The organism is Yersinia sp. 1652 StPb PI, assembly GCF_041538345.1.
GTDB lineage: Bacteria > Pseudomonadota > Gammaproteobacteria > Enterobacterales > Enterobacteriaceae > Yersinia > Yersinia enterocolitica_E.
In genome coordinates this window covers 1,897,052-2,012,394 of sequence record NZ_JAULSM010000001.1, presented here as the reverse complement: position 1 = coordinate 2,012,394, position 115,343 = coordinate 1,897,052, and the positions used below count along the sequence as shown (strand labels likewise).

Here is a 115,343-nt window from a genome sequence, read left to right as displayed (position 1 = left end):
TACGGATATTAAGAAATAGTTGATAACTCTCGTTGTTCAACGCATCGCGAATCTCTTTTAATTGACTGGAAAATGCAACCGCATCATCAAGTTTTCTGACACCGTTAACAACTCTGCTGTCCTCAAGATTTATACCAACAACTCCAAGCTGCGCGAGACGTTTAAGATTGGTCGTTATCTCATCAGTTGTGCCACCAAATCCCGCTTCTACATCAACACTTAATGGTAGGCTACTGACGGATTGGATACGTGTGACAATGTAGAGCAATTCATCAAAAGACATTGCTTCTCCATCTTCGTAACCTAACGTTGCGGCAATCGCTGCACTTGAAGTACCCATGGCCTGATAGCCCGACTGGTGCGCCATAATTGCACTAGCAGCATCCCAGACATTGGCGATGAGTAATGGTTTGTTTTGATGGTGAAGTTCCGTGAAGTTCATGATTATCTCCTTTAATAAAGTACAGGATGAATCTAGAACATCCGATGAAACACTCACAACCGAAAATTAGACGACCATTTTTTTAAACCGCTATAAGAACTGATCTGCTCGCTTTTGATTAACATAGCTGGTGCTAGAACGTCCTCTTCTGGCACAGGGCTACAGTTGCAGCCCTGACAATCTTAGACTTCAATCGACTCAGAGAGCTCCAACGCATCATCGACTTCAATCCCCAGATAGCGAACCGTACTCTCCAGTTTCTTATGGCCTAACAGGAGTTGAATCACACAAAGATTCTTGGTTTTCTTATATATCAGGTAAGGTTTTGTTCTTCTCATGGAATGTGTGCTGTACAGCGAATCATCGAGACTGAGCTTTCCAATCCATCCATGAAAAATGCGGTTGTATTGCCGGGTTGATATGTGTTGGCAAGTACCGACCCGGGATTGGAACAAGTAGTCTTTACTGTGCAAATTGCCCAGCTTAATCAATGCAGTAACAGCTTCTCTTGTCCCTTTGGTTATCTCAAATTGGACAGGGCTACCGGTTTTCTGTTGCAACACCGTTGCTCTGCTTGAAACAGAACCGCTACCCCATCGAGTAAACATGGCATGGTCGATTTCCAGGATCGTCGGCCGTTAGTCATTACTGCTGACGCCGTTCATGAATGGCTCAGCGCCAGTATCACGCCTCAGCGTGCAGAAGAAATTGCTCATGACGCAGCTGTTCCAGAGAAGGACTTTTTCTGACATCCGGTCAGCAAGAAAGTGGGTAATATACACAATCAGGACAAAGAGCTGATTCTGCCGGCTGGCGATAGTAATGACTGAATTTCTTACTGCTATTTTTCTGTGAAAAAAACATTTAGCGTCAAAGCCCAATAACGCCGCCTCATAAGGTTTTAAACCAGTTTACGAGGCGACCAACATTCTACACCTAGAGTAAAAATTATAATTTACCAGGGGCCATGCTCAGCACTCATTCATTCAAATTAATTACCACTTTCCCGACATGGTTGGCGGAATGAAGGTAACGATAAGCATCCTGAGTTTCAGCGAAAGAAAAAACACGGTCGATTTCAGGCTCGATCGCGGCTGTTTCAATCGCCCTGACCGCACCGCGTAAATCCGAAGTCGAGCCAGTATTATTGCCCACGATATTCAACATCTTCTGCATAATCGGCAGCACCGACACGTTTAACTCTGCACCGCCAACAAAGCCAATCACAAAAATCGTTCCGTTGTAGGAGGCGGCACTGACAGATTTTGCAAAGGTCGAGGCACCCACCGATTCAAGTACCAGGTCTGCGCCATGACCGTTCGTCAGCTTGAGGACCCTGCTATCCCACTCTGGCTCTTCGCGATAGTTAATACCTTCATCCGCCCCCAGATCTTTCACCCGGGCCAGCTTCTCGTTGGAAGAGGAAAGAATTATCACCCGGGCGCCTGCTGCTTTGGCGAATTGCAGCGCAAACAGACTCACGCCACCGGTGCCAAGCAGCAAAACGGTACTGCCGGGTTGAATTTTTCCCCGTACGATGGCGTTCCATGCAGTAGTGGCAGCAACTGGTAACGTCGCTGCCTGCTGCCAGCTAAGGGAATCAGGGATACGTACCAGCGACGCTGCGGGGACAACGGCGTATTGCGCCAGCCCCCCATTGGCAGTAACTCCGCGCAATGCGTGAAGATGTTTGGGGCGTATCACTCCGGCATGCCAACTGTACATCATCCCTGGCACCACCCGTTCGCCAGTTTGCCAACTGCTCACACCTGCACCCAGCTCAACAATTTCTCCAGCGCTGTCTGCACCTGGAATAATCGGCTGTGCAATGGCACCAAACTTACCTGTAGCCAGTGCCAAATCAAGGTAGTTAAGACTCACGGCATGTTGACGAATCACCACCTCACCATAGTCCGGCTTTGGGTACGGTAGTTCGCAGATGTTAAGGCTGTCGAACGTTGGAGCAGTTAATTGAATGGCTTGCATAGCGTTCTCCTGTTTACTTGATACAGCCAGTATGTGATAAAAATAGGCGCTATAATCACTCTAAAAACCAATTATCTGTTGCACTGGGAGCAATAATGCAGGATGACGATTTTCGCCAACGAGAAGCTTTCCTGGCGGTAGTGCGCGCTGGAAGCTTTAGCGCAGGTGCACGAGCGCTGGGGCGTGATGTATCCGTAATTTCCCGTCGTATCGCTGCGTTAGAGAAACGGCTTGGTATTCGCCTGATCGAACGTACCACGCGTCGCATCCGGCCAACTGAAGAGGGCCTGCGCTATCGACAAAAAATTGACCTGGCAAATGACCTGCTGCGTGAAGCGGAAGAGGAAGCACGTGCTTTGGCAGCTCGTCCGGCAGGTACCATTCGGTTAACGGTGCCCGCATCCTTTGGCCGATATTGGGTAGCACAAGCGTTACCTGGATTTTTACAGGCCTATCCCGATATCCGCATAGTACTGCACTGCACTGATCGTTACGTAGATTTGCTGGGTGATAATTACGATATGGCGATACGTATCGGTGTCCTTTCAGATAGCCGGCTCATTGCGCGTAAGCTGGCGGATACCAGTCGCATATTGTGCGTTGCGCCGGCATATCAGGAGCTACATCCGGCGTTAACGCATCCACAGGAACTTCGTAAGCACGATTGCCTCGGATTTACACCAATGCACAGTTGGCCTGAATGGCGACTGGAAAAAGACGGCCTACAGATAAATGTACCGGTGCAAACACGTTATGAGAGTGATGAGATGGAGGCACTGATACTGGCCGCTAAGTCCGGCATGGGTGTGTTGCTTGCGGCCAACTGGCTGGTACATCAAGAACTTGCAGAGGGTTCGTTAGTACCGGTGCTGGCGGATTGGCAGGCGACAGGCGAAGATGGTGTATGGTTGATTAAGCCTTCAAGCCAGTTACAGTCAGCCAAGATCAGCGCGTTAACTGAGTGGCTGGTTACGTGGTTTGCTGTTCCACGTTGGTAGAAGTGGAGGTACGCGCACAGGACCATATCAATAAAATCCATTCCAGGGATTTGAAGTCCAGTCATGTAAAAAACATGCCCTTCTTCTTTGGAAACGTGCCGGCACAGGAACGCCACTGATAATCAATTGGTTATGCCATTATCGTACGTTATCGTTCCATTGGCCCTCAAATCCCTGAATCGATTGGACAGGGCTACCGGTTTTCTGTTGCAACACCGTTGCTCTGCTTGAAACAGAACTGCCATATGCAACATCTGATACTTTGAGTTTGACCAGATCGCAGCCCCGTAGCTTACTGTCCAAAGCCATGTTGAACAGAACCAGATCACGCGTTTTACCTTCCAGCTCAAGTCTGATCCGTATCCTCCAGATATGAGATATCTGAAGTGGTCTTTTTTGACCGATGATACAGTCTTTGTTCCACGGTGACGTTTTCATACTCAAATCTCCTACGATGTGAGAGATTTGAGTATGGTTGTCCTGCAAGAGCGAATAGCGGACTATTTCCCGCCCGGAGTCCTGAAGGTCACGCACATTGCTGCACGCCGCGCCGGATTGAAACCTTTCGCGATTTCATCAGCGTTCAGGCTTACAAGATGTGGTGGTCGTGCGAGACCTTCCACAATTTTAAAACCTAATGTGCCGTAAAATCTGGCATTGAAAGCAACCATGTTGTCTGTTGTCAGCGTGGCACCAGTCAGACCGCGCTGCTGCCCGATACAGAGCAGTGTCTGCATAAGTCGTCTGCCGATACCATGGCGTTGCCAGTCCGGATGCACATCAATTTCAGCAATGTGCAGCCATATATCTTCAACTTTGCCTGCGACAAACCCTACAGGAACAGAATCAGACGTATAGGCCGTGAGCAGCAGACCGTTACGACTGAATTCGCTTAATTCCTCCAGACTACTTGCGCCCGCCTCGCCTGTTACCGCACCTGCATTACGCAATGTTTCAAAAGCAGCCAGTTCAATAGCGCGTAGCATGCCAAAGTGCTCAGGGTGTGCGGGACTGATAGTGAAATCCATGACTTGGTTCTCCATGAGTGATGTCATAATTTTTATGGTCTTTAATTCGCTATGAGCTGGAAACAGGCGTGAATGCCAAGGTAACGTACCGTGCTTTCCAGTTTCTTATGGCCCAGCAATCGCTGAATTACACGAAGATTCTTTGTTTTCTGGTAGAGCAAATACGGGCAGTATGGATGCTATCTTAAACAATAATAAATAAGGGATTTTAATGCTCCGAAAATCGACTCTGATAACTTTACCCCTGCTGATGACGTCTGTATTCATGCTGACAGGATGCCCCCCAGCACCGGATCTAACACAGTGGCAGCGTCCTGATACGGATATCGACGGTGTGCGCGTCGCGATGGGTAAATGCGGCGTGCAACTCCCCGGCTCCGATATTCCCAAAACGGATAATGAGTCCGTTCTGTATTACCAATGCATGGAGAATATGGGCTTTACCCGTAAAGACGGATTCAAAATTTGCAGCGTTCGTGTTTACCACGATACACCAGCCTGCCTCAAGCAAGAACAGGGGTATCCCTTGAGTCAGAGTCAGCTAGAAGCGCTGCCTTTTGTCGCAGACAGAGGGTTTCATCCGATTAAGCCGGATTCCGGCGTGAGCAAAACTTCCTTGATTACCTGGCGTAAAGTGGGAGCCTCGCTGCATTTTTCTCATGAAGTTGAAAACGACAAGCAAGCACTGGCGGTGATGTATCAATGCGGTTATCCGCAACCGTTGGGTTCGACGCCTTACGTGCCGACGCTGCGCAAAGCCGCTAATATTCAACGATGCATGCTGGATAAAGGTTTCGAGCCGAAAAACAAACTCAATCTAGTATGTCGCAATTACCCGCAGGTCACTGACTGCCCAAAACAACACTCTTCCCCCTGAACTACCCCTGAAGAAGCTGTATAGACACTGTCGTTATCTCCCCCATATATGATCTCTGAGGAAGTTTTTTTGGCCGATGATGGGATTTTCCACGACGACATATTCATAATCAAACCTCCTCCAATGATTATGTTGGTCTCTCAAGAGCGAGGATCGGACATAATTGATCTGCCCCAATCCAGATAGGGGTACCGTTATTTTCTCTTAGGTTCCCAGACGCATGTGATGCCGCAAACCTTTTCGATGAACGCACAAAGAGCTGCCGCACCTTCTTCAATCGTGTTGTAAGGCTCCGAACCGTAAATTTCGTTTTTCCCGTTGAACCAACTACGATGTTCTGGACGTATATCAACTGAAGTGAAGCGTTTCAGACTATCTGGGCTGGTACGAATCCGAAAACCACCATTTTTGTCGCGCTGAAGCATATGTACACCAGTGGTATTGTTACCTTTAGTGTTAGCAAGATTGACCATTTTCGATTCCTATTTGGATTAAGATGCTTCTGAGGATAAACACACCACTAATCGTTGTATTTGCTCAACGGGGACCCGAATTTAACGATATTTAGATAATTTTTATAACCCATCGAGTCGAGAGTTACCAGATAACAGGTTGGTGAACTTTAGCAAAACCAGCATCGCTATAACGAATTACATCACGTGGAGCGATACTTTCAGCCCACCTGTGACCAGAACAACAGGTAATACCCGTTTAAATAAGATCGGGGATACTCCGGGTGGCATCGTAATAGATACTTTTGCTTTCAGAACGGGCTGGTATTATGGGCTTTGACCCACTCTTCACTGATGGGATGAACAAAATGCAACTCACTGGCGTGCAGCATCAGCCGTGGAGTCTGTTCGGTACCTGGCAGCAGGCGACCGCCATACAGGTCACAGCCCAAAATGGGATGGCCCAACTGCTGACAGTGGATGCGGAGTTGATGAGTACGCCCGGTTTCCGGGGTTAGCTGTACCCGCGTTAATGGCAGTAACGTCCCATCTTCCAACTCATGATAAAAGCGCTCCACGACCCGATAGTAGGAGCGAGCCGGTTTGCCGTGGATTGGGCAAATCGACATCAGCGGGAACAGTGCCGGGTCTTTGGCAATCGCTGCGTCTATCATCCCTTCGTTGTTGTCCAGATGTCCGCAGAGCAGTGTGCTGTACACTTTGGTCACTGTACGCTGGCTGAACTGTTGACAGAGCGCGGCATTTATAGCCTTATTGCGGGCAATCACCATCAGCCCGGAAGTACCAAAATCCAGGCGATGAACCAGGGTACAGCCGGGGAATATCTGTACTAACCGATGATGCACCGAATCCAGATTTTGCGGATTTTTCCCCGAGAGACTAAGCAGCCCAGCAGGTTTATTGATAAGTACCAGGTGATCGTCCTGATAGAGAGTCTCTATCTTGTCATGACACGGCGGGGCAATAAAGGTATCGATTATCTTAGACATCAGGCTACCCGGATGAAGAGTGGGAGCGGATGATACCGAATTTTAAACCGACTGGCGAATCCTGAGAACAGGCCCCACCAGCCTCTGATAACCCCCTCCAAACTCAAGTAATACCGTGATCAGGTCCTGCAACCTGGAACAGACTCAAAAATTACAGGTATAATCCCACAAATTATTCAACTGGTTTAGGACCGAAGATGACAAAACTCACCTTACAAGAGCAGATGCTAAAAGCTGGATTAGTAACCAGCAAAAAAATGGCCAAAGTCCAAAGAACAGCTAAGAAATCACGAGCTCAGGCTCGTGAGGCAAGAGAGGCTGTGGATGAAAATAAAAAAGAACAACTTGAGCGTGATAAACAGCTAAGCGAACAACAAAAACAAGCGGCTTTATCTAAAGAGTATAAAGCTCAGGTGAAACAGCTCATTGAAATGAACAGAATCGATATTTCAAAAGGCAATATTGGTTTTAACTTCACAGATAATAATTTAATTAAAAAAATAGTTGTGGATAAGCTCACTCAAGCTCAGCTGATTAGTGGTCGTCTCGCCATTGCTCGTCTGGTTGTTGAAAACAGTGGCGAGAGTGAATACGCTATTATCCCCGCGAGCGTAGCCGATAAAATTGCGCAGCGAGATGCGAACAGTATTGTATTAAATAGTGCGCTTAGTCAGGAAGAGCAAGATGGAGAAGATCCGTATGCCGATTTCAAAGTGCCCGATGATTTGATGTGGTAATTAACAGTTTGCAGATGCTTATGTATGAAAAGCCCCTCAGGGCTTTTCATTAAGATTTTATGTTCAGCCAATTTATGGGTATTACCTGTTTGCTACTGTATCGCTGGTATGAATGGCACTGGTGGTCGGGATTCCGGGATGCCCACGGTCTCGCTCCCAGGTAAAAGGGGCAAAATCACAGTTTTCATCACGCCAATGAGGTTTGCGCAGTGCATAAATCACCAAAGGTACCATGCAGAAGAACAAGGCTAATGCGATCAAAATAGCGACATATTCCTTGGGGCTACCCACCGCAATTTGGCTAGGTGGAATGAAGCTAAAGATGAAAGCAATACACGAACCCAGTAGCCCTGTACCACCAATAATCCATATCCCTGCATTACCGCCAGGTATACAATAAGACCGTGGTCGGTTTGGTTGACTAAAGCGCAGGTAGATAGCCGCACTGAACATCAACATGTACATAATGAGATACAGGATGACGGTCAATTGGCTCAATATCTGGTAGGCCGATTGAACTGAGGGAAGTACCACGAACAAGATAGATAGCAAGGTGACAATAAGTGCTTGAACACATAGGATATGCGTCGCCATGCCATTTTTATTGATACTCTGCCACCAGCGCGGTAAGTATCCGGCCTTAGCCACTTCCAATAACCCGGATGAAGGCCCGGCAACCCATGTCACTACACCTGCTAATACCCCCACAGCCAGACAGCATGCCACTATCGGCCCTAACCATTCGATACCGGCCCACTTAAATAAGTCGTAATATGTCACTAACAAACTTTGTGTCAGATTGATATCAGACTCGGGGATCACAAAAGCTATGGCTAACGTGCCCAAGACAAAAATAAGTACAGTCCCTAAAGCAGCCAACATAATAGCGATGGGATAGTTTCTCTGCGGGTTTTCTACATCTTTGACATGGATGGCATTCATCTCCATCCCAGCATAAAACAGGAAGATACTGGCGGCTAAAACCACATTATCGAAATTAGAAAAGTCAGGAACAACGTTATCCCATGACAACTCTATTTGCGAGGTACCTCCACCAATCAAATATGAAAAACCTAATATTATCAGGATAATTACCGGAATGATGGTGCCTATCAATCCCCCCCATTTTGAGACCCTGGCAAAGGTTTCCGCCCCTTTAAAGGCAATAAAGGTCGCAAACCAATAAATACACAACACCATCCCGAGCACAAAGAATTTATTGGCCGAGAGTGCTTGATCCCATGGCTGGTCGGGGCCAATAAAAGCTAATGAAACCGCACCGAACGTCAGGACAGTAGGGAACCATACCGTCACCTCAGTCCACAGCATAAACATGGCTAAAAATGCCCAGCGCGGGCCAAAAGCCTCGCCTACCCAGCGAAATACTCCGCCTTTTTCCGGCCAACCGGTTGCCAATTCAGCCGCCACCAAACAGACCGGGATCAAGAAGAATACCGCAGCAAACAGATAGTAAAAAATAGAACTTAATCCATACTCCGCTTCGGTAGGCAACCCTCTTAGACTGACCACTGCCACAATATTCATGACCACCAGCGTCATAATGCCCAGTTTTTTTATTGACGGGCTGCGTTTGATTGATACGTTATTGTTCTGCATAAACTCACCTCATAATTAGATTATTAAAAGGTAATTAAAAACAATCTATTAGATGTGATTGAAGCGGAATTTGTTTTTTATCAATTGAGTAACTCATTAGTAATGATCCAAAGCGAGAATCTAAAAACAAACAGTACATATTATCTGACATAATAAACACCCTATTTATTTAGTTTAAATTTATCACCATAGTTTTCACAAAGAATAAAAGCAAGCCAACTAATAATTAAATACAAATCAACCGCCATGCCTTATATTATTTTCAGTTTAAATCTAGAATAAACACTCCAGACAAGCAACACAGAAAGTCAGTATATTTCTCGCATTGTTCGTTAACATTGCAAAAAGTAGCTTAACAAAAGCCAATTAAAAAAACATTTTGATTTATAGATATATTAATAGTTATTGAATAAAGTTAATTTAATAACAAACAGATAATTCATAGCAAATACATAAATAGGAATGTAATATTAATAGTTATAAATATTACATGCTTTTCAGCCCATCATTATCATGGCTAGTAAACCGTAAACAGCAAAGGCGACTCTCTGCCAGAGTGCTGCACTCCATTGGAAAGCGGTAATACGTAAGAAGCCACTAATCCACACAATTCTATGGGTTTCCCCCGGCTCACAAGAAATTGTGAGCCATTTTAGTCTGCCAATTACCACCAATCCTAAACGATAATCTTACACAGGCTTTTGAACCTTATAGTTCAAATGTTAATATAGTTGGCTGAGGGAGTTTGATATCACGGCGATAAAGGAAAAGTTTTGAACACTAAAAGTAGAATTCAGTGGTGGCCATGGTTGGCGGTATACGCAATGGTTGTCTTGCTATTGGCTGGGTGCTCAAACAAATCCAATCGTGACTACACCAAACTGCCAAAAGGCAGTTATAACGATAAATCGTATACTGTTAAGTCAGGTGACACACTTTATTTTATTGCATGGATCAGTGATAGCGAAGTGAGTGACCTTGCCCGCATCAACAGGCTCCGCCACCCCTATAGACTTGAGGTTGGGCAAAAACTTCAGCTCAGCGGTGCTGCTGCGTCCGGGCGGCTAACATCAACGAAGCGTAAATCCTCAAATACTGTACTCGCTGCATCGACACCACCACCGGGTGCGAATCGATGCTGGCGCTGGCCGACTAATGGCCAAATAATATCGCGCTACTCCACCGCCGACGGTGGTAATAAAGGCATTGATATTACGGCTAAACGTGGGCAACCAATCTACGCGTCGGCCAAAGGGCGAGTTGTGTATGTCGGGAATCAGTTACGTGGTTATGGCAACCTGATAATGATTAAACACGGTGAGGATTTCATCACCGCTTATGCCCATAACGACACCATGCTAGTGAATATTGCTCAAGATGTAAAAGCGGGGCAAAAAATAGCCACCATGGGCAGCACCGGAACAGACACGATAATGTTGCATTTCCAAATCCGTTACCGAGCAACCGCACTTGATCCACTACGCTATCTGCCACCACAAGGGGCAGCGCCTAAGTGTTAGCAGACCACGGTGTAAGTAGTCGTTAAGTGTTTTAGCGGTATCAAATAAGCAAAAGGCTCCTGTTCAGGAGCCTTGTTTTATTCTTCAGCACTTGAGGCTATCGTTACGCCAGTACTTCTTTCACGAAAGCTTTAATCTCTTCAACTTGGCAGTTATCAAAGAAGCACTGCTGGAAACGTGCACCGCTTACTGCGGTTTTCACTAATTCACGGTCAATAGAGCGCAGTGTATCGAGATAGTTTTCTTTCACTACCGCAGCTTTCACTTGGTTCAAAATACCCGCATTACGTACCTGCGGCTCTTTACGATCCAGCGGGTAACCTTCCCCCTTCACGCCAGTAAACGCTTTTTCAAAGATATAACGCACATTTAATTCAGCACCCCAGCCAAAACCTTTGGCGAATGGCAGTGACAATGCATTACCGTTATTGATCTGAGCAAACAGGAAAGCGTCAGCAGGATCGATGCAATATCCACATACAACACCTGGATGGATGTTTAATGACATCATTGCGCCTTGGCCTGTACCACAGCCAGTAACCACAAAATCCACTGCTTTAGAATTGAGCAGAATGCTGGCCATGATCCCCAGATGAATATAAGTCAGGTGATGGTCGTTTTCATCACTCATGCCCACGTTGTATACCTGGTACGCTTTTTCCGAGGCTACAGCATCCAGCTCTTTCAGAATTATGGCGTTTTTAGTTGCCTGACTGTTTTCCATCATCAGTGCAATTTTCATTATGTTCTCTCCTTTGCGCCAATGAGCTGTGGCCCATTGGGTGTGATAGTTAGACTTGACTGTGCAGAACATAGCACTCTAAAAACAAAATTTCAATTTTAATGAAAAGATGTTTTATAAATATCACATTTTGAGATTTAGTCGCTATGCATCCTACCGGATAACCATAAAAATTGCGGGTGTATGTAGCTGTGTGCGTCACTCATCTGCGACGAATACAAAATCAAATGGGTCAATGTTTGGCCTACCGACCCAAATGCTCGCTTGAATAACAGACAAAAAGACCATGCGGATGCATGGTCTTCTCTTACTGGAAATAATCGCCAACACTAACTTTAGTGATGCAACATCTCGTGAACTATTTCATCTTTGCCTAATGTGATTGGATAAAACGTTGGCCAGTTATCCATTTCTTTAAGCAATGCTTCATGCGACTCATTGCTCGTGTAAATATGAAAATGATGGGATTTTTGTGGTTCTATTATATGGTCACTGAATTGGACAAATTTTGGTGCTTGTGAGTTAGCATCTTTACATTCGAATAAATAGCGTACTCCCTTCTTCCCAGAGTCATAGTGCATTATTTTAAAGCCAGAGTAGCTATACTTACATGAATTAACGGCATCTGAGGTGTGAAAATCAATAGTGTTATTCTCTATACCAATCATAGTGATATCAGTATGGTAGCCCCGGCGGTAATACTCTCGGTATTCTGTAACCGTTTTATCTTTATTTTTTTTCGCTTTATTAACGAGTACCGAATCCAGATCCCCTTTTAATAGATAGGGATTAACCGATTGCCAGACCCCATCCCAATCACTCAGCCCCCTATCCTTAACATCTTTGTCTGCAAAGATACCTTCACTTGCCGTGCGTGCAGCATCCGATTGATGGTGCTCATGTGATTGGCTATGTTTACCGTGCGCAAATGATTTAAAACTGATCAATGAAACACAAACACTCAATGCAATTATGGATAGGTAGTTATATTTTTTAGACATCAATAGCTCCTTGTTGAATAGCACAAGTGTAATGTTATACTATTACATATATGCTAATCAATAGACGCTTGCACAGTAGGCCACCAGATATTAGCTGCCGTCGCTGAGGCCGAGCATCGACCTATCCTGGAGAAGGCAAATGGCGGTTGTGCCGCTGCAATGACTACCAAAATTAAGTCAGGGCGAAAACCACAAATGAAATCAGACATGACTATTATTTTTATTAACAAAAAAGCGGGTTATGGCAAAACCGGGATGTCGAGAACCCCTGATTTCCGTTTAGAGAAGAAAGTTAAGGCCGCTATTTAGGCTTACATTGCCTCTAGTTCTTTCTGAGTTCGTCGACAGTACGCAAAAGCTAGCGGTCGAATAACTTTATGGGGCAGACGCCAGACGTCGGGCAGCTTCTATGACAGAGGATCTCCGTCTGGCATGTTCTTCTGCGCTATCTGGTCCCGTTAACATGCGCGCGACCTGTGGAACGGCAGACCACCATCCGGCCAAGGCTAACACCAAAAAAGCCAGATGATCTGCCCCAATGGCTTGGGTAACTATTCCCTCGCGCTGCCCATCGCTCACGGCCTGAATCTTGTATCCATAGTATTCGCGTCGCTGTTCTTCGTCCGGCACCTCATCACTGAATATCAACCCTTCCCAGCGCATGAGCCGACTCAGTTCAGGATTGTCGAGGTGATAATCGTAAGCACGGCCAGCGTAATCGCCAATATCTTCAACCGCAAAGGATGTAATGGGCAACGCCGATGCCACCTTGGCCAACTCACTACGTAATACGGCTGAGAACAGCGCTCGCTTATCGCCAAAGTAATTATAAACACGCTCCTTGTTTACCCCGGCCAACTTGGCAACCCGCTCAAGGGTAGTGCCATCGGGTCCGAGTCGGGCGAATTCGGTCATCGCCGCGTCCAGAATTTTGCGTTTCGTCCCTTCAGTATCCCAAGCCATTTTTCTTCTCTCTCATTTATGGGTTGTTGCTATCACGTAATCATACTATAGTTATTTCCAACTAAAACGTTGGAGTTGTAATTTTACTTTATAATCGGAGTCTGAACTATGAAAAACACCATCCTCATCTGTGGATATGGCCCGGGTATTTCCCATGCAGTCGCTCGCCGTTTTGGTAAGGCGGGTCATCCCGTAGCCTTGATTGCGCGCAATGCTCAGCGTCTCGCTGATGCGGTAACGGAATTGACCGCCGAAGGCATCCAGGCTCGCGCTTTCCCAGCCGATCTGAGCGATATTAAAGCGATTCGACATGCCGTCACGAACGTGCATGAGATAATGGGGCCTATAGGTATCCTGCACTGGAACGTTTTTCTCGATATCGAAGGTGACCTGCTGTCCACTCAGCCCGCAGATCTGAGCAAGAGTTTCGATCTCCGCGTTGTTGGCTACATCACTGCCGTACAAGAGAGCATGAACGACCTTGCGGCATCAAAAGGTACCGTACTGGTTACCAGCGGCGTCATGGCGCTCGATGACCCACAAATCAATGCGTTCGCCATCGATTATGCTGCGATTGCCATCAGCGTTGCAGCTCAACGTAAAACGACCCATATTCTGGCGCATACCCTCGCGTCACATGACATTCATGTCGGTGAGGTGATCGTCAACGGCTTCGTTGACGGAACACCGGGCGGTGTGGGTAAAAGTGATACCGTCGCACCAATGGACATCGCTGACCAATTCTGGGAACTGCATACTGCACGTCAGGTACATTCCGTCATCGTTGGGGGTGCTGTACCGATATCGGAAGCAGGGTTCCATGGCTGAAAATACGCAAGTCTCAGGCTTGGCTGATGAGGCCTTCAGCAAGCCCCCTCACCTCGGGCCAGCTCATTACGCGAGTGGGCCGGGTGTCACGCTACTGGTCGCGGTCGCCCTGTTGGTGCTGACCCAGCTTTACCTGGCAATCCCTTTGCTGACGTACGTCGGTCACTCTTTCAGTCCGGCAACACCGGGGGCCGTCTCGTTCGCGCTGGCCACTTGTTTCAGCCTGGCCTATGCTGGCGGGTTCCTGCTCTGGGGGCCGTTATCGGATCAGTATGGTCGTCGGCCAGTGATGCTGATGGGGCTGAGCGCCCTGTCGATTGCCACACTTGCCTGCGCCTTCGTGCCTTCGCTGCCATGGTTGGCGGGACTTCGGATGTTACAGGGGCTGGCTGCGTCCAGTTTTGCCCCCGTAGCACTGGCCTATCTTGCGGAAGCGGTGCCGACACGTCACCGAGCAACCGCCATCGGGGCCATGTCTACGTCTTTCCTCGTGGCGGGCATCCTTGGGCAAGTGTTCGCGGCCTGGGTGGCGTTACGATGGGATTGGTTCTGGGTATTTCTGATCACAGGAGGCGGTCTTGTGGTCATGCTTCCATTAATTGCGTTGATGATAAAGGAACCGGCACGCACTATCGTTGAGGGTCATCTGGGCCATCGTTTCGTGGCATTGGGCAAGATTGCCGTGCGGCCTGCCATTCTGCTGCTGTCATTTGCACACATCACACTTCTCCTGTCTTTCGTTGCGATGTATACGGCGTTGGGGCCGCATCTGGCGGGCTTGAACCTTTCTCCTGCCACAGTCATTGCACTGCGCCTGGTTGGATTGCCAGGGATGTTCATGGCGTTGCTGGTCGGGCCGCTTGCTGCTCGGATCGGGATGCCGGGCGTTGCGGGAGCAGGTTATCTGATTGCGGCCGTGGGCTTGGCCCTAGAGGCTGTGTTAGCGCAATCGCTGACTGGTATTGCCATTGGGAGTCTGGTCTTCGTGGTCGGCGTCGCTCTCGCTATCCCGGCAATGATCACCCAGTTTGGTGATCTGGCGGTACCTAACCGCGCCGCGGGCATGGCCCTCAATGGTTTTGTCCTGTTTATCGGTGCCAGCATCGGTCCATTTATCCTGTCCTGGGTGCCCGGCTTCGTCCCGCTATTGGTGGGGCTTGCGGTGGCACTTTTACTGGCCACTGTCTGCGTTGCGGGCAGTGCATCGCTTGCTTCATCCACGAGGAAATCATGAATTCTATCCGTTTTTCGCTCTCTTCAGTCCTGACTTCCTACCGTTGGATCCTGGTGTTCCGCATCAGTCTAGGGCTTACCACTGCGCTGTCTGCTTTCGCGTTGCAAACAGCCTCCGGTGCGGTTGGAGATAACCCGATCAGCATCCCAGATACTCATCATCAAACCAGTCAGCGTCCGGTCACTCTGGATGGTCAGCCCGCCGCACTCAGCCGTTACGAGAGACGCGATGAGCGCAATGCCTTCCTGGAGGGAGAACACTTTAGTACGGTGATCGCCGCCGATGGCACACTCAAGGGTTTTGCCAACATCTCGCTCGACCTGGTGGGAAAACCGTTACCGCCTCGTGAGCGCGCTGAGCAGATTGCGGCAGAGTTCTTGCGTAAGGCTGCGCCCGACTTGCTGACCAGCCTGGGGAGAGCGTCTGTTACTCTCCATGATGAACCTATTCGCTTATCACACGCAGGCCGTAACGAGACCGTTCAACTCACCGGTTTAAAATTCAAGGCACGCAATCTGGCTGATGGGCGTTGGTTCTGGGTCATCATCGGTAGCGATGAGAAACCGATGCTGTTCGAGCGCGATCTGGAATGGGCAACCCTGCTCGCTCGCCGCAAAACGGAACAATGGCTGCATGACCGATGGATAAAGGCACAAGATGCCCAACAGATCAGTAAACCAAGCCGTTGGAGTTTGCCATGGACTCATTAACTCAGATTGTTCTTGGCAGCAGTGTCGCCGCACTTGTCGTCCCCCCGCATCATCGACGCCAGGCAATACTGGCGGGTGGAGTACTTGGTACTTTGCCCGATCTGGACGTGCTCTGGTTCAAAGTGTTCAGCAGTGATGTGGTTACAGAAGTGACCTGGCACCGTGGTCCATCGCATTCACTCTTGATGCTAACGTTGTTGGGATTGCTGCTTTGGCTCTTACTCAAGTCTCGCAGTTCGCTGGTTCGAGGTGCCCCGTTGCGGTGGCTGTTAGCGATCTGGCTGGCCCTGATAACACATCCGTTGCTGGATGCCTTTACCGTCTACGGTACGCAGGTGTTATGGCCCATGAAGACCCCACCCGTCATGTGGGCGACAATCTTCGTCATTGATCCGTTGTATACAGTGCCGTTGCTGATAGGGGTTATGGCTGCCTGGCAGCTTTCACCACATAAAACTGAGCAGCAAACGAGTGGCTCAGGCCGAGACAGGGCGGCACGCAATTGGTTGGTAGCAGGCTTGCTCGTGAGCTCGGCCTACCTGGCTTGGAGTGTTGCCGCCAAATCTCTGGTTGACCGGGTAGCCTCGCCAAGCCTGGCTGTTCTGAACTTGCAGAATGCCCCGCGTTTTTCTACACCGCTTCCGTTCAACACGCTGGTTTGGCGGGTGATTGTGATGGTACCGGATGGCTACTGGCTCGGTGACCGGTCCCTTGTCGCGGATCGGGGAGCGATGCAATTTACTTTTCACGAAAGCGACAACCAGGCGTTGGCGCAGTTGACATCCGTACCGCAGTTGAAACGTCTATTGTGGTTCACACATGGGTTTATCGCCGCTCACGCTCAGCGACGTGAGGATGGCGAGCTTCGGCTAACCCTTGCAGATCTGCGAATGGGGTTAGAGCCCGATTATTTTTTCCGCTATGACATTGCTGGCATAGATGAAGGTGGCCACTGGGCAGCAGCAGCAGAAATTACCCAATTGCCTGAGTCGGGTGATACCGCCAAGATGCTAAGCTGGGTGTGGAGGCGTATTTATGACAGTAAAGCAACGCCATGAGTGACAAATGGCATTGTAATACTCTAGAACAAGGTTAATTGATTTATTGGATTATTTTCGCTAAACGGTGACTATCTGTAAGCCAATGCATTAGTAAATACTGATATATCATCCTATAAAAAATTATCTGAAATAAAAAATAACTACGATGTTAGTGTGTTTTCTGCGTGATTTGGCCTCAAACCCCAGTAGCACTCAACAGCAGAATGATAGGCTGTTAGTGCTACTGGTTTAATCGCGCCGACTGAGGTTAGCGCTTCTTGCGGTTACGATGCATATCTATGGCGACGGCACTGACAATAATGATGCCTTTGATTATGTCCTGAATGTAGGAGTCCACACCAATAAAAGTAAAACCACTCTTAATCAATCCTAAAATTACGGCGCCAATTACTGTACCGGTGATGCGACCGACCCCACCCATCAAGCTGCTACCACCAATAACGGCAGCCGCAATCGCATCCAATTCATAAGATTGGCCCATGCTTGATTGCCCGCTACTCACCCGGGCGGCCAAAACCACGCCCGCCAAGCCAGCTAATCCCCCGGCAATGGTATAAACCGTTACCAGATATTTATTAACGTTAATGCCTGATACTTTTGCTGAAATCATATTCCCGCCGATGGCATAGACGTATTTACCATAACGGGTGTGTTTCAGTGCAATATGGAATATCACCGCAATAACCAAAAAAATGATAACGGGCATAGCACCTTGCCCAATCGCGGTAAAATCATCGGAGAGAAAACTTACCGGATTGCCTTTAGTGTAATATTGGGCAAGCCCTCTGGCAGAAACCATCATTCCTAATGTAGCGATAAAGGGAGGAATACCTGTACGGGTTATCAAGAAACCATTAATAAATCCACACAGTATCCCGACCCCTATTCCTGCAATAATAGGGATAGCCGCGGGTAAATCCAATAAGTGCGGATACATAGGTGAAATACTTTCTGATGTCTGTGCCAGACTCGCCGCGACAACAGCCGTTAATGCAATTAAAGAGCCGGATGAGAGATCAATGCCGGTAGTGATAATAACTTGTGTCACCCCGACGGCAATGATACCTATAATAGCCACTTGCAGAACGATCAATAATAGCCGATTAGGATTCAATAAAAATGATTGGTCGCGAATAAACCAGCCAAGGAACTCAAAAATCAATGCAATACCGATCATGACAATAAAAATACCGGTATCTTTAGGTAATTTCCCTTTAAATCCAGACATGAATGAATGTGTTTTTGTTGACTCAACCGTTAATGATTTAGCAAATTTAACATTACTCATTATCGTTACCTTCCAGTAATTATTCTGAGGCCAGTGCCATTATCTTTTCTTGACTAGCATCTTGTTTGTCTAATATTCCAGTGATGTGTCCGCTGTGCATGACCATAACTCTATCACTCATACCAAGAATTTCAGGTAGCTCAGAGGAAACTAAAATAATGGCTACACCACGGTTCGCCAGTTCACTAATTAAACGATAAATTTCTGATTTTGCCCCAACGTCAATACCGCGAGTGGGTTCATCCAGAATAAGTATTTTGGGTTGAGCTAATAACCAGCGTGCTATGAGCACCTTTTGTTGATTACCGCCACTTAAATTATTAATTATTTGATCCATCGTAGGTGTTTTGATGTTTAATTTTTTAATCTGCTCCATGCAGTCTTTAGCCATTTGTCCATGACTGACAAAACCTTTTGTATTAATGTACTCAGAAAGATTTACGATGCTCATATTCTCAACCACAGACAAGACTAAGAATAACCCTGACTTCTTTCGGTCTTCGGTAAGAAAAGCCAATCCTTGTTCAATAGCCTTTGACGGGGAGTCGATATTGACTGGCAGACCCTCGATAAAAATTTCACCACTGTCCGCAGGGTGCATACCAAATAAGCTTTCCATAACCTCACTACGACCTGCGCCAACCAAACCAGCAACACCCAATATCTCGCCTCGTTTTACGGAAAATGAGATATTGCGAAATAGCCCATCTCGCCGTAACTCATTAACTCGTAAAACTTCTTCACCAATATTATTATTAAATTTTGGGAACATATGAGTAAGTTCGCGACCAACCATCATGGTGATTAATGACTGTTTTGTCAGGTTTTCCGTTTTATCTGTGGCAACAAACATACCATCGCGGAAAACACTGACCTCATCAGTAATTTCAAATATTTCATCCATTTTATGGCTGATATAGATAATGCCTTTTCCTTGCTCTTTTAACTCAGTAATAATCGCAAACAGATGAAAAACCTCACCTTCGGTCAGCGCTGATGTCGGCTCATCCATTATTAAAACATCTGCATCATAAGAAACAGCCTTAGCAATCTCTACCATTTGTTGGCTGGCAATATTCAATTCACCAACCAGCATATCTGGTTTCAATTTTATATTTAAATGCTTTAATAAATCCTCGGTTTTACTGTTGAGCAAATCGTGGTTAACAAAACCATAATGAACGGGCTCTCGCCCCAACCAAATATTTTCTGCCACCGTCATATGCGGGACTAAATTTAGCTCTTGATGAATCATTGCGATACCAGCATGGAGTGCATCTAATGTATCACTGAAGTTAACCGTTTCGCCCTTTACTTTTATTAAACCTTCATCAGGATGATATATTCCTATCAAACATTTCATCAGGGTCGATTTTCCTGCACCATTCTCGCCCATTAATGCATGGACACTTCCTGCTTTTATTTTAATGCCCACTTTATTCAATGCCTTGACACCAGGGAATTGCTTACTGATGCCTTCAGCCTCGAGAATGTAAGGATACATATCATCATCTCCTTGGTCATCATAATACGCTCAGTGGGTAAGTGCCGTATTTATCAAAAAAGTGATAACAATAAATACGGCACGACCTATCCATTAAAATATATTTAATGAATATTTGATTTTTCATGTATGAAAATTTGACTTGAAAAGTTAACTTATTCCTGTGTTTTTATAATTAACTATTAGCCAGGGGAAAAGGTTGTTTTCACTTTTTATTTTTATTAGCAAAGTCCTGGTAATTATCTTTAGTGATGAGTTGATAAGGAATCATAACACTGCTTTCAACTTTCTGGCCGGAGGTTAATTTAATCGCAGTATCTACAGCGCCTTCTCCTTGACCTTTAGCATCTTGGAAAATACTGACATTCAAATCGCCTTTCTTAATAAACTCAAGCGCATCGGGTGTGCCATCAATGCCACCAATTACTACGCCATTTTTCTTCGCTTGTTTTAAAGCTAAAATAGCCCCAATGGCCATTTCATCATTATTTGATGCAATGGCATCTATTTGTTGCCCAGACAAAACCCAATCAGTGGTAACGTCTACCGCTTCTTTGCGGAAAAATTTTGCAGTTTGCTTATCAATGATATGAATATCTGGATACTGAGCTGCAACTTTCTCTACTCCCCGAGTTCTATCACGAGTAGCCTCACTCGAGAGTTCCCCCATCAGGATCATTACGTTGCCTTTCCCCCCCATCAGCTTCGCTAATTCCTCCATCTGTAGACGACCTGCAAGCTCAGAATCTGATCCCACATAGGCCATACCAGCTGGTAACGTTATTTCAGGGCGGCGATTCACAAAAACCAATGGTATCTTCGCCTGTTCAGCTAATTTGATCATTGGCTTTACACCTTGAGTATCTACCGGATTCAGAATAATGGCATCGACTCCTTGACTGACAAAATTCTCTACCTGCTGAATTTGTTGGGCAATATCCCCTTTTGCATCCTCGAATTGCCCAGTGACATTCCCTTCTTCTTTCATTTTGTTTTGCATGGCCTGACGTAATATTGTCAGGAAGTTATCATCGAAGTAAGCCATGGAAACGCCAATTTTAAGATCTTTAGCATAGGCACCCAATGGCAACAGACAAATAGCGAGTGAGGCAATAATAATTTTTTTCAGCTTCATGAACTATACCCTTCAAAAGTGGAATGCATTAACATCTCAGCGCCCGCTTATTGAAAATATTTTTTTACAACTGCATGACTCGGCAGAAAATAAAAATAGTTATTTTAGGCACTTCAATGCACTTCCGTGAATGCAACCGCCCCATTCCCGGCTTGAAATTCACAAATAATCAATATAAAACAATTGGTTATTTTTTTATTATCTATTCTTCCATCTATCACCTCTTTTTTTAAATGTTTATTTCATAATTAAGATTATTGAAATTTTTAACACCAAACAACCGAAATGTGTGTTTTGTATAGAGCAAATAACAAAACTATGACATGGATCTAACAAATGCTGGTAATTTGAACACTATCGAGTGACCAGGCGCATGCCTTGGCAATGAGGAAATCTTCTTAGTTGCAGTTTGTGTGGCAGAGGGAAATTGTAAAAGGTATAGCGGTGATGCCCACAGTATCTATGTGAGCATCAGTTATAGCAGTCTTGCATGTGAAAAAGTAATCCCAAAGAATTGCATCACTTTGGTTTGTAATGAAAATTACAAAAAATATTCCCTTTTACCGCCAAGGAAATAAATCGACCCATAGCAAATGGCTATCCGCAGTAAGAGGCTGTAATTGCCCTCCCTTAATTGCAGGCAACCACCAACAGCCTTGCGAAGCAGTAAGTTGGTGTGTTTCGGTATGGCAAACAAGCCAGTTTCCCTTCACAACGTAGATCAACCCACTATGGGAAACAGGGAGTTTTTGTGCCGAACTCACCGACGATACCGATGCCTGCCAGCAACCGCGCCGCGTCATAATATTAAAGTCTTGACTACTCCCCCCTAATAAACGCGCATGAATAGGGATATCACCGGGGAAAGCAAACGGCTGCAACGGCTTGGAAAGAGTATGTGCCTCCCAGCCTGGGCTGGATAGTTCAACCCCTTCACCTGATAGCAGCGTAATTGACCGATCGATATCCGAAAACATTGAAAACGGGCCATCCTGTTCGATAGTAGCAATACTGGCACGCCAGGCAAAATCATCTCCACCAACGGGCCAACATGCTATTTCACGGGTTTCGCCGCCGCCATTTCGCCAACGGCTAACGGGTAAGCTGGCAAAATCAAAAAGGGTAAAGCTCATCAGACCTCCTGTTGACAGGCTTTCAATACCGTCAGAAAATCCTGTGCAGATTGCTGTTGCATTGGATGATATCTATCCACTATTACCGCTTTGCCTGCCACATAAACATCGCGAATTTGCGATTTGCCCCCCGCAAATAACCACCGATTCAACAAAGATGCCGATTTTGTACCAGCAATATAAGGATCATCGCCATCCAATACTAACCAGTCAGCGCGGTAGCCTTCTGTTAACTGACTAATTTTGCTGGCACAAGCCTGTCGTCCTCCCGCTAAAGCTTGGCTATAAAGCAAATCAGCCACGGCAGGATATTGCTCACTCGTCAGACGATTGCGGCGTTGATCACGCAGGCGCTGACCATATTCTAACCAACGTAATTCTTCCACCACATCCAATGAAACATGGCTATCTGAACCAATACCCCAGCGCCCCTGATAATGCAGATAATCGACCCCAGGGAAAATACCATCACCAAGGTTAGCCTCGGTAGTCGGGCATAATCCTGCCACAGCCTGACTTTCTGCCAAACGAACAAGCTCGGATTTATCCAGGTGTGTCGCATGAATCAGACACCAACGGCTGTCGACAGGCAAATGGTTATACAGCCATGCCACGGGGCGCTGCCCACTCCAATCCAGACAGTCGTTAACCTCCTTTTGCTGCTCAGCAATATGAATATGTACCGGTAATTGATTATCCGAAGCTTGTAGGATCTCCTGCATTTGGCTGAGCTCTACGGCGCGCAAAGAATGAAAGCATAAACCTTGGTTTTGTAATGGCTGATTAGCCAATTGTTTACTAATGACCTGCTGCTGTTTGAGATAGCTATCGGTGCTCTGAATAAAACGGCGCTGCCCCTGCTGAGCAGGCTGAGCACCAAACCCCGCGTAGCTGTACAATACGGGTAACAATGTCATCCCGATACCCGCCTCTTGCGCTGCCTGACTCAGTTGAGCGGTCATTTCACCTAGGCAATTGTATGGATTACCTTCGGGATCGTGGTGTAAATAATGAAACTCTGCGACTTGCGTATAGCCACCTTTCAGCATCTCGATATACAGTTGACGGGCAATCACACCAACATCTTCCGGTGTTAATTGCTGTACCAGTCGATACATCAGATCTCGCCAAGTCCAGAAGCTATCCTGTGGGTTACCGGCGATTTCGGCTAATCCAGACATCATGCGCTGAAAGGCATGGGAGTGAAGATTCGGCATGCCTGGCACTATTGGGCCGGATAAAACCTGACAACCAGTACCACTGCTGCCGGTCACAATGCGCTGAATATACCCCTGTTCGTCAACAGTAATTTGTACGTTATCTGCCCATCCACTCGATAAGAAAGCACGCTCGGTAAAATAAACTGGCATAGCGATATCCCAATATTTTGTTCAGAGTCAAACGCGCTAAGCAGCAGCGGCGTCAATTAATTAAACCACTCACTTGTATATACATATACATACGCTAAATTCAACCGTAGACTTAGCATATAAATCTTTTATTTGACGAGGTTAACGCCGTGGCGGAACAACAAAAAGTCTTACAATTAAGTGCCGCAATGGACGATACTCCGGCGCCAATTTATCAACGGGTTAAGTTGGCCATTATCCACCAGATCAGAAGCGAGGTCTGGCAGCCCCATCAACGCGTTCCCTCAGAAAGCGAGCTCGTTGCTGAGCTGGGGGTCAGCCGTATGACTATCAATCGTGCGTTACGTGAATTAACCAATGAAGGTTTCCTTATTCGTATGCAAGGCGTGGGAACTTTTGTTGCTGAAGCAAAAGCGCACAGTGCCCTGCTTGAAGTTCATAACATTGCTGACGAGATAACCGCTCGTGGTCATCGCCACAGCAGTAAAATTCTGCAACTAGAAGCTCGCCCGGCAACCCCTGAAGAAGCGGTAGCGTTAGGGATCCTGCCCGGTCAACAGTTGTTCTACTCGCAAATTGTGCATTATGAGAATGACTTCCCTGTTCAAGTCGAAAATCGCTGTGTTAATCCAAGCACGGCCCCCGACTATATGAAGCAGGATTTCAATCACATAACTCCTTACAGCTATCTCACACAAGCCGCGCCTCTGACTGAAGGTGAACATATTGTTGAAGCCGTGATCCCGAGCCAGACTGAGCGACAACTGCTGCAATTGGATGAGCATGAGCCTTGTCTGTTGATTCGCCGAAGAACCTGGTATGGAAAAGTGGTCGTCACTGCGGCGCAATTACTGTATCCAGGCTCACGCTATCAACTCTATGGTCGTTTTACCCCACAAGGCACCGTGACGTCCTGATCAATTTTATTTCTCTGTGAGAACTGCGAAGTGTTACGCAATTGTTTAAATCTCTATCTTGCTGATAGTGACTTTATGCGCTAGGTTGTCCATGATTGTATATACAACTTAATTTCGCTGTGTACTCGCCATCATTAACGCTATAGCAACAAATAAATTTCGGAGCACTGACTTACGCTAGTGATTCAATCAGTAAGCAGAGCTGTGGCGGCGGGTACAAAGGGTATAGCTTGAAGGAGTGAGATGGTGTCAGTAATTCACTGTGACAGTTTGTGGTACGGTGCCGATATCGTGACCATGTGTGGAGGGGAATATCATCTGATACCGCAAGGAGCAATAGCGGTCACAGGCGGTAAAATAGTCTGGATTGGGCCACACAAAGAGTTGCCAGCACTCCATGCCTCACGTGAGATCGTCTTTCAAGGTGGCCTGATTACCCCTGGTTTAATTGATTGCCATACACATCTCATCTTTGGCGGTGATCGCAGTGCTGAATTTGAACAACGCCTTAACGGGGTCAGCTATGCAGAGATTGCCGCTAATGGTGGTGGGATTATCTCAACGGTTAGGGCAACACGGAATACCAGTGAAGAACAATTGCTCGAACAAGCTTTATTTCGGCTGAAACCTCTTCTTGCCGAGGGCGTGACCTGCATAGAGATAAAATCCGGTTATGGCCTTAGTCTTGAAAGTGAAATAAAAATGCTGCGGGTTGCCCGCCGTTTGGGTGAATTACTCCCCATTATAGTTAAAACAACCTGTTTGGCAGCACATGCTTTACCGCCTGAGTTTGCCGGCAGAGCTGACGACTACATTGATTTCGTTTGTAATACCGTCATTCCTCGGGTAGCTGAAGAGGGGTTGGCCGATGCCGTTGACGCATTTTGTGAACACCTGGCATTTTCACCGGCACAGGTCGAGCGCATATTCTTGGCCGCCCAGAAAGTCGGTTTGCCGGTCAAACTGCATGCCGAGCAACTGTCGGCACTTGGTGGCAGTACTCTTGCAGCAAAATTTAATGCATTGTCGGCCGATCATCTTGAATATGCCACTGAGTCAGATGTTCAAGCCATGGGCCATGCGGGTACTGTGGCGGTATTGCTACCAGGTGCTTATTACTTGCTACGTGAAACACAATGCCCCCCCATTGAACTGTTTCGCCAGTATGGTGTGCCAATGGCCTTGGCCAGCGATGCCAACCCAGGAACCTCCCCTGCACTCTCTTTGCGTTTGATGCTCAATATGGCGTGCACCTTATTCCGTATGACACCGGAAGAAGCGTTGGCGGGTGTCACATGCTATGCCGCTCAGGCACTTGGTCTGCAAGAGACTCAAGGCACATTGGAAATTGGCAAACTGGCAAATTGGGTCCATTGGCCACTATCCCGCCCGGCCGAATTAGCTTACTGGCTAGGTGGCCAATTGTCTGCGACTGTCGTTTTCCAAGGAGAGGTTCGCCCATGAATCTAACTGACCCGTTAAGTTTTCACTCCGGTAAACTGCCTTTATTAATCAGCATTCCTCATGCCGGCACCCGACTAACCCCCGTGGTGGAGGCTGGCCTAACAGCTGCCGCACGCCCTTTATCAGATACTGATTGGCATATTCCTCGTCTCTATGATTTTGCCAGAAATATGGGGGCCAGCTTACTAATAGGTAATTACTCTCGCTTAGTCGTTGACCTTAATCGCCCAGAGGATGATCAGCCACTGTATACCACAGCAACAACTGGTTTATTCCCCGAAACGTTGTTCGATGGGCGACCTTGTTTTATCTCAGGTAAAACACCGTCGCCGCAGGAGCGTCAATCTTACCTGTTACATATCTGGCGTCCTTATCATCAGCAACTTCAATCCGAATTGGACCGGCTTAAAGCACAGTTTGGCTATGCATTGCTGTTAGATGCACATTCAATTGCATCAGTTATTCCGAGATTATTTGAAGGGCAATTACCCGATTTGAATTTTGGTACCAATAGTGGTGTCAGTTGTGACCCATCATTAAGCAAGCAATTAATTGAATGTTGTCAACATCAATCCACCTTCAGCCATATATTGAATGGGCGCTTTAAAGGTGGTCACATAACTCGGGCATATGGTCTGCCCCAGAATCAGCAACACGCCGTGCAACTGGAATTATCCCAGTTAAACTATATGTCTGAAACTGAGCCTTATCACTACCGACCTGAGCGAGCCACGCATTTGCAGCAGTTACTCGAACAGTTAATTCATATCATGTTGTCATGGGGTGAACAGCACTATCAACGCTGAAACATAACATTCCACTCACTGAGTTTTCAGTCGGTAATAAATGTAAAAAAGGCGGGGTTAAATCCCGCCTTTTTAATTCACCTATTTCCGACACAGAAAAGGGTAATAATTACTGCTAAGTTAACTTAGAAACGGTAAGTCAAGTTAACTGCAACAGTATCATCAGTGCCCAGGCCCAGTGGATTGTTATCTTCATCCAGTAAGTTAATCTGGTAGTCAACATAGGCAAACATGTTTTTGTTAATATAGTAAGTCACACCGATTTCAGCATATTTCAGCAAATCTGCATCGCCAACAACTGCCAGCTCTTTACCTTTAGACTGGACATAAGCGATGGACGGGCGAATGCCATTTTCGAACTGGTATTGAGCGACCAATTCAACGTTCTGGGTTTTATTCGCAATCAGTGCTTTATATGGCGTCATATTCAGCGTTTCGCCGTACATTGCTGCGATGTAAACTTGGTTTGCATCATATTTCAGCGCAGTCGCCCAAGCCTGAGCTTTATCCCCTGTCGCACTGTCAGCCAATGTTTTTTGGCCTAAGGTCCGATTGGAAGAAGAGTATGCACCCGCAAAGCCAATACCGCTGCCTTCGATGTCTTGGTAATCAACAGACAAACCAAAACCGTCGCCATTAGCCTTCTGGATTGCGCGCTCATTCTTAGTGGTATCTCCATCGTCATTACGACCTTGATACTGAGCAGCAACATTCAGACCTTTAACCAGGCCGAAGAAGTCAGAGTTACGGTAAGTTGCCAAACCAGTAGAACGACCTGTCATGTAATTGTCGGTATAAGCGATTGAGTCGCCACCGAACTCTGGCAGCATATCGGTATAGGCCAGCGCATCATAAACTACACCGTAGTTACGGCCGTAATCGAAAGAGCCAAACTCAGCAAATTTCAGACCAGCAAAACCCAAGCGGGTTTTATTGCCTTTGTCGCCCTGAGATTCTGCATTTTTAGCGGCTACGTTATATTCCCACTGGCCGAAACCGGTCAATTGGCTATTAATCTGTGTCTCACCCTTAAAACCGAAACGCACATAGGTATCATCAGCGTTATTATGGTTTGAGAAAAGGTATTTAGCGGCTACGCGGCCATAAAGATCCAGCTTATTACCGTCTTTATTATAAATCTCTGCTGCATTTGAAAGAGTAGGAACGATACTCAAGGTGACCGCCAAGGCCAGTAAACTGCGCTTCATCATTAATTTTCCTTTAAATTTTAATAAAACAAACCCATCGGGCTGAATTAAATTTTCAGCCTCATAAAAGTGAGTTTTTAATTTTTTATAGTTACCTGTCTTGTAAAGCGAAGAGACATTAGCATTAAGCACAAAAAGTTAAAACGGTAAACTTGTAGAAACATAGGTATAAACAGGTAATCAATTGTAACAAAATATGTTTAATGAAACCTTTCGTAACTGATTGATTATCTTTATTTTTAGGTAATTGCATATAACCAAAATAGTGCATGAGCACCAAAATGGTGCGAAAACATTTCAGTTTGTTTCTTTTTTGTTCTATTCGGATATCATATTTGTGAAATGGATCGAATATCACAGTTCCAATGCACTTTTTTATATATCTAAAGTAATTAGATGACTATTTAAAGTGCAAATAGAGAGTAATGTCATGTCACCTTTGGTGCAATAACATAAAAATTAAACATTAGGGGCGTTAATAGGGTTATAGAAAGTATGACTTTGTTTGGTTATTAATTATCGGCATTTTCATTGGAAGTGTATTTTTTATAAAAATCGCAATAAGAAAAACTTTAATTTAATGCATAAAAAATGAGCTTCCATAGCTAAAAGCTCATTTCCTATAGGTTAGAAACAATATACCACTTAAAATTTGGCTTAAGTTGTAATTCTGGTGGTGATATTACCTCAAGTAACTATCTATGGAGGTACTGGTAACACAGCCTTATTTATACCGTTGGTATCTCACTCTTATCCATTCGCACCAACATAATCCCTGCACGTAATCCAAGGGCTACCTGAGGGTTTGGAAACAAGATCCACTCATCTTCATGTTTAACACGGTAATACTCACCGGATTGCTCCGCCAACAGTGTACCTTGGTTAAAACGAGTAAAATTAACCGTATCATTGTCAACCCACAGTTTAAAATCAGGATGTTGTTTTAGCAGTGATTTCACCACCCGATAAAACACCATTCCTCCTGAGGGTTGTACAGGCAATGGTTCCCCACTAACTAATGAACGCAATCCACCGGCTATATGAGTAAATTCAGCCAGCTGATTTGCACCAAATGGTAGCGCTTTTCCCAACTCAAGCGTACAACTTGCGGCCAGGCAGTGCTCACTACTAAAATGAGCAAAAGTCCCCCCTGCCGAGGTATGCATCACTAATGCATCCAGTTGAATATCTTGTAACCACCGTAGCATTACTGCGCTATACGGTGTTGTTTGATAAGGCAACAATCCAAATCGAGTATGATGAGATTCGCGAATTGCCGTGTGTAAATCGTAATGCTGTCGCGTCAGTTGGCTCTCTGCTCGGAAAAACGCCGACACAGCTTGCTCAATAATTTCAACCCGTCGGGTTTCATTACTTGGCGGATAACGCCGGTGTCGCCCGCCAAACATACGGTTGATATCTGCTGAGAGGAAACGTTTGCCGGCGCTTATCGCCGCTGGATTGCCAAATATGACTAACAAACGGACGGCCAGCGTTAATTCACCCGCTAACAAATCTGACACCAATTGATTCAAAATCTCAATCGGGGCCGTTTCATTTCCGTGGATACCGGCAGATAACACCACTGACTGGGTGTAATTGCCAGAAGGTGTCAACATCAATATCCCTTCATCGAGCCATTGCCACTCGATACTCTGCGTCGCGCCACGGATCGGTTCTGGCGGATGGCCCGAGAGTGTTATCGCCAGGAAATCTAGCATCATCGTTCCTTCTAATTCTGCTGGAACGGATATACCGAGCCAATATTAAGTATCCGTGTCAATTCATCCAATGCCTGCCGCCCTTCTTGTAATAACTGCGGATCAGCCAAGTCTTTAAATTGCAAATGATCACGATAATGTTGGTCGACCCAATTATTCAGCGTCACAAACAGCGCCGGTGTCATCATTACTCGACTATTAACAGCTTGTAACTCTGTATCGGTCAAGGCAACACGCAAGCGTAAGCAAGCAGGGCCGCCCCCATTACGCATGCTCTCGCGTAAATCGAATACTTTGACACTGTCAATCGGACCACCGCTATTGATCAATTCCGACAGATATCGCCACACGAACGGGTTTTCTTGTGCCTCCTGCGGAATAACCAACAACATTTTACCATCCGGTTTACTTAATAACTGGCTGTTAAACAGATAGCTTGATACTGCATCAGCAACCGACACCTGCGCGTCAGGGACCGCTATACTGATCAACTGTTGTTCAATGCTACCCATTTTACGGCGAATCTCATCCATAGCTTGAATGCCAGGGACGAATGCATGCTGATGATGGAATAACACATTCTGATTGCTGACAGCGATGACATCATTGTGAAAAACCCCTTGGTCGATCACTGCGGGGTTCTGTTGCACAAAAACAGTTCGGTCTGGTGCCAGTTGATGCAGTCGAGCCACCGCTTCGCTGGCCTCTCGCGTTTGGCGAGCAGGGTATCGGCTAGGGTTTACTCCGTTTTCTAGTGCGTTGCGGCCATAAACAAAGACCTGAACCGCTGGCAAGCCGTATTCTCCCCCCAGACGATTATGATTAGCCGCACCTTCATCACCAAACAATTCCACAGCAGGTAGTGCATCGTGATGAACAAAGTGACGATGGTTATTAAAAACCCCTTTGAGTAAAGCCGACGTGGTTTCAGCCTCAATTGCACGGTGAAATTTGTTATTTAAATTGGCCACAGTAAAATGAACTCGCCCATCCGCGCTATCCGCAGCAGGTGATACCGTCGCCGCATTCGCCGTCCACATTGATGATGCGGAACTTACCGCAGATAATAGACGTGGGGATTTACGTGCCACTTCACTCAATACTTGTTCATCTGAACCACTAAAGCCCAACTGACGCAAAACGCCTATGGCTGGTCGCTCCTGTGGTGGCAAAATACCTTGTTTATAACCTAAATCGGCTAATGCTTTCATTTTCAGCAACCCCTGCCGCGCAGCCAGGCGAGGGTTGGAAATACTGTTTTGATGCGCAGTAGAGGCTTCATTACCAAATGACAATCCAGCATAGTGATGTGTCAGCCCAACCAATCCATCAAAATTAACCTCATATCCTGCCATCGTATTCTCCATTCATGGCTCAATGGCTATCGGGCAAATCGAAAGAGATACCCGGTGACAATGTTGCTGGTAGCGTCAAACTTTCGCTTTCGAGTGATGCCATTGGCCAGGCACAATAGTCGGCCGCATAGAAGGCACTTGGTCGATGATTACCTGATGCCCCAACCCCGCCAAAGGGTGCAGCACTTGATGCGCCGGTCAAGGGTTTGTTCCAGTTAACAATACCGGCTCGGGCTTCCAATAACAGTTGTTCAAATTGTTGCCGGTCCTCAGAAACCAGACCTATCGCCAAACCGAACCTGGTTTGATTAGCAATGTGTAATGCTTGCGTAAAATCGCCATAGCGAATAACGCTGACCAGTGGGCCGAAATACTCTTCGTCAGGGACATTGATACCAGTAATATCAATGATCCCCGGCGTCAGCACTGCACTTTGGCTGTCTGGGCGGGTCATGGCTAATAATGGCTTACCACCTAAATCCAGCAAATGTTGTTGCGCTGCCAGCATTTTTTCTGCTGCTTGTGATGAAATCACCGCGCCCATAAAGGGTGCTGGCTGCATATCCCAACGCCCGATACGCAGGGCTTTGGCAATAGCGACAAAACGCTGTAAAAATGCATCGCCTTCAGCGCCAGATTTAACCAGTAGACGGCGCGAACAAGTACAGCGTTGACCGGCTGAGATAAAAGCCGACTGAATAGCAAGATTTACTGCCGCATCACAGTCTACTATCTGCTCAACAATCAATGCATTATTGCCACCCATTTCCAGTGCCAGAATTTTTTCCGGTTGGCCGGCCAGTTGGCGATGCAAGTGATAACCGGTATTGGCGCTGCCGGTAAACAACAAACCATCAATATCATGTTGCGCAGCAAGGGCTTCACCTGTTTCACGCCCACCTTGTACTAAGTTTAATACCCCGTCAGGTATACCTGCCTGCTGCCACAATTTGACGGTTTCTTCTGCCGTCTTTGGTGTTAGCTCACTGGGTTTAAATACCACCGTGTTACCTGCCAGCAATGCAGGAACGATATGCCCATTAGGGAGATGCCCTGGGAAGTTGTAAGGGCCAAATACTGCTAATACACCATGAGGACGGTGTCGTAACACGGACATACCATCAGCCATCGGTGTTTGGCTACTCCCGGTTCGGCTTTGATAGGCTTGCAACGAGATAGCCACTTTGCCAATCATTGCTTGCACCTCTGTCAGTGTTTCCCAGAGTGGCTTACTGGTTTCCAAACTGATAGTGCAGGCCAGTTGCTGTTTATACTGCTCAAGTAATGCCGCAAAACGCTGTATCACCGCGACCCGCTGTTCCAGCGGTGTACGCGCCCAGGCAGGGAAAGCCTGCCGTGCCGCACGACAAGCCATTGCGACATCATGGCTGTCTGCGGCGCGCGCCTGCCACAATAATTGCCTATCTATGGGGTCAAGTTTGTCGAAATGCGCGCCGTTACCAGTGCGCCATTCCCCTTGCATAAACAGTGCTGGGTGAGTCATTTTTTAGTCTCCGGGGCAAAAAGGCTGACTATCCGAACCGTATCACCGGCTATGACACCCAGCGCTGCCGCATTTTTAGTCGTTAAATGCAGTAGCTCGTCTGAAAGATGAGTAGTAATCAATATTGAGCGGAAATATTGATAGCTGTCATTAGCCACTAAATAGGCAGTGCCACTCGGGTCAATATCGATGTCATCAATAACCACGATTCGCTTACTGCTGTCGCGCACCGCCCGCACTTCATCGGTGTTGGCCTCCAGTGTTGGGCCGCCATCAAAGATATCCACATATCCCTGATATTGCAGGCCTTCGGTTTCCAGCACTGCACGTGCGGGAGCCGTATGTGGATGGACCTGCCCGATGACTGCCCGCGCCTCTTCTGCCAGAAAATCCACATATAACGGGTGTTTTGGCATTAATTCAGCAATAAACGCTTTCTGCCCGGTACCACTGAGATAATCAGCTTTAGCAAATTCAATGGCAAAGAAGTGCCGCCCCACATTTTCCCAAAATGGCGAACGCCCCTGTTCATCGGTATAGCCTCGCATTTCCGCAATCACTTTGCGGGAGAAATACTGGCGGAATGCGGCAATGAAGAGAAAACGTACTTTTGATAAGAAGGGGCCATTTTTGTCTTTACGGTATTCAGGATCGAGAAACAAGGTACAGAGTTCGCTATACCCAGTGTGATCATTGCTTAAAAACAGGGTCGGTACCGATTTGTACACATTGAGTGTTTTGGATGCATGAACCAACGTGCCGACACGGAAGTTATACCAAGGGTCATGCAAACCAACAGCCACCTCAATAGCACTAACGCCCACCACTTTTTCTCGCTCACTGTCTTCCAGAACAAACAGATAGCCCTGTTCACCCGCAGCCAAAGAACCTTGCCAGGTATTTAACGCGCGCTCAATTCGAGCGGCGAGGTGTTGTTCATTTTGTGGCAGTGAAGTCATGCCAACGCCAGTTTTACCTGCCAATTCAAGGATATCGGCCAGATCACGGCGTTCTACCGGGCGAACTATCATCATAGTCAAGGTCCCTTGCTTACTGCATCAATGTTATGACTTAACCTGTCGACAAACCTGTTCAATACCCATGGCAAGCCGGGCTAAGCCCTCTTTAATATCCTGTTGAGAAATAATCAGGGACGGAGCAAAACGCACCACATTCGGACCCGCAATCAAAGCAATAAGCCCGTACTGTGCGGCAGCCTGAACAATCTCTTTGGCCTTCTCGTCATAATCCTTGTGAAGCACACAGCCAATCAGCAAACCGCGCCCACGGATTTCAGAAAAGACTTTGTGGCGGGCGTTTATTTCAGCCAATCCAGCCAAGAACCACTGATGCCTCTCTTTTACGCCTGCGAGGAGTTCTGGTGTGTTGATAAGAGACAAAACAGTACCCGCCACGGCACAAGCCAGTGGATTACCGCCGTAGGTAGTACCATGACTGCCGACATTAAGTGCGCTGGCATATTTGGTCGTCGTTAACATTGCCGCAATCGGGAAGCCGCCCCCAAGTGCTTTGGCACTGGTCAGCACATCAGGCGTTACACCGTAATGCATGTAGGCATAGAGTTCTCCGGTACGGCCAACCCCGGTTTGTACTTCATCAAAAATAAGTAATGCGTTATGACGATCACACAAAGCCCGCAAGCCATGTAGGAACTCGCTATCAGCGGGTAGCACACCACCTTCGCCCTGAATCGGTTCCACAATGACAGCACAGGTTCGGTCATTAATCAGTTCCTCAGCCGAGGCGATATCATTGAAAATACCGTGGCTGATCCCCCCCGGTAGCGGAGCAAAGTCTTGCGAATACTTCGGCTGCCCGCCCGCAGAAACGGTAAATAGCGTCCGGCCATGAAATGCATTCCTGAATGCCACAATCTGGTTCTTTTCGCCGGCAAGCCCTGGCTTATTACCGAAATTATTCAACGCATATTTACGGGCCAGTTTCAGTGCCGCTTCATTGGCTTCAGCCCCAGAGTTACAAAAGAAAACTTTCTCGGCAAAAGTGGCATCAATCAATTGTTTTGCCAGGCGCAGTACCGGCTCATTGGTATAGCCGTTACCCAAGTGCCATACTTTTTCTGCCTGCTCAATCAGTGCCGCTTTTACTGCCGGATGCCCATGTCCCAAGGCATTTACGGCGATACCACCAGCAAAATCGATATAAGATTTGCCCTGCTGATCCCACAGTGTCGCCCCTTCCCCTCGCACGATAATAAAATCTGCTGGTGCATAGGTTGGCACGATCCATTCATCAAAAGACTGTCGGGTAACGGGGATTGGGTGTTCCATAGTGGCCTCTTTGATCAGCGTAAATATGGGGTTGAGAGACTCATCGTTTGAGAGCACCATGCCTCAACAAAAATCTCTTATTCTGTTAACAATAAAAAATGAAATATATTCACCTGATATAAAGTGTACAGCAGCTTTCATGCCACACCAGATCCAATGTGAATAAATTGTACAAATTCCATTAAAACAATAATTTAAAATGCATAAGTATGCACATTGGTCGCATTCATACTGCATTTTGATTGATAAATAAGCCAGCCATGCTGGTTTGAGTAGAAATTATATGCATTTGACATCAATTTTGATTTTTGCTCTGTCAGATCACATTATGGCAACACAAAAATAACAACTAAGCTTTCCAACGCCCTATAAATGGGCAGTGCATGCATCAATTAAGTGCATTTCTTCTGCTAACAAAGCAGGCGATACGAAAGGAATTGCACCGTTTATGCATAATGGAATGAGGGATATTGCAGAAATAGCGGCAGAAGATAATGCTGTTATGGCTCCATTTTCTGGAGCCAGGTAAATATACTCATAGCGGAAATTAGATGGTTATCGACGCGAGCGGCTATTATCTGTGGCGCTGGTGAGTTGATTAATCAGTTGCGCCAGTATGCGGATGGCTTGTTCGCTCTGTTCCGACCAGGCAAACGAAGCATTCAGGCGGAAACAGTGATCAAACTGACTGCCTGTGGTAAACATTCTCCCCGGCGCGATGCTAACCCCCTGCGCCAACGCCCGCCGATATAACTCACTGGCATTAAACGGCGGTTCTAACTCCAGCCAAAGGAAATATCCCCCCGCAGGATGGCTGATTTTGACATTTTTAGGAAAATGCTCAATAACCGCCTGATGCAGCGTATTGAGCCGCTGTTCCATTAAGCGGCGCAGGCGGCGCAGATGAGTGTCATATCCCCCCTGACTGAGATAATCTGCAATCGCCAACTGAGTCGGCACACTGGCCGAAACCGTACTCATCAATTGTAAGTGCTGAATTCGCTGCGCATGTTCCCCTGCTGCGACCCAACCGACACGGAATCCCGGCGCCAGACATTTAGAAAACGATGAGCAATGCAGAATTTGCCGATGCTGATCGAGTGCTTTGGCTGGCAACGGCCGCTCCGCACCAAAGTACAACTCACCATAAACATCATCTTCAATCAACGAGATATTATTCTGCTGTAGCAGGGCTACGAGCCGTTCTTTCTGCGGCCAGGACATCGTGCAACCTAATGGATTTTGAAAATGTGTCATCAGCCAACAAGCTTTGATCGGGTATTGGTTGATCACCTGTTCGAGCGCATCGAGGTCCATACCCTGTTGCGGGTGGGTGGTAATGGCAATCGCTTTTAGCCGCAAACGCTCGATCGCCTGTAATGCACCATAAAATGCGGGTGACTCAATCACTACCCAATCTCCGGGCTGCGTAACCGCCTGTAAACTCAGGCTTAGTGATTCCATCGCGCCCGCAGTGATAACAATTTCTTCGGGGGAGACATTCATTCCACTGGCGGCATAACGCTGAGCTATATTGCGCCGCAAACTTTCGTTACCCGGTGGTAAGTTAGTCACAGAGCTTTGTGGTGATATCTTACGTGCGACGCTGGCCAGCGCCCGTGATAATCGGGGTTGTAACAATAAACTTGGATCGGGAAATGCCGAGCCAAATGGCATTATTGCTGGGTCTTTCCCTGCCTGTAGTACATCAAAAATAAAGGCATTAATGTCTACCTGTTCATCCAGATGCAGTTTTTTCCCTCGCTGTGGCTGGGGTAATTGTGTCGGCCGTGAAGCAACATAATATCCCGACTGCGGCCGGGCCACGATCCAACCTTGGCTTTCTAATAGCTGATAGGACTGCACTACAGTCATCAGGCTTAATCCTGATTGTTTACAACTTTCCCGCAATGAAGGCAGCTTGTCACCCGCCAGCCAGACCTTGGATTGTATTTGTGCCCGGATTTGCTGAGCTAACTGTTCATATCGAGTCATAAGCCAACTGTTATAGGTAAGATTGAATTAATTGTCACTATTATAGCCACTTTAACTTATGGTTAACTAACTGCCAAGTTTACTCCGCCAAATAATCGCCTGTTGTCACTACCTGTTATCGGGATAACTAATACCGGCGTGATTCATTTTATAGATTAATGAGGCAGTACCATGTTTGCAGCGAGGTCACTATGTTTGGCTTAACCGCTCTAGAATTGGCCAGAATCCAATTCGCTTTTACCATCTCATTCCATATCATCTTTCCAGCCATCACTATTGGGTTGGCCAGTTTTCTTGCGGTATTGGAAGGTTTATGGTTAAAAACCAAAAATGAGGATTACCGCGACCTCTATCATTTCTGGTCAAAAATATTTGCCGTTAACTTTGGTATGGGTGTGGTATCCGGTTTGGTCATGGCCTATCAATTCGGCACTAACTGGAGCTTTTTTTCAGAATTTGCGGGCAGTATCACCGGCCCGTTGCTGACATATGAAGTACTGACCGCGTTCTTCCTTGAAGCCGGTTTCCTCGGGGTGATGCTTTTTGGTTGGAACCGCGTTGGGCCGGGTTTGCATTTCTTTGCAACCTGCATGGTGGCATTAGGCACGTTGATGTCTACCTTCTGGATACTCGCCTCCAATAGCTGGATGCAAACCCCCCAAGGCTTTGAAGTTATTAATGGGCAAGTGGTGCCTGTCGATTGGTTGAAAGTGATATTCAATCCATCCTTCCCCTATCGGTTACTGCATATGTCCACGGCAGCTTTCCTTGCATCGGCATTCTTTGTCGGCGCCTCTGCCGCCTGGCACTTACTGCGTAAACGGGATACACCCGCGATGCGGAAAATGCTGTCAATGGCAATGTGGATGGCGTTGATCGTTGCCCCACTACAGGCAGTTATTGGCGATGCCCATGGCTTGAATACACTGGAATATCAACCGGCTAAGATTGCGGCGATTGAAGGGCACTGGGAAAACAAGCCCGGAGAACCCACGCCACTCATTCTGTTTGGTTGGCCAGACATGAAGCAGGAGAAAACCCATTTTGCGCTGGAAATTCCTTATTTAGGCAGCTTGATCCTCACTCACAGCTTAGAAAAACAGATCCCAGCGTTGAAATCTTTCCCAGTGGAAGATCGTCCTAACTCAACCATTGTCTTCTGGTCCTTCCGCATTATGGTCGGATTAGGCATGTTGATGATCTTGGCCGGTATCTGGAGTTTATGGCTACGCTGGCGTGGCAGTTTATACCAATCGCGCCCTTTCCTCTATTTTGTGCTGTGGATGGGACCGTCGGGTTTAATTGCTATTCTGGCCGGTTGGTTCACCACCGAAGTCGGCCGCCAACCGTGGATAGTCTACGGTTTGCAACGCACCAGTGATGCGGTTTCATCTCATGGCGAAATGCATATGAGTATCAGCCTGCTGGTCTTTATTGTGGTTTATGGTTCGGTATTTGGGGTTGGTTACGCTTACATGATGCGGCTTATCCGTAAGGGGCCAAAAGCGCATGAAGGTACTCAGCAACAACCCGGCGGACCCGGTCAGTCGAATACGCCATCACGGCCACTGTCGGCAGTAAGCGAATCATTTAGTTCTGACAACCACCAAAGCAGGAGCTAATTATGGGTATCGATCTTCCACTGATTTGGTTTGTTATTATCGTTTTCAGTACCATGATGTATGTGGTTATGGATGGTTTTGATTTGGGTATCGGAATCCTGTTTCCACTGGTAAAACACAGCCGTGACCGGGACTTGATGATGAACAGCGTCGCCCCCGTGTGGGATGGTAACGAAACCTGGCTGGTTCTTGGGGGGGCGGCCTTATTAGGTGCTTTCCCGTTGGCATATGCAGTTATTCTGGATGCACTGGCAATTCCTCTTACCCTAATGTTATTGGGTTTGATCTTCCGTGGCGTAGCCTTCGAATTTCGCTTTAAAGCCAGCGCTGAAAAACAGCATATCTGGGATAAAGCCTTTATCGGTGGGTCATTGATTGCCACCTTTACTCAGGGCATAGTGGTCGGTGCTTTTATTCACGGCTTCCCGGTAACGGGGCGGAGTTATAGTGGCGGCCCATTTGACTGGTTGACACCTTTTGCTCTGTTTTGCGGCTTCGGTCTGGTTATAGCCTATGCACTACTCGGCTGTACCTGGCTCATTATGAAAACCGAAGGACAGGTGCAACAGGTCATGCATAAGCTAGCCACACCACTGACATGTATAATGCTGCTCGTTATTGCCATCATTAGCCTGTGGACACCGCTTGCACATCCACAAATTGCGGCACGCTGGTTTACGCTACCCAATCTGTTTTTGTTCTTACCGGTGCCATTATTGGTAGTACTGGCTAGTTGGGCGTTACTGCGCTCAGTTAAACGGGGTGGGCATTATGCCCCCTTCCTATTGACGTTATTGCTGGTGTTCCTTGGCTATAGCGGTTTGGGTATTAGCATTTGGCCTTATCTTATTCCGCCATCCATTACTTTGTGGCAAGCGGCAGCTCCGCCGCAAAGTCTGGGTTTTATGCTGGTCGGCGCACTCTTTATTATTCCTATTATTTTGGTTTACACCTTCTGGAGCTACTACGTATTCCGCGGGAAAATCCATCACGATCAAGGTTACCACTAAGTACCAAGTGGATAATGACAATCATGGGCTAGTTCGCTGGCCCTGATATGTTCTTATTGTGAATATTAGAATTTGTATGCATGAGACTTATATGTCTGAAAATAACACGATAAAATCACAAACGACCCTTCAGCCAACTGAACAGCTAAAATCGCCTTGGTGGAAGAAGATCGGCTGGATGTTACTTATTTGGTGCGGTAGCGTATTGGCTTTATTCGCAGTTTCGATGTTGTTTCGTATGATGATGACTGCGGCCGGCATGAAGTCCCATTAACGCCCACATGACACGATGAACATACGGCAAGGTTGCCACGTTTATTGGTCAAAGGAATATTATGTTATGAAACGTTACCTCATCCCCTTGGTTAATCAGATAGCTTTACTGATGATGCTACTGGGTTTACTGGGCCTTGCCGGTATGACTATCTCGTCATGGATGGCGCAAAGTATTCAGGGTAACGCGCATGCCATCAACAAAGCAGGCTCGCTACGTATGCAAAGCTACCGGCTGCTTTCAATGGTACCGTTGAATAATGGTGATTTGCCTTACCTGGTTGCACTCGAGCAGGATAAAACCAGTAGCGATTTACAACATGCGTTACAGCGAGAAGGGTTAACCAGCCAATATCAACAAATAGAGCGTTACTGGCAAACCACGCTAAAACCACAGTTACTACAAGCTAAACATCCCGATGACGTTGCCGCCAACGTGGCAGACTTTGTCCACCAGCTAGATGCTCTGGTATTAGCCATTGACCATAAAACTGAACAACGCTTGTTATTGGTTACCATGATTCAACTGGTGTTCATTGTTCTGACAATGAGTTTACTATTGGCCACTATCTATTATTTGCGCCGCCGCATACTGCGTCCATGGCTGCAATTAATCTCCATGGCGAATGCCATTGGTCGCGGTGATTTCAGCAAACGCTATACGCTGTCTTATCAACGAGATGAAATGGGGATGCTGGGTACCGCATTGAATCGAATGTCGCAGGAACTTTCGTTGATATACAGTGACCTGGAGCAACGAGTTACTCAAAAAACCGCTGATTTACAACAAAAAAATCAAGTATTAGCCTTTCTATATCATAGTAGCCGTCAATTACATACCCACCAACCATTAAGCGAGCGCTTAGTTCCAATTATCGAGCAGCTACAAACACTGACACCACTGGAAAATGTGCAGATCTGTTTATATGAAAATCATCTTTATCGCGATAATCTCGCTGATAACGCCGATGGCGAATATCTGCCGCCCCAAAACAGCCCGGCACAACTCACTATTAGCAGCTCATCTGGCGGAGTGAGTAGTGCTGTTTTGCGGGAATCTTTGAGTTGGAGTCTGAGTGATAAGCTTGGTCAATATGGGTTGCTACTGGCAAAACTACCCACTGATAAATCACTCAATTCAGATCAGCAGCAACTGGTCAATATGCTGGTGGAGCAACTGAGCAGTACATTGGCACTGGAAAGCCAAGCCCGGCATCAGCAGCAATTATTATTGATGGAAGAGCGTTCAGCCATTGCCCGGGAACTGCATGACTCCATCGCCCAGTCGCTTTCCTGCCTCAAAATTCAAATCAGTTGCTTGCAGATGCAAGCGCCCGATATGCCGGAACCCAGTAAACTTTTAGTACAGCAAATGCGCGATGAACTTAACATCGCCTACCGCCAGCTACGTGAATTACTGACGACCTTCCGCCTGAAGCTAAATGAGGCAACATTACAAGCGGCACTCCAGACTTTGGTAAATGAATTCAGCGAGCGAGCCAGTTTACCCATTACCCTCGAGTTTAACTTGCCGTCAGGCTGTGTCCCCGACCATCAGGCCATTCATATGGTTAACATTGCCCGTGAAGCACTGAACAACATTTATAAGCATGCTCACGCCAGTATGGCCACTGTCAGGGTTACTGTTGAGCAAGGTGATGTCATCATGTCCATCCGTGATAACGGCTGTGGGATTGGACAGGCCAGCGAGCGGCCTAATCATTACGGTTTGATCATTATGCAGGATCGGGCAAATAGTCTGAACGGCCATTGCACTATCTGCCAGCGGGAAGATGGCGGAACAGAAGTTCAGGTACGATTTACGCCTGACAATGACTCTCTTGACTGATACTTTCTGTCCAGATGGCCTATCTATACCGCTTCGTGGCTAGATCTGGTAATCAATCACCACCTCATCCGCCGCCTCTGCCAACACTTTCTCTTTAATATCATGCAAAGAAAGTGTTGGATTACAGAGCTGTATAAAGAACCAAATAAAGTTACGTTGTAACTGACCTCGTTTTAGCCCTAGCCAAACAGTATTAGCATCAAACAAGTGTTCGGCATTTAGTCGTACTAACCCTTTATCACGATGTGCCTCGTAGGACATATCCGCCAGAATGCCGACCCCCATGCCGAGTTCAACATAGGTCTTAATTACATCAGAATCTTGTGCACTGAGTGCAATATCGGGTGTCAGTCCAGCATTTTTGAACGCATTGTCCAAACGTGAACGGCCAGTAATCCCCTGACGATAGGTAATCAATGGCAACGTACTCAGCGTTTCAAGGGTGATATTAGGGTCTTGTGTTAGCGGGTGATTATCCGGCACGACGATAGCGTGGTGCCAGCGATAATAAGGAAACGTGGCGACAGACTCGTCACTCATCAATAGCTCAGTAGCAATACCAATATCCGCTTCACCGGAATGCAGCATGGCTGCAATCTCTTGCGGGTTCCCCTGGCTAATAACTAACTTAACTTGCGGGTATAACAGGCGGAATTCTTTAATCACCCGAGGCAAACTGTAGCGGGCTTGAGTGTGTGTGGTAGCAATATGCAACTGTCCACTATCATTATTGCTGAATACATCAGCCAGACGGCGGATTTGATTAGCATCATTCAGCATGCGTTCGGCTACTGTCAGCAACTCCTTGCCCGGTTCAGTCATCCCGAGCAACCGCTTTCCTCGTCGAACGAAGATCTCAATACCCAATTCTTCTTCTAGTTCGCGAATATGCCGGCTAACACCCGATTGTGAGGTAAATAAAGTATTAGCCACTTCAGTCAGGTTATAGTTGCAACGGGCTGATTCCCGAATAATTTTAAGCTGCTGGAAATTCACATTTAGCCCCTTTTGATTTCACTCTATTTGGTAGATAGATTTACGGGGGAAAATGGCCAGCAACAAATACAAAAAAACCGTTGCTTATGTTTTTTTGTGCTAAGTAAAGCTTATGGCATACATAAATTACTATACTATGGTGGTAAAAATTGAAATAACCCAATTTATCAAAAAGATAGAGGGAATAGAGGGTCTTCTCATTTTGGGACAGAAATTAAAATCAGCTATATTTAATTACTTTTTAATATACCCAGAGCTATTGGTATTGCCGGCAGAGCGCCGACTCCCCTACTGATGCGTCAGTTACCCAGAGGATCGCACTTTGCCGTTAGACGCCCTTTTGGCTCGATGCTAAAATCGCTTAATAAAATTCATCTGCCAAGACTTTATCTCCTTCATATTCATGCCAGGGAGTGAGTTGACATTGATGTTATTCAGCCTTTTTAATATATGTAAGGCTGTTCAGGAGTTACTCATGCCATTGGCTATTATCGCACTCACCATTGCTACCTTTGGCATTGGTACCAGCGAGTTTGTAATTATGGGGTTATTGCCGGAAGTTGCCCATGACTTGGGGGTCAGTATCCCTAAAACCGGGATGTTGGTTTCTGTTTATGCCATGGGTGTGGTAATCGGCGCACCTTTATTGGCTATGGCAACGGCGCGAATCCCGCGTAAATCCACACTTTTGGGTTTAATTGTCCTGTTTATTATTGGCAATGTCCTGTGTGCATTGGCACAAACCTATAACTTATTAATGGCTGCCCGTATTATTGCAGCGCTCTGCCATGGCACTTTCTTTGGTTTGGCATCGGTGGTCGCAACTGATTTGGTCCAACCCAACCGCCGGGCGCGGGCAATAGCATTAGTCTTTATGGGTGTCACATTGGCAAATGTACTTGGTGTGCCATTAGGTACAGCAGTTGGACAAGCTTTTGGTTGGCGAGCCGCTTTCTGGGGTGTCAGTGCTATTGGTATTGTAGCTATCATCGCGGTGATCGCCTGGTTACCGAATAATATTCCGATGAAGAGAATCAGTCCTAAGCTGGAATTCAAAACCCTGATGCAGAAAAAAGTGCAAACCGCCTTACTGCTATCAGTATTAACCAATGCCAGCCTGTTTACTGTTTTCACTTATATTGCACCATTATTGCGTGAGGTGACGCGAGTTTCTGAACATGGCGTTACTGTGGTGTTATTGATTCTTGGGATTGGATTGTCCATCGGCAGCGTGATGGGGGGTCGTTTAGGCGACAAAAACCTGGTGGGATCCATGACCCGGCTAATCGCCATACTGATAGCTATCCTGTTGGCGCTGCATTACACCATTGGTTTCTATTTACCGGCACTACTGACATTGTTTATCTGGAGCATTGTGGCTTTTGCCTTGTGCCCAATGTTACAACTATTAGTGGTGGATCAGGCCCGTGACGCCCCTAATCTGGCATCAACCTTTAACCAAAGCGCGTTCAATTTAGGTAATGCATTGGGCGCCTGGTTCGGTGGCACCTTGCTAGCCTTTGGCCTGCAATTACAGCAACTTCCGCTGGCTGCAATGGTCGTGATGGCTATCGCACTGGTCACTATGTTGCGTTTAAGATTGCATTTCCGTCGAACGGCAATTGTAAAACCCATCAATTAAGCAATCAATTCATCTTGCCCTACATATCTGTGGGGCAAATGCGCCGTTGCAGCCTATCGCACTCTTTTTATGCAAATAATTATCATTAACATTGGTTGATGTTATAGTTTATCCCTTTATAAGCCACAACCTCTGCTGGCTGATGACCAAGAATAAAACATCATAGGATAAGAAGGATAAACTGTGACCACAGGATCAACCGCAGCAAAACCCGCATATCGCCCAGTTCCACCCCGTCTGGTTCAGGTGAAAAAGGTGGTGGATACCTCACCGCATTTACGTCGAATCACCTTCCATAGCCCGACATTGCAGAATTACCCGTCTGATTGCGCGGGCGCTCATTTGAAAATCTTCCTACCTTTGGCGAGCCAAACTCAGCCGCAACTGCCAGTACTTGGTGAAAAAGGTCCAATCTGGCCTGCCGCCGAGGTCCGTCCGATTGTTCGAACCTATTCTGTTCGTGCTTCTCGCCCAGAACTGGGTGAGCTGGATATTGAGTTTGCTATCCATGATCACCGTGGTCCGGCGGTCGATTTTGCCCGCAATGCCAAAGTCGGTGATTGGTTAGGGATTACTAATCCTGGTGGACCGGAAACTATGTTGCCAGCAGCGGCATACAGCTATCTGGTGGGTGACCCCTCCTCACTGCCCGCTATTGCCGCCTTACTGGAAACCCTGCCTGCAAATGCCGAAGGCCATGCCATCATCCGTGTAAATAGCCCGCAAGATGTATTGAATCTGATTAAACCTGCCGGGTTGGAACTAAGTTGGGTCATTGGGGGTACGGAAAAAACAGGTGATGTGATAACCCAATTCTGTGCGCTGAATCTGCTGATGGAAGAGTCAACATTCTGGCTGGCGGGAGAAGATAGCATGGTGGTGCAATTGCGCCGTTATCTGCGCCGAGAAAAAGGGTGTGAGCGGCAGCAACTTTATGCTGTACCCTACTGGCGCGAAGGGCTGAATGAAGAAGATTATCACCATAAGCGCCATGAAGTTATGGACAATATTGACGAGTAAGATTAATTAATATCTGTAAAATCAATGGACATTACCCTGTAGTGTCCGTTTTCATCGCTATTTTTTTCACCCTTTCCAGTTAAAACCTTGTAAATTTTCTGCGACAATTCCCTGTTATTTGTTAGTCTTAAAGCTACTTAGCCTACAATATGGCACTTAATTATCGTTAAATGGCTCTAATGCCCGTTTAATGCAGTAAAGTTATTAGGAGCGCTCTCGAAATGAAGTCGCAAAATGATCCTGGCCGATCTAAATCTCGCCATCACGAATACTCCCTCATCCTGCCGATCATTGCATTGGTCATTCTTAATATCTGGGGTGATACCAGCAATTTTGCTGCTGTTATTGTTATCAACCTGATCGCACTTGTGGGTATCCTGAGCAGTGCTTTTAGCGTAGTGCGCCATGCTGACGTATTAGCACACCGCCTGGGAGAACCCTATGGCTCGTTAATCCTCAGTCTGTCGGTTGTTGTGCTTGAGGTCAGTTTGATCTCAGCCATGATGGCAACAGGTGATGCCGCACCGGCCCTGATGCGCGATACGCTCTATTCAATCATCATGATTGTGATTGGTGGATTGGTCGGTGTTTCCTTGCTGCTCGGCGGTCGCAAATTTGCTACCCAGCATGTCAATCTGGTGGGTATTAAACAGTATCTGATGGCTATATTCCCGCTGGCTATCATTGTGTTGGTGCTACCGAGTACCCTGCCCGGCGGCAACTTTAGCGTGGCACAATCACTGGTTGTCGCAGCAATTTCAGCCGCGATGTACGGTGTTTTTCTGCTGATTCAAACCAAAACGCACCAAAGTCTGTTTGTGTATGAACATGAGGATGAAGGTGACGACCCGAGTGACCCTCACCATGGTAAGCCATCCTCACACAGCAGTTTGTGGCACACATTTTGGTTGTTAATTCATTTAATAGCAGTAATAGCCGTTACCAAATTTGATGCCAACCCATTAGAAGCGCTGCTTACTGAGTTAAATGCACCGGCTAAATTTACCGGTTTCCTGATTGCGCTGCTAATCCTCTCCCCTGAAGGATTAGGGGCGTTAAAAGCGGTGCTGGCTAATCAGGTACAGCGTGCGATGAACCTGTTCTTCGGCTCAGTGCTGGCAACCATTTCACTGACCGTTCCTGCGGTTACCTTGATTGCGGTAATCACCGGGCAAGAGTTGAACTTTGGTCTGGAAGCACCACATATCGTGGTGATGGTCAGCGTGTTGATTTTGTCGCAAATATCATTTTCCACCGGCAGAACCAACGTACTTAATGGTACCGCCCATCTGGCGCTATTTGCCGCTTATATGATGACTATCATGCTGTAACTTCATGCCCGCAAGGGGATAAGCAAAGGGCAAGCGTTTATCGCGCTTGCCCTTTTTTATCGGGTCATCCATTCATAACACTGAGTTATGAATAGGCATTTAGAGTGTGTTGGCAGAGTGCAGAGCGGACACAGTCCTGTTTATCAAAGCGGATGATACCAATCATTTCATCCTCAGCAAAACGCTCCAGCGCGTCACTGAGACCTGATTTCACACCACGCGGAAGGTCGCATTGGGTGATATCGCCATTAACGATGACCGTAACATTTTCACCGAGACGGGTTAGGAACATCTTCATTTGGCTGGCGGTTACATTTTGTGCCTCATCGAGGATCACTACCGCATTCTCAAAGGTACGCCCGCGCATATAGGCGAAAGGCGCAATTTCCACTTTGCCGATTTCTGGGCGCAGACAGTATTGCATGAAAGATGAGCCGAGCCGGCGCAGCAGAATGTCATACACCGGGCGGAAGTAAGGCGCGAATTTCTCAGAGATATCACCAGGTAAGAACCCCAGATCCTCATCAGCCTGTAGTACAGGTCGCGTCACAATTATCCGATCAACTTCTTTGTGAATCAGTGCTTCTGCGGCCTTGGCCGCGCTGATAAAGGTTTTACCACACCCAGCTTCGCCGGTCGCAAAGATGAGCAGTTTATTGTCTATGGCTGATAAGTAATGACCTTGAGCTTCCGTACGCGCCTGAATAACGGAGGTATCACGGCTATCCCGTGCCATACCTATTGATTCAACACCGCCCATTTGCACTAACGATGTCACGTTTTCTTCCTCACGTTGACGATGACTACGTGAATCACGTCTAATTACGCGTTTCGCTTCACGACGAGCTTTGATCACTGCTTTCTGTCTTCCCATAGTGGCACCTTACAGTTTGTTTCACCTACCGCAGCAGCGGTTGCCTGCGCGATTATATCCGTCATACTTCAAGCTGCATGTGTGTTGACTTCCTGCAACTCGAATTACTTTGGGTATATGTTTCACATACGGATGAGGTTTTTGGCTTCCTTCGCAGCCAATAATAGCCAATGAAAAATGCGAGTAGCGTCAACACCCAGGCCCCAAAATGACGTGGGTAAAAACAGGTCTGGGGTGAGAACGATATCGCAAGGGAGTTATTACGTGACATGAATACTTGAAACAATAACGCTGGAGACAAAAATATATCAGGGATAGATAATGACAGTACTGCTGGAAAATGAGAGTCGGAGGGGGAGCCCTCGTAACAACGAGTTGCTTGGGTAAAACAGTGGTCTTGTCTTAACAGCCCAATCATGGACTCTAGCATTAGCGATCCCCGCAGTGATAAACAACAGCCTAAGCTATGCACCGTGTGAAAAATACCGCCAGATGATTACAGTATAATGACACTCTTAAGTTTCGCGATCTCAAAATGTAAAAAAAAATAATTTTTTTATTTGCTCATTTTTTGCTCTGATTATTTTTTGCATCGCGCTATACTATTAAGCCCTGTTTTACTCCGTGCATCAAACGAGCTTCGTAATTTCGCCTTTACCCTTTTTATTTGGGTTATAAGTAAAGACGAAAATAAAAAAAACATCATTAATACAATAGAATAAACTCAAATGTAATTAACCAGATCCTGTCTAACGGCTGATTCTTAAATCCTGTAAACGTGCTATTTGTCGGCCTTCACTATCAAAGTTCTCCAGAGCCAGCCAATCATTAAATGCCTGCTTAATTAATGGCCATTCACGATCAGTTATGGAATACCAATTGGTGTCTCTATTGCGCCCTTTAGTCACAATCGCCTGACGAAATTGGCCTTCATACTGAAAACCAAAACGAGACGCAGCAGAGTTTGAGGGTTCATTCAATGAATCGCATTTCCACTCACAGCGCCGATAGCCTAATTTATCGAAGACATAATGTAATAGTAAATATATTGCCTCCGTCCCTGCTGAGTTACGTTTTAAACGTGGCGACCAATTCACTGAACCTATCTCGATAACACCATTATTCTCATCAATTCGCTGTAAACCAACCGTCCCCAATGCAAGGCCCGTTTGTGCATCAATAACCGTATAGTGGACAGCCCCCGGTGCATTGATCAGGGTTTGCAGATAGTGATGAAAATCAGCTTCATTTTCAGGTCGTTCACAATAAAAATAAGTCCAGTCATCTGCCTCTTTCGCCATGTGATACGCCTGATATAACGACGTTTCATGCTTGTCTGCATTCACTGGCGCGAGATAGCAAAAATGGCCGGGTAAAATCTCACGCTGAGGTTGCTGCGCTGATTGCCAATGCGGTAATTCAGTGCCGATAGTTTGCCCAAAATGGTTTTGCTTCACTGTATGCTCCTTTTAAACACAACTGGCAGAGGAATATCAATTATTACGATACTCAATGATTTCACACGCGGTAATCCCTGCCAAATCATAGCAATATATAAGGCAAGAATGGCAAAACAAAGTGACGTTTTTTGGCGGGGAATAGCTGAAATAATAGCAGGCAGGGTCTGAATACCCGATATAAGTACAGAATGACTTACTATCAGGTATTCAGAGATGATGGCCCATCACCCCCGGCGTAAATTAACTACCGGTGCAACGGTGGGAAGCTGTAGCCCTTCTTTGACGTCCAGCAATTGCCCATGTTCATCATTATATAACGTAAGGCAGGAACCCGCTTGAAGCTGAGCCACCATCTCCGCTGAAAGCTCCATACTGCTAGCCAACTCATCATCATTCAGATGGGGTCGATGCCCACGACGTTCTACCTGAAAACGCACCTGATTGTATTTAGCCCAGATGATGATTACCACGGCATTGAATGCCGCAATCGCCGCATACAATGCCAAGGTTGTCAGGCCACTAATAATATACATTCTGAACGGAATCGGCCCCATATTCGGCGCTCTGCCAATCATGTCGAGAAAACCTTTCACGAACAGAAAGATAAAACCTATCCAGGCCAATGCCGTGATAATAATGTCGATCCAGCGGGGTATCAGCCGCTGTTCAGTGTGAATAAGAGGTGCACTCATGGTTTAACCCTCCCGATCCCACGGTCAGGGCTAACCCAACGCGCACGTTTACGCTTGGTATTGAGCATGACTTTGGGGAACGAAACCACTGTGGTGAACAAGCTCAGCATCCAGTAGACCATGGGATACCAGATAATCCAAAACAGTGAACTACCCAGTTTAGGCTCATAGCGCCGTTCAATGACCAAGCTTATCGCAAACTGCATCAAGCAAGTCAACGCCAGTACCATCCCGGTAAAGGCCGGTGGGAAGACTGTTTGTACATGGATACCTGGCGGTAAAGTAATAACCAATCCCAGTAGGAACAGGATAATACTGAACAGGTAAGTGAACGCCCAGGTTATCGACAGTGAATATTCAAGAAACAGTAACCACATGCGGCGATTACGCCAGCGCCACAGCTTAAACATATTTTTCAGGAAAACTTCAGCCCCGCCCTGCGCCCAACGCAAACGTTGCTTCCACAGACCACGTAAGGTTTCCGGCATCAAAATCCAGCACAAACCGCGAGGCTCAAAGAATACTGACCAGTGCCTGATTTGTAATTTCCAACTGATATCGATGTCTTCCGTGATCATGTCCGGGCTCCAGTAGCCCACATCCGCCAGTGCTCGGCGACGGAACGCAGCAACCACACCAGAGACGGTGAAAACTTGACCATAGACACGTTGTGTCCGTTTAATCAGACCGATGATAGAAGAGAACTCACCAACCTGCACACGGCCAACCAACGTTGAGCGCGTACGGATTCGCGGGTTACCGGTAACCGCACCCGTGCGTGGATTCGCAATCAGCGGCGCGACCAAATAAGGCACCGCTTTGCTGTCCAGTAAGGCATCACCATCGATACATACCAGATATTCACTACGTGCCGCTGCTGCTCCCATACGCAGAGCAATAGCTTTACCCTGATTATGAGCCAGATGAATAACACGTAATCGCGAGTCCTCAGCCAACAGGCCATCCAGCACTTGTGCAGTATCATCACTGGAGCCATCGTTAATGGCGATCACTTCAATATTGGTGTAAGTCTGTGCCAATGCCGCGTGAATGGTTTCCCGCGCATTCTCTCCCTCATTAAAACAAGGGATTAAAATAGACACTAACGGATTACCTTTTAGCTCCGGTGCGGGCACATCATCGCCCCACGGCCAGTGTCTTTCTCGGCGTAGCCAAAAATAGACACCACCGGTTATCCAAATACCGGACATAAAGAGCGGATAGAAGAAAACAAAATTCAGCAACACATCACCGGTAAAGAGCAGGATCATACCCGCAGGTATACTCAGTACCAGGCATAGGATGAGTAACGCAATAATTCTATCGATCATATAAAGGGTACCAGGCAGAAGATAGCACAGGGCGGACATCTTTTAGCGGTGGTTCGCCAGTGATAAAGTTATCCGGATAGTAACCAAAATTTTGCGCGCCATTTAACTGCAACTGGCGCATCCATCCCGCCAGTATCGGGCCGCTGATGGCATTGCTGCCCTCAGGCTTGGTCCAGTCCTTCGATTGCAGTTCAAATACGGTTTTATTCAGGGCCCCAGGGCGCTGTGCAACTTTATTAACTAATTGCGATAGCCACTCATTAGACTCTGATAACGGCACCTTCTCCATTAGCGGCATTGCCATCGGGGCAACCCAATCATAGTTAGCCAGGAAATCATCAAGATTCTGTGCAAACCATGCTTCACTTTCCGGTTCTAAGATCGGCATAGCAAATATATTACGGGCGGATTTTACTTGTGGGCCACGGATATCACGCACCTGGCGTGTTAACTCATTAGTAAAATCAACCAGATATTTACTCTTATATCGCGTCCAGCGGGCCATGGTTTCCGGGTCTTGGCGTATGGTAGCAATCGAACCTGGGAAACCGGCTTTCTCATATGCACGGATAGCATCCGGCGATGCATCTTCAAAATCAGACATTACCGCGTCGTCATGATAGAGAATCCCGTCAATCGGTGCGCTATAGGCCATATCGCGATAAATATCGATGATGCGCTGTCTGACTTCCGGGTTAAATGGCGATAGGCGACGATATTGATCCGGATCGATACTGGTTTTCCCTGTTTTGGGGTCAATACGCTTAATCCGCGGTAACGACGAGTCCATCTCAAATGCCAACACGGGCATCCAGGCATAAACATCCACATCAGGGCGTGATGCTAGTTGCCAGGCAACGCGGTTAAACAGGTCCTGGCGCATAGGTATCCAACGGTTAGGGAAGTATACCTGACGAATATTGCCATCCCCTTTCGGATCAGAAAATGCTTGCAGGAACACCGTGGTAACGCGTAAATCAGAAATCCGTTGTACCAGTTTGTCGAGATTTTCCTTTTCCTGTACCGGGTCTGGATCGTAGAGATAATCCAGGTCAACATGCGCCACCCGCATGATGTCTTTTTCCTGCACAGAGGTAACCAACTGGGCAAAGTCTTTCAACGACGGATTATTACTGATCAAGATACGCGGTATATTCATCAGATCATTGACGTTACCAATACCGGGTTCCAGTGTCATAGCCATCTGGTAACCGTGTTGGCGTAAGATATTTAACACGGTTCCATTGGCTGCACCGTATGGCCAAACCCAGACTCTCGGTTGCTTGCCCGTTGCCTGAATAAGACGCTGAGTTATCAAGGTAACGTCTTTTTCCATCCGCTGCTTGAAAGCCGCTTCAGTTTCATATTTTTTCGTTTTAGGGTCATAAATCAAGTTGGCTGCTGCCGGTTCGGTATTCCCCTGCGGGTTTGCTATCACGCCGTAATGGGAAGCGTAAGTATGTGCACCTATTTCAATCAGTTTTGATTTAGCCATTTCACTGATCTGTTTCCAGGTAAGAAAACGATCGCGATCAGTACTTAAACCACCGAAATCCACCTTCTTATTCGGTGGCGTATCGATCCAAGTCCCCACTGGAGCCAGTACTGCACTCAATTTATTGGCTTCTAACAATGGGTAAACACGGTTATAAAAACTACTGTAACCATCGTCAAAGGTCAGTAAAATGGCTTTATTAGGCAGCGGTGCGCCACCATTACGGGCCGCTAAAATCTGATCAACAGACACCACGTTGTAACGATTGTCCTTTAGCCAGGCCAATTGTTCACTTAATGCGCTGCTTCTTACTGACAGATAGCGTTGGTCTGCGGATTCATCTTCAACGTCGTGATAAGCAATAACCACAAAGGTATTTTTTTGCCACGGCCTTTCACTTAGCGGCAATGCCCGCTCAGCGGGTGGAACGAATACCGGTTTCTCTGCATAACACACCGAGGCCAGCACCGTTATCATTCCTACTACAAGTATTCGTATAAAAAATAGTATCTTCGCCATGGCGCTGATCCCTTAGAAACGGTAATTCAAATCGAAAGCGAGCGAGAGATCGTGCTCACGGACACCATCATAGGGGCGCTTATCGTAGGTCACTGCTATCCCAGTATCCACGACATCATTCCATTGAATGCGTTGCCCATAACCTGCCGTGGTTACCAGACCATTACCGAAGTTTTTCTCCCAATAACCGCCAACACCGAGCTGAATTTGTTGGCTCCAGACGGTTTTATAGTGGCGATACATAATGTGGTTTAAGGTAATGGCAGGGACGTAAGTGAAATCACTTTTCGGGTTATAGTAAATCACGTCTTCTTTGGTGTTATGGCTCGACGCTAACCCTAAGCTAAGATCTGCCGTCAGGTAAGGGCCCGTCCAGACACGTTGGCGTCCGTTGAACTCATATTCCCAACGGTTGTTGCCGTCAGAGAAACGTGACGGTGTCACGCTAATTTCAGCGTCACGCCGATCATCGGCTTTCCAGAACACATACGCTGACGCACTGTTAGCGGATATATTATTTTTTAATGCGCGCAATGGGGTATCTTTGGCCAGTCTCTCAACCTGCCCGCCAACTCGCCAGTGATCATTAAAATCGTACCAAGTCGATAACCGAGCACCGGTTTTGTTACCAAAACCGTAATTCTGATTATTCACTTCAGCCTCAACCCAATGGTCACGGGATGTCCACTCGCCCCCTAACCGCGTAGCACGATTAATGCCTTTTCCTTCTTCAAATTGCGCATTGTCGTAGCTGCCACCACCGAATACCCGCCAGTTTTCAGCTATCGGTGGGCTATACAGCAAGGTTTCAATGCCAAAATCCTTGTTACCACTGATTGGGCTGTTGGAAGAAATAGTTCGATTCCCGGTTACACGCAATTCATACATGTTATGCACTTTGCGCTGACGATCGAGCTCCTGCGAGGGAACATCTTCAGGAGAACGGGTAATCACATCATCAGTGAGTAACTCCATCTGATGCCATTCCTGCAAATCCATCGCAGTTTCAGCTTGTGCACGTTCCAGAATAAGACTGCGTGGCGCCAATGACTCTACTGCTTTCAATTCTTGTTCAGATTTACGTGGTAAATCTTTTGCCAAATAGATACCGGCCAGAGCAATACGTAAATTCTGGTTAGCAGGAGCAGTACTGGATAGCGTTTCCAGTTTTTTCTGCGCCGCAGGCAGATCATTGAGTGCTACCAGGGATTGAACCAGCAGAGTCTGCCCTTCCATCCAGTCATCATTCGGCTCTTTACCTGGCAGACCATAAACGCCAACCTGATACGGCGTTTGTTCGCTATAGTTTTTAGCGAATTGATGTGCCTTATCCAATTGTTCACTTTCATTCAACGAATAATAGAGATCATCTGCATCAAGCAAATCATCGCTATTGCGGAATGTTTTGCCATCGGCGTAATACAAACTGGTCAAGATGGGTGCTGCTTTTTCTGGCATCCGGCGATCGATATAAGCAGATGCCGCCCAGCGACGTGCATAATCCGGCATTTTGTAGCCTTCGGCTTCCATGCTTTCATATTCTTTAATGAGTTGTTCGGTATTACGGCGAACCAATAACGCGCCTAATCTATCGATACGAGCACGTTGATAATCGGCCTGCGCTTCGGGATCTTTGCTCCAGCGGGCTAACAAATCCTGATAATCAGCCAACGCTTGATCAGCAATATAAAATCGCTCCGTCTCGCTGCGTGTTGGTAGTACCGCCATACGGACTTGTTCCGCTGCAGCATCTCGCTCAAGTTGCCGATATTGCTCTGCGGTCACTAATTTTGGATTCTCTTTGGCAAGCTGCAACGCAGGATCGGCAATACGGTTTCTTTGCAGAATCTCGAGGTGATTTTTTAATACTTCCTCAGATTCCGGTGCCAGTCGTACCGCCTCACTCGAGGCCTGCAAAGCATCGTAATTGCGGTTGGTTGCCCGATTAAGATAAGAGAGGGTCATATAGTTTTTTGCAGAAGGGTCACGCGCAGCCAGGTCTTTCGCCTGCTGTAAAGCTTCACCACCGCGCCCGGAATCCGCCTGAGTCATTATCATGCCAGTGATAAGATCTGGGTTGGTTGGGTCTTTCTTTAAACTGCTTTGCCACAATGCCAACGCCTGATCCCAACGTTTTTCATTGCGATATGCACGCGCTGCGGACGCTAAGCCCCGCGAAGAGAGATTCATTGAAGAGTGGTATCTTTCGTAAACGTCAATAACCTCTTGATCACGCCCTGCCCAACCGGCTATTTGTAGCCAGTCGTCTACCTGCCCACTATTGAGAGGGCCAGATTTGGATTCTTTTTGTAAGTAGTCAAGGACCGGCGCGGTATCTCCTGATCTGGCTTGGATGATTAACGAATCATACTGTGTATCTGCCAAAACTGGATTAACTGAAAGGCCGGAAATTAATAGCGCTAATAAAGTTATTCTGTGCCGGTGCAACGGGCGCAGTAGTGTTGTAAATGCGTTATACATTATATAACCCTTAAGCCAGCAACTTGTTTGATGATCAAGGAAAGCTACTTCACGAACATCCATTTTTCATTATGGAATTATGATGAAATGAAGTCCTTAGAATGTATTACAGCATGTTACATAGGATAGTTGAAAGAAAATACTGTTGTCGAATTATTATAGAATATTGTTATTCCAGCGATTAATAGAGGTGAAAATGTGTTATAGCGGTTAGTTTTAATGAAATTAAGATTAATCTTAGGATAAAATCCTTTAAAAAGGTAAAATTTAGCGACTAAATATTTTCACTAAGGGAATCCTGCGATACAGTCGTCTGCAAAAGGGTAGCACGATTTGATTTTCGGGCTGTTTTAGCCTGTTTTTTTTACTACTTTTAATTTTAATATCTAAAATATTATTTATCTTATAACTAGAAAATAAGTCCGCTATTATTAGCAATAGTAGATTATCACTTCCGTTATCATTAAAAATGAACTGATTGAAAACCAGATCTTACTGCCAGAATGCCAGTAACCAAACTATTAAAACACTTCTACAATTTAACTCATTATTTTATATGCATTATTTTTATAACTATTTGAATGTTTGTCATATACGATTTTGACCTAAGAAAAATAGGCTCAGCTAAAATGGCTAGAGTCTATTTTCCAAGATGAATTTAATTCACATAAAGTGAGATGTTCAGCGCAGATTAGTCACAACGTTGTAAGCCGCGATCGAGTTTAGTTAAAAACTCATAACCATTATCAGTAATGAGAATCATATCCTCTAACATAATCGAACCGACCCCAATACCGTAATAGGGTGTTTCAAGGCTTAACACCATCCCAGGCTGGAACGTTTCAGTCGCTAATGTACTGATGAAAGGTGCTTCTTCTAATCCCAAAAATACACCATCACCGTGCCCTAGATGACCACGATTATAATGTGGCAAGCCCGATTTTTTAATGACGTCCATGGTGGAATCAAAAACATCTTTTAATTTAACCCCCGGTGCCACCCTTGAGAGCATATGTTCATGACCGATTCTAATGGTGTCATATATCTGCTTTGCTAGTGGGTCCGGCTCCCCCAGAACAAAAGTTCGCGCCAGATCGGCCCCATAACCTGCAACATCCACACCGCAGTCAAACTTAATTAAGTCTCCCGGCTTAGCTGGAGTGTCATCCGCCAGCATTTTAGGCGAGAAGTTATCACCAACCGAAATAAGATTGAAACGGGAGAAGTTCGTTTCCGGAAACGTCATTACTGCGGCTTTGAATGCCGCCGTCAATTGTGCCGCAGTACAACCGACGCGAATTTCTTTCGCTGCACGGGCAATACCAAACTCGGTTATTTCAGCACTTTTACGCAGATGTTCAATCTCCCACGGGCTTTTGATCATCCTGATTTCATTAAATAATGGCGTTGAATCAACCAATTTCAGCCCTGGCGCTACTTTGTCCAGAACACCTTTTCCCCCGTTAGACATGGCATGTAATTCAATGGCAATGGTCTTACCCAGCACCCCGGCGTCCTCAAGCGCTGCTTTGACTAAACTAAAAACAGCTTCAACTGGCGGGCCAATCGGCCGCTCACGCTTGGTCTGATGATTAAGGGGATTGCGTGGGTCATCGACATCGACCCACACCGGAAAGGTTTTTAGCACCATATTCGGCATATCAAAGTGGGCACTGGCTGCCTCAAACTCATTCATGATGATTTGCGAAGGAATTGCTGCATCACGGAACATAATCGCCACCGCCGCACCGGTATGGCGGAAGGTATACATAAAGAAGCTGGCGAACCCAGTGAGATAGTAGAAATTATCACAAACGGTGACCACCAGAGCATCAAGCCCTTCTCGCTCCATTACCGTACGGGCTTTGCGACTTACCGCGTCTAAATGCGCAATCTTTTCTTTATTCACCAAACTTTCCTTCAAGGCTTATTTTATCTGTAATCTGAATAATATACCTAAAGTCATTGAAGTTGCAGGTGCAGAGCTAAGACAATTTGTTACCGACTAATCAATCGTGTAATTCACCGACATCACTCCTTTTTTCTCCGAAATGGACTGAACAATAACCTTTCCCACATCGCGCAGCGAACTAACATGGGTACCGCCACAGGCATACGCGGGCAATTCACCAAATCCGATTTCGCGAAAATCACCCTGGATCAACGTCTGTCGGGCTAAATCCTGATGAATAAACTGCTCTAAAGCTATCTGAACAATATTAATATCAATTGGATGCGGATTTTCAGTCGGTTTAAATGAGACTCGGCCCTCACCCGGCCAGTGATGTGCCTTTATTGGCAACCAGCCATAACTTTCGCCAATATTGCCAATGATATGCCCAGCGGAATGCATGCGTGCATTCAGAATACGCCGGTCACTGTCGATACACGCGGGTTGTATCCCTAATGCAACGGGCAGCGCCACATAATGAACTAATTGATGTTGCACCACCACCACATGTAATACCGGGCTGCCGCCAATCGTACCGGTATCGCAAGGTTGCCCACCGCCTTGCGGATGGAAAATAGTAGCCTGCAATATTAAAGCAAATCGCTCACCATCAGGAGTACAACTCAGGACATTTACATCCGTAGCCAGCGTATCGTTATCAAAAAATAGACGAGTAGTCACAATCATTATCCTTTTATCATTTCCATTATGATTATATTAATGCCAATCTATTGTGATAATCCGTCATAACCTCAAAGGACTGTTGCGCTGTGAGCACAAATACGCCTCTGACTCTGCTAAGCGAAATGGCTATTTTCGTTAAAGTGGTAGAAACCGGTAGTTTCTCGGCAGTTGCACGCCAGTTAGGCGTTTCACCTTCAGCAATCAGCCGTAGCGTCAGCCGACTCGAAAAAGCGCTGGCTACGCGCTTATTGCAACGAACTACGCGTAAATTGCGATTGAGTGAAAGTGGCGAAGAGGTTTTTAAACGCTGTCATGCGATGCTTAGTGCAGCCAATTCAGTGATGGAAGTCAGTGGCCAGTACAATCTGGAACCGGAAGGGCTTATTCGTATCAGTGTACCAAAAGCGGTTGGCCGTTTTGTCGTTCACCCGCATATCCCTGAATTCTTGCGCCGCCACAGTAAAATAGATGTACAACTGATCTTAGATGACCGCTACGTTGATTTAATTGATGAAAATATCGATTTGGCAATTCGTATTACTGACCAACCCCCTGCTGGAATGATTGGCCGGCAATTGATGGCTATCGAACATTTGTTGTGCGCCACACCCGAATATCTCGCCACCCATGAGGTTCCCCTGCATCCGCATGATTTAGTGCACCATAGCTGTATTTATCTCGGAGAGACGCCAGGAGACGCCCGCTGGAAATTCCGTCAAGGTAGCAAAGCGGTAACTGTCGCGGTACGGGGCCGCTACGCAGCTAACCATACCGGTGTCAGGCTAGATGCTGTCTTGCAGCATATAGGTATCGGCAGCCTACCTTATTTTACGGCCAGAACAGCATTGCAACAGGGACTGATAGTACCGGTATTACCAGAATGGCGCTTTATCAGTTCGTACAGCGGTGGCTTATGGTTACTCTACCCGCCAACCCGCTATTTACCCCCCAAGCTGCGCGTATTTATTGATTATATTGTCGGTTGTTTGCGTAAAGAATCCAACTTACCCCCCGCGGCGGTTAAATTACCCGCGATTTAATATGCTGTATTAAACCCAACTAAGTCGCAGGTTGGGTACCTGGGGTGCAATTACCGTTTTTTCGCCAATAATGTCGCAAAGCGCAGTTTTATCCGATTACCTTCGGCGTCGGTCTTATGTAATTGCCCAACATCTTCGTTGTACTTAATAATATCCCAATCTTTATAGTAATGGCTTAACTCACCCGACTTTAATGTAAAGGAGAACGGCACAGTACAAGGGAAGTCATCCGTAGACATGGCAGAGATAATCAAATTATAACCACCGGACAAGGTACACTCCTGCATATTATTAATAATAGAGGGAATTCTTTCCGGTTGTAGGAACATCAGGACCACAGTCGATAGAATAAAATCATAGCGGTTGTCCACACTGGCTTCATTAATATTGTAAGTGCTGGCGGTAATATTTTGCAGATTTTCCTGTACTATAATCTGCTGTAAATTATGGATACTATCGCTATTTTTGTCTACCGCCGTGACATCAAAACCCAATAAATTCAAATACAAAGAATTACGACCAGAACCACAGCCTAAATCTAATGCTTTACCCGGTTTAACCATTTTCACGGCTTCAATGACTTCAGAGTGCGTCGGGGTTAAATTGTATTTTTTATGATAAAAATCTTCTGCCGTGCAATAGAAACTGAGTTGGCATTGCAGGTCATCTGAACAAGCGGCAATACGGTGCCAGACTTGGGGTTCTATAAAGGGCGGCTGCTGCTCACAAGAGAAGCTATGCCTCGCCAAAGTATTCCCCGCTTCATCGAGGATCAGAAAATCCATCTCCCCGTTTAGAATGGTCAGTTTGGCCCAAGTACCCGCCTTGGTATTGTGTTTTTCCCGGAACATCGCCGGTACAGCGGTACTATTCCAGACAGGTAACTCTTTATAACACAGCAGTGCTGATGTATTTTCCATACTGATATTCCTCAGATAACTTAAAGATGTATTTAATATGCAACATATAATACAGCATTAACATTATCAAATGAAGCCGTCGGAACAAACAAATTCGGCACGAGATTTGGTTTATTTAAATCAGTCAACAAATTGAAATAAAAGATAATATTGCATCAAGGCATTGTGCGTTTAATCGTTTTTAAGTTTTCGATATGGTCGGCCAGTTTTTGAATGTCGTCATCCGTCAGATGTGCTTTGGCCTTATTGCCCCGGCCAACAATCTTGCCATCGCGGCGAGCAGTTAGACCATCAACAATTTCATCACGCGATAACGATATCAGTGGCGGTGCTTTATCCAAGCCTTTGCGATCAGCCGAACGCCCATGGCAACTTGAACAGGTTTGTTTATAAATATGCTCACCGTCAGTGGCTGCCTGAGCCGTGACACTGAGCAGCAGGACACCCACGGTTAACAACAGCACTGCTTTCATTATGCACCCGCCGCCCATTGTTGGAACAACGTAACCAGCCCCTGCTCATTACGCGCGCCCTGATGCAATTGCGTCACTTTACCACTGCGGTCAATCAGAAAAGAAGTCGGGGTGCCAATAACCTGGTAGCGTTCTTGTGTGATACCTAATTGATCACGAATAACCGGATAACTAATATTCCGCTGTGCCAACACCGGATTGATATCCACCTGTTCAGGATCGGTGTTAATCGCCACAACCACGATATCATCCCGATATTCCTGACTCAGTTTATTCAGTGCCGCCATTTCAGCCAGACAACCGCCACAGCTAGCTGACCAGAAATTGAGGTACACCTGCTTACCTTTCCATTGATCAAGTGCCACCGGCTTGCCTTTTAGGTCATAAGCTGCCAATTGTGGGGCCGCTTCACCCACCACCAACTCTTCTTGTTTGCACGCGCTAAGTAGCAATAACACACCACACATGCCGATAACTTTTAACCGATTACGCCACATGATGACGGCTCTCTTCATTAAGATATTTACCGTGCTGGAGCCGGATTATCCGATCAGCAACACACCCTAAATCTGGATTGTGGGTAACCATGACAATGGTTCTACCCTGACGATGAATATGGTTTAGCAGATCCAGCACCCGCTGTTCATTCTCTTCATCAAGATTACCGGTCGGTTCATCAGCAAAAATGATAGGAGGCTGATTAACAAGCGCACGTGCAATACACACTCGCTGTTGCTCACCACCAGAGAGTTGGCTAGGCAGATGCCCCATACGTGGTGTCATCCCGACCTGTTCTAAAACCTGCCGCGCGGCGTCTTCATCAACCACACTGTGATAATGCTGCGCTAACATAATGTTCTCTAACGCAGTCAGGTAAGGAATCAGGTGAAATTGTTGAAAAACCAGCCCTATCTTGTCAGCCCGAAACTGCCGGCGGCCTTCTTCGTCTAAGCCTGCGGCATCAATACCGTCAAGTAACACCTGCCCTTCGCTAACGGTATCCAGACAGGTCAGGATATTCATTAATGTTGTTTTACCTGAGCCGGACGCCCCCATAATCGCGACAAACTCACCACGATTAATGCGAATATTAATGTCTTCCAGCGCTGTAACTTGACCAAAACGCTTATATAAATGTCGGGTTTCAATGACGGCATCCGCGGTGTATTCAGGTTTCACCCGTGTTAATGGCGATGTCATTTGCTACTCTCCTTTCAGGACTTTAGCGGGTTCGATATGAATAGCCCGACGGGTGGGAACAATGGCCGCCACGGCGGCGACTAACAATGACAATATCAGGGTCAATGGCAGTACTGGTGCTCGCAAAGCGATTGCCGCACTGAACACCGTCTGGCCCAATACTTGCGCCAACACATACCCAAGCAAAGCACCGCAGACTGCGGCAGCCAGCGATATGATCAGTGTTTCAGTCAGCATCTGACGAATAATATCGGCACCACTGGCACCCAATGCTTTTTGCAAGGCGAACTCTTTTGAACGCTCACCCACTATCGCCATTAAGGTGGTGTTAACGCACAGTGATGACAAAATGAGGATCACCACCGAGACCAGCCCCATCAGCCCTTTTATTTTATCAAGCACCTGCCCTTCAGAAGCCGAGACCTTACGGATTGGCCGAATTTCAAGATCGGGATATTGCTCACGCAGGCGGCTGGCAAATGTTTCAACCTGCCCCACATCATTACTGACGCTAAGGAGCGCATTGCTGATATGCCCCGGTTGATTGAGCCATTTTTGCGCCAGTTCAAGATTGACGATTAACATGTTATCCGTGGCGTCACCCGCTTCAACAATACCTTTGACCTGAAGACGCTGGCGAGTCGCTCCATTCACCAATGTAATGGTATCGCCTACTTTGACGTGCAAGCGTTCGGCAAGTTTGACACCAATCATGGCATTGCGATCATCAAAACTGACGCCGATCCAGTTGCCGGTGACTTGCCAGTAGGGAACGAGCTGTTGTAGGGATTCAAACCATACCCCCATCAGCACCACTTTTTCCAATTCGGTGCGGGCCATACCATAAATATAGGGGCTGGAAGCATTGATAAGCCCTTTTGGTGCCGCATCTATAATTGGCTGAAATCGCTGTTGTTCAAAAGAGTTACCATGCCCTGGGCCGATATAGAAATTGGCACCAAAGGTTCGTAACTCCTGACTCATCTTGGCATTAATATCGAAATAAACTGCTGACATTGCGGTGACAATCGCTGCACCAACAGTGAGTGCGGCAAATACCACACTGACCCGTTGCATCCGCAGGCGCAGTGCACGTAATACCAATCGCCAGAACATACTATTACTGACTTTATGCTGAATTGCCCGATGATTAACGGCCATAAAGCACCTCCACCGGATAGAGACTGGCAATACGCCGGGCAGGGAACCAGGTACCTATGACGGCAATCAACACGGATATCACCAGCACACAGGGCACCACCATCCAGGCAAAACTGAGCGGAGCGCCAAACAACATCAGGCCAATGGTTTTTGCCAAGCCCCAGCCAGCCAAACAGCCTGCCAGACCACCAATCAAGCCACTGATTGCTGCTTCAAGATAAAACAGCATCAAAATTTGCCACTGACGCGCCCCCAATGCTTTCATCAAACCAATCTCTTTAGCGCGTTCCATAATCGTGCTGGTCATCAGCGATGCAATCCCCATTGCCGCAGCAATCAACGCCGCCAGTGTAACCACCGCCAACAGCAGTTGTATCTTTTCAATCACCACCCCTTCAGATGCAGCAACTTGCCAAATTGGCCGCACCACGGAGCCAGAAATAGCCTCTTCCAATTGGTGTGCAATTGAAGAAACATAGGCGGTGCAATACCACAGGTCATATTCTTCGGCATTGAGGGCTTCAAGGTTTTCGCGCGCTTTACGCGACAACTCATTTTCTGGCACAGTCAATGCTGAGACCCGCACTGCCTGGATTTTTCCTGGCAAGCCGAGGAGTGATTGCACTGCGCTTAGGGGTAACACCAGGCGGCTCTCTTCTTCACCACCACTACTCAGCACCCCACTTATCTTCACCATTAGTGGGCCAGAAGCACCGTTGAGGTGCAACTCATCACCGACTTTCCAACCAGTTTGCTGTGCCAGTTGTTTACCTAACAATGCCTCAGCCATTGTCGCATCGGCTTTAACTGGCTCCTGCGGCCAGTTACCACTAACCTGCCAATACGGGCTGATAATTTGCTGACCGGTGTGATAGTCCTCTTCATCGGGTACATCAACCGGCTGATTAAAATAGGTCCCCAGCAGCGGAATAATTTGACCCTTAACATCAGTTTCGCCGCTCAGTAATGGCGCAAAACCGACAATATTGTTACGCCAAAAAATATCTTTGATATTGGGTAACTCAGCTTGATCGAGGAAATCCTGCCCGGTAAGTGGGTTACTCTGCTCGCCGAGCAATGAAGGCAGTGCCACCTGCCCAGCAGGTTCAATCAAAATATTGGCACCATAAGACTTCAACTCACGTGACATTTTATCGCCAATATCTATCGATACCGCCAACAATGACGAGATGAGTCCGGCAGCAAGGAAGACCGTAAATACCGCCAGGGATTTACGCCGGACATTCCTGAACCAAGACTGCTTGAGCATGCGCCATAACATAATTATGGATTCTCCTGCGTGTCACTGTCTTCACCACTGGCAACCGGCGTCACAAACTGCTCCGGGTGTTCACGGAAACGGTTGTAATTCGCCTCAGATGAGAAGAAATAGGTCTTCTCGCCATAACTGTACTTATATTCGGCCTTTTGATTGGTGAGGTGAGTTTTATCAACCGGATCAATTACATCAAGCGTTACTACCGTGGTGAAGTAATTGACACCCGCCTCCAAAGAGGCTTTGGGAATGACTAACTCTTTATCGTCACTTTTCCACCCCTCCAACGGTATCGGGTTACAGCCCCCTGCTTTACCGATCGACGGAATGAAAATATGCACGGCGCAGGCAACACAAATGACCTGATTGCCTTCCATGACATACCCTTGATCACCACACAACAAGCAGGCATCGAAAACCACACTCAGGCGCAGACGATCGGGATAACGGTTAATAATAAAGAAACGTACTGCTTTACCATCATCGGCGACCCAGACAAAACGATGCAACTTACCATCGCGTACCTGCTCTACTGGAATACGGACTAAACCATCAGCCGAGAGTGTCACGGGTAAGGCCTCGGACAACTGGGGCGGTTGAGAAGCGACTTTATCCCAGTAGAGTTGAGCACCTGCGACTATTACCCATGCCAGCAAGGAAAAAATAAAGATTCGGCGTACATTACGGTAATCAGCTAATGCTTTACGGTGAGCGATCGGGTCTGAATTTTCACCGACGATCCGGCGGGAATTACATAACGGTATCAAGTAACACAGCGTCGTAAATGCCAGAAGCAGCGCACAAATGTAACTCAACCAGGCATGCCCATTGGTAACTAAAGCGACATAACTGAGTAGTGATTTGGTCAGTGGCACAACCTGTAACTTCATCAATAACAGAATGCCATCGCCACTGAGTGGCAAAATCAGTAATACCGTTATCAGTATCAATAGTGGCCAACGGCAACGAGGCAATTGCCTGACCATCATCAGCAATAATGCGGCACTGAAAATCACCCAGCCAAATGCCACGACAATAGCCGCCAAATTGAGCAGTAAATCAGTGTTGATGACATGGGTATTGGTAAAGGCACCGAGATTCGGATTATTACCCCAATTGAATGCTGCGCCCAATACCAACAGGGCTTGCCAGACATAACCTAACGACTGGCGGAGCGTAAATTGACTTAACAAGAATAACAGCAGTGCGAGAAGTTGAACCCCCGCCAGAACTAACTGCAATTGCTGCGATTTTGGGTAATGGGTACCGGCCCAAATACCCACGATAGCCATGAGTATCGTTATCCATACCACCCGGTTCAATGCAGGAGCTGGCCTGAATGCCCAACTTAACCCCAATAACAACGCTACCGGTAAAAAGGCTTGTAGCACGGAAACAAAAAAATAACTCATTAGCACACACCTTGGGCAAGATAATCACAACACCTGCCAGTTATCACTGATCAGCTTTTACATCGCGCGGATAAAAACGCGCTGACTATCCAGCATTAAGAAAAAGCCGCGATAACTGTTTTAGTCATCGCGGCCATTGTTATCAATTCAAACCGGTATATTTAAAGTCATAACTCACATCAAACGGTTTCCACCAGCGGCCGACACCCGTTTCGCTATCAGTATGGCGATGTAACCCGGCTTTAGATGGCTCACTGATATGGTAAGTAACTTTATAGTTACCTACGCCCATCATTTTAATATTGGCACCGTAGTGTGGACCGTCACTGGCAACCATCGGCATGAATGTGCCTTCTTGTTTGGTACCAGTATCCGTATTCACCAAGGTATAAGCGATAGTCAGGTACGGCATCCATTCACCGGCACCAAATCCATTCTTATTGCCTTCGGTGGCATGGATATCCGCCTCCAGATGAATGTCAGCTTTCGCGGCAGGCAAACCCATGCCACGCGGTTCCATATCGATTGGCTGCAAGTAAACTGCAGCAATTTCCATATCGTTGATCTTGATAGGCTCGCCAGCCGGATACTCTTTAAAGGCGAAAGCAGCAGGCGCTGCAAAAATGCTGGCGATAATGCTGCTGGCAATAATCGTTTTCTTCATGGTCATGTAGCACACCCTCTGGTATCAAATGATAATTACATTGTCGTTATTCACACCGGCATCATGCCGGACCATTACGCTGAGACAGTACGACCACGCCGTTGCATTACCCAAAGAGCAACCAGCGCAGCAATCAGTAATATCCCTTGAGGAATCAATGTTTCCAGATATGGATAGATCCCCAACCAACTGATTTCAGGTACGCCCGGTAGCAATGTCGGCTCAAACAATTTACCTTCAATTAGTTCAAGAACACTCTTACCGGCAAATACAAACGCCATTAGGTACATAAAGCCACCGGTAAACATAAAGAAGGGTTTGAGTGGCAATTTGACTACGGTAAAGCGCATAACCAGATAAGCTGCCAGCAAGAATACACAGCCAACGCCAAAACCTGCCAGAATCGACAAGTGGCCGCTAGTGGTACTGGCATCGCCCATCAGGGCCAGATAGAACAGTACAGTTTCAGCACCTTCGCGATACACCGCCAGGAAGCTTGTCAGCCATAACCCGACCATCGATCCACTACTGAGTGACTTAGAAAATTTCCCTTCGAGATAAGCTTTCCATTGCCGTGCTTCAGTCTTCGACAATAACCAGTAACTCATTGAGAACAGCATCACCACGGCAATCATCATGGTGAAACCTTCTAATAACTCACGACTTTGCCCTGAATTAGCAAATAACCACTGGAAGACGAAAGCGGTTAGCACGCTGGCGATTAAGGCCACTACGACGGATTGACGAATGAGTGGTAATTTATCCTGATGGTTGTTTTTCACCAGATAAGCCACTATCGCGGCAACAATCAGTAAAGCTTCCAGCCCTTCACGCACAATAATCAGCAGGCTGTAGATGAACAGACTCCAGTTGGTTTCATCCCCCCCACCCAGCATCTCTACAGCACTGGCCAAATCCTTTTGCAACGCAACTGCTTCGGCTTGTAACTGTTCGACTGGCTGACCGGCTTTCATCAGACTGACTAAACGAGTGAAATGCCCCTCTAACGTCGATTTAAATGCAGCATCACGTGAACCAACTTTATTCTCCATGCCACTGGCTTCGAACAAATCAAAGTAGGTATCCTGTACAGCCATCATTGCCGGTGTAGTCTGCCCCTTTTGGTACTGACTGATAGCATCGCTGATGGCCTGATTTATCTTACTGGAAACCGCCGCCCAATCGGCATTAGCTTGTCCGTCAGAATTAGCAGCCGATGCCGAAGATTGCCCAACGTTGGCTTGATCTGCGGTGACTGGTTGCTGTTCACGCGTTGTGGGTAAGCCTGGCAGGGTGTCTTCGATAGTTTGCAGTAAACCAGTGACACGATAGGCAACTTCCGTTATTTGGTCTGGCTTGCGGGTGAGATCGATTAATGCGGTAAATTGTTGGTTAATTGCCGCCGCTGCTTGTGCGGAACGATTGCCCCGCACTGACATTTCCATTTCAGAGTTTTTAAAACCCTGATAATGAGCCTGTTGCACGCTTTCGCTGGCCGCGGCGAACTTCCCTTCTTGATATTCGCTTATGGCTTGTGCCAGTAAGTCATCAATGATTTTGAAACTCTGCTGCCAGTACAGTGCAATTTCACTGTTTTCATAGGCTGCATGTTGCTGTTCTGCATTAAGTTTATGCCCATCGGTCAGTATAGGCAGTACCGCAGTGAGTTCACTTTTAAGCCAATTAATTTTATTATCAACTTCCGCTTGCGGTTTGCCCTCCCCAATCATGCGCCGGATTTCGCCAAAAGCGGCTTCCATCTGGTAACTCTTCTGGGCAGATATATTGATACGAATCGGGCCTTCGAGGTTTTCGAAAACTTCAAAGTACGCCATCTGCACCGTAGTACGGGCTTCATCATTGTTCTGTTGTTGGTACAACTGAGACGTTTTATCGAGACGGGATTGGATATCATTAACCAACTGCGGGTAATCCGTCGCAGCCCAGGCTAATGAGGCTGATAGCCACCAACAGCAGCAAAGCAGAAAGAGTTTGTGCCAAGTTCGCATAATATGAGTAACGCACATGAAGTTGATAATGAGATTTATTAACATTAACACTAAACAAAGGAAATGTGTCTTGATCCGCATCAAAAAATATTTAGTTTATTGAATTTTTGTTTAAAAATGCGGCGCACTACGCAATTTCTTCTTAGGAAAGCGCAAAAAAATTCAAATAGCAGGTTTTTTATTCGCTGGTTCTGAGGGGACAAGAGTAGAAAATAACCTCGCCTGCTGCGGAAATACCACAGGCGTGCATAACCTAATTCCGCAGACAGGCATTTATTTAAGTGAAATTTAATCTGAGTAAAATATTAAATAACCAATTTAATTCATGTGGTCGCCAGTAATCTATTAGAAGAAATATTTAAATCTGGCACGGACACCATAGCGGTCATCGTTTTCAGCATTAACCACTTTATTATCAGGTGACACTTCCAATTTAGACCAGTAAGCACCAAGGTATAAATTAAAGTTATTCATATCCATGATATTGGCAATTTTATAGGAGGTGTGGATCGTGTGAACATCATATTTATCAGGCGAGGTTAATATCCCAGAGGTAACTACCCCTGCATTTGCACTGTTGAAATATTCGATATCATTGTGTGCGTAAATATAACCAATTTCAAAATTTCGCCATAAGATATTAGCCCCGGCACTGAAGTTCTTCTCATTGGTTGCATCCATATAAGCTGAGCTCAGATTAGCGACAATACCATTCTCAGGATCTTTATCCTGATTATTCCAAGTGAATGTTGCCCCATAGCCATTACGTTTCGATTGGTCCTGAAACTGGCCCTGATCATCACGATAACCATAGGCATTACTGATAACGTTACTTTCCATTGCTATAGCCGCAGAAAGGCTATCTTGTTTCCACGAAATCACCGGACGAACATATGCCACATTTTTTTCATTTTCCAGCGTATTACCATGATAAGTATTATTGGCAAATAACGTGGTTCCGTCTTTTAGAATGGTGTTAACTTCAAAATACCAGTTACCCAGAGTTTTACTGACCAGGAAGTTACCCCCATTGTTGCTGCGCCCACGGCCTTCTTTCATCATATAGATGTAACCATAGCCATCACTGTAAAGATCATTCGCAGTATTACCTGAGTGTTGGACAAACGTATCCTGATTCAGTGGGAACATATCATAGGCTTCAAAGCGACCGACTTTCACCTTCCAATCTTTCTCATGACCAAAGAAGAAGGCTGCATCATCGAGGTTCATATGACCACCAATATCAGCCAGTGGCTGTACAGTGAAACCCGCGAAATTGCCATTACTCATACGTCGATAACCATCCAGACCGATCAGTATTCTGCCATTAATATCCCATTGCTCTCTGCTCCCCGCTTTCCAGTCTTTATTTGCACTGGTGCGTAGAGAAGTGAGCTGCCCACTTTTACTGGCAGCATCCATATTAATCTCAACATCACCGTATAATTTCAGATTCCCTTGCGGGGTCTCCCAGGACACTTCAGCGAATACAGGCAATGATAAAAGACTGGTAAGTCCAACCAGTATAAACTTATTCATAATAACCATCTCTATTTAGGATAATGTGAACTAAAGTATTAGGCTCTAAAAATAAAGGCGACACTCAGCCAACCCATTTTAAAAGAGTTAATGATTTATTTATTTTTATACCCAGAAGTATCTTTTTGGCAAATAACCAGCCATGGCTAAATATTCATATTTGACCTCAGTGCAATAGTTAATTTAAATATTTCTTTGAGTTACACAATGAATTTCATTTACCCAAGGCGATTTATCCTCGCTGATATAATAATACTAATTCATTGGTTAATTCACGGGCTAATAACGATGTCATTAAATGATCTTGAGCATGGACCATAATCAGTGTCATCGGTGTTTTGGCTTCCCCGGCATCTTGTTCGATAAGCTTGGTTTGCATCCGATGTGCGGCCTTGGTAAAGCCATCCGATTCCGATAACAGTGCATGCGCTTGAACAAAATCACCTTCACGGGCGGCTCGCAATGCCTCAAAACAAAGACTTCTGGCCTGACCGGCATTGACGATAATCTCCATTACGGCCTCTTCCAAATCAATCATTTCGCTCTACCTCATCAAAACCTTGATTATTTGCCGTTGCCGCAAACCATTCGCCACTTTTTTTCACGATACGTTGCTGCGTTTTCAAATCTAACTGAACAAAACCATAACGATTTTTATAGGCATTACACCATGACCAGTTATCAATAAACGTCCACATATGATAACCAAGGCAATGGCTCCCTTGCGCCAAAGCACGGTGAACCCATTTTAAATGCTCGGAAACAAACTCAATACGATAACTATCATCTATCTGACCGTTGTGGCTGAATCGCTGTTCATTTTCGACACCCATACCATTTTCTGAAATAAAACAGCGCGGGTTGCCGTAGTTTTTTCGCAAGTTGGTTAGGATATCGTAAATACCGGGTTCATAAATTTCCCAACCCCGGTGCGGGTTCATTTTGCAGCCTGGCATCTGATAATAATCGAACAACCATTCTGGCATAAAGGGGGCTTCTGGGTTAACCCGGCTATCGCGGCATTTAATTCTACGTGGCTGATAATAATTGATACCGAGTAAATCTACTTTACCCTCAACAATTAATTCACTGTCTCCAGGTTGGCAGGCAGGCAGTTGATCGTAATCTTTCAGTAATGCCGTTAGCTCAGCCGGATACTCGCCGCGTAATACTGGATCGAGGAAACTGCGATTAAAAAGCAAGTCGGCGATATTGGCCGCTTTTACATCCGCAGGATTTTCAGAACGCGGATACGACGGCGTGAGATTTAAAATAATGCCAATCTCACCACCTAACTCACGTTGGCGATATTTTTTCACCGCCAAAGCATGAGCCAGCACGGTGTGATAAGCCACTGTGGCCGCCCGTTTGAAATCCACTATATTCGGATAATGGAAATCGTAGAGGTAGCCACCTTCGACTGGCACGATTGGTTCGTTGAAGGTAAACCAATGTTGTACCCGGTCACCAAATAAACGAAAACAGGTATCGGCATATTCAGCATAGGCGTCCACCACATAGCGGCTTTCCCAACCCCCCAGCTCTTGCATGACTGTTGGCATATCAAAATGAAACAGATTGATAAATGGGGTTATCCCCTGTGCCAGCAGTTCGTCAATGACACCATTGTAAAAATCCACTGCCTGCGGATTCACTTCACCTCGTCCGTTGGGGATCAGTCGCGCCCATGAGATGGAGGTACGGAAACTGTTGTGATTTAACTGTTTCAACAAAGCAATATCTTGCTGCCAATGTTGATAAAACGTTGATGTCTGTTGCGGCCCAATCTGCTGATGAAAACGCCCCGGTTGCTTGTCAAACCAAGTGTCCCAAATAGTGGCACTTTTACCACCACTCAAGCTTTCACCTTCGGTTTGCGGGGCTGAACTGGCACTGCCCCACCAAAAATCATGTGGAAATTGATACTTCATCATACTCTCCGTAAAGATTAATCTAATCACGACTTAGCGGGTTTCGGCTGACTCAGCAAAACTCAGTTGTTGCTCTTTTTCCTGGTCGGCTTTCAGCAAGCTGCGCTCATAAGCTTTGAGGAATGGGTAGTACATCACCGCCGAGAACACCATACATAACAGACACATAACTACCGGACTAAACGCCCAGTTGGCAGCCCAGGACGCACCAATTGGCGCAGGCGTCGTCCACGGGGTTAATGACACAACTTGCGCTATCCACCCTAATTTGGTCGCGATATAGGCCAATGTGGCGTTGATCATCGGAACGAAGATAAAAGGCAGGAAGAACACCGGGTTCATGATGATGGGGGCACCAAATAGAATCGGTTCATTAATATTAAAGAAGCTTGGAACTATCCCCATTTTGCCAATAGTGCGCAGATGAATGGCTTTGCTGCGTAATAGCAGGAAGGCCAGCGGTAAAGTCGACCCCACACCACCGATCAATAGATAGTGATCCCAGAAACCTTGCAGATAGATATGAGGTAACGGCGCTCCGGCAGCTAAAGCCGCTTGATTCAGCGCTAAATTGGTCATCCAGAACGGGTTCATGATACCGGTGACAATCAATGCGCCATGGATACCGGCGAACCACAAAATTTGGCATAACAGAACCGACAACAAAATGGCAGGCAGCGAATCTGAGGCAGAAACTAAAGGTGCCAACAGGTGCATAATCGCTTCTGGAATAATCATTCCTGTGGAGGATGCGATAAATAAATTCAGTGGATGCAATGTCGCAACCACTGCCACTACGGGGATCAGAATTTCAAAAGACCGTGCAACCCCGGTCGGCACTTCTTTCGGCAGGCGGATAGTAATATTGTGGCGTTTGAGGAATGCATACAACTCAGTGGAATACACCGCGGTAACGATGGCGGTGAAAATCCCTTGCCCTGAGAAATATTGGGTTGAAATGTGCCCATCAGCATAAGGTGCTGCTACCAGCAAAAAGGACATCAATGCCAGCAGACCGGTCATGATTGGGTCCAACTTATATTGCCGCCCAAGGCTGGCACCAATCCCCACCGAGATAAAGAAGGTCATCACCCCCATGCTGAGATTGAAAGGCAACATCAATTGCTCGCGATAGGTACTCGAGAAGTTTAACCAACCACGGGCAAAACCCCATGTGGTGTCCGCAGAAAACGGCGGGAAAATGAACACCAGCATAAATGAGCCAATAATCATAAACGGCAGTGCCGAAGTAAACCCGTCACGAATGGCGATTATGTATTTCTGTTGCCCCAGCCGCCCAGCCAGTGGCGTAATGGTTTGCTCTATCATTCCAACCATTGCTTGGTAAAGAGAACTCATTGCAGATACCTTTTATTTCACTGCATTAATAAGAGATAAGGCGAAGTCGAGCACCTTATCACCGCGTTGCATACCGTAATCCATCATGTCGATAGTCATCACCGGGATCCCTAACGGCTCAGCGATTGCCGCCAAATCACGTTGCATATATTTCACCTGTGGCCCCAATAGCACAACCTGATAGCGGCTGAACTGTTCATTGAATTCACTGGCACCGAAAGCATCAATCTGAACCTCAAGTCCGCGCGTTGCTGCCTCAGCCAACATTTTTTTCACTAACATGCTGGTAGACATCCCGGCGGAGCAGCACAACATTATCTTTTTCATTACGTATCGCCTCAGAGTGATTTGGTCATATTGAGCCTCATTGGAAACAAAATGGAAACCGGTTTCCATGCAAACGGAATAGATATGAGAGCGCGCTCAAATATTTAACCACTGAAAGATATGCAGTTGTGAAAGACGTCACAAAAAGCTAAGCACTGGGAGCTGTTTTATTGGATACTCCTTGGTAACAACGGTTTCCGTTATGATGATCGCGGTATAGAATAGATGCAGTAAGACTGGAACCAAGGAAATAGGGAACTGACCAGGCCCTCTGGCCATTGATCAGATAAAGTGGAGTGAAGTTATGTCGACTATTAATGATGTATCGCGGTTAGCCAACGTATCTAAAGCTACAGTGTCCCGGGTGTTAAGCGGTTCACGCGGCGTCAAGGAAGAGAGCCGTCTGGCGGTGATGAAGGCCGTTGAGACTCTGAATTATAAACCGAATGTCATCGCCCAGTTTCTGACTGCACAGTCAACCGGGTGTGTCGGTGTGATTTGCGCTACTGAACACATTCAACAAACAACCAGTTATCTGTTTGCCTTGGAAAAACAGTTCAGCCAGCATCAAAAGCATTTATTACTGCGTTTTGCCGACAATAGCATCGGGGTAGCAAATGCCATCGCTGAGCTCGCCAATGGTTTGTGCGATGCCATTATCATCATCGGGGCGCGCTTTGCGCTGCCATCTCATGATGAAAATATCATCATGATTGATTGTCTTGAGTCCTCTACCCCTAACAGTATTTTATTCGATCACTCATTCGCAGCAGAAACTGCCTGTCACTATTTGGTCAGTCAGGGCCGCCGACATATTGCGCTGTTAAATCATGCCTCTGGCACGGTGGCGGAACAGACGCTACTGGGTTATCAACGGGCGTTGGAGAATTACCTGATTCCCTATAACCGCAGTTTAGTGATGGGTAACGTTCACTCCTCTTCAGAGGCGTTGCAGACACTATTGAATAACGGTGCACAATTTAATGCGCTGTTGGTAATGGATGAAATCGAAGCGCAAAAGGCCATCTCGCTATTGCATGTCTTCAAGCGTACCGTTCCTGATAAAGTGATGGTTTTCAGCCTGGATGGTTCAGTGCAATTACCCGGTATCCCGGCAGTGCCAGCAATCGAGTATTCATTAGAAACATTGGCGAGAAAAGTGGTCGACTTAATTGATGCCCGCGCGGGTAAACATGTAAATCCGCAGGTTTTCCGGGGTAATTTGGTTGTTCCACATGGATTAATTGAGTAACGCTAGCCCTTTAGGTGGTAGATAATGCATAGCATTCAGACCGAATATGAAACTATCCGCGCATCTCTCAGTAATAGCGCGCAGGTCATCACCCTGCTGCATATTGGTCGTGATGCAAGCACGGTAATTACTGACCCGACGGGTGCTCAATGGCCACTTACCGTGGGTGATACCCATACAGCTCAGCGCTATTTTCGCCACAATCCGCCAACGGCTGATGAGATGGAAACCGCCATTATGGTGGTTGAAGATGAAGTTATCCGTATTAGCCCCGCGCTGAATAAAACCTCCCAATTAGTCACCACCGATAGCGAGATAGCCGAGATAGCTCAGCTCGCAGGTTTGCCTTTACAGAGCGAAATGCACTTATCGCTTGAGGCGGTAGAGCGGGTGTTTGACAGGCTGGCGGCGGTAATGATGGGTAGACCCGCAGCCTCTGAAGGGATACCGGCAGATAATGTGTTTGCCGCACGCTTGCTTATCCTGCGTGAGTTTATGCATCACTTGCAGTTCCCGGCGATTACGATATTGAAGTTGTAAAACGAGCATCAGTCATCAGCGCCGCCACAAGGCGCACTGCCGATGAGATTATAACTGATGGGGTTAAAGCGGGTTGAACACTGACAGTGGCTGTTTTCGCAGCACACTGCCAGGCTCGTTTTAGCGTTTTTCTTCTATCAATACAGCATGTTATTTGCGGGCTTTAGGATCCAGATTATCCGCAGGCAATTCGCCCGGTAAGTAATCAGGCAAGCGGCCTGCTGGGAAGATAGCCAGCAGTGATAGCAACGCCATAATCAGTAAGCCAAATTTCAGCGCTCGTAAACGTGCCTCTTCATTGACTCGCACCGCTTCGGCAACCTGTTCAGGTGTCGCCGTCGTCTGAGCTAACACACCTTGCAGGCGGTCATTGCTGACGAAGTTGATGCTGTCCATATTGATCTGAGCCTGAATTTCTGGCGTCAGAATTGGCGTTTCAGCCACACCACGCAGCACGTTAGCACTGAGCAAACCGACCAACAAAGCACCGGCAACCGCAGTACCGATGGCATTTGCCAGGTTGTTAGTCGTACCACGCAACGAACCAACATCGCCTGCCAACTCTTTCGGTGATGCACTGACTAATACGTTAAACAGCAAGGTCACCAATGCGCCCTGTGCCAGACCGAATACCACCAGGCCGAACAGTACCGCGAACTCACTCCAGTTATTGCGCACCACGAATGCCAACCACAACAGGGCGATGGTACAGGTGATAAAACCATAACGGCCGATTTTGCGTGGTGTCAATTTCTTGTAGAAACGGACTATCAGCATCGCGGAGAAGAACACTGACAAGTTAAATGGCATCATGGCAATCGCTGTTGCCATCGGGGTACTGCCCTGCACTATCTGGATATACAACGGAACTGAGAAGTTCAACATCGCTTCCAGTGCGACCACGGCAAACATAGCGAATACTGCCGCTTTTTCCGTAGATGAGGTAATCACTTCCAGTGCCAGTAACGGTGTTTTACCTTGTTCCTGACGGCGACGGGTCCAAACCACAAACGCCTGACCCAACACAATACCCAATACAATCATGAAGGGCGCGGGTGAGAAGCCTAACAAATCAAAGGGCGCACCATCACGCACCAGACCGAAGCCCCAGCGGTTCAGGTTATTAAAACCAAACGACAGCAGAATAATCGCCGATGCCGCCAGTACCACCCCAAACACATCGATGCCCACTTCAGGACGACCGTTATCAGATTTCAATCGGAAGCTCAGCACAAAGATCACGGCTGATAACACAATCAAAATACCGAACGCTGGACGCCAGCCGATATAGGTACCCAGGACACCACCGATCAGAAACGCCGCGACACCCGCACCGGCTCGAGCTGAGCCTAAAGCGCCGAGCGCCGTCGCCTGTTGTGTACCACGGTAGTTTTCAGCGATCAAAGCGACCAGAGCTGGCACCAAAGCCGCCCCCGCCAAGCCACTTAATGCTTGCGCACTGATCATTACAGTAACATTCGGGCTGAATGTCATCATGACCTGCGCGATACCAAACAGCAGTACTGTGCTGCGAAATACCACCAGCGGCCCAAAACGTTGGTTGAGTTTGGCACCCAACATCACGAAGCCCGCAACAGATAATGAGTACATAACAATCGCGGTGGCGATGGTGGTGGGTGGCACATTAAAACTTTTTACCATCCCACCCAACGCGACCGGTAGGGAGGCAACGTTGAATGACATCAGAATCTGGGCTAATGCGATGGTTATCATCGGCACCCAGGATTCTTTAACTTCCGCGCCAGCGCGGTGAGTTGATTGATTCGCCATAAATTCTCTGTCCTTTTGACATGTATTCTTGTTTTCGAGCCCTTTGGCTTGCGAGATAATTTCGTCTACCAAGTGCTCTCGTTCTTAAATCAACCTTGCACACGAAACAATATGACTGTCAGCGCAATGCTCAGATCGTGTAACTCAACTCTTTTCGGTGTAAGGCTCAGAAACAAACATGTCCATCCCAAGACTACGTGATAAGAACCGGGCAGCCAGTTGCCCTTTAACGCTGTTACCCGCACTGTCGAGTAGCGGTGCAAACGTCCCTAACCCCCCCTTTCCAGGTGACACTGTCACAATTCCACCACCAATACCGCTTTTGCCCGGCAGACCAATGTCATAAAGCCAGTCACCAGACGTTTCGTACAACCCTGCTGTTACCATTACCGCTAATGCGTAATGACATACATCGTTGTCCACCACCCGCTCGCGAGTCAGTGGGTTAACCCCACCATCAGCCAGTGTCGCGCCCATCACCGCAAGATCTTTGGCGCTGACATTCAGCGAACATTGGCGGGTATATAAGTCGGTAGCAATAAGAGGATCGCACCCCAGACGGCCATAACCATGCAGCACATTAGCGATACCACGGTTACGGAAGTTGGTTTCACAGGCAGATTGATACACTTCTTCGTTTAGTGTCAGCTTGCGTCCGGCAAAACGGCACAATCCGTCATAGATGAATTTCCACTGCTCATCACTGGTTGATCCAGGTACCAGACTGGTGGTGGCAATCGCACCGGAGTTCACCATCGGGTTAGTGCGGCCATCTGGCGTGCGTTCAATCGCAGTAACGGAGTTAAATGCCATACCGGTGCTGTTCACGCCCAGTTTTTCACGTGCGACTTTGGCTCCGATAGCCTGACAAACCAGTGCAAACACAAAGGGTTTGGAGACACTCATGATGGTAAACTCAACATCTACATCACCGGCAGAATGCACTTTACCGTTGGTGCCAACCATGCAGACGCCAAACAGATTCGGCGCAACGCGTTCCAATGCAGGATAAACGCTAGAAACTACACCTTCGGTATCTGCACCAAAACGTTTATGAGCTTCTTGCACCAATTTAACCACAGTGTCTGGGTCAGGTAGATGCCCGGTGGATACGTAGTCGATAATTCCATTCTTGCTATCATCTGTAGGCATATTCGCTATCTCCCGTTTACCTTTTGTTTATTTTTCTGTCTTTTTTTTTGCCTCTACCGCTTATTTTAGGCGACAGTAATACTTTCACATTTTAATTTATATAAAATGGTAATAATGAATCCTGACTTCTTTCACCTTTGGTTTTATCAATTAATCATGAAATTCTTAAGCTAAGATAGCTTAGGTTTAGAAAGCTGTATATCAGTTGTTTTCAATATATTGATTATTTTTGGTCAGACGAGAGAACAACGATACTATTGCAGTATCATGACATTAGCGATATGTGATAGGCGTAATGACGTAGGAATGATTTAATTAGCGGTAGTAGATTAGTAGGTAAGCTGACATTAAATTAGCATAATAGTGAGTGATTACTGGCAAAGTGTTGGGGAATAATCGCCACAGGGAAAGTGAATGTAATAAGAATCCGCCTGGCCTGCGGACTCTTATTATTAGTTTATTCCTATCGACTGCTGTTCTTTATACCAAGACCCATGCCAACCATACCAAAGCAAATCCGGTTAGCCCCATCAGCGTCGTCAATACTGTCCAGGTTTTTAATCCATCAGCGACGGAAAGCCCCAGATAACGTGTTACCACCCAAAATCCAGCATCATTAACATGGGATGACCCCAAGCCACCAAAACACGCCGAAAGGGTCACCAATACTAACTGCATGCTATCAAGCCCGGTAACTGCTTGGGTCAGCAAACCACTGGTAGTCAGGATTGCTACGGTAGCCGAGCCTTGAGAAGCACGTAACGCCAGCGAGAGCAGAAAAGCCGCGGGAATTAAAGGCAAGTGGATAGCTTCCAGTGAAACCGCCAATGCTTTGCCAACACCAGACTCAACCAGAACCTTACCAAAAGCGCCACCAGCGCCAGCAACCATAATGACCGCCGCCGACGTTGGAATAGCATCCCCCATAATCTGTTCTATTTTGTCCTTGCCCCAGCCACGGCGAATACCCAACAGATAGGTTGCTAACCCCAGAGCAATTAACAATGCAATGGCGGGCGTACCGATAAGCACGATAACTTCTCGCAGCAAGCTCTCTTCAGGCAACTCGGTGGCAGCCAACGAACCTAGCATGATCAAGGCGATGGGAATAATGATAAGTGAAGCAATTAACCCCGCCCCCGGGATTCGGTCGCGAATATCCTTTGCCGGTTCAGCAGCAATCCCGGTTTCAGGTTTTGCCAACTGCAACTGCTCCAATACGTCAATTGAAAGCGCATAGTTACGGCGATTCATACTCTTCGCGACCCAATACCCTATCAGCCCGACCGGAATAGAGATAAGGATGCCAATCATCATTAGCCGCCCCATATCCGCACCCAATAGCCCAGCCGCCGCTGCTGCTCCCGGATGAGTTGGCAAGGCCACATGTACTGTTAGCATGACCCCGGCCATAGGCAGGCCAAATTTAATGGGTGATACTTTAGCAACTTTAGCGAAACCATAAATAAGCGGGATAACAATGATAAAGCCAACTTCAAAAAATACCGGGATCCCCAAAATAAAGGCAGTCAGGGTTAATGCCATGACCGTGCGCTTGATCCCCAATGAGCCAGTAAATCGTTGAGCCAGAGATTCCGCACCACCGGAGGCTTCAATCAGCCCTCCCAGCATTGACCCAAGCACAATAATTATGGTTATCGAACCAAGCAATCCGCCCATACCGGACATAATCACTTTCATGATATTACTGACCGGAATACCTGTTGCTATTGCAACCAACAAACTGACAACCAATAGCGCAACAAAGGGATGGACCTTGGCTTTAATGACCAATATTAATAAAAGTAAAACGCTGGCAACAGCAATAGTCAGCAGTAGGGAGGTAGACATTATTTAAACCTCGATAACAAAAAATATTACATGGGTTGTTTGTTATGTGCTTATTGGCACTTTTCTATTAATTTTATTCTGAGCCACACCCGCCTAATGCGAGTAGCGAAGAAATAGCGCGCGGCCGCCAAACGACGTCACGATGTTTTCTCGACTCTGTAATTATTATTTCTGTGATTCAAACAACCCGGTGAAGTGTTCGATACCAGCAGCTATGATTGGTAAGGTTTTATCCAGCCTAAGCCTGCCATCGTATTAGCCCGTGGTTGATACTCGCAACCAACCCAGCCGCTATAGTTAATACTATCGAGTAGATCGAATAAGTACGGGTAGTTAATCTCCCCTTCATCTGGTTCATGACGATTCGGCACCGAGGCAATTTGAATATGGCCATAGCGCCCAGCTAAAGAGGTAATTAACTGACTGAGGTTGCCATCCACTATTTGCGCATGGAAGAGATCCAATTGGGTAAATACATTAGGGCGGTCGATAACATTAGCCAGTTCCAAGGTTTGATACTGGCTGGAAAAAAGATAATTAGGTTTTATTTTCGGGTTTAACGCCTCAATCATTACCTTAATATTATGTTCGGCAAAGCGGTCAGCCGCATAGCGAATATTTTCAACAAATGTCTGCTGATAAGCTGCACGATCGGCCCCCACCGGCACCACACCGGCCATCACATGGACTGACGGGCACCCCAGCACTAATGCATACTCCAACGCCAAATCAATATCGCGGCGCGCCTCTTGCTCCCGGCCGGGTAGTGCCGTCAGCCCCCATTCACCGCTACTGGTATTTCCAGGTGCGGTATTAAACAGCACTTGCTGCAAGCTGTTTTCTGCCAGTATCTGTGCAAGGAGTGCCGCCGGATAGTCGTAAGGGAATAGAAACTCCACCGCACTGAAACCGGCATCTTTGGCCGCCTTAAAGCGATCCAGGAAAGGAACCTCGGTAAACATCATTGATAAATTAGCCGCAAACTTAGGCATCTTTAACTCCTTAACTCTGCAATTTCGTCATCAGTCAAATAGCGAATAGGTCGGTCACCCAGCGTAAATATCAGACGAGCGGTTTCCTCTAGCTCCTCCATATTATCAGCGGCTTCCCGTAGGCTTTTACCCACCACAACCGGGCCATGATTTGCCAGCAGGAAAGCACGATAATGGGGTGCCAGCTTTGCCAACGCCTCACCCAACCGCGCATCACCTGGACGATAATATGGCACCACCGGGACATCGCCGACCCGCATCACCACATAAGGTGTAAAGGGCTTGATGGCATTACGGCTATCCAGCCCTTGTAAGCAGGAAAGCGCTGTCAGATAGAGGCAATGGAGGTGAACAACCGCTTCACACGCAGGGTTATTAAGATAGATTGCGCGATGAAAACTGACCTCTTTTGACGGTTTATCACCTGAGATCCATTCACCTTCCAAACTGACTTTTGATAACCGTTCCGCATGCAGTTCACCCAGACAGGAGCCTGTTGGTGTGGCCAATAATGTGCCATCAGCCAGTTTCATTGACAGATTTCCCGCTGAGCCGGTGGCGTAGCCCCGTTGGAAAAAGGACGCGCCTAACTTAACCATCTCTTCCCGCGCTTGCTGCTCATTCATACTGCGAACTCCGTTTGTGCTCTGGCAAAAAAGTTTTCGTCACCAAAATTACCTGACTTCAACGCCAGTGAAACCGGATGATCTGTGGATTTTACCCAAGGTACTCCCGGTGAGATTGCCGGGCCGATATGGAAAGCTTGAATACCCAGTGACTGCGCAACAATCCCTGAGGTTTCGCCACCCGCCACGATAAAACGCTGGAAGCCAAGTTGTTGTAAACGGTGTGCAATGGTACCGAACAGCCGCTCTACCGCCTCACTACTGGCAGCCGCCCCCCACTGCTGCTGAATTTTTTGTAACACCTCGGGTTCAGCGGTGGCATACAGTAACGGTGCCAACGGACCGCCCGCATTTTCCATTACCCATGCGCATAACTCTTCAGCATAAGATTCAGGTTCATTTAGGCAACGGGCGATATCTATCGATTGGCTAGGCGCTTGTGGTGCATAACGAGCCACTTGACGGTTGGTCATCGCCGAGCATGACCCCGACAGCACCACACACAGTTTGCCTTGTGGTGCACCAGCAGATGTGGCTTGCGGCTGATGGGACTCATCACAAGCCCATTGCCGTGCCAGACCGATGGCCAAGCCGGATCCCCCGGTCACCAGTACCATGTCGCGTACTGCTTCACCCTGCGTGAGCAAGTGACTCTCATTTAAGCTATCCAGCACCACATAACGTATGCCCTCTTCCTTCAGGCGAGTGAGCTGTGATCTCACGGCCTGAACCCCTTGGTCCATCACTGTACTGTTGATTAATCCACTGCGACCGCGCGCTTGTGCGTCCATCAGCCGCAAGAGATTGCTGTCTGTCATCGGCGTCACTGGGTGATTGCGCATCCCCGACTCCGCCAGCAGTTGCCCCATCACAAACAGGTAGCCCTGATATACCGTCCTTCCATTCACTGGTAGCGCCGGAGAGATGATGGTTTGTTGTTGACCCAGTGCATCCAGTAATGCATCAGTGACCGGGCCAATATTGCCTTGCGCGGTGCTGTCGAAGGTTGAGCAGTATTTGAAGTAGAATTGTTGGCAGCCCTGCGCTTGTAACCATGCCAGGGCCGCCAGTGAGTCCGCCACCGCAGTTGCCGTTGGGCAAGATCGTGATTTCAGGCTGACCACTGCCGCATCGGCATTCACATGATAATCGGCATCAGGCACACCATTGATTTGCACCGTCGACATGCCATTTTCCACCAGAAAACTGGCAATATCGGTCGCACCGGTAAAATCATCCGCAATTACACCGAGTCGCATTAGATATTCTCCTGTTTTTCCGGCAAGGTAATACCACTGAAAATCTTGATTACCGCGCTGTCATCCTGCTGACCAAAACCGGCGTTACTGGCTGAAGTAAACATGTTGAAGGCGGTTGATGCCAATGGCAGAGGAAAGTGCAGCGCTTTGGCGGTATCGGTCACCAGCCCTAAATCTTTTACAAAAATATCTACCGCCGATTTGGGCGAATAATCACCATCCACGACATGGCGCATACGGTTTTCAAACATCCACGAGTTACCCGCGGCATGGGTGACAACTTCATACATCGTATCCAACGGGATCCCCGCGCGCGCGGCCAGTGCCATCGCTTCGGCACCGGCAGCAATATGGACCCCGGCTAACAACTGGTGGATAATTTTCACGGTTGCGCCCAGGCCAATTTCATCACCGATGCGATAAACCTGCCCGGCTACCGCGTCTAATACTGGCTGTAACTTTTCGAAGGCAGCACTGCTACCGGAGGCCATTACCGTCATTTCACCCGCAGCAGCTTTCACTGCGCCGCCCGATACTGGCGCATCCAACATAATGAGGTTATGTGCCAACAGCCCTTGCTCGATCAATTTGGCATCCTGGGCTGAGATAGTTGACGACACCATAACGGCAGTGCCGGGCCTTAATTTGGCCGCCAACCCCTGCTCGCCCAATAGAATCTGTTTTACTTGAGCAGCATTCACCACCAGCACCACAACGGCATCCAATTTATTGGCAAAATCATCCGCGCTGACTTGGGCGCTTATCGCGCCATTTTTTCGTAAGGTTTCCAGTGCCAGCGGATTAAGATCAACGCCGTAGGTCTGTAGCCCGGCTTTAATACAAGACTGTGCGGCCCCCATTCCCATAGAGCCTAGCCCGATAACGCATACTGATAGTGTTTCTGCGTGAGTCATATTCTCTCCGTGTTAATTTTGGTGATAATTTGATTTCTTATGTTAAGCATAGCCGGAGGTAAAGGCTGTTATCGTGAGTTAAATCACAATAATTAACACAAAAAATCATTAAATCACATCATTTCACATTTACCCATTCAGTAGCTCAACCCTGCATTCAGCAGCAAAATTAATCAATTAGCTATTTTTACCGCCTTTTTTTACCCGCAACATCACCCATCTCACCGCGGTGCGTAACATTTACGTTAAAAAATGAGAAAGAAATTTTCACTCTTGACGTATAATCACATTAATTACCATCCTATAGCCCGCAAGTGGGTGAATTTGGCGAGGAGTTAACGTGATACCGGTTGAACGTCACCAACAGATACTGGCACTGGTTGCCGAACGTGGAGTGGTTAGCATTGCTGAACTGACTGATCGTTTAGGCGTATCACACATGACTATTCGCCGTGACGTGCAGAAGCTGGAAGAGCAAGGCGCGGTGTTATCAGTGTCAGGTGGGGTGCGTTCCACCGAGCGGCTGGCCGCAGAACCCTCGCATCTGGATAAGACACTGATGTATAGCAGCCAGAAAAATGCCATTGGCATGTCAGCCGCACTGCATATCCCACGTAATAGCTGTATTTATCTTGATGCGGGAACAACGACACTGGCACTGGCGCGCCAATTGGAAGCCAGGGATGATTTATTGGTGGTAACTAATGACTTCGTCATCGCCAACTTTCTGATTGAATCCTGCCAATGCAGAATGATTCACTCCGGCGGCACACTGTGTCGTGAAAACCGCTCATGTGTCGGTGAGGCAGCAGCCCGCGCCCTACGAAACTTGTCCATCGATATCGCTTTTATTTCCGCATCCTGCTGGGGATTGCGGGGTATCTCTACGCCAGACGAAGATAAGGTGGTGGTCAAACGAGCAGTCTGTGAAGTCAGCAGTAAGCGCGTGCTACTGGCTGATGCGTCAAAATACGGCAAAATAGCCACCTATCTGGCATTACCGTTAGCTGATTTTGATGTGGTTATCACTGATAGCAGTTTATCGGCAGCGGCCCATGACGAGTTGGCCGATAAAGAGATTGAATTGATCATCGCCTCCGCCCCCCGCCTGGCAAATTGATGATAAAACCGCTTGTAGCGGTTCCTTGCGCGGCAAATGGGACAACCGCCTGACAGCATTCAGTTTGAATAATTATATAAATCGTTATGTAGTTAAAGTAATTCTAAGTCTTAGCATCCTAATAAATAAACGGCGTAAACTATAGGGTAATTGAGTTTACCCGTTTATTTAGCTTACCGCTGATTCACCCACCCTCATTACCTCAATCTAGCGGTCGATGCATCACACTGGTCAGTGTCTCTGGAGCATGACATGAACAACGCAACAACGGCAGCAAAGCAAAAAGTGCCGTTACGGCTCAGCACCACGATTACCTTGATGGTTTCTGGGGTCATTGTCTCGGTGCTGTTGGTGGTTCACACCCTGTTCTTTATTCAGCTCAGTCAAATGGCACAGGATAGTTTGCAAGACAAGGCCGTTGCCGTAGCACGCACATTATCGTTCTCGCCCACGATTATTAACGGATTGAGTGACCCGGCTGCCGGACGGCAGATTCAGGCTTATGCCAGTGAAGTTCAGAAAGCCAATGGTCTGTTGTTCATCGTGGTTACCGATATGAAAGGCATCCGTTATTCACACCCTAATCCTGAAATGATCGGTCAACACTTTATCGGTAATGATCTGCAACCCGCGCTTGAGGGGAAAGAGAACAGTGCGATAAACCGTGGCGTCCTTGAGCGAGCATTACGTATTTTTATTCCGGTCTATGAGCCGCACGGCAAACAGCTAGGGGTGGTCGCTATTGGTATCTCACTGACCAGTATCGATTCGGTAGTGAGCGAAACTCGCTGGACCATTCCCTGGACCATATTATTCGGAGCTCTGATTGGCTCCTTGGGCACCTGGTTTTTAGTCAAAGCGCTTAAACGAATTATGCTAGGTTTCGAGCCGTATGAAATATCTAATTTATTCGAACAGCGTAACGCCATGTTGCAATCCATTAAGGAAGGCGTCATTGCGGTTGATGCCAACTCACGCATTACCGTCGTTAACCATGAAGCAAAGCGCTTATTTAAACAAAGTGGGCCGATGGAGAACTTATTATTAAGTAATGCCAGCAAATATTGGCCGGTGCGCTTGTACTTACAGCAAGTATTGGAAACGGGCATCGCTCGCCGTGATGAAGAGATAAACTTTAATGGCAGCATATTACTGACCAACACCGTTCCGGTAATAGTAAAAGGCGATATTATCGGTGCCATCGCCACCTTCCGCGATAAAACTGAAGTGAGCCAACTGATGCAACGCTTGACCGGTATGGTGCACTATGCCGACGCGTTGCGGGCGCAGTCACATGAATTTATGAATAAACTTCATGTCATTTTGGGTCTGTTGCATATGAAGTATTATCAGCAACTTGAAGATTACATCGTTAAAACCTCCAATAATTATCAGGCAGAAATTGGATCGCTGCTGCGTAAAGTAAAATCGCCGGTGATAGCCGGTTTCCTGTTGGGGAAAATTAACCGTGCGCGCGATTTGGGGATAACCTTATCCATCAGTGACGAGAGCCTGCTCCCCGATACCGATAATGAGCAAGTGACCACCACTTTGATTACGGTGTTGGGTAATCTAATCGAGAATGCCATGGACGCCATTGGTAGCCTGAGTCAACGGGAGATCAATGTCAGCTTCCACTATCAAAATGGCCGGATACATTGTGTTGTCAGCGATGATGGGCCGGGTATCGCATCAGAATTGCAAAGCCGTATTTTTGATAATGGTTTTTCCACTAAAGGAAATGAGCACGGTATCGGTTTGAGCCTGGTGCGTCAGAGTTTAGAGAGTATTGGTGGCAATATAGAATTTGATTCTGAAGCGGGCGTTTTTACCCAGTTCTTTATCAGCCTTCCTTACGACATCACACCGAATGACATTCCTTCAAACAACATCAGCGCGGTAAATCATGATTAATGTATTGATAGTAGATGATGATGCAATGGTAGCTGAGCTGAACAAGTGCTATCTGAGCCAAGTGGCGGGCTTTAACTGCTGCGGTACGGTGTCCAGTTTACAGCAAGCCAGAGAGCATTTGATGACAACAGAACACCCCATTGACCTGGTGTTGTTGGATGTTTTTATGCGCCAAGACAATGGCTTGGATTTGCTGCCAGTGTTGCGTGAATTCAGCGAACATACTGACGTGATTGTTATTTCATCTGCTACCGATGTGAATACCATCAAGAAAGCGCTGCAATACGGCGTAGTGGACTATTTAATTAAACCCTTCCAGTTTTCGCGTTTCGAAGAGGCACTCTCCACTTACCGGGAAAAACAGAGTTTGCTGGGACAACGTGAATATTGTGCTCAGGAAGATGTCGACTCATTACTGCGGCGTAGCAATGCGACGCCAGCTGAGCGCAAGAAACTACCCAAGGGGCTGACAGCACAAACACTGCGCACGGTGTGTGAATGGATTCAGGAAATGCAGGATGGGGAATTTTCAACCGAACAGATGGCCAACGCCATTGGTATTTCACGGGTTTCTTGTCGCAAATATTTGATTTACCTTTCTGATACCGAAGTTTTAAGCACTAAGGTACTTTACGGTGCGACCGGTCGGCCAGTTTATCTCTACAAGTTGCTACCCAGTCAGCAAGAAGTATTAAAGCAGTATTGCCAGTAATGAGCCGCACTGCCTCGAAGCTGTTTTTATCAATCAGCACGCACCAAAACTGTCCTGATAAAAAACCAGCGGCATCCGCTCAGGGATGCCGCTGATGACCTCAGTCTTATCGGGCTGTTATTTACATAATCCAACCCAACAGTAACGTAGCCCCAATGACGGTGGACGCACCGCCGATACGGGTTGCTATCTGGGCAAATGGCATCAGTGACATCCGGTTCGAGGCAGAGAGAATAGCAACATCACCGGTGCCACCTAGCCCGCTGTGGCAACTGGTGACGATCGACGCTTCAACCGGATACATATTCAGATAGGGCGCGATAATAAAACTGACTGCGGCCATCGACAACACCACCGCACCACACACCACCACATAACCGACAGAGAATACGGCGACGACACTTTCCAGTGGAACATACAGCATCCCCAATCCTATCATCAGCGGCCATACCAGTGTGGTGGAGACGAATTTATACCAACTGTGCGCACCTTGTTCCATTTTCGACGGAATAACCTGCGCATATTTACACATCACCGCAATCAAAATCATCAGCACCGGGCCGGGAATGTGGACAATCTTTTCAAATAAGCCCCCGACAATAAAGAAAGCACAGGTCATTAATAACCCACCGCCCATCAGTTGGAAATCGGCTTGCTTTGGCCCTTCCTGGGCGGTGAATACCGCATTATCTTGTGCCGAGCGAATTAACATCCCCTCGCCATTGAGATCCTTGCGACGCAGACCAATACGCGCCAGCACCCCGGCACAAATAATAGCGAAAATATTCCCCACCACCGCAGCCGGTGCCAGTTGAGCCACATACACATCAGGAGCCTGACCAAGGATAGCCGAGTAAGCCAACGATAATGGCAAGATGCCCTCGCCAATACCGCCACCGATGATAGGTACAATAATAAAGAAGAAGGTGTGATAGAGAGTAAAACCAAATAATTTACCCACCAGCAAACCCGTAACCACCGCCGTAATGGTTCCCACCACTAGCGGGACAAACATCCGGGTCATTCCCTGAATAAGCACCACGCGGTTCATCCCAAGAATACTGCCGACCACCAGACTGGCGATAACAAAATAGAGTAAGTTCGCCTCTTTCATCAGCAAATGGACAGTATCCAAGGTGTTGGTTTGGAAAATACCAAAATAAACCAAAACCGAGGGTACCATTAAACACAAAATTGCTGGCCCACCGATATCTTTCAACAGCGGTATGTGGCGGCCGATATGTGATAAAACAAAGCCCATCGTCATGATTACAGCCAGCCCGCCAATCATATTTTTGGGTAAATAGCTGGCATAAGCCGAAATGAATACAATGGCTGAAATAGTCATAAATAATGCCATTGGCATAGTATTTATGTTCATCTGATTTATGTGTGCAATAACTCTCTTGATTGCAGATTTCCCCGACATGTCAATCTGTTCGACGGGGGTAAGCACGACATCCTGATTTATTTTTTTCATTTTAGACCTACTATTGGGTAGCACCTAAGGAACGGGAGGTAACGGATCTAATGCTTTAGCCGGTTATAGTGATTTGATATTTGTTTTGACAGATGTTTCTCAATGAGGCATCGACCAACCTGGCACTTAAAAATCATTATTGATGTTAAAAACAACACAAAAAATTCAAATGTGAATATAGAATGGCAAACTACCACTCTATTTAAAATAAAAAAACAGTTAAGGTGAGACGATGTATTGTATTTGCGAGGATATCGTCAAGTTTATTTTAATTAACTTAACTTGGTGTTTTGTAATTAAATAATCTGAAGGATGTGAGATTTGTCTGTTATACTTTTTTGTCGCTGACAGACAAACCCATACTGAAATACCGCCGGTTGTTATTTGGTGCTACTCGTCATCTATTGACGAGCCTGCAATACGAACTAAATGAATGATTAAGTACAACATTTCATCATTTGAGAGAGTAATACTGAGCAGATTTTTGATGTATTCACCGATTAACATACTGCAGCGGTACTCACCAGGGTACTCGCGGATCATTTGTTCAAAAATAAAGTCATCTTTGGTTTCTATTTGGTTACTTTCAATCATACGCTGGATAAAAAATTGCATATGTGTCAAAAAGCGTTGGTAATTTAGCGAATCTTGATCAATTACAACATTAAAATGGTATTTAATAATATTAAATATGTCTTTCAACATCTTAACTGAGAGCAGTGTACTTTCCATACTCTGAATATCAGTTTGACCATTAACCAAGTGGAAAGCTATATTTCCCGCTTCCTCTTCAGGTAACTGAATATTGAGTTTCTCATTTAAGTATTTAACTGCTTGTTGCGCAATAGAAAATTCATGCGGATAAAATCTTTTTACTTCGTATAACAATCTATTTTGGATTGAAATCCCTTTGTGAAAACGTTCGATGGCAAAGGTAATATGGTCCGTTAGAGTAAAAAATAGCTGTTCACTAAGTTTTCCCTTCAGGCTGGCATTAGCGTCACTCATAATATTCTGCACCAAAGATATATACTCTTCTGGCGTATTTTCGATCAACCTAACATATTCTCTACTGGTTTGATTTTTTTGTACCACATAGACTTTTTCTATTTTCCCAGCATCAATCGCATCACCAATTTTGCTATTAAATCCAATACCTTTCCCCATAACAATAACTTCATTATTGTTGGCATCGACAGATAAGACCAGGCTGTTATTCAATACTTTAATGACATCCATTTTTCTAGCCACCTCTGTCTTTGCGCCGCAATGACTTTATATCATGATTAGCCCGGTCTACCGGGCTGTCTAGTATGCCAACTGTTCATCTGCCGTGGGCGGTTCTCTGCCGCCCAGAATATCAAACTACGGTCAAAGATACTGACCATTTGAGGCAATGACTTGTTGATACCAGGTAAAACTGGCTTTTTTTATACGCCTTAGGTCGAGTAAATCATGTTCATTCCGATTGACATAAATAAAGCCATAGCGCTTACCATAGCCCTGATGCGTGCTGACAACATCAATAACAGACCACGGGCAGTAGCCCATTAGCTCTACACCATCGCTGATAGCCAACTGCATTTGTTCTATATGTTTACGCAGAAAATCAATACGATAGTCATCGTTAATCTGATCGTCGCTTTGCAGCGAATCCGGTGCGCCAATACCATTTTCGCTAATCAGGATGGGCAGATGGTAGCGCTCATACGTCTTACGTAACGTGAGACGTAACCCAATGGGGTCGACCACCCAGCCATAGCGGGTTTTATCCACAAACGGATTTTCTGCTGCGCGATACACGCCCGGTTCACCCAACATGATCTGCTGATCTCCGGCACGGGCCGTGATATCTGAGGCATCGCCCCGACTGGCAGCAATAGTCGCCGTCGAATAATAGTTAATTGCGACAAAATCCGGCCGCCCTTGTGACAGGATTTCACTGTCACCACTTTCCACCGTGGGCGCTAATCCACGATCCTGCAAATAACGCCACGCCAACGCATTGTAACGACCATACACCGCCACATCGAGAAAACTCCAGCAGCGTAATGTTTCCCAGTTATGGGCTGCGATAGCATCTTGTGGTGCACAGGTTTCCTGATACATCGATGTGGTATTTATCGCCGGACCAATTTTACCTTCCGGGCACATTTGATGACACAACGCCATCACCTGCGCCTGTGCCAACATCATATGGTGACTCTGCTGATATAAGGATTTTTTATCCGGTAATTGACCATCGGGCGGAGTACCAATTGCCCCAGGATGGAGGATCATGGTGTTCTGCTCATTAATCGTCAGCCAATATTTTACTTTGCTACCAAAATGGCTAAAGAGCACTTTGGCGTATTCAACAAAGGCGTCAATCGTGGCGCGATGCCCCCACCCACCCTGCTGCTCCAGACAATAGGGCAAATCAAAATGGTAAAGTGTGACAACTGGCTCTATGCCGTAATGATTAAGTTCATCAATCAAATTCTGATAAAACGCGATCCCCGCAGGATTAACCGCCCCCGAACCATCAGGGATAATGCGGGTCCAGGCGACAGAAAATCGGTATGCCTTTAAGCCTAATTCGGCAAATAACTTAACGTCTTCTTTATAGTGATGGTAGTGGTCACTGGCGATTTTAAAATCTGCCGTCCCTGTTGGGTGCTGGCACATATCAATGATCGATGGACTTTTACCGTCTTCATCCCAGGCACCTTCAACCTGATAGGCAGAGGTGGAACCGCCCCAGAGGAATCCTGCTGGGAAGTTCTGTAATTGTTGATAAATCATAACCGCCCCCTAACCACGTGCACCCAGAGTAATAATCGGCTCACCAAACTGAGTTGGCCCGCAAGCTGCACTACTAACCTGCGAATACGTATCACTGTTTACAATCAATACCGGTGTGACGATATCGTAGCCTGCCTGAGTAATGGCGCTGATATCAAAACTCACCAGCAGGTCGCCCACCATGACACGATCCCCCACTTGCAGCGTCGAACTGAAGTACTGACCATTTAAGTTGACGGTATCAATACCGATATGAATCAAAACCTCAGCCCCGTCGTCTGATTTAATTCCGACAGCATGTTTACTGGGTAAGAACGTCATAATTTCACCTGTTACTGGGGCGCGCATTTCCCCCACATCAGGGATAATAGCCACCCCCTGTCCCAACAATCCCAGAGAAAACACATCATCGTTAACCTGACCTAATGGGATTAATTTTCCGCTTAATGGGCTACTTATGACTGCCGCCTGAGCCGCTGTCCCCGGAGTTCTCGCCACGGAGGCAGGCAAGGGAACGTTATCACTTTCATCAACTTGCGCTTGTTCATCTACCGGGTCTTCAAAGCCCAATACCCAGGTCAGGGCAAAAGTGACCACAATAGCAATCACGCAGGTTATTAATGCGTGCACAATGTTCATTGGGTTTTCGCCAATAAACGCCGGTAATGCAGCCAGCCCTGGTGATACAAAGGCGTAACGCACCACACCACTTAACCCCGCATAAACACCGGCGCAGCCCCCACCGATCATTGCCGCCACCAGCGGGCGTTTCAGCTTCAGGGTCACGCCATATAATGACGGCTCGGTTATTCCCAAAAGTGCAGTGAAGCCTGCTGAAGATGCCAGTTGTTTCAAGTTCTTATTCTTCGTTTTGAAGGCGACACAGAGTGTCGCCGCCCCCTGAGCAATATTGGATGCCAACATACCGGGGCCATTGATCATCTCATAGCCTTGCTTAGTCAATTGCATGGTTGCAATCGGGGTCATGGCCCAAGCCGTGCCCGTAATAACCAAGAAGGGTTGCAGCGCCCCCATTAGCATGGGAATAAGCCAACTGGCTTTCGTGTTTATAATGGCAGCACCACTGCCCACCATATCATTAAGAAAGATACCAAATGGCCCGATCACGACTAATGCCAAAGGAGCAGTAATCAATAATATAATCATTGGCTTGGTAAAAAATTTAATCATCGAGGGCGAAATTCGCTCGGCAAAGCGCTCGACATAAGACATCAACCAAACGGTAAAGATAATCGGTAATACCGAACCGGCATAATCAGCCAATCTAACCTGAATACCGATAAAGCTAACTGCGTCACCTTTTACCAACATTTGTGCCAAATTCGGGTGTAACAGTGCCCCGGCAATCGTCATTGCCAAAATAGGATTACATTCAAACTTAATCGCGGCACCATATGCCAGCAGAACCGGCAGGAAAAAGAATGCCGCATCCGCAATGGTATCGAGCAGCTGATAAGTGGTACTGCTAGCTGTAATCACACCGGTGAGTTTCAAAATTGCCAGCAACGCCTTAATCATCCCGGCTCCGGTAATAGCCGGAATGACAGGGGTAAAGGTGGTAGAAATCACACTGATTATCTGGCTGAAAATACCATTTTTGGTTTTATTTTTATTGCCCTGCTTCTCTGGTGTTGGCGCACTGCCAATTTCTTTCAATATCGTCCGATAGGTTTGCTGCACGTTGTTGCCGACAACTATTTGAAACTGGCCTCCTCGCTCGACCACACTGATCACACCCTCCAGTTTTTCAATCTGTTTAGCATCAACTTTAGTGTCATCGTTAAACTCAAAACGCAAGCGGGTGGCGCAATGTGTTAACTTACTGACATTATGCTTCCCCCCGATCAACGCTAAGATCTTCAATCCTAACTGCTGGTAATCCATCGCTATTCCCCTGAATTTATCACTTAAAAAAAAACAAAAAAAAAGACCAAAACAAAAATGCACCCGCGGACGGGGGACACTTTTATTTTGGTCTTGCCTGCTTTACCAGTAACACGCCTCAATAAAATTATGGCAATAAATATAACTATTGCGCTATCAGTATCATCATTGAAGGTGAGAGAATGCAATATCATTCTCGGAAAACTGTGTGTTAGATCTCATATTGCATCTTACGCAGTACGCTTTATGCACAGCACTAAGTCGAGGCGATTCGAATAAGAGTTTCTGCAACTTACCTATTAGATTGAGTCACGTTAATACAACGATCTAATTGCTTAATAAATATCATCGTAAATATTAACTGCGCTACACAAAAATAAATTATAAATTTTAAAATTAACACTTAGAAAAACAATATATTATTTTTATCTATAATAAGATAAATTGCAATTTTATGTGAAGCAATAATCTTAATAAATACACTCAATCTAAGAAGGGTTTATCGTTGAATAATATACAGCCAATCTATAACTCCGATCCGAAACAATTCTACTTTCATAAATGTAACAATGAGTTAAGAAATACTGATATTTCGCACCATAAGAATAAGTAATACATTACCATCAAAACATTTCTCCTGTATATAATTTAACCTTTCATTTGCAATTACTGATTCCGGTAATAGAACAAAAAAAATAATTTATAAGTGAATATTTTTTTGCCACATCACGATAGAAACGATAGCATGCCCTCCCAGAATCCAGTGGCAGCAATAGAAACCATAATAATCGAAGGCGCTAAGACGCTATTTATGCATTAACCTTTAGCAATCAGTTGCTGTAATACATTCACGATGATTGCACGACAGACAGGAAAATAGGGAAAGCTATGATGTCAGGAAAACACACTGCAAAGACCCATCACGCCGCCAAAAAACGCTGGCTAGACTCTCATGATACTGGCTACCACAAAAGTATGGGCCGACGTCATATACAGATGATCGCTATCGGTGGCTCTATTGGTACGGGGTTATTTTTAGGCACCGGTGCCCGCTTGCAAATGGCTGGCCCCGCACTGGCCTTAGTGTATCTGGTGTGTGGGATTTTCTCGTTTTTTATTCTCAGAGCACTTGGTGAATTAGTCATGCACCGCCCAACCAGTGGCAGCTTTGTTTCTTACGCCCGCGAATTCCTCGGTGAGAAAGCATCCTATGTTGCCGGATGGATGTATTTCCTTAATTGGGCCATGACCGGGATTGTCGATATCACTGCGGTGGCCCTTTATATGCACTATTGGGGGACATTCTCTGATGTTCCGCAGTGGCTATTTGCACTGGGTGCGCTCTCAATTGTTGCCACCATGAATATGATTGGCGTTAAATGGTTTGCTGAAATGGAATTTTGGTTTGCACTGATCAAAGTCGCAGCCATTGCTATCTTTCTGGTCGTGGGTGCTATCTTCCTCGGCACAGGGCAAAGTGTTGCCGGGCATCCCACCGGTATACACCTGATAACCGATAATGGCGGATTGTTCCCCCACGGGTTGTTACCCGCGTTGATATTGGTTCAAGGGGTGATATTCGCCTTTGCCGGTATTGAATTGATTGGTACGGCAGCCGGGGAATGTAAAGACCCGGAAAAGATGCTGCCAAAGGCAATTAATAGTGTGATTTGGCGGATTGGCCTATTTTACGTCGGTTCGGTGGTGCTACTGGTGTGTCTGCTGCCATGGAATGCCTATCAGGCCGGCCAAAGCCCTTTTGTCACCTTCTTTAGTAACTTAGGCGTCCCCTATATTGGGACCATCATGAATATCGTGGTACTTTCTGCCGCACTTTCCAGTTTGAACTCTGGCCTTTACTCGACAGGTCGCATTCTGCGCTCATTATCCATGGGTGGCTCAGCACCTAAATTCATGTCCAAAATGAGCCCACAATCTGTTCCCTACGCCGGCATATTGGTTACCGTGGGTATCTATGTCTTCGGCGTGCTACTTAACTATCTGGTACCATCACAGGTATTTGAAATCGTTCTTAATATTGCCTCTTTGGGTATTATCAGCTCATGGGCATTCATCATTATCTGTCAGATGAAATTACGTCAGGCAATAAAGCAGGGAACAGCAAAACCCGTATCCTTTAAAATGCCCGGTGCGCCGGTCACATCCTGGCTGACGCTGTTTTTCCTGGCAGGTGTTTTAGTGATGATGGCTTTCGACTATCCGAATGGGACCTGGACTATCGCCACATTGCCGGTGGTGGCCGTGTTATTGGTTGCCGGTTGGTTTAGTTTACGTAAGCGCGCCACTGAGGTCGCTGCCGCACCGGTAGATACAATGCCCAAACAGCGCCCGCGGGAAGATATAAACGCTTCAGAAGTGGCTCTGGCTAAGTTACGCGAACAAAACTCCACCGTTTAAGCCCATCGTTAGCCCGTAGGTTGATAGAGAGACCTACGGGCTGAATCGACACGCTTAGTGGCGGTTACGCACCAGTTGATAACGGCGCGTTAAATATTCGATGGGTACGCTCCAGATATGTACCAAGCGTGAGAATGGGAATAAAACAAAAAGGGTCAATCCCAAGACAATATGCAACTTGAAAATCAAGGCTACATCTGTCAGATAGGCCGATGCTCCGGTGCGGAAAGTCGCAATTGACTGCGCCCAACCGACCAATTTCATCATCTCGCTACCATCCATATGTTGAGCAGAAAACGGAATACTCAGTAGCCCCAAGCTAACTTGTACCACCAGCAATATCAGAATCAGGATATCTACCCGGGTACTGGTTGCTCTGATCCTCGAGTTAGTCAAGCGGCGGTGTAGCAGCATGACACCACCGACTAACATCATCAGACCGCAGGCACCGCCAGCAATCATCGCCATTTTTTGTTTTATCTCTATCGGTAAGAACGATTCATACATCCAATGTGGCGTCAGCATACCCAACACATGGCCGAAGAATATCCCCAGAATACCGATGTGGAATAAGTTAGATGCCAGCCATACACCTTTCTTATCTAACATCTGACTGGAGCCTGCTCGCCAGCTATATTGCCCATAGTCGTAACGCAACCAACTACCCACAAAGAAAATCACCATTGCCATGTAAGGATAAATATCAAAAAAGAATTTATTCAAAAAGCTCATAAGATGGCTCCTTTACGGTCCGTCGCCACATGGGACTGAACGACTTTTTTGCCCTCTGAGGCGGACTGAATACTGAGATATTGTGGTAGTACGGCATCGGCAAGGTGTTTGGGGGGCATCCCCTGCTGAGCTGATGCACACCCCTGCGTGCCGAGGAATTTCACTTGCTCCTCTTCCCATACCGCATCCAGTGCTTTGGCGGTGTCATCCCGGCTTTCACCCGCCACTTTATCGCCCAGATTTTCACTGCGGATAGCACTGCCAGACAGCACTAACAGCAGATCAAACAACTGGGCATAGTCGCTATCCCGCTGATGTAAACGTGCCCCCAGCAGCGCCAAAATGGGTGCAATATCCTGCAAACCCAAGGTGATATCCTGCACGGGCTGGTTAGCCAGATACTCAAGATAAAGTGGCAGGAAATCAGGCAACTCTTTACAGTCAAGCACTAACCCCGCACGTTGATACTGTGCCATGAGGTCCACCATGGCCTGACCACGATCGCGCGACTCACCATGCACATGTTCAAATAGCAACAATGAGGTGGCTCGCCCCCGGTCAAATAAGCCGCAATAGCTAGCCTGACACTCAAGCAATTCGCTCTGACATAATGTATTGATAAATTGCCTGAGCCGATGAACCTGTTCCGTCGTGAGTTCGTCGGCGTTGTCGAGCGCCTCAACAACTTCTTGCCGGTTTTGCCACAAATCAATATCTGGGTATTCCAGCAAACGTGAAATGATTCTCAAACTAATCATGAGTGGCCCCCTGGTCAGTCTTACGTGTGACATCAACGGCATCAATGCGGCGGCTATTGAACAAATTGAAACGGCTGTCACTGCCATGGCAACCATCGCCGAAACTGAAGCCGCACCCCTTACTTTCCGGGAAAGCGTCGCGAGCTATTTCACGGTGGCTGGATGGAATGACAAAGCGGTCTTCATAATTAGCAATCGCCAGATAGCGGTACATCTCTTGTGCTTGCGCCTCTGTTAGCCCCACCGCCTCCAGTGCACTGAGATCAGTTTTACCCTCAACGGTTTCAGCCCGTTTATAGTGGCGCATTGCCAGCATCCGTTTCAGTGCCATTAATACCGGTTGAGTATCACCGGCAGTCAGTAAGTTGGCTAAATACTGAACTGGGATACGCAGGCTTTCCACATCCGGTAGCACGCCGCTGTGGGGCAGCGCGCCAGAGTCTGCCGCGGACTGAATCGGTGACAACGGCGGGACATACCATACCATCGGCAAGGTCCGGTATTCGGGGTGCAACGGCAGTGCCAATTTCCATTCCACTGCCATTTTGTAAACCGGGGAGCGTTGGGCGGCCTCAATGACACTTAAGGGAATACCCTGTTTCTGCGCTTCGGCAATCACCAGCGGATCATGGGGATCGAGGAAAATATCCATTTGCCGTTGGTAGAGGTTTTTCTCATCAGTAGTAGCAGCGGCTTGTTCAATGCCATCCGCGTCATACAGTAGTACCCCCAGATAACGAATGCGCCCCACACAGGTTTCTGAACAAACGGTCGGTTCACCGGACTCAATGCGTGGATAGCAGAAAATACACTTCTCCGACTTGCCGCTTTTCCAGTTGAAATAGATTTTTTTATACGGGCAACCGGTCAGACACATACGCCAGCCCCGGCATTTATCCTGATCAATCAGCACAATACCGTCTTCAGCCCGTTTATAAATTGCCCCGCTGGGGCAAGTTGCGACACAGGCGGGGTTAAGGCAGTGTTCACATAAACGTGGCAAATACATCATGAAGGTATGTTCAAATTGCCCATACATCTCTTTCTGAATATGGGCGAAGTTCTGGTCTTTAGATCGCTTAGAAAACTCGCCGCCCAGGATCTCTTCCCAGTTAGGGCCGTTCTCGATTTTCTCCATTCGTTGACCGGTAATCAGCGAACGTGGGCGAGCCACCGGCTGATGTTTTCCAGCCGGTGCGTTGTGCAAGTGCTGGTAATCAAAATCGAAGGGTTCGTAATAATCATCTAATGCTGGTACATCAGGGTTAGCAAATATCTTAGCGAGGACCCCGACTCGGCTCCCCATACGGGGAGTCAGTTTGCCATTAATCTTGCGGATCCAGCCCCCCTTCCATTTATCCTGATTCTCCCAATCGTGCGGATAACCCAGCCCCGGTTTGCTTTCAACGTTGTTAAACCAGGCATATTCCATACCCTCGCGGCTGGTCCAAACATTTTTGCAGGTTACTGAACAGGTATGGCAGCCAATGCATTTGTCCAGATTCAGAACCATGCCGACTTGTGAACGGATTTTCATAGTTTGCCCCCGGTTTTGCTCTGGTTTTGCTGTTCGTCATCCAGCCAATCAATCTTATTCATCTTGCGCACCACCACGAACTCATCGCGATTGGACCCTACCGTGCCGTAGTAGTTAAAGCCGTAGGCTAATTGCGCATATCCGCCAATCATATGGGTTGGTTTTGGACTGATACGGGTGACTGAGTTATGAATACCGCCACGTTGGCCGGTAATTTCAGAACCGGGGATATTAATAATGCGCTCCTGTGCGTGGTACATCATGGTCATGCCTGACGGAATTCGCTGGCTGACGACGGCACGAGCAGTTAATGCGCCATTACTGTTAAACGCCTCAATCCAGTCGTTATCTTCTATCAGCAGATCTTGGGCATCATCTTCACTCAGCCAAACGATAGGCCCCCCTCTCGACAGTGTCAGCATCAACAGGTTGTCACTGTAGGTTGAGTGAATGCCCCACTTCTGATGGGGGGTCAGGAAGTTAAGTGCTTTCTCTGGGTTACCGTTCGGCTTCTTATTAAGCAAAGGTTGGGCGGCACGGGTATCTATTGGCGGGCGATAGCACAGCAAACTCTCACCAAAAGCACGCATCCATTCATGATCCTGATAAAGTTGTTGCCGGCCTGAAAGGGTGCGCCACGGGATCAACTCATGAACATTGGTGTAACAAGCATTATAGGAAACATGCTCATCTTCCAAGCCGGACCAGATTGGACTGGAAATGATTTTGCGTGGTTGCGCCTGAATATCGCGAAAACGAATTTTTTCATCTTCTTTATTCAGAGCTAAGTGAGCATGTTGGCGACCGGTAAGTTGTTCCAAAGCCTGCCAGGCTTTTACCGCCACCTGACCGTTGGTTTCAGGGGCCAAGGATAAAATCACCTCTGCGGCATCAATAGCAGTATCAATTCTTGGTCGTCCGGCGGCAGGGCCGTCAGGCTGGGTATGGTTAAGTTTTTTGAGGAAATCAATTTCAGTCTGGGTATTCCAGTTAATCCCTTTGCCGCCATTACCTAATTTATCCAATAGGGGACCCAAGGCAGTAAAGCGAGCATAGGTTGCTGGGTAATCGCGCTCGACCACCACAATGTGCGGCGCGGTTTGGCCCGGTATCAGTTCACATTCACCTTTTTTCCAGTCCTTTACACCATATGGCTGTGCCAGTTCGGCTGGCGAATCATGTTGGATGGGTAAGGTCACTACATCGGTTTCCTGACCTAAATGGCCGACGCAAACTCGAGAGAAGGTTTCGGCAATATCTTTGTAGATATCCCAGTCGCTTTTAGACTCCCAGGCAGGATCCACCGCCGCAGACAGCGGGTGAATAAACGGATGCATATCCGAGGTATTCATGTCGTCTTTTTCGTACCAGGTTGCGGTGGGTAAAATGATGTCTGAATAGAGACACGTACTAGACATGCGGAAATCCAATGTCACGACTAAATCCAGCTTGCCTTCGCCTCCCTGTTCCTGCCATTCAACCTCTTCCGGCATCACCCCACCTTGCTGGCCCAAATCTTTACCCTGAATACCATTTTCCGTACCCAACAAATACTTGAGCATATATTCATGCCCTTTGCCGGAAGAACCCAGTAGGTTGGAACGCCAGACAAACAAGTTTCGCGGGAAGTTTTGTGGATCATCTGGCTGTTCAGCGGCAAACCTCAGTGACCCGTTTTTAAGGCTATCGACGGTATATTCTACCGGTGTTTGACCGGCTTGTTGTGCGCTGGCGGCAAGGGTTAATGGATTGCAATTCAGCTGCGGGGCCGAAGGCAACCACCCCATACGTTCGGCGCGCACATTAAGGTCAATCAGACTTGGGCTAAAGCGCGAACTGTCGGCCAAGGGAGAGAGTAATTGGGTGGTGCTGACGGTCTCATAACGCCACTGACTGGAGTGATTATAGAAAAATGACGTACTGTTCATATGGCGCGGTGGACGTTGCCAATCGAGGCCAAATGCCAAAGGTAACCAGCCGGTTTGTGGTCGCAGTTTTTCCTGCCCCACATAGTGCGCCCAACCGCCGCCACTTTGCCCGACACAGCCGCAGAAAATCAGCATATTAATCAGTGCACGGTAGGTCATATCCATGTGATACCAGTGATTAATACCGGCCCCGACGATAATCATCGAACGGCCATGGGTTTTCTCGGCATTATCCGCAAATTCACGCGCAATACGGATAATATCCTGACGTGCAACGCCAGTAATTTTTTCAGCCCAGGCAGGGGTGTAAGCTTTTATATCGTCATAACTGCTGGCGCAGTTGTCATCAGCCAACCCCCGATCCAGGCCATAATTTGCCATCATCAGATCATAAACACTGGTCACCAGTGCTTCACTGCCATCGGCTAATGGCAACCGTTTTACCGGCAACTTATGTTGCAGTATTTCCTCTAGCGCAACACTTTGAAAATTCTCACTGATTTCGCCACCAAAGTAGGGAAATCCAACATTAACAATAGCATCATGTTGACCCAATAAACTGAGTTGTAATGAGACTTCCTGCTGCGTTTTGCCCTCGCGCTGCTCAAGGTTCCATTTACCCTTTTCACCCCAGCGATAACCGATAGACCCTTGCGGCGCTACCAACTGCCCGCTGTTACCGTCAATGGCAATGGTCTTCCATTCCGGGTTATTCTCCTCTCCCAGATTATCCACCAGATCGGCGGCGCGCAGTAACCGCCCGGCGGCATAATCGCCGCTATGACGAGGTTCAAGTAATACCAGCATCGGCATGTCAGTGTACTGACGCATGTATTCAACAAAGTAGCTGCTTTGTCGTTGTAGATGGAATTCATTGAGGATCACATGCCCCATTGCCATGGCCATGGCACTGTCTGTTCCTTGTTTCGGATTCAGCCATTGGTCACACAGTTTAGCAACCTCTGCATAATCCGGCGTCACCGCAACAGTCTTGGTCCCTTTGTAACGGACTTCGGTAAAGAAGTGGGCATCGGGTGTGCGGGTCTGCGGAACATTGGAACCCCAGGCAATAATATAGGATGAGTTGTACCAGTCAGCGGATTCTGGCACGTCAGTTTGCTCACCCCAGGTCATCGGTGATGCCGGAGGCAAATCGCAATACCAGTCATAGAAACTGAGGCAAACACCGCCGATCAATGAAAGATAGCGCGCGCCCGCCGCGTATGAAACCATCGACATCGCTGGAATCGGTGAAAAACCGATAATCCGATCCGGCCCATACTGTTTGGCGGTATAGACGTTAGCGGCGGCAATCAGTTCATTCACTTCCTGCCAGGTCGAACGGACAAAGCCGCCCCGGCCACGAGCTTGCTTATAATCCTTTGATTGTACGCTGTCGCCAACAATTGAAGCCCATGCATCCACCGGATCACTGTGCAGCACTTTGGCAGCACGCCACAATTGCAACAGATTCTTGCGCATCATCGGGTACTTCAGCCGATTAGCACTGTACAAATACCAGGAATAGCTGGCCCCACGTGGGCAACCACGGGGTTCATGATTAGGTAAATCCGGGCGGGTACGCGGGTAGTCAGTTTGCTGGGTTTCCCAAGTGACCAACCCATTTTTGACATAAATCTTCCAGCTACATGAACCCGTACAATTCACACCATGAGTTGAACGTACCACTTTGTCATGCTGCCAGCGGCTACGATAGCCATCTTCCCAATCACGATTGGTGTCCAGTGTCTGGCCATGGCCTTGTGCAAAAGGCTCAGCAAGTTGTTTAAAATAACGAAATCGGTCAAGAAATTTGCTCATCGGGAGACCTCCTGATTGGGGACATAACGGCCCTATTTATTTTTATAAGTGGATTAACATTGCTCAATGTTGCTTATTTATTGGACCGTACCGGTCAACGTGGTTTTTTGGTCGCCATACCCGCGTTAAGCTTGCGCCCGTAGACAAACCAGGTGATCAATACGCAAACCACATAAAAAACCACGAATAGCTTCATCGCGCCGGCCGGTGAACCGGTCAGGGCCAGCGACGTACCAAAGGATTTAGGAATAAAGAAACCGCCGATAGCGCCAATGGCTGAGATGAAACCCAGTGCCGCCGCCGATTCTCTGACGGCATCGTGCTGTGCTTGTTCATCACTACCACCAGCGAGGGTCACCCGATCGACAGTTAACTTGCGAAAGATCACCGCAATCATCTGAAACGTTGATCCACTGCCCAGTCCCGCCGTCAGAAACAGCAGCATGAATACGCCAAAAAAGGCAAAGAAGGAGCCGTTAACATGGGTACCCGGTAAGGTGAGGAAGAGTAATGCCGCAAATATTGCCATCAGAATAAAATTGACGAAGGTGACGCGAATGCCGCCAAAGCGATCAGAGAACGCACCGCCCATTGGACGAGCCAGTGCGCCCAATAGCGGGCCGAAGAAAGCGTAATGCAGGATGACAACATCAGGAAATTGTGTTTTTGCCAACATGGCAAATCCGGCTGAGAAACCAATAAATGAACCAAAAGTTGCCAGATATAACACCGCCAAAATCCACAAATGGCCACGTTTCAGGACCGGTAATTGCTGGATAATCGACGCTTTTGCAGCAGACAAGTCATTCATACCAAACCAGGCTGCCACACTGAATATCAGCAAAAAGGGGATCCAGATATAGGCTGCGTTTTGCAACCAGAGCTGGCTACCATCCGCTTGTGGATAGCCACTGCCCATAAAGGCACTGAACACTCCAACCGAAATAGCCATAGGGGCGATAAGTTGCATCACACTGACGCCAAGATTCCCCAATCCCCCATTAAGGCCCAGCGCGCCCCCCTGCCTGGCTTTTGGGAAGAAGAAACTGATATTAGCCATGCTGGAGGCAAAGTTCGCACCGGCAAAACCACACAACAATGAAATCAATACAAATGTTCCATACTGGGTGGTGCTGTCCTGTACCGCGATACCTAACCAGAGGCAGGGGATAACCAGAAACAGTGTGCTAATAGCCGTCCAGCGACGACCACCAAAGACCGGTATGACAAACGAGTATGGAACACGTAACAGTGCCCCCGATACTGAGGGTAATGCTGTCAGCATGAACAGTTGATCGGTGGTGAAGTTAAAGCCCACTTTATTCAGATTCACTGCAACCGCACTAAACAGCATCCAGACACAGAAACTCAGTAACAATGCCGGTACTGAAATCCACAAATTTCGCCGGGCGACACTATGCCCTACCTGTTGCCAGAACTGTGGATCTTCCGGGTACCACTGCGGTATTGATTGGCCACCGGCTAATTTTGCCGGGATAGCGGAAGATGATGAGTTAGTTAATGGTGTCGGAGAGTGCGACATAAAAACCTCAGTCAGGGTGACCACAAACGGGAAGTAATACGTCACCCTAGGCACCAGAGGCTATTTCAAAGTTGATTTACATCAAGAGGATGTGAAGTTAACTTTTAGCTAACAATACCCATACATCATTTGTGGGTAGTGGGTTTTCTGGCAAAAAATAGCCTCTTTTCATTTAGTTGCCGATGTGAATGTTTTCTTGAAACCGAGTAATACACCCGCTGACTATTAGGGGGTACTCCCTATTGGTTATGGGGTAATAGTCAAGGATGAGGAAGAATATCGATCAACCCTTCCGTTCGAGGTATTTACCCTCTCAGCTACAGGAACTATTCATGAGTGAACAAGACGCCGCGACCATCCTGTTGATTGATGACCACCCGATGCTAAGGCATGGTATTAAGCAATTAATTAGCATGGCACCTGGGTTATCCATCGCAGGTGAGGCCAGCAACGGTGCTCAAGGTATTATTCTCGCCACCAATCTTGATCCTGATTTGATCATGCTGGATTTAAACATGCCGGGCATGAATGGATTGGAAACACTGGATAGATTGCGTCAGCAGCCACTATCCGGGCGAATTGTGGTGTTTACCGTTTCTGACCATCAGGATGATGTCATCAGTGCCTTAAAACGCGGGGCCGATGGTTATCTGCTAAAAGATATGGACCCTGAAGATTTGCTGGTCTCACTGTATGATGCAGCAGCAGGACAAATGGTTCTCAGCGATGCATTGATGTCGATACTGGCAATCAACCTCCGCGAGAATAGGTCTGATAATGAGCGCGATATTAACACCCTAACCCCACGTGAACGCGACATATTGAAGCTGATCGCTAAAGGGTTACCGAATAAAACCATTGCCCGGAAATTGCTGATTGCAGAGAGCACCGTTAAAGTTCATGTCAAACATCTGTTGAAAAAAATGAAGCTGAAATCGCGGGTTGAAGCCGCAGTATGGGTATTACAAGAGAAAATACTATAGCTTGCTAAGCAGAAAATCACGTAACACTACCGCCTGATTCTGTTGCGTGTCGCGACTGCCATACAGCAACGTAATTGGCTGTTGTTTCAGTACGTCCAGTAAAGGTTGCCAGGCCGTTGAGCTATCAAGCTGGGCCTGATAACGCACCACAAACTCTGGCCAATCTAAACATTGATGAAACCATTTTCGTAATGCATTTTCCGGTGCCACTTCTTTTAACCATACCACCCCTAACAGGCGGGTTTTGCTAATGCCTCGCGGCCACAGCCGATCAGTCAGAAAAGTATTGGCTTGATATGGCGGCTGAACATCGTAAACACGCGCTAAAGTGATGCGATTTTCCATTGTTGTACTCCTCCTTTGTGCGGTATATATGCCATGTTAAACGATATCAACGTGAGTTTGTCGCCCAACCACAGATTTTATTCATGAAGTTACGGCAGAAGCATCTAAATACTTCACACTTCCCATACCGGAAATTTTAGCTGTATCTGGTCAGCATCCTGTAGGGTTAAAGGTATTAATAGCAAACGATCCGTCAGTAACGATTCCATCAAATAGTCCCTTTACAAGACAGCCTCTAAAGCATCAATATCGTGAAACGCGAGAGTCACGAAAACAGAAAATACCACGGGTGGTTATAGCTCGACAACGGTACTCAGTTATAGCAAAGTTTAATCACCACAACCATATGGATAAATGCCATGATAATTATTTCTTCATAAATACGAACATGTTATATTCATTTCAATTAAATCATTGGTGAATAAAATGACCACTGTACCGCTTAATACCACCCGGCAGATGAAACAAAAAAATATCATGTTGGTTGCAAGCACATTAAAATCGCTGTCATCCGCAACCAAAGGAGATATATCTGCTCAAACTGGATTAAGCTTGGCAACATGTGGCACCATTTTGAATGAATTATGTTCAAAGGGCGAAATCATTGAAGAATCCATTGATGAATCACGTGGTGGCCGGCCAGCAAAGCGCTATATATATAACTCAAATTACTTTAGCATATTAAGTATTTATATTGAAGGGAGCGATACCTCCGGCGTTATATCGTCATCCCTAAGGTCTGCAGATGGCAAAATCATTGTTGAGTACGATAAAATATATTCTGATTTAACTGAAGATATGTTGCTCACGCAAATTCAAGAATTTTCAGATAAATACAATAATATCAAAGCAATAGGGCTAGGATTGCCCGGTGTTATTGTGGATGGGAAAATACTTACTTGCGATATTACCCGCCTGGAGGGATTGGCAATCACTGAATTATTAAGTAACCGATTCGGTATTTTTGTTCAGGTGGGGAATGACATGAATTATACCGCATTTGGTTTTTATCGTAATCACTGCCGTAATATAAATGAACCTATCGCCTATATTTTTATGCCACCAAGACATTGTGCCGGCTGTGGCATTGTTATTTCAGGTAAAATGCTACGTGGTGCAAGTCAATTTGCAGGTGAAGTGTCGAAACTGCCATTTTATGACAATCTAGGGACTAATATAAATTCTCACCATGAACTGGTGCAACAACGACTTATTTATATTACTTCATCGTTGATCGCCATGATTAACCCTGTAACCATAGCCATCTCAGGAGAGCATATCAGTCAAAATTGTATTGCAGAATTATCTGCTCAATTACTCAAAAAATTTGATTGCAAACACATACCCCATTTTGTCTATCGCGACAACATTAAATACGATTATCACAATGGAATATCAGAATACACTCTTGATGCCTATAATAATTTTCGAGTATTTGAGATCTAGTATTCAGCGGTATCTATGATGAGAAAATTTTTCCAGAGTCCCTTCTCCCACCTTCAGGCTATCCTAACCGCCGTATGCCCTTTTCTCTAGGCGGTAAACCACCTTGATAGGCAAAAATGTTCTTGACAAGCCAGGTACCCACTGTATATTTCACAACTTAATATAAGTCTTTTATAAAGTGGCTTATACTTATTACTTGCTCGCTGCCACTTGCCAGAGAAAGGTGCTTAAATGTCTAGCCATGTCGTCGACTACCCTCTGGATACACCGGCTACACGCACATCTACGCGCTCTATCTTCTTTGTCGCTGGATTTGCTATGGGCCTTTGGGCATCGTTGGTGCCCTATGCACAGAATAGACTTCATTTTGATGCAGGCTCTTTGGGGATGTTATTACTTTGCTTGGGAACAGGCTCCCTACTGGCAATGCTATTCTCTGGCAAACTGATTGGCCGCTTCGGCTGTAGAAGCATAATACTATTAGGTATCGTGGTTAGCGCTGTTTTCCTGCCCACATTGGCAATTATTGATCAGTTCCCTTTGATGGCACTATGTCTGTTCTTTTTTGGCGCAGGCATTGGTTTAGTAGACGTTGCGGTTAATGTCCAAGGCTCTCTGGTTGAACAATCCTCGGATAAACCACTGATGTCAGGTTTCCACTGTTTATTCAGCATTGGTTCAATTGCGGGTGCTGGCGGCGGTGCAATATTATTTACTCTTGGCTTAATGCCCCTCCCCGTAACGCTGATTGCCGTCGTGATAATGGCTATAATTACCTCAGTCGTTTTCAAGGAATTAATCCCTTTTGGCGATCATAAGGAACCTAATCAACAGCCAAAAATAAAACCACGCCCAAACTTCAGGCTCATATTAATGGCACTTATGTGCATGATTTGTTTTATGGCGGAAGGTGCAGTATTAGATTGGAGTGGCGTATTTCTAACTAATGACCGTGGCCTTGACATAGCACATGCCGGTTGGGGGTTTGCTATTTTCGGTGGCGCCATGTCTGTAATGCGTTTCACTGGTGATAAAGTTGTCAGTATTTTGGGACGTAAGCATGTATTGGTTTTTAGCAGTATCATCGCCATGACCGGCTATGCCATTGCCGTCATAATACCTGACTGGAAATTTACGTTATTTGGCTTTGCATTGGTAGGAATAGGTGCAGCTAATATTGTTCCGGTACTTATCACGCTGGCTGGCCAGGAAAGTGTAATGCCCGTGAACATGTCGGTAGCCATGGTCGCAACGCTGGGTTATTTCGGTATTTTAGGGGGGCCGGCACTGATCGGTTTTATTGCACATATAACTGACCTCTACACTGCATTCACAGTGGTTGCTGTGACATTTATTGTCATAGCAGTTGGGGCATTCAAACTGAAATATTCCAGTGACTAAACATTTCTCTACCCATAAATAAAGCCGGTGGATAGTGGGTCAACCTGTTTTTTGAAGATAAAAGTGTGACTGAGTATGGTAATTTTACCTGCTAGCAAAATTATGCTAGCTTTTTTTTAGGTATACTATGCCGAGATATTCTCTATCAAACCAAGATATTAAAATGTTAAAGAGGGAAATTATATGAGCATTAAAATCATTGCTGTTGATATGGATGGAACCTTTCTCAATGATCAGATGAGTTTTGATAGGGAACGGTTTAGTACACAATATTCACAACTAAAAGAAAATGGAATAAAATTTGTTGTTGCCAGTGGTAATCAATATTATCAGCTAATTTCATTCTTCCCTGAGATTGCCAATGAAATCGCTTTTGTTGCTGAAAATGGGGCTTATGTCAGTAACAAGAATACTGAAATTTTCTGCGGTTCAATCTCTGATGAAGATTGTAATAAAGTGCTAAAAACATTACTACCAATACCCTATCTTGATGTCATTGTTTGTGGCAAAAATGGCGCTTACATGTTGAGTTCTTCAGATAATTATTTCTACACTACAATGAGTAAATACTACCATCGCCTTAAAATTATCGATAACTTCGATCAAGTAACAGAGTCTGCATTCAAATTTGCGATAAGTTTACCCAATGAGAAACTGGTAGACTTTATGAAATTTATCGAGCGAGAACTCGCAGATATAGTGACCCCGGTATCAAGTGGACATGGTTCTGTAGACCTTATAATACCCGGCATTCATAAAGCCAATGGCATTAAACTACTCCAAAAAATGTGGGATGTAACTGATCAACAAGTCGTCACTTTTGGCGATGGTGGCAATGATATTGAAATGTTACAGTACGCCGGCTTTGGTTATGCCATGGCAAATGCGCCAGACAACATTAAGAATGTAGCAAAGTATCAGGCCGAATCAAATAACGACTCTGGCGTATTAAATATAATTGATAAAATTCTAAAGAAAGAACATCCTTTCTCATAAGCCATATTTAATAACAAAAATATATTGGCGGGAAAGACTCCCGCCTATTAATTAATTCTCTCTATTATTGCGGCTCTCGCCACTCTATTTGTAAGCTATTTTAAAATATTAACAATCTTCTCTCACCAAAGCAGCTAATGTCTGTAAACCAATATCAGCTTGTTCTTCTGTTGCATGACTGAAGTTAAGTCGTAACTGGCCACAGCCCTCTGACGGATATGGCAGGAACGATTCGCCCGGCATAAATGCAATATTTTTTTCGAGTGCTTTAGGCAATAGTTTACGAGTATCAATACAATGATTAAGTGTGAGCCAGAAGAATAACCCACCGGCAGGTTTCTCCCAAGTGGCAAGAGAACCAAAATGGCGTTGTAAAGAGATCTCAAATGCATCACGACGACTCTTATAATATGTGGCCAGTTGGTCCATATGTTCAGCATGGTTGGCGGCACGTAGCTGTTGCAATACCAGCCATTGGCTGATTCGGCTACTGTGTAGATCAGCCGCCTGCTTTAGCCGTGTCAGATAAGGAATTAACTCTGACGAAGCAACCAGATAGCCTAACCGCAATGCCGGGGATAAACTTTTAGAAAAGGACCCCTGATAAATCCACGGTGCGTGCTGTAATAAGGCACATACCGGCTTTCGCTCACACGGATCATAGACCAGGTCATGATAGGGATCATCTTCAAACAGCGGCAACATAAGGTCATCACACGCCTTTGCTAATGTGGCCCGCTGTGTACTATCAAGACAGTGACCACTTGGATTCTGAAAAGTTGGGATGCTGTAGGCAAAAGCGGGCTTTTCTGTTTTGAGTTTATCAATATCAGGTTGTGCCGAATCATAAGCCACAAACTGTGCCCCGAAGAACCGAAATACCTGCAATGCTGCCAAATAAGTGGGCGACTCAACAGCGACAGGTGTTCCTGCATCAATAAATAATTTAGCGACCAGATCAATTCCTTGTTGCGAGCCTGAAATAATCAGGACCTGCTCCTCAGTGCAAGATAAACCGCGCCTACATAAATTCTGCGCAATATGCCTGCGCAATTCCGTTTCCCCTTCACTGGCCCCGTATTGCAACATCGATTGCGGCATTCCTTCCAGGTGCAAGTGCGGGAAACTTTCAACCGCAGGCAACCCGCCAGCAAATGAGATCATCCCAGGCCGTTCAATAACAGAGAGTATTTCCCGTATAGGCGAGGGGTGAAGATCGTGCAGCCGTGAGGAAAATCGATTATTCTGATCCACTACAGTCTTATTCATGGCAGTCCTTCCATAAAGGTCAACATATTTGACCTTTATGGACAGTAAAATGGACGGCTGATTACGTCAATAGTATTGACCTAATTATTTTTTAATTTGTGATAAAAATCCGATGGCAACCTCCAAAAACGTCCCGCAACAGGAAGACCAACGACTGCATCAAGCCATCGAACAGTTCTATTTTGGTTATCGGACATTTACTGAACTACCGGATAAATTACTGGCTCAACGAGGATTAGGTCGGGTTCACCACCGCATCCTGTACTTTGTCGGACACAATCCTGATATCGCCATCAATGCCTTGTTGGGAATTCTGAAAATCAGCAAACAAGCGCTTAATGCACCATTAAAACAATTAGTTAAAATGGAGCTAATCACGGTTACCACCGCCGAATATGATCAAAGAGTGCGGCAGTTATCTCTCTCCCCCGCCGGTAAAAAGCTTGAATCTCAATTAACAGAGACACAAATGCAACTGTTACGACAGGTATTCCAACAACTGGGAAAAGAAACAGAAACAGCGTGGCTGCAAGTTATGCAATGTCTTAATAAGGATTGAGATTAGCATCAAATTATAAGATGTTCTGTGTGAGTTATACTCGAATGAGATTAATGGCTGGCATTTAATAGAAGGGATAAAGAGTGATAGACCATACGGGGATTAACGTTACTAATATATTAATAAGTAAAGATTTTTACAGTGCAGCGCTTGCACCTCTCAATTACGAGATACGTCTAAACCTTGGTGATGCCTGTGGTTTTGGTGTGAAAATTTCAGCCAATGGGGATGATCCCGGCGGTGACTTTTGGGTAATGGAAGGTAAACCTTATACCCCAAGAAGCCATATCGCTTTCCGTGCTGCAAGCAAAAATGAGGTCAATCAATTCTATAATGCTGCCATGGAAGCTGGTGCAATATCGAATGGAGAGCCTGGCTACCGTCCTCATTATCATGAAAACTATTATGCTGCATTTGTTCTTGATCCAGATGGTTACAATATTGAAGCTGTCTATCATGGCAAATAATTTATAAAATAAAGCTTTCTACTTAATCAGAACGGCTATCTACTGATGATATGCACTGTTTTCGTGCATTAATTTTGACACTCACCATCGCCACTAAGCAATACTCCTAATTGCTATGTAGCATATCGATTATGCTTTTAATATCTGCTAGCATCCCTGCCAGCGCTATCACATAACTTAATTGATCGGAGAAAGCGCTCAATCCAGCAATGTCGGGCGTCATACGCTATTTTATTAGTTACTCAACCGCGATGAGTATTAATAACACTTTGAATAAGGCAATTTTGGAATTGAAGATAACGTTGATAATAGCCGGTATTGTTGTGATCATCGCGGTAATAGTCTGGCTCATTCTTCGCTCGGCAGCTAAAGACGTTGAGGATGATTATTAAATGATGATCCTCTGATTTAACCTCCCCCAGCTTGAAGCGCTGAAGATAAGGTTGAAATCCTTCTATGCTCCCAAACAGCCATTAAGAAACCAACGTTAAAATAAGTATTCTGCATATATTACTTGCTTCCCCATACCTTGTGTGAGCCTCGTTATATAAATAAGTGGGTTAGCTAGCAAACTTGTCGTTATGTGATGCATGTCATTTCAAATCAATTGTAACTGATCACTTTTTGATCAATCATTTTAGTGCCAAATCCACAGCGCTTTCATGTCTGTCAACCTGTAAGCAAGCTATGAGACCCTGTAAAAGGTTATGGATTCGGTCTTGCTTCCGCCACGAAACATCATGTCAACAAGCAATCAGATGCTAGTGGCGGCCTTTTGTATTGGAAACCGGACAATCACCTCCTCTACCTTCTTCCACCGAGCAATCATCACATGTCAGGTAAATTACCGTGCCACTGGCCTTGGTGTAACACTCTTCATTTTACCAATGCTCCACTAATCCCTTCAGTCCCCTCTTTAATAAGGAAACATTAAATACTCCGTCTCACCATCGCCCAATTTCTCTAATTTAGTGTTAAAGACCGCTTCATAGAATTTTTGTGCCCAAGACATGCCTGCAACACAAATCTCAAACTAGCCGCCGATATTTGCTTTGATCATATTCTCCAGTAGGTTTTTTCAGATAACGTCCTAACACTCATTCTTATAAGTGGTGTTTTTTTATGCAGCATTATCAATCAAGTTATCTGAAACTACTTCATTGACGAAATTTCAGAATATCGAGGGGTTATTTTTATCCATTATCAAGCTCTAGAAATGACAAAGCCCCAGCGATTAGCTGAGGCTTTAAATTTGGTGCTGTGATAGCTGACCCTGTAACCGTACCAATGATAATGCAATCCTTGCACCAAGGTAACTATCACAGCACTGTATAATTTACATTGTAATTATAAACAAACAGTAAACATGACCAACTTTATAGTGGGCATGACTCACAAAATGGCAAAGCCCCTACCGTTAAGCTAAGGGCTGAAATTTGGCCCGCCACCGAGGTCTCGAACCTCGCACCTACAACAACTATGGTTATCGGCTCTATCCAGCTGAGCTAGTGGCGGTTAGAGAGCGAATTCTAAGCATCAATTTATAAGCACACCATCAGCAAGGTTACTTTTCAGATTATTCAGCCCACCAATCCAAGTTCAAAAACGACAAAACCCCACTGAAGCGAGGTTTATTTGGCTGGCCAGGCACTTCTGCACAACCAACTCTTATCACACTAATGCACTTTTTGCGGCCGCACCGACACTTTTATCATAAATTTCTGACTTCAGCGTAAAGATGGCTATCGCCTCTTGGGTTCCCGCTCCTGCTCTGATGATCCGCTATTTGCCGTTGAAAACTACACCCGTTCCGCGCAAGTGTTGGCTGACACCATGGCTGAGGCCCATATATGGGCCAACGATAAGCCGCTCACACCCTTGCCAAAGACATTATTGAGGGCATCCGCGCCAAAATGCGCGAGCTGAAATCATTGGGTTAGCCGCGGTCTTTCAGAATCTTCATGTAGTGCCGCAATCCTTCGCCTGAATTCTCGTAGTAGTCGATGATATGGAGCTATTCACCGATTTCACGTACGAACCAGATGGCCGTAGAGTCACCCACGCCGATATCCCAGAACGTATGAACCGGTAGATGTGAGTTGTCAGGTAATTTGCAGATTTGTTTATTGATATAAAGCCAGCGGAACTGTTTGGCGTAGTACCAGATCTTCTGGCGCTCGTTCAAATGAACGCCGTGTTTGGCTTCCATCTCTGCAAAGTAATCAACCAGGCGCTGAGGTAAAGCCTCAACCGGGTCGATTGAATACTGCGGATTCTTCCACCAAGAGAAGAAAAAGAACTTCCAATCAAGAGCGGATAATTTCTTGCCCTGCAACTGAGCTTTCTCAGCCGTCTGGCAGTAATCGAAGAAGTAACCGGCGCGACCTCTATCGCGGCAAAGCAACCGGTTGATACGGCTTCAAACGCACTTGTGACAATCTCACGTGCTTTGTCTGGGTACTTAGCGCATATCTTGCCGAACCCGGAAACGTACAGGTAGCACCTTCACTGATGTTGTGTTGTGAGGTTATTTCACGCAGTGACATCAAGCCAGCTCGGTACGCCGATTCGATGGCCTCCCAATCTGGTTTGGTCATTTGTTTACTCCAATAAAAAACCGCCCGTAGGCGGTTTGATAATAATATTTAACACATAAAATGTGACTCCCAATATAGGGAATCTTCAACTATTTAATTATTAGTGCATCCGCCGTTAGCTTGACAGTGTCCATGTTCAGGAGTGCCAACATCTGGCCCCGTTGCAGGATCATTACAATACGGCCACCACTTGCTGGATGGATTACATTCTTCAGCCATAGCACCCGCAGATAGCGACATAACACTAACTAACAGTAAGCCTTTTAACATATCTTTCATCGTAACTTCCTCCATGATTAGCCGCCTAAAGTGACGGACGATGCGACGATTGCTTTTAGTAACCTGCAATAGCCACCCTAATCATTAATTCATCAAATCCACTAATCAATCAAATAAGTTGGTTTGTTTAACCACTGTTAATAATAATTCTTATTTCCATTAGTGAAGCATTGAATTAAGGAAGCTCTAATATATCCGCACCATTATCGATGGCACTCAATGAATGCCACCTGTAATGCTACTTTACTGAGGCAATTTCCAATTCTGAGCTGGCAGGCCAGCACATGTAGCCATCGTCACCGATTTGTCCAACCCTGCAGTTGTCAGGCACTTATTTGATGCCACATTTCGCACATCCGTACCAACACCTTGAAGAGCTTTCCATTGTTGTTTTGTGTTCTGATAATCACAGGTTGCCATGACCGGTGTTGAGCCACCTTCATCTGACAAACACTGCCCACTTTTCAACACGATGTAATGGAAGATGTTTTTTTCTGAACTGGCCTGTGCCACGCT

95 protein-coding genes, 1 tRNA gene and 5 pseudogenes (2 of these 101 running past the window's edge) are annotated in these 115,343 nt (G+C 46.6%); 32 read left to right on the top strand and 69 right to left on the bottom strand.

What is annotated here, in order from left to right; translation table 11 throughout:
• The 3 genes and pseudogenes from Q2T71_RS09280 to Q2T71_RS09270 form a co-directional block, all read right to left on the bottom strand.
• Nucleotides 1–442 carry the 5' portion of an isocitrate lyase/phosphoenolpyruvate mutase family protein gene (locus Q2T71_RS09280; RefSeq protein WP_372558883.1) on the bottom strand. It extends 335 nt beyond the left edge of the window, so the window shows 442 of its 777 coding nt (coding positions 1–442); it begins with the start codon at nt 440–442; its stop codon lies beyond the left edge, outside the window.
• A gap of 182 nt (nt 443–624) precedes the next feature.
• Nucleotides 625–1,026 (bottom strand): annotated as a pseudogene (locus Q2T71_RS09275) (tyrosine-type recombinase/integrase); the annotation flags it as partial.
• Between the two features lie 394 nt (nt 1,027–1,420).
• Nucleotides 1,421–2,428 (bottom strand): NAD(P)-dependent alcohol dehydrogenase, encoded by a 1,008-nt coding sequence (locus tag Q2T71_RS09270; RefSeq protein ID WP_372558882.1) that lies wholly within the window; start codon nt 2,426–2,428, stop codon nt 1,421–1,423.
• 95 nt (nt 2,429–2,523) lie between these two features.
• Between Q2T71_RS09270 and Q2T71_RS09265 the strand changes: the two genes are divergently transcribed.
• Nucleotides 2,524–3,426 carry a LysR family transcriptional regulator gene (locus Q2T71_RS09265; protein ID WP_372558881.1) on the top strand — a complete coding sequence of 301 codons (903 nt, stop codon included), beginning with the start codon at nt 2,524–2,526 and terminating at the stop codon, nt 3,424–3,426.
• Nucleotides 3,427–3,609: 183 nt separating this feature from the next.
• On the opposite strand, the pseudogene Q2T71_RS09260 reads toward Q2T71_RS09265, so the two are convergent.
• Both Q2T71_RS09260 and Q2T71_RS09255 read right to left on the bottom strand, forming a co-directional pair.
• Nucleotides 3,610–3,864 (bottom strand): annotated as a pseudogene (locus Q2T71_RS09260) (integrase); the annotation flags it as partial.
• A 62-nt stretch (nt 3,865–3,926) separates the two neighbouring features.
• Complete coding sequence (locus Q2T71_RS09255) at nt 3,927–4,454, bottom strand: GNAT family N-acetyltransferase (RefSeq protein WP_372558880.1); 528 nt, start codon at nt 4,452–4,454, stop codon at nt 3,927–3,929.
• A 211-nt stretch (nt 4,455–4,665) separates the two neighbouring features.
• Here Q2T71_RS09255 and Q2T71_RS09250 point away from each other — a divergent pair, with 211 nt between their 5' ends.
• Nucleotides 4,666–5,331, top strand: coding sequence for a hypothetical protein (locus tag Q2T71_RS09250; protein WP_372558879.1), 666 nt, complete (start codon nt 4,666–4,668; stop codon nt 5,329–5,331).
• Between the two features lie 194 nt (nt 5,332–5,525).
• Here Q2T71_RS09250 and Q2T71_RS09245 read toward each other — a convergent pair whose 3' ends face one another.
• Both Q2T71_RS09245 and Q2T71_RS09240 read right to left on the bottom strand, forming a co-directional pair.
• Nucleotides 5,526–5,804 carry a hypothetical protein gene (locus Q2T71_RS09245; protein WP_372558878.1) on the bottom strand — a complete coding sequence of 93 codons (279 nt, stop codon included), beginning with the start codon at nt 5,802–5,804 and terminating at the stop codon, nt 5,526–5,528.
• A gap of 290 nt (nt 5,805–6,094) precedes the next feature.
• Nucleotides 6,095–6,793 (bottom strand): RluA family pseudouridine synthase, encoded by a 699-nt coding sequence (locus tag Q2T71_RS09240; protein WP_372558877.1) that lies wholly within the window; start codon nt 6,791–6,793, stop codon nt 6,095–6,097.
• Nucleotides 6,794–6,990: 197 nt separating this feature from the next.
• On the opposite strand from Q2T71_RS09240, the gene Q2T71_RS09235 reads away from it, so the two are divergent.
• Nucleotides 6,991–7,530: a DUF2058 domain-containing protein gene (locus tag Q2T71_RS09235; protein ID WP_083159033.1), complete on the top strand. Its 540-nt coding sequence runs from the start codon at nt 6,991–6,993 to the stop codon at nt 7,528–7,530.
• Between the two features lie 81 nt (nt 7,531–7,611).
• Here Q2T71_RS09235 and gadC read toward each other — a convergent pair whose 3' ends face one another.
• Nucleotides 7,612–9,147 (bottom strand): putative glutamine/gamma-aminobutyrate antiporter GadC, encoded by a 1,536-nt coding sequence (gene gadC / locus Q2T71_RS09230; RefSeq protein ID WP_372558875.1) that lies wholly within the window; start codon nt 9,145–9,147, stop codon nt 7,612–7,614.
• Nucleotides 9,148–9,938: 791 nt separating this feature from the next.
• Between gadC and actS the strand changes: the two genes are divergently transcribed.
• A complete protein-coding gene (gene actS / locus Q2T71_RS09225) occupies nt 9,939–10,667 on the top strand; it encodes an amidase activator ActS (protein ID WP_372559891.1) in 729 nt (242 codons plus the stop codon).
• Between the two features lie 103 nt (nt 10,668–10,770).
• Here actS and Q2T71_RS09220 read toward each other — a convergent pair whose 3' ends face one another.
• The 3 genes from Q2T71_RS09220 to Q2T71_RS09210 all read right to left on the bottom strand — a co-directional run bounded on the left by Q2T71_RS09220 (nt 10,771) and on the right by Q2T71_RS09210 (nt 13,373).
• The gene (locus Q2T71_RS09220) at nt 10,771–11,409 is read right to left on the bottom strand and encodes an RpiB/LacA/LacB family sugar-phosphate isomerase (RefSeq protein ID WP_372558874.1); all 639 of its coding nucleotides are present in this window, start codon (nt 11,407–11,409) and stop codon (nt 10,771–10,773) included.
• Nucleotides 11,410–11,744: 335 nt separating this feature from the next.
• A complete protein-coding gene (gene zinT, locus Q2T71_RS09215; RefSeq protein WP_372558873.1) occupies nt 11,745–12,410 on the bottom strand; it encodes a metal-binding protein ZinT in 666 nt (221 codons plus the stop codon).
• Nucleotides 12,411–12,785: 375 nt separating this feature from the next.
• Complete coding sequence (locus Q2T71_RS09210) at nt 12,786–13,373, bottom strand: TetR family transcriptional regulator (RefSeq protein ID WP_042569675.1); 588 nt, start codon at nt 13,371–13,373, stop codon at nt 12,786–12,788.
• Between the two features lie 108 nt (nt 13,374–13,481).
• On the opposite strand from Q2T71_RS09210, the gene Q2T71_RS09205 reads away from it, so the two are divergent.
• From Q2T71_RS09205 to Q2T71_RS09190, 4 genes are read left to right on the top strand one after another with little or no spacing between them, the layout of a single operon-like run.
• Nucleotides 13,482–14,201 carry an SDR family NAD(P)-dependent oxidoreductase gene (locus Q2T71_RS09205; RefSeq protein WP_372558872.1) on the top strand — a complete coding sequence of 240 codons (720 nt, stop codon included), beginning with the start codon at nt 13,482–13,484 and terminating at the stop codon, nt 14,199–14,201.
• The gene (locus tag Q2T71_RS09200; protein ID WP_372558871.1) at nt 14,194–15,435 is read left to right on the top strand and encodes an MFS transporter; all 1,242 of its coding nucleotides are present in this window, start codon (nt 14,194–14,196) and stop codon (nt 15,433–15,435) included. Before Q2T71_RS09205 ends, Q2T71_RS09200 begins: the two co-directional genes overlap by 8 nt.
• Nucleotides 15,432–16,145, top strand: a complete 714-nt coding sequence (locus tag Q2T71_RS09195) for a hypothetical protein (RefSeq protein WP_372558870.1) — start codon at nt 15,432–15,434, stop codon at nt 16,143–16,145. The genes Q2T71_RS09200 and Q2T71_RS09195 overlap by 4 nt, the downstream gene beginning before the upstream one ends.
• Nucleotides 16,133–17,203: a metal-dependent hydrolase gene (locus Q2T71_RS09190; RefSeq protein WP_372558869.1), complete on the top strand. Its 1,071-nt coding sequence runs from the start codon at nt 16,133–16,135 to the stop codon at nt 17,201–17,203. Before Q2T71_RS09195 ends, Q2T71_RS09190 begins: the two co-directional genes overlap by 13 nt.
• 250 nt (nt 17,204–17,453) lie before the next feature.
• Here the strand turns inward: Q2T71_RS09190 and Q2T71_RS09185 are convergent, their stop codons facing one another.
• From Q2T71_RS09185 to Q2T71_RS09165, 5 genes are all read right to left on the bottom strand, one after another.
• Entirely contained in the window at nt 17,454–18,494 is a 1,041-nt protein-coding gene (locus Q2T71_RS09185; RefSeq protein WP_372558868.1) for an ABC transporter permease, read from the bottom strand.
• A gap of 19 nt (nt 18,495–18,513) precedes the next feature.
• Nucleotides 18,514–19,998: a sugar ABC transporter ATP-binding protein gene (locus tag Q2T71_RS09180; RefSeq protein WP_372558867.1), complete on the bottom strand. Its 1,485-nt coding sequence runs from the start codon at nt 19,996–19,998 to the stop codon at nt 18,514–18,516.
• A 205-nt stretch (nt 19,999–20,203) separates the two neighbouring features.
• The gene (locus Q2T71_RS09175; protein WP_372558866.1) at nt 20,204–21,133 is read right to left on the bottom strand and encodes a sugar ABC transporter substrate-binding protein; all 930 of its coding nucleotides are present in this window, start codon (nt 21,131–21,133) and stop codon (nt 20,204–20,206) included.
• A gap of 560 nt (nt 21,134–21,693) precedes the next feature.
• A complete protein-coding gene (locus Q2T71_RS09170) occupies nt 21,694–22,266 on the bottom strand; it encodes a HutD family protein (protein WP_083159043.1) in 573 nt (190 codons plus the stop codon).
• On the bottom strand, nt 22,266–23,636 hold the full coding sequence (locus tag Q2T71_RS09165; RefSeq protein ID WP_372558865.1) for a formimidoylglutamate deiminase: 1,371 nt from the start codon (nt 23,634–23,636) through the stop codon (nt 22,266–22,268). Before Q2T71_RS09165 ends, Q2T71_RS09170 begins: the two co-directional genes overlap by 1 nt.
• A gap of 149 nt (nt 23,637–23,785) precedes the next feature.
• On the opposite strand from Q2T71_RS09165, the gene hutC reads away from it, so the two are divergent.
• From hutC to hutG, 3 genes are all read left to right on the top strand, one after another.
• On the top strand, nt 23,786–24,553 hold the full coding sequence (gene hutC, locus Q2T71_RS09160; RefSeq protein ID WP_083159045.1) for a histidine utilization repressor: 768 nt from the start codon (nt 23,786–23,788) through the stop codon (nt 24,551–24,553).
• Between the two features lie 243 nt (nt 24,554–24,796).
• A complete protein-coding gene (hutI, locus tag Q2T71_RS09155) occupies nt 24,797–26,017 on the top strand; it encodes an imidazolonepropionase (RefSeq protein WP_372558864.1) in 1,221 nt (406 codons plus the stop codon).
• Nucleotides 26,014–26,823, top strand: coding sequence for an N-formylglutamate deformylase (gene hutG, locus Q2T71_RS09150; RefSeq protein ID WP_372558863.1), 810 nt, complete (start codon nt 26,014–26,016; stop codon nt 26,821–26,823). The genes hutI and hutG overlap by 4 nt, the downstream gene beginning before the upstream one ends.
• 125 nt (nt 26,824–26,948) lie before the next feature.
• Here hutG and Q2T71_RS09145 read toward each other — a convergent pair whose 3' ends face one another.
• From Q2T71_RS09145 to Q2T71_RS09115, 7 genes are all read right to left on the bottom strand, one after another.
• On the bottom strand, nt 26,949–28,034 hold the full coding sequence (locus tag Q2T71_RS09145) for a porin (RefSeq protein ID WP_083159048.1): 1,086 nt from the start codon (nt 28,032–28,034) through the stop codon (nt 26,949–26,951).
• 725 nt (nt 28,035–28,759) lie between these two features.
• On the bottom strand, nt 28,760–29,752 hold the full coding sequence (gene astE / locus Q2T71_RS09140; RefSeq protein WP_372559890.1) for a succinylglutamate desuccinylase: 993 nt from the start codon (nt 29,750–29,752) through the stop codon (nt 28,760–28,762).
• 11 nt (nt 29,753–29,763) lie between these two features.
• Nucleotides 29,764–31,107 (bottom strand): N-succinylarginine dihydrolase, encoded by a 1,344-nt coding sequence (gene astB, locus Q2T71_RS09135; RefSeq protein ID WP_372558862.1) that lies wholly within the window; start codon nt 31,105–31,107, stop codon nt 29,764–29,766.
• Between the two features lie 19 nt (nt 31,108–31,126).
• Nucleotides 31,127–32,611, bottom strand: a complete 1,485-nt coding sequence (gene astD, locus Q2T71_RS09130) for a succinylglutamate-semialdehyde dehydrogenase (RefSeq protein ID WP_372558861.1) — start codon at nt 32,609–32,611, stop codon at nt 31,127–31,129.
• Nucleotides 32,608–33,645 (bottom strand): arginine N-succinyltransferase, encoded by a 1,038-nt coding sequence (astA, locus tag Q2T71_RS09125; RefSeq protein ID WP_372558860.1) that lies wholly within the window; start codon nt 33,643–33,645, stop codon nt 32,608–32,610. The genes astD and astA overlap by 4 nt, the downstream gene beginning before the upstream one ends.
• 30 nt (nt 33,646–33,675) lie before the next feature.
• Nucleotides 33,676–34,920 (bottom strand): aspartate aminotransferase family protein, encoded by a 1,245-nt coding sequence (locus Q2T71_RS09120; RefSeq protein ID WP_102970427.1) that lies wholly within the window; start codon nt 34,918–34,920, stop codon nt 33,676–33,678.
• Nucleotides 34,921–35,475: 555 nt separating this feature from the next.
• Complete coding sequence (locus Q2T71_RS09115) at nt 35,476–36,915, bottom strand: PLP-dependent aminotransferase family protein (protein ID WP_372558859.1); 1,440 nt, start codon at nt 36,913–36,915, stop codon at nt 35,476–35,478.
• 191 nt (nt 36,916–37,106) lie between these two features.
• Between Q2T71_RS09115 and Q2T71_RS09110 the strand changes: the two genes are divergently transcribed.
• The 4 genes from Q2T71_RS09110 to narX all read left to right on the top strand — a co-directional run bounded on the left by Q2T71_RS09110 (nt 37,107) and on the right by narX (nt 41,669).
• Nucleotides 37,107–38,537: a cytochrome ubiquinol oxidase subunit I gene (locus tag Q2T71_RS09110; RefSeq protein WP_372558858.1), complete on the top strand. Its 1,431-nt coding sequence runs from the start codon at nt 37,107–37,109 to the stop codon at nt 38,535–38,537.
• Between the two features lie 2 nt (nt 38,538–38,539).
• Nucleotides 38,540–39,547, top strand: coding sequence for a cytochrome d ubiquinol oxidase subunit II (gene cydB, locus Q2T71_RS09105; protein WP_372558857.1), 1,008 nt, complete (start codon nt 38,540–38,542; stop codon nt 39,545–39,547).
• A gap of 91 nt (nt 39,548–39,638) precedes the next feature.
• Nucleotides 39,639–39,821 carry a DUF2474 domain-containing protein gene (locus Q2T71_RS09100; protein WP_372558856.1) on the top strand — a complete coding sequence of 61 codons (183 nt, stop codon included), beginning with the start codon at nt 39,639–39,641 and terminating at the stop codon, nt 39,819–39,821.
• A gap of 66 nt (nt 39,822–39,887) precedes the next feature.
• Nucleotides 39,888–41,669 carry a nitrate/nitrite two-component system sensor histidine kinase NarX gene (gene narX / locus Q2T71_RS09095; RefSeq protein WP_372558855.1) on the top strand — a complete coding sequence of 594 codons (1,782 nt, stop codon included), beginning with the start codon at nt 39,888–39,890 and terminating at the stop codon, nt 41,667–41,669.
• A 39-nt stretch (nt 41,670–41,708) separates the two neighbouring features.
• Here narX and cbl read toward each other — a convergent pair whose 3' ends face one another.
• Entirely contained in the window at nt 41,709–42,665 is a 957-nt protein-coding gene (gene cbl, locus Q2T71_RS09090; protein WP_083159056.1) for an HTH-type transcriptional regulator Cbl, read from the bottom strand.
• Between the two features lie 475 nt (nt 42,666–43,140).
• Between cbl and Q2T71_RS09085 the strand changes: the two genes are divergently transcribed.
• From Q2T71_RS09085 to chaA, 3 genes are all read left to right on the top strand, one after another.
• On the top strand, nt 43,141–44,307 hold the full coding sequence (locus Q2T71_RS09085; protein ID WP_372558854.1) for an MFS transporter: 1,167 nt from the start codon (nt 43,141–43,143) through the stop codon (nt 44,305–44,307).
• A 183-nt stretch (nt 44,308–44,490) separates the two neighbouring features.
• Complete coding sequence (locus Q2T71_RS09080) at nt 44,491–45,327, top strand: siderophore-interacting protein (RefSeq protein ID WP_372558853.1); 837 nt, start codon at nt 44,491–44,493, stop codon at nt 45,325–45,327.
• A 221-nt stretch (nt 45,328–45,548) separates the two neighbouring features.
• The gene (gene chaA, locus Q2T71_RS09075) at nt 45,549–46,658 is read left to right on the top strand and encodes a sodium-potassium/proton antiporter ChaA (protein WP_083159060.1); all 1,110 of its coding nucleotides are present in this window, start codon (nt 45,549–45,551) and stop codon (nt 46,656–46,658) included.
• An 85-nt stretch (nt 46,659–46,743) separates the two neighbouring features.
• Here chaA and phoH read toward each other — a convergent pair whose 3' ends face one another.
• From phoH to Q2T71_RS09030, 9 genes and pseudogenes are all read right to left on the bottom strand, one after another.
• Nucleotides 46,744–47,532, bottom strand: a complete 789-nt coding sequence (gene phoH, locus Q2T71_RS09070) for a phosphate starvation-inducible protein PhoH (protein WP_032906294.1) — start codon at nt 47,530–47,532, stop codon at nt 46,744–46,746.
• A 122-nt stretch (nt 47,533–47,654) separates the two neighbouring features.
• Nucleotides 47,655–47,962, bottom strand: a pseudogene (locus Q2T71_RS09065) (hypothetical protein).
• Nucleotides 47,963–48,281: 319 nt separating this feature from the next.
• Nucleotides 48,282–48,989 carry a GNAT family N-acetyltransferase gene (locus tag Q2T71_RS09060; protein ID WP_372558852.1) on the bottom strand — a complete coding sequence of 236 codons (708 nt, stop codon included), beginning with the start codon at nt 48,987–48,989 and terminating at the stop codon, nt 48,282–48,284.
• A gap of 227 nt (nt 48,990–49,216) precedes the next feature.
• Nucleotides 49,217–49,684, bottom strand: a complete 468-nt coding sequence (gene pgaD, locus Q2T71_RS09055; RefSeq protein ID WP_372558851.1) for a poly-beta-1,6-N-acetyl-D-glucosamine biosynthesis protein PgaD — start codon at nt 49,682–49,684, stop codon at nt 49,217–49,219.
• Complete coding sequence (gene pgaC / locus Q2T71_RS09050; protein WP_083159063.1) at nt 49,681–51,015, bottom strand: poly-beta-1,6-N-acetyl-D-glucosamine synthase; 1,335 nt, start codon at nt 51,013–51,015, stop codon at nt 49,681–49,683. The genes pgaD and pgaC overlap by 4 nt, the downstream gene beginning before the upstream one ends.
• The gene (gene pgaB, locus Q2T71_RS09045) at nt 51,005–53,029 is read right to left on the bottom strand and encodes a poly-beta-1,6-N-acetyl-D-glucosamine N-deacetylase PgaB (RefSeq protein ID WP_372558850.1); all 2,025 of its coding nucleotides are present in this window, start codon (nt 53,027–53,029) and stop codon (nt 51,005–51,007) included. Before pgaB ends, pgaC begins: the two co-directional genes overlap by 11 nt.
• Nucleotides 53,030–53,041: 12 nt before the next feature.
• Nucleotides 53,042–55,510: a poly-beta-1,6 N-acetyl-D-glucosamine export porin PgaA gene (gene pgaA, locus Q2T71_RS09040; protein WP_372558849.1), complete on the bottom strand. Its 2,469-nt coding sequence runs from the start codon at nt 55,508–55,510 to the stop codon at nt 53,042–53,044.
• A 691-nt stretch (nt 55,511–56,201) separates the two neighbouring features.
• A complete protein-coding gene (locus Q2T71_RS09035) occupies nt 56,202–57,419 on the bottom strand; it encodes a M24 family metallopeptidase (RefSeq protein ID WP_372558848.1) in 1,218 nt (405 codons plus the stop codon).
• A gap of 96 nt (nt 57,420–57,515) precedes the next feature.
• The gene (locus tag Q2T71_RS09030; protein WP_372558847.1) at nt 57,516–58,142 is read right to left on the bottom strand and encodes an alanyl-tRNA editing protein; all 627 of its coding nucleotides are present in this window, start codon (nt 58,140–58,142) and stop codon (nt 57,516–57,518) included.
• Nucleotides 58,143–58,231: 89 nt separating this feature from the next.
• On the opposite strand from Q2T71_RS09030, the gene Q2T71_RS09025 reads away from it, so the two are divergent.
• Entirely contained in the window at nt 58,232–59,185 is a 954-nt protein-coding gene (locus Q2T71_RS09025; protein WP_372558846.1) for a LysR substrate-binding domain-containing protein, read from the top strand.
• A 50-nt stretch (nt 59,186–59,235) separates the two neighbouring features.
• On the opposite strand, the gene tehB is transcribed toward Q2T71_RS09025, so the two are convergent.
• The 14 genes from tehB to Q2T71_RS08955 all read right to left on the bottom strand — a co-directional run bounded on the left by tehB (nt 59,236) and on the right by Q2T71_RS08955 (nt 73,456).
• Nucleotides 59,236–60,105: an SAM-dependent methyltransferase TehB gene (gene tehB, locus Q2T71_RS09020; RefSeq protein WP_372558845.1), complete on the bottom strand. Its 870-nt coding sequence runs from the start codon at nt 60,103–60,105 to the stop codon at nt 59,236–59,238.
• A 155-nt stretch (nt 60,106–60,260) separates the two neighbouring features.
• Entirely contained in the window at nt 60,261–60,578 is a 318-nt protein-coding gene (locus Q2T71_RS09015) for a cytochrome c (protein ID WP_372558844.1), read from the bottom strand.
• Nucleotides 60,578–61,045, bottom strand: a complete 468-nt coding sequence (locus tag Q2T71_RS09010) for a TlpA family protein disulfide reductase (RefSeq protein WP_372559889.1) — start codon at nt 61,043–61,045, stop codon at nt 60,578–60,580. Before Q2T71_RS09010 ends, Q2T71_RS09015 begins: the two co-directional genes overlap by 1 nt.
• 19 nt (nt 61,046–61,064) lie before the next feature.
• Nucleotides 61,065–61,778 carry an ABC transporter ATP-binding protein gene (locus Q2T71_RS09005; RefSeq protein WP_083159071.1) on the bottom strand — a complete coding sequence of 238 codons (714 nt, stop codon included), beginning with the start codon at nt 61,776–61,778 and terminating at the stop codon, nt 61,065–61,067.
• A 3-nt stretch (nt 61,779–61,781) separates the two neighbouring features.
• A complete protein-coding gene (locus Q2T71_RS09000) occupies nt 61,782–62,894 on the bottom strand; it encodes an FtsX-like permease family protein (RefSeq protein ID WP_193784820.1) in 1,113 nt (370 codons plus the stop codon).
• A 34-nt stretch (nt 62,895–62,928) separates the two neighbouring features.
• Entirely contained in the window at nt 62,929–64,221 is a 1,293-nt protein-coding gene (locus Q2T71_RS08995; protein WP_372558843.1) for an ABC transporter permease, read from the bottom strand.
• A gap of 2 nt (nt 64,222–64,223) precedes the next feature.
• Nucleotides 64,224–65,627: a Fe-S-containing protein gene (locus Q2T71_RS08990; RefSeq protein WP_372558842.1), complete on the bottom strand. Its 1,404-nt coding sequence runs from the start codon at nt 65,625–65,627 to the stop codon at nt 64,224–64,226.
• Nucleotides 65,628–65,769: 142 nt separating this feature from the next.
• On the bottom strand, nt 65,770–66,297 hold the full coding sequence (locus Q2T71_RS08985) for an iron transporter (protein ID WP_083159075.1): 528 nt from the start codon (nt 66,295–66,297) through the stop codon (nt 65,770–65,772).
• Between the two features lie 68 nt (nt 66,298–66,365).
• Nucleotides 66,366–68,300 carry an FTR1 family protein gene (locus Q2T71_RS08980; RefSeq protein WP_372558841.1) on the bottom strand — a complete coding sequence of 645 codons (1,935 nt, stop codon included), beginning with the start codon at nt 68,298–68,300 and terminating at the stop codon, nt 66,366–66,368.
• A 345-nt stretch (nt 68,301–68,645) separates the two neighbouring features.
• Nucleotides 68,646–69,848, bottom strand: coding sequence for a carbohydrate porin (locus tag Q2T71_RS08975; RefSeq protein WP_372558840.1), 1,203 nt, complete (start codon nt 69,846–69,848; stop codon nt 68,646–68,648).
• A gap of 223 nt (nt 69,849–70,071) precedes the next feature.
• Nucleotides 70,072–70,377: a PTS lactose/cellobiose transporter subunit IIA gene (locus Q2T71_RS08970; RefSeq protein WP_083159078.1), complete on the bottom strand. Its 306-nt coding sequence runs from the start codon at nt 70,375–70,377 to the stop codon at nt 70,072–70,074.
• Nucleotides 70,370–71,770, bottom strand: a complete 1,401-nt coding sequence (locus Q2T71_RS08965; RefSeq protein ID WP_372559888.1) for a glycoside hydrolase family 1 protein — start codon at nt 71,768–71,770, stop codon at nt 70,370–70,372. The genes Q2T71_RS08970 and Q2T71_RS08965 overlap by 8 nt, the downstream gene beginning before the upstream one ends.
• 33 nt (nt 71,771–71,803) lie before the next feature.
• Nucleotides 71,804–73,129, bottom strand: a complete 1,326-nt coding sequence (locus Q2T71_RS08960; protein ID WP_372558839.1) for a PTS sugar transporter subunit IIC — start codon at nt 73,127–73,129, stop codon at nt 71,804–71,806.
• Nucleotides 73,130–73,141: 12 nt separating this feature from the next.
• On the bottom strand, nt 73,142–73,456 hold the full coding sequence (locus tag Q2T71_RS08955; RefSeq protein WP_042569652.1) for a PTS sugar transporter subunit IIB: 315 nt from the start codon (nt 73,454–73,456) through the stop codon (nt 73,142–73,144).
• Between the two features lie 304 nt (nt 73,457–73,760).
• Here Q2T71_RS08955 and Q2T71_RS08950 point away from each other — a divergent pair, with 304 nt between their 5' ends.
• Together Q2T71_RS08950 and Q2T71_RS08945 are read left to right on the top strand one after the other, a co-directional pair.
• The gene (locus tag Q2T71_RS08950) at nt 73,761–74,708 is read left to right on the top strand and encodes a LacI family DNA-binding transcriptional regulator (protein ID WP_372558838.1); all 948 of its coding nucleotides are present in this window, start codon (nt 73,761–73,763) and stop codon (nt 74,706–74,708) included.
• A gap of 24 nt (nt 74,709–74,732) precedes the next feature.
• On the top strand, nt 74,733–75,248 hold the full coding sequence (locus tag Q2T71_RS08945) for a hypothetical protein (protein WP_372558837.1): 516 nt from the start codon (nt 74,733–74,735) through the stop codon (nt 75,246–75,248).
• 150 nt (nt 75,249–75,398) lie between these two features.
• On the opposite strand, the gene Q2T71_RS08940 is transcribed toward Q2T71_RS08945, so the two are convergent.
• The 7 genes from Q2T71_RS08940 to ltnD all read right to left on the bottom strand — a co-directional run bounded on the left by Q2T71_RS08940 (nt 75,399) and on the right by ltnD (nt 83,833).
• Nucleotides 75,399–77,039: an MFS transporter gene (locus Q2T71_RS08940; protein ID WP_083159083.1), complete on the bottom strand. Its 1,641-nt coding sequence runs from the start codon at nt 77,037–77,039 to the stop codon at nt 75,399–75,401.
• A gap of 144 nt (nt 77,040–77,183) precedes the next feature.
• Complete coding sequence (gene glsA, locus Q2T71_RS08935) at nt 77,184–78,191, bottom strand: glutaminase A (protein WP_372558836.1); 1,008 nt, start codon at nt 78,189–78,191, stop codon at nt 77,184–77,186.
• A 480-nt stretch (nt 78,192–78,671) separates the two neighbouring features.
• Entirely contained in the window at nt 78,672–80,042 is a 1,371-nt protein-coding gene (locus Q2T71_RS08930) for a GntP family transporter (RefSeq protein ID WP_372558835.1), read from the bottom strand.
• 212 nt (nt 80,043–80,254) lie between these two features.
• A complete protein-coding gene (gene otnI / locus Q2T71_RS08925) occupies nt 80,255–81,034 on the bottom strand; it encodes a 2-oxo-tetronate isomerase (protein WP_372558834.1) in 780 nt (259 codons plus the stop codon).
• Nucleotides 81,035–81,036: 2 nt separating this feature from the next.
• Entirely contained in the window at nt 81,037–81,660 is a 624-nt protein-coding gene (locus Q2T71_RS08920) for an aldolase (RefSeq protein ID WP_372558833.1), read from the bottom strand.
• Entirely contained in the window at nt 81,657–82,919 is a 1,263-nt protein-coding gene (gene otnK, locus Q2T71_RS08915; RefSeq protein WP_372558832.1) for a 3-oxo-tetronate kinase, read from the bottom strand. The genes Q2T71_RS08920 and otnK overlap by 4 nt, the downstream gene beginning before the upstream one ends.
• Nucleotides 82,919–83,833 (bottom strand): L-threonate dehydrogenase, encoded by a 915-nt coding sequence (ltnD, locus tag Q2T71_RS08910; RefSeq protein WP_372558831.1) that lies wholly within the window; start codon nt 83,831–83,833, stop codon nt 82,919–82,921. Before ltnD ends, otnK begins: the two co-directional genes overlap by 1 nt.
• A gap of 340 nt (nt 83,834–84,173) precedes the next feature.
• Here ltnD and ygbI point away from each other — a divergent pair, with 340 nt between their 5' ends.
• The 3 genes from ygbI (at nt 84,174) to dcuR (ending at nt 87,579) form a co-directional block, all read left to right on the top strand.
• Complete coding sequence (gene ygbI / locus Q2T71_RS08905) at nt 84,174–84,953, top strand: DNA-binding transcriptional repressor YgbI (RefSeq protein ID WP_372558830.1); 780 nt, start codon at nt 84,174–84,176, stop codon at nt 84,951–84,953.
• Between the two features lie 252 nt (nt 84,954–85,205).
• Nucleotides 85,206–86,867 carry a sensor histidine kinase gene (locus Q2T71_RS08900; protein WP_372558829.1) on the top strand — a complete coding sequence of 554 codons (1,662 nt, stop codon included), beginning with the start codon at nt 85,206–85,208 and terminating at the stop codon, nt 86,865–86,867.
• A complete protein-coding gene (dcuR, locus tag Q2T71_RS08895) occupies nt 86,860–87,579 on the top strand; it encodes a two-component system response regulator DcuR (protein WP_372558828.1) in 720 nt (239 codons plus the stop codon). Before Q2T71_RS08900 ends, dcuR begins: the two co-directional genes overlap by 8 nt.
• A gap of 121 nt (nt 87,580–87,700) precedes the next feature.
• Here dcuR and Q2T71_RS08890 read toward each other — a convergent pair whose 3' ends face one another.
• From Q2T71_RS08890 to Q2T71_RS08875, 4 genes are all read right to left on the bottom strand, one after another.
• A complete protein-coding gene (locus Q2T71_RS08890; RefSeq protein WP_372558827.1) occupies nt 87,701–89,059 on the bottom strand; it encodes a 2-hydroxycarboxylate transporter family protein in 1,359 nt (452 codons plus the stop codon).
• A gap of 390 nt (nt 89,060–89,449) precedes the next feature.
• Nucleotides 89,450–90,298, bottom strand: coding sequence for a BglG family transcription antiterminator LicT (gene licT / locus Q2T71_RS08885; protein ID WP_372558826.1), 849 nt, complete (start codon nt 90,296–90,298; stop codon nt 89,450–89,452).
• A 132-nt stretch (nt 90,299–90,430) separates the two neighbouring features.
• The gene (locus Q2T71_RS08880; RefSeq protein WP_372558825.1) at nt 90,431–91,843 is read right to left on the bottom strand and encodes a glycoside hydrolase family 1 protein; all 1,413 of its coding nucleotides are present in this window, start codon (nt 91,841–91,843) and stop codon (nt 90,431–90,433) included.
• Nucleotides 91,844–91,852: 9 nt separating this feature from the next.
• On the bottom strand, nt 91,853–93,748 hold the full coding sequence (locus Q2T71_RS08875; RefSeq protein ID WP_372558824.1) for a beta-glucoside-specific PTS transporter subunit IIABC: 1,896 nt from the start codon (nt 93,746–93,748) through the stop codon (nt 91,853–91,855).
• Between the two features lie 888 nt (nt 93,749–94,636).
• Between Q2T71_RS08875 and ansP the strand changes: the two genes are divergently transcribed.
• Nucleotides 94,637–96,166: an L-asparagine permease gene (gene ansP / locus Q2T71_RS08870; protein ID WP_372558823.1), complete on the top strand. Its 1,530-nt coding sequence runs from the start codon at nt 94,637–94,639 to the stop codon at nt 96,164–96,166.
• 54 nt (nt 96,167–96,220) lie between these two features.
• Here the strand turns inward: ansP and narI are convergent, their stop codons facing one another.
• The 5 genes from narI to Q2T71_RS08845 form a co-directional block, all read right to left on the bottom strand.
• Nucleotides 96,221–96,898 (bottom strand): respiratory nitrate reductase subunit gamma, encoded by a 678-nt coding sequence (gene narI, locus Q2T71_RS08865; protein ID WP_372558822.1) that lies wholly within the window; start codon nt 96,896–96,898, stop codon nt 96,221–96,223.
• Complete coding sequence (gene narJ, locus Q2T71_RS08860) at nt 96,895–97,656, bottom strand: nitrate reductase molybdenum cofactor assembly chaperone (protein WP_372558821.1); 762 nt, start codon at nt 97,654–97,656, stop codon at nt 96,895–96,897. The genes narI and narJ overlap by 4 nt, the downstream gene beginning before the upstream one ends.
• Nucleotides 97,649–99,193 carry a nitrate reductase subunit beta gene (narH, locus tag Q2T71_RS08855; protein WP_372558820.1) on the bottom strand — a complete coding sequence of 515 codons (1,545 nt, stop codon included), beginning with the start codon at nt 99,191–99,193 and terminating at the stop codon, nt 97,649–97,651. Before narH ends, narJ begins: the two co-directional genes overlap by 8 nt.
• Nucleotides 99,190–102,942: a nitrate reductase subunit alpha gene (locus tag Q2T71_RS08850; protein WP_372558819.1), complete on the bottom strand. Its 3,753-nt coding sequence runs from the start codon at nt 102,940–102,942 to the stop codon at nt 99,190–99,192. The genes narH and Q2T71_RS08850 overlap by 4 nt, the downstream gene beginning before the upstream one ends.
• 94 nt (nt 102,943–103,036) lie before the next feature.
• The gene (locus tag Q2T71_RS08845; RefSeq protein ID WP_372559887.1) at nt 103,037–104,485 is read right to left on the bottom strand and encodes a NarK family nitrate/nitrite MFS transporter; all 1,449 of its coding nucleotides are present in this window, start codon (nt 104,483–104,485) and stop codon (nt 103,037–103,039) included.
• Between the two features lie 332 nt (nt 104,486–104,817).
• Here Q2T71_RS08845 and narL point away from each other — a divergent pair, with 332 nt between their 5' ends.
• Nucleotides 104,818–105,468 (top strand): two-component system response regulator NarL, encoded by a 651-nt coding sequence (narL, locus tag Q2T71_RS08840; protein ID WP_042569642.1) that lies wholly within the window; start codon nt 104,818–104,820, stop codon nt 105,466–105,468.
• Here the strand turns inward: narL and Q2T71_RS08835 are convergent.
• Complete coding sequence (locus tag Q2T71_RS08835; RefSeq protein ID WP_372558818.1) at nt 105,463–105,813, bottom strand: DUF488 domain-containing protein; 351 nt, start codon at nt 105,811–105,813, stop codon at nt 105,463–105,465. The two genes, narL and Q2T71_RS08835, sit on opposite strands and share 6 nt — an antisense overlap.
• Before the next feature lie 426 nt (nt 105,814–106,239).
• Here Q2T71_RS08835 and Q2T71_RS08830 point away from each other — a divergent pair, with 426 nt between their 5' ends.
• The 3 genes from Q2T71_RS08830 (at nt 106,240) to Q2T71_RS08820 (ending at nt 109,656) form a co-directional block, all read left to right on the top strand.
• The gene (locus Q2T71_RS08830) at nt 106,240–107,259 is read left to right on the top strand and encodes an ROK family protein (RefSeq protein ID WP_372558817.1); all 1,020 of its coding nucleotides are present in this window, start codon (nt 106,240–106,242) and stop codon (nt 107,257–107,259) included.
• A 231-nt stretch (nt 107,260–107,490) separates the two neighbouring features.
• The gene (locus Q2T71_RS08825; RefSeq protein WP_372558816.1) at nt 107,491–108,660 is read left to right on the top strand and encodes an MFS transporter; all 1,170 of its coding nucleotides are present in this window, start codon (nt 107,491–107,493) and stop codon (nt 108,658–108,660) included.
• Between the two features lie 183 nt (nt 108,661–108,843).
• Entirely contained in the window at nt 108,844–109,656 is an 813-nt protein-coding gene (locus tag Q2T71_RS08820) for a Cof-type HAD-IIB family hydrolase (protein WP_372558815.1), read from the top strand.
• A gap of 108 nt (nt 109,657–109,764) precedes the next feature.
• Here Q2T71_RS08820 and Q2T71_RS08815 read toward each other — a convergent pair whose 3' ends face one another.
• Nucleotides 109,765–110,925: a PLP-dependent aminotransferase family protein gene (locus Q2T71_RS08815; RefSeq protein ID WP_372558814.1), complete on the bottom strand. Its 1,161-nt coding sequence runs from the start codon at nt 110,923–110,925 to the stop codon at nt 109,765–109,767.
• A gap of 112 nt (nt 110,926–111,037) precedes the next feature.
• Here Q2T71_RS08815 and Q2T71_RS08810 point away from each other — a divergent pair, with 112 nt between their 5' ends.
• Both Q2T71_RS08810 and Q2T71_RS08805 read left to right on the top strand, forming a co-directional pair.
• The gene (locus Q2T71_RS08810; protein ID WP_083159106.1) at nt 111,038–111,484 is read left to right on the top strand and encodes a MarR family winged helix-turn-helix transcriptional regulator; all 447 of its coding nucleotides are present in this window, start codon (nt 111,038–111,040) and stop codon (nt 111,482–111,484) included.
• An 83-nt stretch (nt 111,485–111,567) separates the two neighbouring features.
• The gene (locus Q2T71_RS08805; RefSeq protein ID WP_372558813.1) at nt 111,568–111,951 is read left to right on the top strand and encodes a VOC family protein; all 384 of its coding nucleotides are present in this window, start codon (nt 111,568–111,570) and stop codon (nt 111,949–111,951) included.
• A 1,437-nt stretch (nt 111,952–113,388) separates the two neighbouring features.
• Here Q2T71_RS08805 and Q2T71_RS08800 read toward each other — a convergent pair.
• Nucleotides 113,389–113,466 (bottom strand) — tRNA-OTHER (locus Q2T71_RS08800).
• Between the two features lie 210 nt (nt 113,467–113,676).
• Here Q2T71_RS08800 and Q2T71_RS08795 point away from each other — a divergent pair.
• A pseudogene (locus Q2T71_RS08795) lies at nt 113,677–113,888 on the top strand (phage tail protein); the annotation flags it as partial.
• A 2-nt stretch (nt 113,889–113,890) separates the two neighbouring features.
• Here the strand turns inward: Q2T71_RS08795 and Q2T71_RS08790 are convergent.
• From Q2T71_RS08790 to Q2T71_RS08780, 3 genes and pseudogenes are all read right to left on the bottom strand, one after another.
• Nucleotides 113,891–114,450 (bottom strand): annotated as a pseudogene (locus Q2T71_RS08790) (terminase); the annotation flags it as partial.
• 191 nt (nt 114,451–114,641) lie between these two features.
• Complete coding sequence (locus tag Q2T71_RS08785; RefSeq protein WP_372558812.1) at nt 114,642–114,827, bottom strand: hypothetical protein; 186 nt, start codon at nt 114,825–114,827, stop codon at nt 114,642–114,644.
• Nucleotides 114,828–115,070: 243 nt separating this feature from the next.
• Nucleotides 115,071–115,343: the 3' portion of a ricin-type beta-trefoil lectin domain protein gene (locus Q2T71_RS08780; RefSeq protein ID WP_372558811.1), read on the bottom strand. The gene runs 201 nt beyond the window's last position; only the last 273 of its 474 coding nucleotides appear in the window; the start codon falls outside the window, past its right edge; its stop codon occupies nt 115,071–115,073.

What these genes read in the sequence shown, in the direction of transcription:
- astE (WP_372559890.1), bottom strand. Translation starts at nt 29,752, where the DNA reads ATGCTAGATTTCCTGGCGATAACACTCTCGGGCCATCCGCCAGAACCG.
- cydB (WP_372558857.1), top strand. Translation starts at nt 38,540, where the DNA reads ATGGGTATCGATCTTCCACTGATTTGGTTTGTTATTATCGTTTTCAGT.
- licT (WP_372558826.1), bottom strand. Translation starts at nt 90,298, where the DNA reads ATGGATGTCATTAAAGTATTGAATAACAGCCTGGTCTTATCTGTCGAT.
- Q2T71_RS09010 (WP_372559889.1), bottom strand. Translation starts at nt 61,045, where the DNA reads ATGTGTGGTGTGTTATTGCTACTTAGCGCGTGCAAACAAGAAGAGTTG.
- pgaB (WP_372558850.1), bottom strand. Translation starts at nt 53,029, where the DNA reads ATGGCGAAGATACTATTTTTTATACGAATACTTGTAGTAGGAATGATA.
- Q2T71_RS08945 (WP_372558837.1), top strand. Translation starts at nt 74,733, where the DNA reads ATGCATAGCATTCAGACCGAATATGAAACTATCCGCGCATCTCTCAGT.
- Q2T71_RS08830 (WP_372558817.1), top strand. Translation starts at nt 106,240, where the DNA reads ATGACCACTGTACCGCTTAATACCACCCGGCAGATGAAACAAAAAAAT.
- narJ (WP_372558821.1), bottom strand. Translation starts at nt 97,656, where the DNA reads ATGATTAGTTTGAGAATCATTTCACGTTTGCTGGAATACCCAGATATT.
- otnI (WP_372558834.1), bottom strand. Translation starts at nt 81,034, where the DNA reads ATGCCTAAGTTTGCGGCTAATTTATCAATGATGTTTACCGAGGTTCCT.
- phoH (WP_032906294.1), bottom strand. Translation starts at nt 47,532, where the DNA reads ATGGGAAGACAGAAAGCAGTGATCAAAGCTCGTCGTGAAGCGAAACGC.
- dcuR (WP_372558828.1), top strand. Translation starts at nt 86,860, where the DNA reads ATGATTAATGTATTGATAGTAGATGATGATGCAATGGTAGCTGAGCTG.
- Q2T71_RS08950 (WP_372558838.1), top strand. Translation starts at nt 73,761, where the DNA reads ATGTCGACTATTAATGATGTATCGCGGTTAGCCAACGTATCTAAAGCT.
- Q2T71_RS08955 (WP_042569652.1), bottom strand. Translation starts at nt 73,456, where the DNA reads ATGAAAAAGATAATGTTGTGCTGCTCCGCCGGGATGTCTACCAGCATG.
- Q2T71_RS09195 (WP_372558870.1), top strand. Translation starts at nt 15,432, where the DNA reads ATGAATTCTATCCGTTTTTCGCTCTCTTCAGTCCTGACTTCCTACCGT.
- Q2T71_RS09235 (WP_083159033.1), top strand. Translation starts at nt 6,991, where the DNA reads ATGACAAAACTCACCTTACAAGAGCAGATGCTAAAAGCTGGATTAGTA.
- Q2T71_RS09270 (WP_372558882.1), bottom strand. Translation starts at nt 2,428, where the DNA reads ATGCAAGCCATTCAATTAACTGCTCCAACGTTCGACAGCCTTAACATC.
- Q2T71_RS09175 (WP_372558866.1), bottom strand. Translation starts at nt 21,133, where the DNA reads ATGAAGCTGAAAAAAATTATTATTGCCTCACTCGCTATTTGTCTGTTG.
- Q2T71_RS08920 (WP_372558833.1), bottom strand. Translation starts at nt 81,660, where the DNA reads ATGAATGAGCAGCAAGCGCGGGAAGAGATGGTTAAGTTAGGCGCGTCC.
- otnK (WP_372558832.1), bottom strand. Translation starts at nt 82,919, where the DNA reads ATGCGACTCGGTGTAATTGCGGATGATTTTACCGGTGCGACCGATATT.
- Q2T71_RS09115 (WP_372558859.1), bottom strand. Translation starts at nt 36,915, where the DNA reads ATGACTCGATATGAACAGTTAGCTCAGCAAATCCGGGCACAAATACAA.
- Q2T71_RS08975 (WP_372558840.1), bottom strand. Translation starts at nt 69,848, where the DNA reads ATGGTTATTATGAATAAGTTTATACTGGTTGGACTTACCAGTCTTTTA.
- Q2T71_RS09170 (WP_083159043.1), bottom strand. Translation starts at nt 22,266, where the DNA reads ATGAGCTTTACCCTTTTTGATTTTGCCAGCTTACCCGTTAGCCGTTGG.
- narX (WP_372558855.1), top strand. Translation starts at nt 39,888, where the DNA reads ATGAAACGTTACCTCATCCCCTTGGTTAATCAGATAGCTTTACTGATG.
- Q2T71_RS08835 (WP_372558818.1), bottom strand. Translation starts at nt 105,813, where the DNA reads ATGGAAAATCGCATCACTTTAGCGCGTGTTTACGATGTTCAGCCGCCA.
- Q2T71_RS09240 (WP_372558877.1), bottom strand. Translation starts at nt 6,793, where the DNA reads ATGTCTAAGATAATCGATACCTTTATTGCCCCGCCGTGTCATGACAAG.
- Q2T71_RS09210 (WP_042569675.1), bottom strand. Translation starts at nt 13,373, where the DNA reads ATGGCTTGGGATACTGAAGGGACGAAACGCAAAATTCTGGACGCGGCG.
- Q2T71_RS08815 (WP_372558814.1), bottom strand. Translation starts at nt 110,925, where the DNA reads ATGAATAAGACTGTAGTGGATCAGAATAATCGATTTTCCTCACGGCTG.
- Q2T71_RS08940 (WP_083159083.1), bottom strand. Translation starts at nt 77,039, where the DNA reads ATGGCGAATCAATCAACTCACCGCGCTGGCGCGGAAGTTAAAGAATCC.
- Q2T71_RS09100 (WP_372558856.1), top strand. Translation starts at nt 39,639, where the DNA reads ATGTCTGAAAATAACACGATAAAATCACAAACGACCCTTCAGCCAACT.
- tehB (WP_372558845.1), bottom strand. Translation starts at nt 60,105, where the DNA reads ATGGAAAATACATCAGCACTGCTGTGTTATAAAGAGTTACCTGTCTGG.
- Q2T71_RS08810 (WP_083159106.1), top strand. Translation starts at nt 111,038, where the DNA reads ATGGCAACCTCCAAAAACGTCCCGCAACAGGAAGACCAACGACTGCAT.
- Q2T71_RS09180 (WP_372558867.1), bottom strand. Translation starts at nt 19,998, where the DNA reads ATGTATCCTTACATTCTCGAGGCTGAAGGCATCAGTAAGCAATTCCCT.
- narI (WP_372558822.1), bottom strand. Translation starts at nt 96,898, where the DNA reads ATGAGCTTTTTGAATAAATTCTTTTTTGATATTTATCCTTACATGGCA.
- Q2T71_RS08985 (WP_083159075.1), bottom strand. Translation starts at nt 66,297, where the DNA reads ATGACCATGAAGAAAACGATTATTGCCAGCAGCATTATCGCCAGCATT.
- chaA (WP_083159060.1), top strand. Translation starts at nt 45,549, where the DNA reads ATGAAGTCGCAAAATGATCCTGGCCGATCTAAATCTCGCCATCACGAA.
- Q2T71_RS08880 (WP_372558825.1), bottom strand. Translation starts at nt 91,843, where the DNA reads ATGATTTATCAACAATTACAGAACTTCCCAGCAGGATTCCTCTGGGGC.
- Q2T71_RS08930 (WP_372558835.1), bottom strand. Translation starts at nt 80,042, where the DNA reads ATGTCTACCTCCCTACTGCTGACTATTGCTGTTGCCAGCGTTTTACTT.
- pgaA (WP_372558849.1), bottom strand. Translation starts at nt 55,510, where the DNA reads ATGTATAACGCATTTACAACACTACTGCGCCCGTTGCACCGGCACAGA.
- Q2T71_RS09265 (WP_372558881.1), top strand. Translation starts at nt 2,524, where the DNA reads ATGCAGGATGACGATTTTCGCCAACGAGAAGCTTTCCTGGCGGTAGTG.
- Q2T71_RS08995 (WP_372558843.1), bottom strand. Translation starts at nt 64,221, where the DNA reads ATGTTATGGCGCATGCTCAAGCAGTCTTGGTTCAGGAATGTCCGGCGT.
- Q2T71_RS08980 (WP_372558841.1), bottom strand. Translation starts at nt 68,300, where the DNA reads ATGCGAACTTGGCACAAACTCTTTCTGCTTTGCTGCTGTTGGTGGCTA.
- Q2T71_RS09220 (WP_372558874.1), bottom strand. Translation starts at nt 11,409, where the DNA reads ATGAAAATTGCACTGATGATGGAAAACAGTCAGGCAACTAAAAACGCC.
- Q2T71_RS09165 (WP_372558865.1), bottom strand. Translation starts at nt 23,636, where the DNA reads ATGCCAGTTTATTTTACCGAGCGTGCTTTCTTATCGAGTGGATGGGCA.
- Q2T71_RS09145 (WP_083159048.1), bottom strand. Translation starts at nt 28,034, where the DNA reads ATGATGAAGCGCAGTTTACTGGCCTTGGCGGTCACCTTGAGTATCGTT.
- hutI (WP_372558864.1), top strand. Translation starts at nt 24,797, where the DNA reads ATGGTGTCAGTAATTCACTGTGACAGTTTGTGGTACGGTGCCGATATC.
- glsA (WP_372558836.1), bottom strand. Translation starts at nt 78,191, where the DNA reads ATGCCTACAGATGATAGCAAGAATGGAATTATCGACTACGTATCCACC.
- hutG (WP_372558863.1), top strand. Translation starts at nt 26,014, where the DNA reads ATGAATCTAACTGACCCGTTAAGTTTTCACTCCGGTAAACTGCCTTTA.
- ltnD (WP_372558831.1), bottom strand. Translation starts at nt 83,833, where the DNA reads ATGACTCACGCAGAAACACTATCAGTATGCGTTATCGGGCTAGGCTCT.
- Q2T71_RS09085 (WP_372558854.1), top strand. Translation starts at nt 43,141, where the DNA reads ATGCCATTGGCTATTATCGCACTCACCATTGCTACCTTTGGCATTGGT.
- Q2T71_RS08970 (WP_083159078.1), bottom strand. Translation starts at nt 70,377, where the DNA reads ATGATTGATTTGGAAGAGGCCGTAATGGAGATTATCGTCAATGCCGGT.
- Q2T71_RS09255 (WP_372558880.1), bottom strand. Translation starts at nt 4,454, where the DNA reads ATGGATTTCACTATCAGTCCCGCACACCCTGAGCACTTTGGCATGCTA.
- narL (WP_042569642.1), top strand. Translation starts at nt 104,818, where the DNA reads ATGAGTGAACAAGACGCCGCGACCATCCTGTTGATTGATGACCACCCG.
- Q2T71_RS09205 (WP_372558872.1), top strand. Translation starts at nt 13,482, where the DNA reads ATGAAAAACACCATCCTCATCTGTGGATATGGCCCGGGTATTTCCCAT.
- Q2T71_RS08890 (WP_372558827.1), bottom strand. Translation starts at nt 89,059, where the DNA reads ATGAAAAAAATAAATCAGGATGTCGTGCTTACCCCCGTCGAACAGATT.
- astA (WP_372558860.1), bottom strand. Translation starts at nt 33,645, where the DNA reads ATGATGATAGTTCGCCCGGTAGAACGCCGTGATCTGGCCGATATCCTT.
- astD (WP_372558861.1), bottom strand. Translation starts at nt 32,611, where the DNA reads ATGACTCACCCAGCACTGTTTATGCAAGGGGAATGGCGCACTGGTAAC.
- gadC (WP_372558875.1), bottom strand. Translation starts at nt 9,147, where the DNA reads ATGCAGAACAATAACGTATCAATCAAACGCAGCCCGTCAATAAAAAAA.
- pgaD (WP_372558851.1), bottom strand. Translation starts at nt 49,684, where the DNA reads ATGAGTGCACCTCTTATTCACACTGAACAGCGGCTGATACCCCGCTGG.
- Q2T71_RS08845 (WP_372559887.1), bottom strand. Translation starts at nt 104,485, where the DNA reads ATGTCGCACTCTCCGACACCATTAACTAACTCATCATCTTCCGCTATC.
- Q2T71_RS09120 (WP_102970427.1), bottom strand. Translation starts at nt 34,920, where the DNA reads ATGGAACACCCAATCCCCGTTACCCGACAGTCTTTTGATGAATGGATC.
- astB (WP_372558862.1), bottom strand. Translation starts at nt 31,107, where the DNA reads ATGGCAGGATATGAGGTTAATTTTGATGGATTGGTTGGGCTGACACAT.
- Q2T71_RS09190 (WP_372558869.1), top strand. Translation starts at nt 16,133, where the DNA reads ATGGACTCATTAACTCAGATTGTTCTTGGCAGCAGTGTCGCCGCACTT.
- Q2T71_RS09000 (WP_193784820.1), bottom strand. Translation starts at nt 62,894, where the DNA reads ATGTTCTGGCGATTGGTATTACGTGCACTGCGCCTGCGGATGCAACGG.
- Q2T71_RS09200 (WP_372558871.1), top strand. Translation starts at nt 14,194, where the DNA reads ATGGCTGAAAATACGCAAGTCTCAGGCTTGGCTGATGAGGCCTTCAGC.
- Q2T71_RS09015 (WP_372558844.1), bottom strand. Translation starts at nt 60,578, where the DNA reads ATGAAAGCAGTGCTGTTGTTAACCGTGGGTGTCCTGCTGCTCAGTGTC.
- ansP (WP_372558823.1), top strand. Translation starts at nt 94,637, where the DNA reads ATGATGTCAGGAAAACACACTGCAAAGACCCATCACGCCGCCAAAAAA.
- Q2T71_RS08785 (WP_372558812.1), bottom strand. Translation starts at nt 114,827, where the DNA reads ATGAAAGATATGTTAAAAGGCTTACTGTTAGTTAGTGTTATGTCGCTA.
- Q2T71_RS08900 (WP_372558829.1), top strand. Translation starts at nt 85,206, where the DNA reads ATGAACAACGCAACAACGGCAGCAAAGCAAAAAGTGCCGTTACGGCTC.
- Q2T71_RS08875 (WP_372558824.1), bottom strand. Translation starts at nt 93,748, where the DNA reads ATGGATTACCAGCAGTTAGGATTGAAGATCTTAGCGTTGATCGGGGGG.
- Q2T71_RS08825 (WP_372558816.1), top strand. Translation starts at nt 107,491, where the DNA reads ATGTCTAGCCATGTCGTCGACTACCCTCTGGATACACCGGCTACACGC.
- Q2T71_RS09250 (WP_372558879.1), top strand. Translation starts at nt 4,666, where the DNA reads ATGCTCCGAAAATCGACTCTGATAACTTTACCCCTGCTGATGACGTCT.
- Q2T71_RS09005 (WP_083159071.1), bottom strand. Translation starts at nt 61,778, where the DNA reads ATGACATCGCCATTAACACGGGTGAAACCTGAATACACCGCGGATGCC.
- Q2T71_RS09185 (WP_372558868.1), bottom strand. Translation starts at nt 18,494, where the DNA reads ATGAGTAATGTTAAATTTGCTAAATCATTAACGGTTGAGTCAACAAAA.
- Q2T71_RS08820 (WP_372558815.1), top strand. Translation starts at nt 108,844, where the DNA reads ATGAGCATTAAAATCATTGCTGTTGATATGGATGGAACCTTTCTCAAT.
- pgaC (WP_083159063.1), bottom strand. Translation starts at nt 51,015, where the DNA reads ATGATCGATAGAATTATTGCGTTACTCATCCTATGCCTGGTACTGAGT.
- Q2T71_RS09245 (WP_372558878.1), bottom strand. Translation starts at nt 5,804, where the DNA reads ATGGTCAATCTTGCTAACACTAAAGGTAACAATACCACTGGTGTACAT.
- Q2T71_RS08850 (WP_372558819.1), bottom strand. Translation starts at nt 102,942, where the DNA reads ATGAGCAAATTTCTTGACCGATTTCGTTATTTTAAACAACTTGCTGAG.
- Q2T71_RS08965 (WP_372559888.1), bottom strand. Translation starts at nt 71,770, where the DNA reads ATGAAGTATCAATTTCCACATGATTTTTGGTGGGGCAGTGCCAGTTCA.
- Q2T71_RS09110 (WP_372558858.1), top strand. Translation starts at nt 37,107, where the DNA reads ATGTTTGGCTTAACCGCTCTAGAATTGGCCAGAATCCAATTCGCTTTT.
- Q2T71_RS08990 (WP_372558842.1), bottom strand. Translation starts at nt 65,627, where the DNA reads ATGAGTTATTTTTTTGTTTCCGTGCTACAAGCCTTTTTACCGGTAGCG.
- zinT (WP_372558873.1), bottom strand. Translation starts at nt 12,410, where the DNA reads ATGTCTAAAAAATATAACTACCTATCCATAATTGCATTGAGTGTTTGT.
- Q2T71_RS08960 (WP_372558839.1), bottom strand. Translation starts at nt 73,129, where the DNA reads ATGAGTTCTCTTTACCAAGCAATGGTTGGAATGATAGAGCAAACCATT.
- narH (WP_372558820.1), bottom strand. Translation starts at nt 99,193, where the DNA reads ATGAAAATCCGTTCACAAGTCGGCATGGTTCTGAATCTGGACAAATGC.